This window comes from Paenibacillus xylanexedens (assembly GCF_007680605.1).
In the GTDB taxonomy this organism is placed as follows: Bacteria; Bacillota; Bacilli; order Paenibacillales; family Paenibacillaceae; genus Paenibacillus; species Paenibacillus xylanexedens_B.
In genome coordinates this window covers 265,622-367,491 of record NZ_VEIO01000003.1, presented here as the reverse complement: position 1 = coordinate 367,491, position 101,870 = coordinate 265,622, and the positions used below count along the sequence as shown (strand labels likewise).

General features: G+C 46.6%; 98 protein-coding genes and 1 other annotated feature (1 of these 99 cut by a window edge). Of the genes, 64 read left to right on the top strand and 34 right to left on the bottom strand.

Going from position 1 to position 101,870, the window contains the following annotated elements; translation table 11 throughout:
• The coding region (locus tag FS818_RS19445; RefSeq protein ID WP_145333808.1) for an S-layer homology domain-containing protein at positions 1 to 981 on the top strand (981 nt) is incomplete at its 5' end.
• A gap of 152 nt (positions 982 to 1,133) precedes the next feature.
• Here the strand turns inward: FS818_RS19445 and FS818_RS19440 are convergent.
• Positions 1,134 to 1,475, bottom strand: a complete 342-nt coding sequence (locus tag FS818_RS19440) for a winged helix-turn-helix transcriptional regulator (RefSeq protein WP_145333806.1) — start codon at positions 1,473 to 1,475, stop codon at positions 1,134 to 1,136.
• Positions 1,476 to 1,678: 203 nt separating this feature from the next.
• Between FS818_RS19440 and FS818_RS19435 the strand changes: the two genes are divergently transcribed.
• On the top strand, positions 1,679 to 2,419 hold the full coding sequence (locus FS818_RS19435; protein ID WP_145333804.1) for an SDR family oxidoreductase: 741 nt from the start codon (positions 1,679 to 1,681) through the stop codon (positions 2,417 to 2,419).
• A 146-nt stretch (positions 2,420 to 2,565) separates the two neighbouring features.
• On the opposite strand, the gene FS818_RS19430 is transcribed toward FS818_RS19435, so the two are convergent.
• Positions 2,566 to 3,138, bottom strand: a complete 573-nt coding sequence (locus tag FS818_RS19430) for a GbsR/MarR family transcriptional regulator (RefSeq protein WP_145333802.1) — start codon at positions 3,136 to 3,138, stop codon at positions 2,566 to 2,568.
• Positions 3,139 to 3,338: 200 nt separating this feature from the next.
• Here FS818_RS19430 and FS818_RS19425 point away from each other — a divergent pair, with 200 nt between their 5' ends.
• From FS818_RS19425 to FS818_RS19400, 6 genes are all read left to right on the top strand, one after another.
• A complete protein-coding gene (locus tag FS818_RS19425) occupies positions 3,339 to 4,214 on the top strand; it encodes a carbohydrate ABC transporter permease (protein WP_145333800.1) in 876 nt (291 codons plus the stop codon).
• Positions 4,215 to 4,264: 50 nt separating this feature from the next.
• A complete protein-coding gene (locus tag FS818_RS19420) occupies positions 4,265 to 5,119 on the top strand; it encodes a carbohydrate ABC transporter permease (RefSeq protein ID WP_090921732.1) in 855 nt (284 codons plus the stop codon).
• 51 nt (positions 5,120 to 5,170) lie between these two features.
• A complete protein-coding gene (locus FS818_RS19415) occupies positions 5,171 to 6,547 on the top strand; it encodes an ABC transporter substrate-binding protein (RefSeq protein WP_145333798.1) in 1,377 nt (458 codons plus the stop codon).
• A 146-nt stretch (positions 6,548 to 6,693) separates the two neighbouring features.
• The gene (locus FS818_RS19410; RefSeq protein ID WP_145333796.1) at positions 6,694 to 7,479 is read left to right on the top strand and encodes an HAD family hydrolase; all 786 of its coding nucleotides are present in this window, start codon (positions 6,694 to 6,696) and stop codon (positions 7,477 to 7,479) included.
• Complete coding sequence (locus tag FS818_RS19405; protein WP_145333794.1) at positions 7,476 to 7,814, top strand: DMT family transporter; 339 nt, start codon at positions 7,476 to 7,478, stop codon at positions 7,812 to 7,814. Before FS818_RS19410 ends, FS818_RS19405 begins: the two co-directional genes overlap by 4 nt.
• Entirely contained in the window at positions 7,814 to 8,986 is a 1,173-nt protein-coding gene (locus FS818_RS19400) for a metallophosphoesterase family protein (RefSeq protein ID WP_145333792.1), read from the top strand. The genes FS818_RS19405 and FS818_RS19400 overlap by 1 nt, the downstream gene beginning before the upstream one ends.
• A 337-nt stretch (positions 8,987 to 9,323) precedes the next feature.
• Here FS818_RS19400 and FS818_RS19395 read toward each other — a convergent pair whose 3' ends face one another.
• Positions 9,324 to 10,703, bottom strand: coding sequence for a beta-barrel domain-containing protein (locus FS818_RS19395; RefSeq protein ID WP_145333790.1), 1,380 nt, complete (start codon positions 10,701 to 10,703; stop codon positions 9,324 to 9,326).
• Positions 10,700 to 12,934 (bottom strand): peptidase domain-containing ABC transporter, encoded by a 2,235-nt coding sequence (locus FS818_RS19390; protein ID WP_145333788.1) that lies wholly within the window; start codon positions 12,932 to 12,934, stop codon positions 10,700 to 10,702. Before FS818_RS19390 ends, FS818_RS19395 begins: the two co-directional genes overlap by 4 nt.
• A gap of 345 nt (positions 12,935 to 13,279) precedes the next feature.
• Here FS818_RS19390 and FS818_RS19385 point away from each other — a divergent pair, with 345 nt between their 5' ends.
• The 4 genes from FS818_RS19385 to FS818_RS28920 all read left to right on the top strand — a co-directional run bounded on the left by FS818_RS19385 (position 13,280) and on the right by FS818_RS28920 (position 14,866).
• Positions 13,280 to 13,489 (top strand): hypothetical protein, encoded by a 210-nt coding sequence (locus tag FS818_RS19385; RefSeq protein ID WP_145333786.1) that lies wholly within the window; start codon positions 13,280 to 13,282, stop codon positions 13,487 to 13,489.
• Positions 13,490 to 13,516: 27 nt separating this feature from the next.
• On the top strand, positions 13,517 to 13,714 hold the full coding sequence (locus tag FS818_RS19380) for a hypothetical protein (RefSeq protein ID WP_145333784.1): 198 nt from the start codon (positions 13,517 to 13,519) through the stop codon (positions 13,712 to 13,714).
• A 72-nt stretch (positions 13,715 to 13,786) separates the two neighbouring features.
• Positions 13,787 to 14,437: a CPBP family intramembrane glutamic endopeptidase gene (locus FS818_RS19375; protein WP_145333782.1), complete on the top strand. Its 651-nt coding sequence runs from the start codon at positions 13,787 to 13,789 to the stop codon at positions 14,435 to 14,437.
• 255 nt (positions 14,438 to 14,692) lie between these two features.
• The gene (locus tag FS818_RS28920; protein ID WP_186331899.1) at positions 14,693 to 14,866 is read left to right on the top strand and encodes a hypothetical protein; all 174 of its coding nucleotides are present in this window, start codon (positions 14,693 to 14,695) and stop codon (positions 14,864 to 14,866) included.
• A 728-nt stretch (positions 14,867 to 15,594) separates the two neighbouring features.
• Here FS818_RS28920 and FS818_RS19370 read toward each other — a convergent pair.
• Positions 15,595 to 16,323 carry a helix-turn-helix transcriptional regulator gene (locus tag FS818_RS19370; protein WP_186331898.1) on the bottom strand — a complete coding sequence of 243 codons (729 nt, stop codon included), beginning with the start codon at positions 16,321 to 16,323 and terminating at the stop codon, positions 15,595 to 15,597.
• Between the two features lie 370 nt (positions 16,324 to 16,693).
• Here FS818_RS19370 and FS818_RS19365 point away from each other — a divergent pair, with 370 nt between their 5' ends.
• Positions 16,694 to 18,154, top strand: a complete 1,461-nt coding sequence (locus tag FS818_RS19365; RefSeq protein ID WP_145333779.1) for a carboxylesterase/lipase family protein — start codon at positions 16,694 to 16,696, stop codon at positions 18,152 to 18,154.
• Between the two features lie 150 nt (positions 18,155 to 18,304).
• Here FS818_RS19365 and FS818_RS19360 read toward each other — a convergent pair whose 3' ends face one another.
• Positions 18,305 to 19,456 carry a VanZ family protein gene (locus tag FS818_RS19360; protein WP_145333777.1) on the bottom strand — a complete coding sequence of 384 codons (1,152 nt, stop codon included), beginning with the start codon at positions 19,454 to 19,456 and terminating at the stop codon, positions 18,305 to 18,307.
• Positions 19,457 to 19,728: 272 nt separating this feature from the next.
• Between FS818_RS19360 and FS818_RS19355 the strand changes: the two genes are divergently transcribed.
• The 7 genes from FS818_RS19355 (at position 19,729) to FS818_RS19325 (ending at position 25,648) form a co-directional block, all read left to right on the top strand.
• Positions 19,729 to 20,070 carry a zinc ribbon domain-containing protein YjdM gene (locus tag FS818_RS19355; RefSeq protein ID WP_145333775.1) on the top strand — a complete coding sequence of 114 codons (342 nt, stop codon included), beginning with the start codon at positions 19,729 to 19,731 and terminating at the stop codon, positions 20,068 to 20,070.
• 196 nt (positions 20,071 to 20,266) lie between these two features.
• Positions 20,267 to 20,824: an RNA polymerase sigma factor gene (locus FS818_RS19350; protein ID WP_145333774.1), complete on the top strand. Its 558-nt coding sequence runs from the start codon at positions 20,267 to 20,269 to the stop codon at positions 20,822 to 20,824.
• Entirely contained in the window at positions 20,781 to 22,442 is a 1,662-nt protein-coding gene (locus tag FS818_RS19345) for a DUF4179 domain-containing protein (RefSeq protein WP_145333772.1), read from the top strand. Before FS818_RS19350 ends, FS818_RS19345 begins: the two co-directional genes overlap by 44 nt.
• Before the next feature lie 114 nt (positions 22,443 to 22,556).
• Positions 22,557 to 22,801 (top strand) — a binding site (T-box leader).
• Between the two features lie 78 nt (positions 22,802 to 22,879).
• On the top strand, positions 22,880 to 23,698 hold the full coding sequence (locus FS818_RS19340; RefSeq protein ID WP_145333770.1) for a class I SAM-dependent methyltransferase: 819 nt from the start codon (positions 22,880 to 22,882) through the stop codon (positions 23,696 to 23,698).
• A gap of 100 nt (positions 23,699 to 23,798) precedes the next feature.
• Positions 23,799 to 24,056: a hypothetical protein gene (locus FS818_RS19335; protein ID WP_145333768.1), complete on the top strand. Its 258-nt coding sequence runs from the start codon at positions 23,799 to 23,801 to the stop codon at positions 24,054 to 24,056.
• The gene (locus FS818_RS19330; protein WP_145333766.1) at positions 24,053 to 24,433 is read left to right on the top strand and encodes a retropepsin-like aspartic protease; all 381 of its coding nucleotides are present in this window, start codon (positions 24,053 to 24,055) and stop codon (positions 24,431 to 24,433) included. Before FS818_RS19335 ends, FS818_RS19330 begins: the two co-directional genes overlap by 4 nt.
• 153 nt (positions 24,434 to 24,586) lie before the next feature.
• Positions 24,587 to 25,648 (top strand): LLM class flavin-dependent oxidoreductase, encoded by a 1,062-nt coding sequence (locus tag FS818_RS19325; RefSeq protein WP_090921199.1) that lies wholly within the window; start codon positions 24,587 to 24,589, stop codon positions 25,646 to 25,648.
• A 148-nt stretch (positions 25,649 to 25,796) separates the two neighbouring features.
• On the opposite strand, the gene FS818_RS19320 is transcribed toward FS818_RS19325, so the two are convergent.
• Complete coding sequence (locus FS818_RS19320; RefSeq protein ID WP_145333764.1) at positions 25,797 to 26,462, bottom strand: TetR/AcrR family transcriptional regulator; 666 nt, start codon at positions 26,460 to 26,462, stop codon at positions 25,797 to 25,799.
• 252 nt (positions 26,463 to 26,714) lie between these two features.
• Between FS818_RS19320 and FS818_RS19315 the strand changes: the two genes are divergently transcribed.
• On the top strand, positions 26,715 to 27,497 hold the full coding sequence (locus tag FS818_RS19315) for an SDR family NAD(P)-dependent oxidoreductase (RefSeq protein WP_145333762.1): 783 nt from the start codon (positions 26,715 to 26,717) through the stop codon (positions 27,495 to 27,497).
• 51 nt (positions 27,498 to 27,548) lie between these two features.
• Here the strand turns inward: FS818_RS19315 and FS818_RS19310 are convergent, their stop codons facing one another.
• Positions 27,549 to 28,856: a VWA domain-containing protein gene (locus tag FS818_RS19310; protein ID WP_145333760.1), complete on the bottom strand. Its 1,308-nt coding sequence runs from the start codon at positions 28,854 to 28,856 to the stop codon at positions 27,549 to 27,551.
• 104 nt (positions 28,857 to 28,960) lie between these two features.
• On the bottom strand, positions 28,961 to 29,425 hold the full coding sequence (locus tag FS818_RS19305; RefSeq protein ID WP_145333758.1) for a DUF4385 domain-containing protein: 465 nt from the start codon (positions 29,423 to 29,425) through the stop codon (positions 28,961 to 28,963).
• Positions 29,426 to 29,580: 155 nt separating this feature from the next.
• Here FS818_RS19305 and FS818_RS19300 point away from each other — a divergent pair, with 155 nt between their 5' ends.
• The 5 genes from FS818_RS19300 to FS818_RS28915 all read left to right on the top strand — a co-directional run bounded on the left by FS818_RS19300 (position 29,581) and on the right by FS818_RS28915 (position 33,934).
• On the top strand, positions 29,581 to 30,048 hold the full coding sequence (locus FS818_RS19300) for a DUF1877 family protein (protein WP_145333756.1): 468 nt from the start codon (positions 29,581 to 29,583) through the stop codon (positions 30,046 to 30,048).
• Positions 30,049 to 30,161: 113 nt separating this feature from the next.
• Positions 30,162 to 30,290 (top strand): hypothetical protein, encoded by a 129-nt coding sequence (locus FS818_RS29385; RefSeq protein WP_260984862.1) that lies wholly within the window; start codon positions 30,162 to 30,164, stop codon positions 30,288 to 30,290.
• Between the two features lie 187 nt (positions 30,291 to 30,477).
• Entirely contained in the window at positions 30,478 to 32,028 is a 1,551-nt protein-coding gene (locus FS818_RS19295; RefSeq protein ID WP_145333754.1) for a copper amine oxidase N-terminal domain-containing protein, read from the top strand.
• Between the two features lie 255 nt (positions 32,029 to 32,283).
• Positions 32,284 to 33,735 (top strand): GNAT family N-acetyltransferase, encoded by a 1,452-nt coding sequence (locus tag FS818_RS19290; protein ID WP_145333752.1) that lies wholly within the window; start codon positions 32,284 to 32,286, stop codon positions 33,733 to 33,735.
• 34 nt (positions 33,736 to 33,769) lie between these two features.
• Positions 33,770 to 33,934, top strand: coding sequence for a hypothetical protein (locus FS818_RS28915; protein WP_186375551.1), 165 nt, complete (start codon positions 33,770 to 33,772; stop codon positions 33,932 to 33,934).
• Between the two features lie 161 nt (positions 33,935 to 34,095).
• On the opposite strand, the gene FS818_RS19285 is transcribed toward FS818_RS28915, so the two are convergent.
• Genes FS818_RS19285 through pdxR form a run of 3 tightly spaced genes read right to left on the bottom strand, consistent with a single transcriptional unit; the run spans position 34,096 to position 36,956 of the window.
• Positions 34,096 to 34,554, bottom strand: a complete 459-nt coding sequence (locus FS818_RS19285) for a GNAT family N-acetyltransferase (RefSeq protein WP_260984861.1) — start codon at positions 34,552 to 34,554, stop codon at positions 34,096 to 34,098.
• On the bottom strand, positions 34,551 to 35,471 hold the full coding sequence (locus FS818_RS19280) for a D-alanine--D-alanine ligase (protein ID WP_145333750.1): 921 nt from the start codon (positions 35,469 to 35,471) through the stop codon (positions 34,551 to 34,553). The genes FS818_RS19285 and FS818_RS19280 overlap by 4 nt, the downstream gene beginning before the upstream one ends.
• 30 nt (positions 35,472 to 35,501) lie before the next feature.
• Positions 35,502 to 36,956: a MocR-like pyridoxine biosynthesis transcription factor PdxR gene (gene pdxR, locus FS818_RS19275; protein ID WP_145333748.1), complete on the bottom strand. Its 1,455-nt coding sequence runs from the start codon at positions 36,954 to 36,956 to the stop codon at positions 35,502 to 35,504.
• A gap of 697 nt (positions 36,957 to 37,653) precedes the next feature.
• Here pdxR and FS818_RS19270 point away from each other — a divergent pair.
• Positions 37,654 to 38,010: a nucleotide excision repair endonuclease gene (locus FS818_RS19270; RefSeq protein WP_145333746.1), complete on the top strand. Its 357-nt coding sequence runs from the start codon at positions 37,654 to 37,656 to the stop codon at positions 38,008 to 38,010.
• 248 nt (positions 38,011 to 38,258) lie between these two features.
• Positions 38,259 to 39,005 (top strand): Bax inhibitor-1/YccA family protein, encoded by a 747-nt coding sequence (locus tag FS818_RS19265; protein WP_145333744.1) that lies wholly within the window; start codon positions 38,259 to 38,261, stop codon positions 39,003 to 39,005.
• A gap of 111 nt (positions 39,006 to 39,116) precedes the next feature.
• On the opposite strand, the gene FS818_RS19260 is transcribed toward FS818_RS19265, so the two are convergent.
• Both FS818_RS19260 and FS818_RS19255 read right to left on the bottom strand, forming a co-directional pair.
• Positions 39,117 to 39,821, bottom strand: a complete 705-nt coding sequence (locus FS818_RS19260) for a 4'-phosphopantetheinyl transferase family protein (RefSeq protein ID WP_186375550.1) — start codon at positions 39,819 to 39,821, stop codon at positions 39,117 to 39,119.
• 82 nt (positions 39,822 to 39,903) lie between these two features.
• Complete coding sequence (locus FS818_RS19255) at positions 39,904 to 40,776, bottom strand: arylamine N-acetyltransferase family protein (RefSeq protein WP_145333740.1); 873 nt, start codon at positions 40,774 to 40,776, stop codon at positions 39,904 to 39,906.
• A 285-nt stretch (positions 40,777 to 41,061) separates the two neighbouring features.
• On the opposite strand from FS818_RS19255, the gene greA reads away from it, so the two are divergent.
• The 3 genes from greA (at position 41,062) to rlmN (ending at position 44,492) form a co-directional block, all read left to right on the top strand.
• Positions 41,062 to 41,538 (top strand): transcription elongation factor GreA, encoded by a 477-nt coding sequence (gene greA, locus FS818_RS19250; RefSeq protein ID WP_145333738.1) that lies wholly within the window; start codon positions 41,062 to 41,064, stop codon positions 41,536 to 41,538.
• A 326-nt stretch (positions 41,539 to 41,864) separates the two neighbouring features.
• A complete protein-coding gene (locus tag FS818_RS19245; protein ID WP_145333736.1) occupies positions 41,865 to 43,220 on the top strand; it encodes a sodium-dependent transporter in 1,356 nt (451 codons plus the stop codon).
• A gap of 153 nt (positions 43,221 to 43,373) precedes the next feature.
• Positions 43,374 to 44,492: a dual-specificity RNA methyltransferase RlmN gene (rlmN, locus tag FS818_RS19240; protein WP_145333734.1), complete on the top strand. Its 1,119-nt coding sequence runs from the start codon at positions 43,374 to 43,376 to the stop codon at positions 44,490 to 44,492.
• Positions 44,493 to 44,626: 134 nt separating this feature from the next.
• Here the strand turns inward: rlmN and FS818_RS19235 are convergent, their stop codons facing one another.
• Positions 44,627 to 45,067 (bottom strand): GNAT family N-acetyltransferase, encoded by a 441-nt coding sequence (locus FS818_RS19235; protein ID WP_145333732.1) that lies wholly within the window; start codon positions 45,065 to 45,067, stop codon positions 44,627 to 44,629.
• 236 nt (positions 45,068 to 45,303) lie between these two features.
• On the opposite strand from FS818_RS19235, the gene FS818_RS19230 reads away from it, so the two are divergent.
• From FS818_RS19230 to FS818_RS19210, 6 genes are all read left to right on the top strand, one after another.
• On the top strand, positions 45,304 to 45,744 hold the full coding sequence (locus FS818_RS19230; protein WP_145333853.1) for a MarR family winged helix-turn-helix transcriptional regulator: 441 nt from the start codon (positions 45,304 to 45,306) through the stop codon (positions 45,742 to 45,744).
• 85 nt (positions 45,745 to 45,829) lie between these two features.
• Complete coding sequence (locus tag FS818_RS19225) at positions 45,830 to 46,942, top strand: glycosyl hydrolase family 8 (protein WP_145333730.1); 1,113 nt, start codon at positions 45,830 to 45,832, stop codon at positions 46,940 to 46,942.
• Between the two features lie 137 nt (positions 46,943 to 47,079).
• On the top strand, positions 47,080 to 47,955 hold the full coding sequence (locus tag FS818_RS19220; protein WP_145333728.1) for a diguanylate cyclase domain-containing protein: 876 nt from the start codon (positions 47,080 to 47,082) through the stop codon (positions 47,953 to 47,955).
• 18 nt (positions 47,956 to 47,973) lie between these two features.
• Complete coding sequence (locus FS818_RS28910) at positions 47,974 to 48,117, top strand: hypothetical protein (RefSeq protein WP_167375743.1); 144 nt, start codon at positions 47,974 to 47,976, stop codon at positions 48,115 to 48,117.
• On the top strand, positions 48,110 to 49,405 hold the full coding sequence (locus FS818_RS19215; protein WP_090921414.1) for a glycosyltransferase family 2 protein: 1,296 nt from the start codon (positions 48,110 to 48,112) through the stop codon (positions 49,403 to 49,405). The genes FS818_RS28910 and FS818_RS19215 overlap by 8 nt, the downstream gene beginning before the upstream one ends.
• A 172-nt stretch (positions 49,406 to 49,577) precedes the next feature.
• Positions 49,578 to 50,306 carry a class I SAM-dependent DNA methyltransferase gene (locus FS818_RS19210; RefSeq protein WP_145333726.1) on the top strand — a complete coding sequence of 243 codons (729 nt, stop codon included), beginning with the start codon at positions 49,578 to 49,580 and terminating at the stop codon, positions 50,304 to 50,306.
• Positions 50,307 to 50,488: 182 nt separating this feature from the next.
• Here the strand turns inward: FS818_RS19210 and FS818_RS19205 are convergent, their stop codons facing one another.
• Together FS818_RS19205 and FS818_RS19200 are read right to left on the bottom strand one after the other, a co-directional pair.
• A complete protein-coding gene (locus FS818_RS19205; protein ID WP_145333725.1) occupies positions 50,489 to 51,274 on the bottom strand; it encodes an ABC transporter ATP-binding protein in 786 nt (261 codons plus the stop codon).
• 86 nt (positions 51,275 to 51,360) lie between these two features.
• Complete coding sequence (locus tag FS818_RS19200) at positions 51,361 to 52,590, bottom strand: MFS transporter (protein WP_145333724.1); 1,230 nt, start codon at positions 52,588 to 52,590, stop codon at positions 51,361 to 51,363.
• Positions 52,591 to 52,705: 115 nt separating this feature from the next.
• Between FS818_RS19200 and FS818_RS19195 the strand changes: the two genes are divergently transcribed.
• From FS818_RS19195 to FS818_RS19160, 8 genes are all read left to right on the top strand, one after another.
• The gene (locus FS818_RS19195) at positions 52,706 to 53,590 is read left to right on the top strand and encodes a helix-turn-helix domain-containing protein (RefSeq protein WP_145333723.1); all 885 of its coding nucleotides are present in this window, start codon (positions 52,706 to 52,708) and stop codon (positions 53,588 to 53,590) included.
• A 440-nt stretch (positions 53,591 to 54,030) separates the two neighbouring features.
• On the top strand, positions 54,031 to 54,936 hold the full coding sequence (locus tag FS818_RS19190; protein WP_145333851.1) for an ABC transporter permease: 906 nt from the start codon (positions 54,031 to 54,033) through the stop codon (positions 54,934 to 54,936).
• Between the two features lie 29 nt (positions 54,937 to 54,965).
• Positions 54,966 to 55,847 (top strand): carbohydrate ABC transporter permease, encoded by an 882-nt coding sequence (locus FS818_RS19185; protein WP_145333722.1) that lies wholly within the window; start codon positions 54,966 to 54,968, stop codon positions 55,845 to 55,847.
• A gap of 81 nt (positions 55,848 to 55,928) precedes the next feature.
• Positions 55,929 to 57,524, top strand: coding sequence for an extracellular solute-binding protein (locus tag FS818_RS19180; protein ID WP_145333721.1), 1,596 nt, complete (start codon positions 55,929 to 55,931; stop codon positions 57,522 to 57,524).
• Positions 57,525 to 57,562: 38 nt separating this feature from the next.
• The gene (locus FS818_RS19175; protein ID WP_145333720.1) at positions 57,563 to 58,531 is read left to right on the top strand and encodes a LacI family DNA-binding transcriptional regulator; all 969 of its coding nucleotides are present in this window, start codon (positions 57,563 to 57,565) and stop codon (positions 58,529 to 58,531) included.
• Between the two features lie 55 nt (positions 58,532 to 58,586).
• Positions 58,587 to 59,699 (top strand): glycoside hydrolase family 88/105 protein, encoded by a 1,113-nt coding sequence (locus tag FS818_RS19170; RefSeq protein WP_145333719.1) that lies wholly within the window; start codon positions 58,587 to 58,589, stop codon positions 59,697 to 59,699.
• Positions 59,696 to 60,742 (top strand): pectinesterase family protein, encoded by a 1,047-nt coding sequence (locus tag FS818_RS19165; protein ID WP_145333718.1) that lies wholly within the window; start codon positions 59,696 to 59,698, stop codon positions 60,740 to 60,742. The genes FS818_RS19170 and FS818_RS19165 overlap by 4 nt, the downstream gene beginning before the upstream one ends.
• Positions 60,743 to 60,967: 225 nt before the next feature.
• Positions 60,968 to 61,147: an aspartyl-phosphate phosphatase Spo0E family protein gene (locus FS818_RS19160; RefSeq protein WP_260989918.1), complete on the top strand. Its 180-nt coding sequence runs from the start codon at positions 60,968 to 60,970 to the stop codon at positions 61,145 to 61,147.
• 49 nt (positions 61,148 to 61,196) lie between these two features.
• On the opposite strand, the gene FS818_RS19155 is transcribed toward FS818_RS19160, so the two are convergent.
• Both FS818_RS19155 and FS818_RS19150 read right to left on the bottom strand, forming a co-directional pair.
• Positions 61,197 to 62,039, bottom strand: a complete 843-nt coding sequence (locus tag FS818_RS19155) for an aldo/keto reductase (RefSeq protein ID WP_145333849.1) — start codon at positions 62,037 to 62,039, stop codon at positions 61,197 to 61,199.
• Between the two features lie 214 nt (positions 62,040 to 62,253).
• A complete protein-coding gene (locus FS818_RS19150; protein ID WP_145333716.1) occupies positions 62,254 to 63,468 on the bottom strand; it encodes an MFS transporter in 1,215 nt (404 codons plus the stop codon).
• 168 nt (positions 63,469 to 63,636) lie between these two features.
• Here FS818_RS19150 and FS818_RS19145 point away from each other — a divergent pair, with 168 nt between their 5' ends.
• From FS818_RS19145 to FS818_RS19135, 3 genes are all read left to right on the top strand, one after another.
• Entirely contained in the window at positions 63,637 to 64,035 is a 399-nt protein-coding gene (locus FS818_RS19145; protein WP_145333715.1) for a winged helix-turn-helix transcriptional regulator, read from the top strand.
• Positions 64,032 to 64,709: a TIGR00266 family protein gene (locus FS818_RS19140; protein ID WP_145333714.1), complete on the top strand. Its 678-nt coding sequence runs from the start codon at positions 64,032 to 64,034 to the stop codon at positions 64,707 to 64,709. The genes FS818_RS19145 and FS818_RS19140 overlap by 4 nt, the downstream gene beginning before the upstream one ends.
• Positions 64,710 to 64,852: 143 nt before the next feature.
• Positions 64,853 to 65,314, top strand: a complete 462-nt coding sequence (locus tag FS818_RS19135; protein ID WP_145333713.1) for a MarR family winged helix-turn-helix transcriptional regulator — start codon at positions 64,853 to 64,855, stop codon at positions 65,312 to 65,314.
• A gap of 149 nt (positions 65,315 to 65,463) precedes the next feature.
• On the opposite strand, the gene FS818_RS19130 is transcribed toward FS818_RS19135, so the two are convergent.
• Entirely contained in the window at positions 65,464 to 66,438 is a 975-nt protein-coding gene (locus FS818_RS19130) for an aldo/keto reductase (RefSeq protein ID WP_145333712.1), read from the bottom strand.
• Positions 66,439 to 66,520: 82 nt separating this feature from the next.
• Between FS818_RS19130 and FS818_RS19125 the strand changes: the two genes are divergently transcribed.
• A complete protein-coding gene (locus FS818_RS19125; RefSeq protein ID WP_260989917.1) occupies positions 66,521 to 67,612 on the top strand; it encodes an LCP family protein in 1,092 nt (363 codons plus the stop codon).
• Positions 67,613 to 67,786: 174 nt separating this feature from the next.
• Here the strand turns inward: FS818_RS19125 and FS818_RS19120 are convergent, their stop codons facing one another.
• Entirely contained in the window at positions 67,787 to 68,377 is a 591-nt protein-coding gene (locus FS818_RS19120; protein WP_145333711.1) for a P-loop nucleotide/nucleoside kinase family protein, read from the bottom strand.
• Between the two features lie 288 nt (positions 68,378 to 68,665).
• On the opposite strand from FS818_RS19120, the gene FS818_RS19115 reads away from it, so the two are divergent.
• From FS818_RS19115 to FS818_RS19100, 4 genes are all read left to right on the top strand, one after another.
• On the top strand, positions 68,666 to 69,463 hold the full coding sequence (locus FS818_RS19115) for an IclR family transcriptional regulator (RefSeq protein WP_145333710.1): 798 nt from the start codon (positions 68,666 to 68,668) through the stop codon (positions 69,461 to 69,463).
• Between the two features lie 57 nt (positions 69,464 to 69,520).
• Entirely contained in the window at positions 69,521 to 70,165 is a 645-nt protein-coding gene (locus FS818_RS19110; protein WP_145333709.1) for a bifunctional 2-keto-4-hydroxyglutarate aldolase/2-keto-3-deoxy-6-phosphogluconate aldolase, read from the top strand.
• A 292-nt stretch (positions 70,166 to 70,457) separates the two neighbouring features.
• Complete coding sequence (locus FS818_RS19105; protein ID WP_145333708.1) at positions 70,458 to 71,774, top strand: MFS transporter; 1,317 nt, start codon at positions 70,458 to 70,460, stop codon at positions 71,772 to 71,774.
• Positions 71,775 to 72,086: 312 nt separating this feature from the next.
• Positions 72,087 to 74,735, top strand: a complete 2,649-nt coding sequence (locus FS818_RS19100) for a DUF2339 domain-containing protein (protein ID WP_145333707.1) — start codon at positions 72,087 to 72,089, stop codon at positions 74,733 to 74,735.
• Between the two features lie 136 nt (positions 74,736 to 74,871).
• On the opposite strand, the gene FS818_RS19095 is transcribed toward FS818_RS19100, so the two are convergent.
• Positions 74,872 to 75,297 (bottom strand): hypothetical protein, encoded by a 426-nt coding sequence (locus FS818_RS19095; RefSeq protein WP_145333706.1) that lies wholly within the window; start codon positions 75,295 to 75,297, stop codon positions 74,872 to 74,874.
• Positions 75,298 to 75,413: 116 nt separating this feature from the next.
• Positions 75,414 to 75,569: a hypothetical protein gene (locus FS818_RS28905; RefSeq protein WP_186375549.1), complete on the bottom strand. Its 156-nt coding sequence runs from the start codon at positions 75,567 to 75,569 to the stop codon at positions 75,414 to 75,416.
• Positions 75,570 to 75,810: 241 nt separating this feature from the next.
• Here FS818_RS28905 and FS818_RS19090 point away from each other — a divergent pair, with 241 nt between their 5' ends.
• Entirely contained in the window at positions 75,811 to 76,491 is a 681-nt protein-coding gene (locus FS818_RS19090) for an FHA domain-containing protein (protein WP_123063975.1), read from the top strand.
• Positions 76,492 to 76,624: 133 nt separating this feature from the next.
• A complete protein-coding gene (locus FS818_RS19085; protein ID WP_260989916.1) occupies positions 76,625 to 77,200 on the top strand; it encodes a class I SAM-dependent methyltransferase in 576 nt (191 codons plus the stop codon).
• Between the two features lie 93 nt (positions 77,201 to 77,293).
• On the opposite strand, the gene FS818_RS19080 is transcribed toward FS818_RS19085, so the two are convergent.
• The 4 genes from FS818_RS19080 to FS818_RS19065 all read right to left on the bottom strand — a co-directional run bounded on the left by FS818_RS19080 (position 77,294) and on the right by FS818_RS19065 (position 81,712).
• On the bottom strand, positions 77,294 to 77,575 hold the full coding sequence (locus FS818_RS19080; protein ID WP_186375548.1) for a hypothetical protein: 282 nt from the start codon (positions 77,573 to 77,575) through the stop codon (positions 77,294 to 77,296).
• Between the two features lie 256 nt (positions 77,576 to 77,831).
• Positions 77,832 to 80,183, bottom strand: coding sequence for a carbohydrate-binding domain-containing protein (locus FS818_RS19075; protein ID WP_145333703.1), 2,352 nt, complete (start codon positions 80,181 to 80,183; stop codon positions 77,832 to 77,834).
• A 22-nt stretch (positions 80,184 to 80,205) separates the two neighbouring features.
• On the bottom strand, positions 80,206 to 80,886 hold the full coding sequence (locus FS818_RS19070; protein ID WP_145333702.1) for a DUF4956 domain-containing protein: 681 nt from the start codon (positions 80,884 to 80,886) through the stop codon (positions 80,206 to 80,208).
• A complete protein-coding gene (locus FS818_RS19065; protein WP_145333701.1) occupies positions 80,879 to 81,712 on the bottom strand; it encodes a polyphosphate polymerase domain-containing protein in 834 nt (277 codons plus the stop codon). The genes FS818_RS19070 and FS818_RS19065 overlap by 8 nt, the downstream gene beginning before the upstream one ends.
• A 249-nt stretch (positions 81,713 to 81,961) precedes the next feature.
• On the opposite strand from FS818_RS19065, the gene FS818_RS19060 reads away from it, so the two are divergent.
• From FS818_RS19060 to FS818_RS19050, 3 genes are all read left to right on the top strand, one after another.
• The gene (locus FS818_RS19060; RefSeq protein ID WP_145333700.1) at positions 81,962 to 82,639 is read left to right on the top strand and encodes a response regulator transcription factor; all 678 of its coding nucleotides are present in this window, start codon (positions 81,962 to 81,964) and stop codon (positions 82,637 to 82,639) included.
• The gene (locus FS818_RS19055) at positions 82,639 to 83,949 is read left to right on the top strand and encodes a sensor histidine kinase (RefSeq protein WP_145333699.1); all 1,311 of its coding nucleotides are present in this window, start codon (positions 82,639 to 82,641) and stop codon (positions 83,947 to 83,949) included. Before FS818_RS19060 ends, FS818_RS19055 begins: the two co-directional genes overlap by 1 nt.
• A 180-nt stretch (positions 83,950 to 84,129) precedes the next feature.
• Positions 84,130 to 84,384, top strand: a complete 255-nt coding sequence (locus FS818_RS19050; protein ID WP_145333845.1) for a hypothetical protein — start codon at positions 84,130 to 84,132, stop codon at positions 84,382 to 84,384.
• Positions 84,385 to 84,941: 557 nt separating this feature from the next.
• Here FS818_RS19050 and FS818_RS19045 read toward each other — a convergent pair.
• Complete coding sequence (locus FS818_RS19045) at positions 84,942 to 85,709, bottom strand: SDR family NAD(P)-dependent oxidoreductase (RefSeq protein WP_145333698.1); 768 nt, start codon at positions 85,707 to 85,709, stop codon at positions 84,942 to 84,944.
• Between the two features lie 223 nt (positions 85,710 to 85,932).
• Between FS818_RS19045 and FS818_RS19040 the strand changes: the two genes are divergently transcribed.
• Entirely contained in the window at positions 85,933 to 86,568 is a 636-nt protein-coding gene (locus tag FS818_RS19040) for a TetR/AcrR family transcriptional regulator (protein WP_186375547.1), read from the top strand.
• Between the two features lie 67 nt (positions 86,569 to 86,635).
• Here FS818_RS19040 and cobA read toward each other — a convergent pair whose 3' ends face one another.
• The 3 genes from cobA to nirB are packed head-to-tail and all read right to left on the bottom strand — an operon-like array spanning position 86,636 to position 90,274.
• On the bottom strand, positions 86,636 to 87,451 hold the full coding sequence (cobA, locus tag FS818_RS19035; protein WP_260989915.1) for a uroporphyrinogen-III C-methyltransferase: 816 nt from the start codon (positions 87,449 to 87,451) through the stop codon (positions 86,636 to 86,638).
• Positions 87,452 to 87,498: 47 nt separating this feature from the next.
• Complete coding sequence (nirD, locus tag FS818_RS19030) at positions 87,499 to 87,816, bottom strand: nitrite reductase small subunit NirD (protein WP_123063985.1); 318 nt, start codon at positions 87,814 to 87,816, stop codon at positions 87,499 to 87,501.
• A gap of 16 nt (positions 87,817 to 87,832) precedes the next feature.
• On the bottom strand, positions 87,833 to 90,274 hold the full coding sequence (gene nirB / locus FS818_RS19025) for a nitrite reductase large subunit NirB (RefSeq protein WP_145333696.1): 2,442 nt from the start codon (positions 90,272 to 90,274) through the stop codon (positions 87,833 to 87,835).
• Between the two features lie 647 nt (positions 90,275 to 90,921).
• On the opposite strand from nirB, the gene FS818_RS19020 reads away from it, so the two are divergent.
• Both FS818_RS19020 and FS818_RS19015 read left to right on the top strand, forming a co-directional pair.
• Positions 90,922 to 91,515, top strand: coding sequence for an ANTAR domain-containing response regulator (locus tag FS818_RS19020; RefSeq protein WP_145333695.1), 594 nt, complete (start codon positions 90,922 to 90,924; stop codon positions 91,513 to 91,515).
• An 18-nt stretch (positions 91,516 to 91,533) separates the two neighbouring features.
• On the top strand, positions 91,534 to 92,610 hold the full coding sequence (locus FS818_RS19015) for an anthranilate phosphoribosyltransferase (RefSeq protein ID WP_145333694.1): 1,077 nt from the start codon (positions 91,534 to 91,536) through the stop codon (positions 92,608 to 92,610).
• Positions 92,611 to 92,622: 12 nt separating this feature from the next.
• On the opposite strand, the gene FS818_RS19010 is transcribed toward FS818_RS19015, so the two are convergent.
• Together FS818_RS19010 and FS818_RS19005 are read right to left on the bottom strand one after the other, a co-directional pair.
• Complete coding sequence (locus tag FS818_RS19010; protein ID WP_186331743.1) at positions 92,623 to 93,171, bottom strand: acyl-CoA thioesterase; 549 nt, start codon at positions 93,169 to 93,171, stop codon at positions 92,623 to 92,625.
• A 205-nt stretch (positions 93,172 to 93,376) separates the two neighbouring features.
• Positions 93,377 to 94,000 carry an acetate uptake transporter gene (locus FS818_RS19005; RefSeq protein ID WP_090921519.1) on the bottom strand — a complete coding sequence of 208 codons (624 nt, stop codon included), beginning with the start codon at positions 93,998 to 94,000 and terminating at the stop codon, positions 93,377 to 93,379.
• 474 nt (positions 94,001 to 94,474) lie between these two features.
• Here FS818_RS19005 and FS818_RS29520 point away from each other — a divergent pair, with 474 nt between their 5' ends.
• Together FS818_RS29520 and FS818_RS18995 are read left to right on the top strand one after the other, a co-directional pair.
• A complete protein-coding gene (locus FS818_RS29520; protein WP_145333693.1) occupies positions 94,475 to 99,679 on the top strand; it encodes a rhamnogalacturonan lyase family protein in 5,205 nt (1,734 codons plus the stop codon).
• A 423-nt stretch (positions 99,680 to 100,102) separates the two neighbouring features.
• Positions 100,103 to 100,279, top strand: a complete 177-nt coding sequence (locus FS818_RS18995; RefSeq protein ID WP_145333692.1) for an aspartyl-phosphate phosphatase Spo0E family protein — start codon at positions 100,103 to 100,105, stop codon at positions 100,277 to 100,279.
• A gap of 215 nt (positions 100,280 to 100,494) precedes the next feature.
• Here FS818_RS18995 and FS818_RS18990 read toward each other — a convergent pair whose 3' ends face one another.
• Entirely contained in the window at positions 100,495 to 101,424 is a 930-nt protein-coding gene (locus FS818_RS18990) for a response regulator (RefSeq protein ID WP_145333841.1), read from the bottom strand.
• Positions 101,425 to 101,854: 430 nt separating this feature from the next.
• On the opposite strand from FS818_RS18990, the gene FS818_RS18985 reads away from it, so the two are divergent.
• Positions 101,855 to 101,870 carry the 5' end (the start) of an alanine/glycine:cation symporter family protein gene (locus tag FS818_RS18985; protein WP_145333691.1) on the top strand. It continues 1,409 nt past the right edge of the window, so only the first 16 of its 1,425 coding nucleotides appear in the window; it begins with the start codon at positions 101,855 to 101,857; its stop codon lies off the right edge, out of view.

The following is a 101,870-nucleotide window of genomic DNA, read 5'->3' as shown; positions in this document are numbered from 1 at the left end:
TTCCGTCTGGTTCCACTCAAAAAGGAATCCGAGCGCAAAGACTTGGAAGAGCGGGCGAAGAAAGAGCAAGTGATTCAACAAGTTGCTCCAAATACGAATGTGCGTGTACTGGCTCGTCCAGTGGAGATTGAAACGAATATGCAGAGCCGTGAAGTGACGCTGACATTGCCACTGGGTAACAGCCTGCCAACGGATGCGTCAGCACGTCAGCAGATTCTGGATAACCTGGCTGTGTACATTGAACACAGTGATGGCACGAAAGAACTGGTACAAGGCAAACTCGTGAAACTGGCTAATAACAGCGAAGGCATTGAGTTTACGGTAACCAAGTTCAGTACGTTTACACTGGTTGTTGTAGATGGGCTGAAAGCTGCTCAAAAGACAAATCATCCGTACATCCAAGGTTTCGGTGCAGATTTCCGTCCAGATGCCTTCGTTACGCGTGCCCAGATGGCTGCAATGCTGGCTCGTAACCTGCCTAGTGAAACAGCAACAGCTACGGTAGCAGGCAAAACCTTTGCCGATGTAGCCGCAACACATTGGGCAACAAGCGAGATTCAAAAGGCACAGGCCGCAGGTATTATGAATGGCCTCAGTGACAAAGCGTTTGCACCAGAAGGTTCGATCACGCGTGCCCAGATGGCAACAATCGCGTACCGTTGGTTGCAGAAGCAACAAGCAAACTCGGCAGCAACAACGGATACCACAGGAACAGCACCAGAAGCAGCTTCCTTTACAGATGTAGCCACTGATCTATGGGCAGCAGATGCGATTGCACATGTGCAGTCCACGGGTCTGATGACGGGTTACAATGATGGTACATTCAAACCAGACAGCAAGCTGACCCGTGCCGAAGCGGTAAAAGTGCTGAACGTATTGTTCAAACGTACACCGCTGACGGGAGTGGCAACGCCATCCTTTAGTGACGTGCCTGCAACTCACTGGGCATATGCAGATATTGAAGCGGCAGCGCAGAAGTAGGGAAGAACGACAGTGAAGAACAAATAAACCATTTTAATATGAACAAAAGATCCAAACCCAAAAAGGCCGGGAATCTGATTCCTGGCCTTTTTGGCGTTGCACATAACGTTGAGATTGCATGATTTATTTATGGTGCAACAAGCGGGCAGTTTCTATTGGTTGTGGTTGCTGTTCAAATAGTTCCGATGTGCTTTACCCCAGCCGCACATGTTGTCCAATAATGTGCCGATGGTCTGACCATGTTCAGACAGGCTGTACTCCACTTTGGGTGGAACATCTCCATAGAGTGTGCGCACGATGATCAGATCCTGCTCCAATTCGCGCAATTGCTTCGTTAACGTGCCTTGAGATACCTCAGGAATCATACGCCGTAGTTCACCAAATCGTTTGGTACCTTCTTTCAATAAAATGAACAATATGAGCGGTTTCCATTTCCCATTAATGGTCTCTAGTGTAGTTATGACACCTTCTAACCGGGGCTCTTGTAAATTCATAGTAATCACCTCAGTTTATCTGCCTATATTATTCTATCTATTTTAACGGATTTTCTTTATTTTTGCTGAGTTCTTTACCCCAATAGTATGCAATTTCGTACTAGGTACGATGTAAGTGCGTACTGTTCACCGTTATCTATGTGTCGAATAATGAACAGTACGTGAGCTCACGCGTATAACTGGAGACAAGGAGAAGATGATAGATGAATGGGTATACACTGGAGAATAAACGGGTTGTTATTATTGGCGGAAGCTCAGGTATCGGAATGGCTACCGCAATCCAGGCAGCTGAAGCAGGCGCTTCAATCGTCATTGCAGGTAGATCGTCATCCAGACTGGAGATGGCACGAAACCAGATCGAGGCGGTAAGAGGGGGTAGAGACCGGCGTGCCCTTGTCGATACTTATGTGCTGGACAATCAGGATGAACAGCAGATCGAAGCATTTTTCGCCCAAGTTGGTTTATTCGATCATCTATTCACCCCGGGAGCGGTCTATACCCGAGGCCCCCTAACTTCGGATCGGGAGACAGCAGAGAGTTGTTTCAAAGGGAAATTTTGGCCTCAATATTTTGCTGCCAAGTACGCTGCACCCTATCTCGCTTCCTCAGGCTCAATCACATTGATATCTGGCGGGTTCAGCCAGCGTCCATTGGATGGAGGAGCTTCATATGCGGCGTGTAACGGAGCCATTGAGAGCCTGGGTAAAGCACTTGCCGTCGAGCTGGCTCCTGTCCGTGTCAATGTAGTCTCCCCTGGAACCATCTGGCGGGAAGGACAGGAAGGGACACCGCGGGGCGATCATTTCAAAGATTATGAGGAAATGTCAGTGCTCAAACGTGTAGGCTCCAATGAAGAAATTGCACATACAGTCGCGTATCTGATGACGAATACGTTCACGACCGGAAGTACGTTGTATGTAGACGGGGGATATACTCTAATTTGATAGCGGTTATGTAGTTCTCGTGCGATATATGCTGCGAAAACGATGTTGAAACATGACGAAAAGATGAGAAGACTTATCCTACACGATAATAAAAGAGCTGTCCCCAAAGTCTTTGGATTGGGACAGCTCTTTTATTTATATTTTCATTATCCGTGGTCCGGTGTTTGCGGGCTATTTTCATATAGCTTACCTTCTCGTAGCCGATCCACGAATCCTTGGAGCCAGACATAGTATTGCTCTGCATGCTGGAGTTTGTGCAAATCTCGCAATGCCTCTTCCCGTTCTTGTGCAGTTGTATGTTCCGATAGAATCATGGTTGTCAGGTCAGGGATGACCTCGCGGATGCCTTCCAGCATCACATCCACTTCCCGCTGCAACTTTAATCCGAAGAAGTTTTGAAACGTGCGAAAGAAGTCTGTCTCCGCCACATATTGATCCTGCCGCTCCTTTTTCTCGTCCAGCTTATAGATCATTTGAGACTCGGTTAACGAACGAACGGCATAACTCATGTTGCTTTTGCTCATATTCATAGAGGTTTTCATCTCTTCCAGCGTCATCGGACGGTCTTCGAAATACATCACGCCGTACAATTTACCAAACGTATGATTAACCCCATAGAGATCCATCGTATTGGCAATCGCCTCGATGACTCTCTCCCTTAGTGCAGACCGATCAGGTAACGATAAATGATTCGGGTTCCCGGCAATTTCTTTTCCCACATTGTCACCTCGGCAATAGAATAAACGTTTCCACGAACATATTCATATTTTACATGACTCCTTCGAATTTTAACACAACACCGAAATAGATTTTTCAAATCGAATGTACAATCATTTTTGTACAGAAGATTAAAAAAGCTAATATATATCTATAAATTGCCAATGATTAAAGAAAATTTGGACAATAAGGAGTGGGAGAATTGCGTTTGAAAATATGGAGAGAGTCCGAGGCAGTTCTATTCACGTTGCCTGCTCTAATCCCGCTGTTGATTTTCTGGCTGGGACCTCTGGGATACATCGTATATCTCAGTTTCACGGACTGGGACTTCATGAGCCCGGACAAGCTGTTCGTCGGGTTGGATAACTACACGTACCTGCTAACGAATTCAGAGTTCTATCGATCTTTGAAAGTCACGCTGTTGTTTGGACTCGGAAGCGTGATCCCTACGATTGTGGGAGGACTTGCACTAGCGATGCTGATGAATAGCAAAATGAAATCATCCGGTATTTTTCGCACATTGCTCTTCTCACCATGGGTGACACCAACGGTTGCCGTATCCATCGCATGGTCATGGATTTTTGAACCGCAAGTGGGACTAGCCAATCTGATGCTGGGCTGGGTGGGAGTATCGCCGATTGGATGGCTCCGTGATATGGACTGGGCACTGGTTGCCGTGTTGATTGTCACCCTGTGGAAGTCCATTGGTTGGGCGATGGTGTTCTATCTGGTAGCTCTACGGAATCTGCCGTCCGATCTGCTTGAAGCGGCTTCCATTGACGGGGCAGGAGCCTGGGACAAGTTCAGAAGCATTACGTTGCCGCTGATCTCGCCAACGACCTTTTTCCTCTCCATCATACTGACCATTCAATCGCTACAGGCTTACGACCAGATTAACGTCATGACTCAAGGTGGACCTGCTGGATCAACTCGAACCTTACTGTATATGTACTATCAGTCTGCTTTTGAATCGTTTAATGTCGGAGAAGCTTCATCGATCGCTGTAGTTATTATTCTGATCTGCGTGCTGTTATCGGGAGTTTCCTTCCTGCTTGGCAGACGCCTGGTGCACTACTAATGACAATGACCATGCCCAAAAGTAAAACAAGCCAAATGAAGCCCAGAGAGATGCATAAGGCATCCCGTAAAAAAGTAAAAATCAGTGCCATCCTTCGCTATCTGGCGCTTGCTATTATTGCACTAGGCACTGCTTTTCCGTTCTATTGGATGGTGATCAGCGGATTCAAAACAAATGATGAAATCTGGCAGTTCCCGCCGACCTTCTGGCCAGAGACATTTCTGTGGCAGAACTACGTGGATGCCTGGAACGCCGCACCGTTTGCACGGTACATGCTGAACAGCACCGGGGTCGCCATAGCGATCTGTCTACTCCAGATTGTGAACTCCAGCATGATGGCATATGCCTTGACTCATATGAAATTCCGCCTTAAGGGCACGTTAACCGGCATCATTCTGGTGGGTTACATGATTCCAAGCACAGCCGTATATCTGCCAGGTTACTTGGTGTTAAGCGAGCTGAATCTGCTGGATTCCTACACAGGTCTGATCGTATCCAACTGTGTCAGTGTGTTCTCTATTTTCCTGATTCGTCAGGCCTTTATGCAGGTGTCTCATGAACTCGTGGAAGCCGGACAGTTGGATGGAGCATCGCATTTCCGCATTCTCTGGACGATTATTGCACCGCTCGTTCGCTCCAGCTTCGCCGTGATGGTGCTGATTACATTCATCGAGCAGTACAACAACTATTTCTGGCCGATGCTCATCACCAAAGACCCAGACCTGCAGCTGGTATCTGCCGGGTTGCGAAGTTTCTTCGTGGAAGGCGGTGCCTATGGACTGGCTTGGCCGCAGATTATGGCTGCAAGTGCGTTTACCATCGCACCTTTACTTATTCTTTTCGTGTTCACCCAGAAAACGATCATGCAGAGTGTGAACATGACGGCTGGCGTAAACAAGAATTGATATGTTTCACCTTTTGCCTAATAAAATCACCCAAAAACAGGAGGAACAACAATGAATTGGAGCAAGTCAGGCATGACTTTGAAAAAGAAACTGAAGCTGAGCTGGAAAGGTGGCATGTCGCTGGTACTCGCTACAAGCTTCGCTTTAATAACCGCTTGCGGAACACAAGCCCCGGCAGAATCGAATTCAACGGCTGCTGCTAGCGGCGGCACGGATACACAGGCTAAAGCGCCCGTGGAGATTGAGTTCTGGTATGGTCTGGGCGGTAACCTAGGAGAGAATATGAAGAAGAAAATCGATGCCTTCAACGCCTCGCAGAACGAAGTGGTTGTGAAGGGCATTGTACAAGCGGACTACACCGAGACTGAGCAGAAGCTTCAAGCGGCCATTGCGTCCAAGAAAGTACCTGCTGCCGTTCTTAGTGCCAATATTGACTGGGCCCGCAAAGGTTACTATGCATCTATGGATGAGATGATCGCGGCTGATCCGGAATTCAAAAAAGACGATTTTATTCCAACGTTCCTGGAACAAGGGAATGTAGATGGCAAGCATTTCTTTTTACCGATGTATGGTACGACTCAAATTATGTACTACCGTATGGATACGTTCAAAGAGAACGGAATTGACCCGGCAAGCCTGACGACATGGGAGAAGTTTGGCGAGGCTGCCGCGAAGATGTCCAAAAAGGAAAATGGCAAAACCACTTTCTATGGCTGGGAGCCGATGTGGGGCAGAGATAACATGATCGATGCTGTTATGGGCAAAGGCGGTAAAATTCTGAGTGATGACGGTAAAACGGTAATGATCGACTCCCCTGAATGGGTTCAGACATGGGAACTGTTCCGTAAATGGATCAACGAAGACAAAATCATGGGCATTCAGTATGGCGGTCAAGGCTGGGAGTATTGGTACAAAACGATTGACGATGTGATGAAAAATAAAGCGGCTGGATACACCGGTTCAAGTGGTGACCAAGGTGATCTGGATTTTAATATCGTAGCGGCCATGCAACAGCCAGGCTGGGAAGGCATTGGCGAAGGCAAACCGGTAGCGAGTGCAATCCTTGCAGGTATTCCGGCAGCGGCTAGTCCGGAGCAGCAACAGGCAGCGTACAAATGGCTGACGTATTTCTCCAAAACCGAGAACACCGCTTCGTGGTCGATGAACACAGGTTACATTGCCGTGCGTCAATCTGCACAGCAAGATCCGGAATTCAAGAAATTCAGCGAAGAGCATCCACAGATTACCGTACCATTGCAGCAAGCAGCGCATGCTTCAGCTCCATTCCGTGATCCAACAGGCGGGAAAATTAACGATGCCCTGAAGGAAGCAGCGGATAAAGTGCAGATCAACAATGTTCCTGCAGAGCAGGCGCTGAAGGAAGCCAAAGAAAAAGCGCAGAAAGAACTGGATCGCATTGCAAAATAACGGAGGACGCGTGAGGTTTGATCCGTTTTGCAGTGTATTCCTTTTCATCTTCTCTCATGTATAGACATTGAAGCCTTAAACATAAGGGCGGTACACCACGTACCGCCCTTTCCATTCATTACGATCACAGACAAGGAGTTTAGTCCATGCAAGAGAATAATGTACATGAGATATATGTAGACGACCGTTTACAGACGCAGGCTCAAGCCATTCTGTTTGATAAGGATGGGACGTTGCTTGATTTTACAGGCATGTGGGGGTTCTGGACAGATTGTGTGCTGAATGATTTCAGAGAACAACTGGTTATTCGTGGTCTAGAGATGGATGATGCCGATCTTCCAAAGATCTGGGGCACGTTTCACGATGAACAAGGACGTATGAACGGTTATGATGTCCGGGGCCCGCTCGCCATGGGTACGATGGATGAAGTATATGCCGTGCTGACGTGGCATGGATATCGTGCAGACCTCAGCTGGGCAGAGGCCAAAATGATCGTTCGGGCATGTCTCGCACAGGCGGAGGAAGCGATGGAAGTACATCGCCCAGCATACCCGCTACCCGGTGTGAGAGAGTTTTTGGAGCAGTCACGGAGTCAGGGGTTGAAACTGGGCGTCGTGACAGCCGATGAGACCGCAAGTGCAGTCAAACATCTACAATGGATGGGGCTGGATGATTACTTTGACATCGTCATTGGCACAGATTTGGTGGACCGCGGTAAACCGTTCCCCGATATGTTGCTACTTGCTTGTGAGCGACTCAGTGTACAGGCGCAGCAGGTCATGGTGATTGGGGACACGGACGGAGATATGGAGATGGCGAGAGCGGCCGGAGCAGGCTACAAGATTGGCATTGGTGAGCCTGGGAAAATACAACTGGCGGATCGCACCATCCAGACGTTCCATGAATTGCTCTCCGGTGGGGTAGGCCGATGACGAATAGTCAGGCTTATCTGGGCTGGGTGTTGCTGGCACTTGCTATTGGTCTGGAGCTGAGTGCCACGATATTACTTAAAGTGTCGGATGGATTTTCCAGATTATGGCCTTCCGTAATGATGTTTGTTTGTTACGCCGCAAGCTTCACCTTTCTGAATTATGCCGTAAAGTATATGCCGCTGGCTGTGGCCTACGCGATCTGGTCAGGAGTGGGCATCACTATGATTGGCGTGGTGGGGCATTATTTCTTTGGTGAACGATTGCGACTGACGTCGATGGTATGGATTGGTTTTATTTTGATAGGCATTATAGGACTGAAATGGAGTGATTCGTAATGAGTACTACCGAGCAACCACTGGCTACCTTCCAGGTGATCACGGACACACATGTACGGGACGAGGCAGATCATATTCATAACCGGCATCTGGAGCAGGCGTTCGCGGATATTGCCTCTTTCAGCTATGGAAGCAGTGGAATTATGCATGTGGGTGATGTAACCGACCGCGGGTTGCCGAGCGAGTATCGGGAATGGCAACGAATCTGGGGGCAATATGCGGAGAAGTTGCCGGAGATGCGTTTCACAGTAGGTAATCATGATATTGGTGCAGTCATCTGGCAGAAGCAGCCATTGGTACTACTTGGGATGACCGAAGAGCATGTTGCTGAACTGCTGGAGCAAGATGCCGAGTTAGAGCATCCGGTGAAGCAGACAGCGGAGGAGTCAGCGGCGCTGATTCAGAAGCTTGCTGGCAACCAGTTTATGTTGTCTGGGCAGGCTGGGTATGAAGGAGAAGTGGGGAGTTCAGAAGGCAGTGTAGGTAGCCATGTGTATGACAGTGAGGGTGGAAATAAAGAAGGAAGTGTACGTGGAGAAGTTCAGGCAGAAATTTCTGCTAGAACCAACGCTGAAACAATAACTGTAGGGGGATTATGGCATCGACGGTTGAACGATTTTGAAGCGGCAACAGGCATGAAGGGAAGTTATCACGATCATTGGATCGATGGGTATCATTATATCTTTCTCGGCACGGAACAACCGCACCCGAAGGACTGTGAGATGTCGTCTCAACAACTGGAATGGCTGGATGCGAAGCTGGCTGAACAGGCTGCGCCAGATCGTCCAATTTTTATCTTTATCCATCAGCCGCTGATGGACACCGTTGCGGGATCGCTTCAGGCACAAGGCTGGTATGGCGTGAATCAAGATGCGGAATTAAAAGCCGTGCTTGCCAAGTATCCACAAGCGATTTTGTTCTCGGGACATACGCATTGGCAGCTGCAAGCACCGCATACGATGTACGATGGTGTAGGCCAGATGCCAACCATGTTTAATGCTTCTTCTGTTGCCTATCTATGGACGGATGAGGACGAGCATTTGGAGGGTAGCGAAGGACTGCATGTGGAGATTTACAAGGATCGGGTGGTTGTGAAGGGTCGTGACTTCACTGCCGGAAAATGGATAGAGGGTGCTGAGTATACAGTGCGATATCCAGTAGTGGAGCGTTAATAATTGTTTTCTCAATTCACCCATTTTTTTGTGAAAGGATGTCCTCTTCTTGAGGAATAAAAACTGGCATTGGTATGGAAAATCGATGTTACCTGTAATTATACCTGTTTTAGGAATTATTATTTTTAATACATCTAACTTTCTCCTAAAAAGCATGGTTACTCTTGCCAATGAATCTTATGGATTAGGGTACAAATTAGGTGATATACTTGATAAGTTTTTCTAATGGAGTTAGAGAAATGAAGCTAATAACTGGAGATATCTTATTGATGTATCTTCATAGTTCTTACTATTAAAAATAAAACAGAGTCGTACTTAACATGTACGACTCCGTTTTTTATTTTGTCCAAAAATCCATTTTCTCTAATAGCCATTTCAAGGCTGATTTTTGCTCCGTAATAATGTACGCCTCGGCTTGCATTCCTGATTTAATATGCTTAGATTGACCAAGAATATTTTTCAATACGATGGATTCGAGATTAGCATCAACCATATAGTAACTCGAGCCATTCTGCGGATTTATTAAGGCATCGCTACTAATAGATGCTACTTTCCCAAGCACCGAACCATATTCTTCTCGAGGAAAGGCTGCAAAATGAAAGCGGACAGTGTCTCCCTCGTGAATACGGCCTACATCCTGTTGATTCATAGCAATTTGAACAGAGTATATCGTATTTTTAATTGGAACTATATCTAATACTTGTAATCCTTCCTGAATAAGCTGTCCCTCACCGATCTCATTGATGATGTTGATGACGCCTGAAGTCGGTGCAGTTGCTGTGTAATTATTCAGACTAGAACTAATGGTGTTAATTCGGCTATTAAGTTCCTTTTGTTGTTGTTTTAACTCTTCAATACTACCTTGCAACTGAACGTACAAGTCCGATTTTTGTTTTTTTAACGTTTCTTTCTGCTGTAATGCATCCTCCAACTCTGACTGAGTTGTGAATCTAAATTCACTTTGATTGGTTTCCATCTGCAACTTGATTGTCTTTAGCTTCTCTTTGGCCGTTGCCGCGGTTAGCTCATCACCGTTAAAGATAGCTCGTTTATAATCTTCCTGGATTTGTGCTTCAGCTAATGAATTTTGAGAAGCCTTCAAGCTATGGTTTTCATATCGTTCATATTCTAGAGAACCAGAGGCCAAGTAGTTTTTACCATAGTTAAGACTTTTAAGTAGGAGGCGTTGGTTAGCAATTTTTTTATCCGTTTCGACCAGATCAGCCATCACCTTTAAAATATCTAATTCTAGTTTATTCTGTAATGAATTATTGTGACGCAACAGGGTTTCAGCCGTTGTGTAGGGCTTTATTGCCTCATTACCCGAAGATAGGGCTACAGAGAGTTGTTCAAGGCCAGTCAATCGTTGCTCTGACTCTTTTAAATCTTCTTGTAAGCGGGTTCGATCACTTTTAAGTGTTCCAGTTTGTATGGAGAAGAGTTTGTCTCCAGTATGAACTTGCTGTCCCTGTTGGACATAGATTTTTGAGACGCTTCCTGTAGCCTTATTTATGATTTTGGATATTCTTTCATTGGGCTTAATCACTCCAGAAGCTTTCACAACGATATCAATTTGAGCTTTCCAACTCCAAATTAAAGCAATAGCGAGGACGACAGTTAGCAATATCAGAAACCAACTAATAAAGGCAGGTGACCTTTTTTCCAACATTTCTCTACTGTCTCTAAGTTCTTCAAGGTTTAGAAGTTTAAAACTCATACCATCGCCCCCATGTGTCCCGATTTAGGTAGAGCGCGATTTTCTTCTTGTTGGCTTCCTGAATCTAATCCAGGTAACTGATCCTTCCAAAGCTCGTAATATCTACCTCGTAGTTGTAATAGCTGACTATGTGTTCCAGACTCGACTACGATACCTTTGTCCATGACAAAAATGCGATCACAGCGCATAACCGTGCTTAGTCGGTGAGCAATAATGATCATGGTCATATCCTCTAAGCCATGAATCGTATCAGATACCGCTTTTTCGGTTGTTGTATCCAAATTGCTGGTGGCTTCATCCAAGATGAGTATGTCTGGTCTAGTTAGTAATGCTCGTGCCAAAGCCAGTCGCTGACGCTGTCCACCTGACAAATTAGAGGCATTCTCTTCAAGATTAGTCTGATAACGCATAGGCAATTGATTGATAAAATCGTGGGCACTTGCTTGTTTTGTAGCTTCGATAATTTCATCCATTTCTATCTCGGAAGTTGCTCCCATGGCAAGATTATCTCTAATCGTTCCACTGAAGAAAAATGTTTGTTGCGGGATATAACTTATTTTCTGTCGAAGTGACTCAATAGAAATATCTTTTATGTTGTTCTCTGAGATTAGAAGTTCTCCCTTTTTTGCTTCGTAGAAACGGAGTAATAACTTGACTAAGGTGGTCTTACCAGATCCACTTTCTCCTACTAATGCGACTTTTTCACCTGGATTAACATGCAGAGATACGCCATTTAAAATTGATTGTCTTGTCCCATAGCGGAAATGAACATCTTGAAAGTTAATAGAGCCCTTCAGTGTGGTTGGTCTGATATTGCGGTCATCGGATTCCTTTTTCTCAGGTTCCAGATCCATAATTTCAGTTAGCCGATCTGCAGCAACAATAGCGGTCTGTAGGGAGGACTGCAAGTTGATTAGATTTAAAATGGGATTTAGAAAGTATGCGAGCAGAGCATTAAACGTAATGAGCTGTCCGATGGTTAATTGCCCTTTCAATACCTCGTTAGCACCAATCCACAGGATGGCAATCCCACCAACACCTTGAAGAGCTCCCTTAAGATTAGATTGAAGATTGTTAGAATATCCGAAACTGAAGAGAGTACGTAGCAATGTAACGAACTTTCTCTCAGTTTCTAGATTGGCTTCTCTCTCAGCTTGGTAAGCTTTAAGTGTCTCAATACCATTAACAGATTCAACAATATATGAAGTCAATGCAGCGTTTTGCTCCATTTGCTCTCGATTTTGTCTTTCGAATGTACGGTGGAATCCCCAAACAATCAGAGCGTAAAGTGGGACCAAAATCGCTGTTATTCCAAAAAGGAATGAGTTTTGTGAATATAAAATGATTCCACCCGCTATGACCATTAAAGTATCAATCATTATGGTTAGAGCAGCGCTGGATATAGCTTCCCTCACTTTAGATGCGTCCATAAGTCGGGAGATGATTTCTCCTGTTTTACGTGTCTCGAAAAAGGAAAGAGGCAGTCTCAAGACGTGATAGTAGTATCCAAGGATTAATGAGATATCTAACTTCTGGCTCAGGTACAGTAACAGGTGGCTTCTAAATGCATTTAACAACACCTGTAGTAAAGTCAGGACGATGACACCAATTGAAATCCAATGTAGGGTCTGCTCTAGTCTGTAAGGAACAATCGAATCAAGTAAGAATTTAAAATAAAATGCACCTAAAAGGCCTAAGGCCGTATATAACAATGACGCGAAAAAAATCCCCAATAACATACGTTTCTGAGGGAGAAGTAGGGTGAAGAAACGAGATAAGGTACCTTGTGTTTCATTTTTCTTCTGAAACTGTGTGGTTGGAACCATAAAGATTAGGATACCTGTCCAAATCTTGAAAAATTCTTCGGGGTTATACTTTACAATTCCTTTTGCTGGGTCGGCTATAATTACTTTTTTCTTTGTTATCTTATGTATAACTACATAATGGAGAAGTTTTTGATCGATAACTACATGTGCAATGCAAGGCAGTGGGAAGTCACTGAAGAAGGCTTCCGGGTTCCCTTTAACAGCTTTGGCTGAGAAACCTAGTTGTTCTGCAGCCTTGATAAGACCTAATGCATTAGTGCCTTGTTTATCAGTACCTGCAATTTCTCTAATACGAGTAAGCGGGATTTTTAAACCGTGATGACGCGAAATAGTTGCTATACAAGCTGCACCACAGTCCTTTTGATCATATTGTTTTTGAATACTGAACCTATTGAATAAAGACATGTGAACCTCCGAAAGTAGTAAATCATGACTTAAATATCGTATTAATCAAAGTTTCTACACTTTTACTATGGGAAGTATCATTTCTAAAATCTTGATTATCTACCCAGAATATAAGAAGAGAATGTTTAGAATAAGCTATATGGCATATGGAGTACATATCTAATAGTGGATATAGGATTATATTTTTATTAATTGTAGATTTTATACTATGTATATGAATTAATTATGTTTTATATGGCCTAGGATCAGATAACAAGTTAATAAAGAGATGTAAAAAAGATATTGACAAAAACTAATTTAAGTATTAATTTTACATAGATTCAAAATTATAGGAGGTAGTAGCATATGAATAATAATTTTAGTCAATTGTCTATGTCTGAGTTGGAAGATATCAATGGAGGGGGCATTATGGAAGACTTGGGTAAAGCTGTGGGATATGGCGTAGGCTATGTTGGACAAGGGGTTGTAGAAGGCGTTAAGGGCATAGGTTCAGCAGTTAAAGAATTCGTTAATCCGTGGAACTATATTAATTATGCTACGAATGGTAGAAGATAATTTATTTTAATTAGGAGGTAAGAATGTATGCATACACAATTTGTAGAACTTAGTTCCGATGAAATGTTACAAATAGATGGTGGTGGCTGGTTTTCAGATTTACTAGATACAGCAGAGAAAGCAAGCAAGAACGGCCTTTTAAGAGGTGTGGCAGTTCTAGAACCAATTTGGGATTTCTCAAAAGGGTTTACGAGCGGTGTAGTGGATGGATGGAATAAAAGATAATTAGTAATGAAGTAGCCTGATTACGTATAATCTATGTAACCAGGCTACTACTGTAAGAGGTGGGATAGAGTAATGTATTCGGGCAAAGTATATAGTTTTAAAGAAGTTGCTATGAAAATAGTCTTCATATTGTCAATACCAGCACTATTAATGATTATAATCTCTACAACACTTAAGATAATGGGTATTCGAAATATAGATGAGGCATTTATATTTATGTTATTTCAAGTGCTATCATATGTCGCTTTTCTCTCCTTAAATAATCGATTTAGAGGTTTTATATCTGATAAGTTAAAATTGAGTTTGAGACCAGTATTAGCCTACGTTCTTGCTGGGTTGGCATTATTTACCCTATCATCGATTTTTATTTTAGGTTTTGGTTTTGGTTCGGATGAAAGTCAAAGGGAAAGTTTGAAATTGGATGAATTAAATCAGGTTTTTAACGTAAAGAACATATTTATGATCTTGTCCATAATAATCATTATACCTTTTTATGAGGAGTTACTATTCAGAGGTTTACTTTTTACTACCGTACTTAATAAATTTGGTTTCAAATGGGCTTTGATTGTTTCCTCGGTGATCTTTGGGCTTCTGCACAGTGACTTATTCATTTTGACTACGATATATGGGCTGATATTCAATTATATCTATTTTAAAACAAATTCTCTGATTCCTGGTATAGTTCTTCATATGGTCTGGAATGCTTTAGTTGTACTGTTATAAGATACGAGATATCCATGTATGTTGGAGGAGCCCATGAATAAAAAAAATTACTACGGAATTTTTTTATTGTTAATTCCACTTGTCAATCTTATTTATGTATTTTTGAAAGAAAAAAGGTTAGCCTTGTTATCGCTTGTATCATTACTAATTATAATGTTATTTATATCTGTAGAGTTTATTAAATTAAGGAAATCAAAGAAAATTAAAAAGTAGCTTTGGGGTGAGGTAAATTAAGAACGGAGGCTCTTTTCTTTGATGAATATAAAATGGGATCGGTATGGGAAAGGTATTTTACCTGTGATTATACCTATGGTAGGAGTTATTATTTTTAATACATTTAACCTTCTACTAAAAGGTATAGTTACTCTTACCGAAGAATCTTATAGTCTAGGATATAAATTAGGTCTTTTAATCGACAATCTGCTGTAGCTAAGATTGATATAACACGAATTGTGAGATGAGGAGTTATGAATTCAAAAATATAAAGGCATTAATAACTATTGATTTTATCATTGGCTTTACTGTATTACATCTTAATTTTAGTACAAGCCGACATCAATATATAATTTGATTGTATTTTTACTTCTCGTGTATTTTTATAGCCAAACTCATAATATAATGTATGTGCCATATTTCATTCTACAATTTTTCGTTTTTTCCCTCGTATTACTAAATCGCCTATTTCCTCATTTTCTGAATGATAAAGATCCTTCTGTTAACACCTCAATGATCATTCTCAGTATTTTAGGTGTGCTTTTTATGCTGGCTGTAGCTTTCGGTATTAGAATAAAAAAACAAAAGTAGATTATAGCAAGATTTGAAATAACCATGGAAAGGAAAGGGAGTTCATTATTGAAAGAATACAGATTATCACTGGTAGTTATAGTAATTGGTTACACACTAGCGATGTTGAAAGCGGCTTCTATGGCGACAAAGTTATTGTTAATAGCATTAGTTTTTTGGACTATACTGTTAGTAGTGCAAGCGATCCGTGATGGGGCTCTAAGTCAGCCCTTAGTGCTTTTCTGGATGGTTACAGTCACCGTATTTCTTATTCACCTAAGTACTATTATTTCAGGAATAAGAAGTTTATGAATATAATAAAAGAAAACAAACGGGACTTCAGCGTATGTCTCACTACTAATGTCCCGTTATTTTTAATAAAACTTTTTCATAAATCCCCCACGATCATTCACTCCGGATTTCATATAAATCTTCTTCACAAAGTTTCTTACTGTGCCTTCCGTAATTCCTAATTTCTCACCTATGTATAGTGCTCCTTTATTCTGTAGCCAGAGATTGGCAACTTCACGCTCTCTTGCCGTAAAACAGTAAGTATCAAATAGATTATCTATCTGATTATGAGTCTGCATTTCTAACTCTAATTCGTATTCAATAGAGGCTACGATAGATGAAACTAAAGCAAATATACTGTCATATACAAACGGGGTATGGCGTGAGAAATTTAGAAAAGCTACTATTTCACCTTGAACTTTAATTGGACTGCAAAGGCAGAGCCAACTTTTGAAGAAGCTTAGTTGATGTTCGTCACCTTCAAGGAATATGTTCTCCCCTGTTTTAATGGCGATAGAGATGGCGTTAATTCCTCCTGATTCCATGGACATTGCACTACCTGGCCTAACGATCAAGGGTTCGAAATCCTGATAAAGAGAATCCTCCCCATGGATATCTAGTACAATTCCCTCTAGGTCTACTAGAAAAAAGAGATGTGGATAAAAGAACTGCCCTTGTAGCAAATTTAGTTTACTTCTAAACAGCTCTAGCACTTTTTTATTGGAGTTCTGCCTCTTCTTTAATCCAGTATGAGAAATGTGAGTTTTGAGTTCTCGCAATGAAGTTCCTTTATACTCTGATTTCCAATCCATCCATTGTGCTCTTGAGAATTGGAGTTTTGAACTCCAATTGGGCGGAACCGCAGTTCTGGGATTGTGGAGTAGAGTCATGTTGCTCATCCTTTGCTTTTGAATTGAATATTAATTATATGGTGAAATTTAACATAAGGCAAATTACCCACTATTAAGTAAAAATATAGGCGAAAAGAACGAAATGGAGTCTGGATATTACATTTTCTCTGAGGACGCTATAGTTAACATCAAACGGTATCCATCTGGGCAAAATTTGTAAATGGGTATGCCGAAGATTTATACTCAAATATATACACATGTTTAGCCTAATTAAGCTCTAATCATGATTGCCAATGAAAGTATTCAATCACGGAGAGGATGTAGAAGCGGAATGCGAGAACTTCAGGTTCAAACGAAATATGGTACGGTTCAAGGCGAGCTTTTACACGGTGCAAGTGTATGGAAGGGTATTCCGTATGCGAAACCGCCAGTGGGAGAGCTGCGTTTCCGAGCTCCGGTACAGCCCGAGTCATGGGAAGGAATCAGACAGGCGACCGAATTCGGGCCTGAGAATATACAGCCGCGTCGGGATTCGGAATGGATGGGCGGGCAGAAGCCGCCAGAGTCAGAAGACAGTCTGTATCTGAACATATGGGCACCCGAAAAAGAAAGCAGTCAGCCCCTTCCCGTCATGGTCTGGATTCACGGGGGATCGTTCGTAACCGGATCAGGCAGTCTGCCTGTATATGATGGCACACAGCTGGCTGTTCGCGGCGACGTCATCGTGGTGACGATTAACTATCGTCTTGGGCCGCTAGGATTCCTGCATATGGCTCCGCTGCATGATTCCTACGTATCCAATGCAGGCCTGCTGGATCAGGTAGCGGCGCTGCAATGGGTGAAAGATAACATTACTTCCTTCGGCGGTGACCCCGGTCAGGTAACGGTGTTTGGCGAATCGGCAGGCAGTATGAGTATTGCCGCACTAATGGCGATGCCAGCAGCCAAAGGGCTTTTCCAGCGTGCCATCATGGAGAGTGGCGCTTCGCAATTCATGCCAGCTGAACAAGCTTCAGCCTTGCGTGAGGGCATGTTGAAGGTGCTTGGTATAGACCGGGACAGCCTGGCCAAGCTGAACAGCATTCCGGTAGAGCAGATTATGGCGGCAGCAGAAACGGTGAAGCAACAGAGCGGAGCAGGTATGGCCTTGTTGTTCCAGCCTGTGCTTGATGGTGAGACACTGCCCCAGATACCACTCCAGGCTGTAAGTGAGGGATTCGCGCAGGATATTCCGGTACTGATCGGAACAACGCTGCATGAAGGATCGTTATTTATTCAGCCAGATGTCCCGTTTTCCAATGAAATTGATATGGTGCAGGGCGTTGATTTCATGACGCCTGATCTGGAGAATCGCGCTGCTATCGCGGATCGTTATCCGAAGACAGCAGATGGACAAGCTCAAGTTATGACGGATATGTTCTTCTGGCGGTCAGCACTACAGTATGCATCTGCACAGCAGAAACATGCCCCGGTGTGGATGTACCGTTTTGACTGGGTAATGCCGGAGCATCCGCTTCTGAGAAGAGCGATTCACAGCATTGAGATGTTCTTTGTCTTTAACACGCTGGATGCGCTGAAATTCATGAAGGCTGTGCCGGATGAAGCGGCTAAAGCGCTTGCTCTCAAAGTACAGGATGCCTGGATTTCCTTCGCGAGAAACGGCAAGCCGGAGACAGCAGGAATCGAATGGCCTGAATATCGTGAAGATCGGGCGACACTTATTTTCAACCATGAGATTGAGGTTGTGCATGACCCAGAGGCTTCCAAACGCGAACTGCTGGGTGTTAAGTAAGGTATCCTTCAATCACAAGTCTGAGAATATACAACGAGTTCTAAAATCTTAGTCTTTCTAATTGCAAAAGGCGGCCTCATGGAATAACCATGAGATGCCGCCTTTTTTGGCTATGTGGTCGTCTCTGTTAGGGAGAGCACACTTGATTTATTATTTACGGGAGGCTCGCGTATGAGAGGCCTCGTCGAAGTAGAAGGAACGTTTTCCACCCGAGAATATCACGACCAACACATGGATAAAGAGGACGAAATATACGAGGAAGACTAAAAAGTTTATGCCTAGGAAAATCCAGACCAGATAAGAATTAAGCACATCATCCTGGTAGTTAGGGGATGCATACTGACTTACCAGTTGAATAACCGTTAACACAAACCACGGAGCATATATGGCAATAAATCGTTTCAATAATGCTCTAAGCGTCGGCATACCCGTTTGACGATCGACATATCGGAACCGGAGAACGGCAGAGCCTGGCGTGACTCCGTTGCGTACCCAAGGGATAAAGAACAGCACGATAACCATCGCCGTGGACGTATTGATAACATCCTGAATATCATTGGACGCTGTGAATATGGAGATGAAGGTGTCGATAATCATGACAACAATACCGTCGATCAGCAGTGCGAGCAACTGTGGCACAGGATAGACGCGGTTTTGCTCCATGATTTGCTCACTCTTAGCTTGAATACTCTCACGTGACGGGAACAAGGCCAACACAAGCGGGGCTGCGAAAAATCCAATCACTGCACCTGAGGTGTTCAACATTAGATCATCCACATCGAACAGTCGGTAAGGACAACTGAAATACCCGTACAACCCGGTGAGTTGCGTGACTTCGAAAAATAAGGAAAGCCCAAAACCGGCGACAAAGGCATGTTTCCAGAATGCTCTCTTTTGCCAGAAATACCGGATATAGACCCCCAGCGGCATGAGTAGCAGGACATTAAACAGCACCTGCAAGAAAGCACGGCCCTTAATCATGTTGATCCATGTAGAGGGTTGAGACCAGATGATGGGTGTTTCCCTCATAATGTCTTTCACAAACATAAAGGGCTGAAGGTTGTAATAGACCGCATTCGCTGCGTGGCCAGCACAGTTATTTCGAGTCGCGGGAAGCGGCAGGATCACAAGGCAGTAAGCAGCCATGAGGAAGAAAATAAAAGAAAAGCTGACGGCAAACCGGGACCAGCTAAAGAAGCCGTCTTTGCGATAACCATAGATTAACCACGGCACCAGCAGAAACATGGATGCAATGACAAAGATGATAAACGCGGTCTGAATGGGGAAAACATAGGATGACATAAGCAGAAACTCCTTTGGCATGGAAATATAAGCAGAGGACAATGTCCGTAAGGTTTATAAAATGATATTCGTTACTGTTTGCATACTTACATATTAAGCGGATTTCCTTAAAGCAAGGGTAGAATCAAGTTTAAATTTGGTTTAAATTCGGTGTGGGTGGAACCTTCCCTATAAGTTAAACATGTGTTGCAGTGATCCATCGTATGGAACAAACGGCCCAAATCCCGTATACTTGCATGTAAGCCAATTTTAGAATGGAGAGTTTAATACATATGTCTACTTTGCCTAATTGTCCGAAATGTAATTCGGAGTATACGTACGAGGACGGAAATTTGCTCGTATGCCCGGAATGTGCGCATGAATGGTCTTTGGAAGCGGATCAAGGGGATGCCGAGGAATCCAAAGTTGTGCGTGATGCCAACGGGAATGTACTGAAGGATGGGGATACCGTTACGGTCATTAAAGACCTCAAGGTGAAAGGCAGCTCGCTCGTCGTGAAACAAGGAACCAAGGTGAAGAATATTCGTCTGATCGATGGAGATCACGATATTGATTGCAAGATCGATAGCCTTGGCGCGATGAAGTTGAAGTCCGAATTTGTGAAAAAAATCTAGGGTGGCGTGCAGGGACTGCACTGTACATGAGTCCTAATATACTTGTCTTCATCCATCAAGAACGTTCATTTCTGCATTGCTGTGGAAGTGAACGTTCTTTTTTGGGCTGTGCGGAGAGAAGAAGAATGAACCTTTGAAGGATCGGCTTTGTCTATAGTTTTGAAAAGGCTGATGCAAAAGAAAGGAGGAGAGTCGTTTGACTGAAAAAGAACTGTTCGAAATGTACAACAAAGATGTGTACCGGACGTGTTACTACATGCTCCATCATGCGCAGAATGCGGAAGATGTCTGCCACGACGTTTTTATCACTGTCTTCCGTCAGGATTGGAGGAAGGTGGAATACATGAAAACATGGCTGATGAAAATCACAGTGAATCACTGCCTTACTTTTATGAAAAGAGAGCATGCATCCAAGCAACGGGAAAAAAGGGTTTTTATGCTCACGCCGCAACGAACGGTTGATCCGGTTGACGAGGTGGCTCAGCATGCGGAGGAATCGGATCTCTGGGAACATTGGGTTCAGGAGTTGCCTGAGAAAATACGTTCAGCCATTCTGCTACGCTATATGAACGAATTCAGTTTATCGGAAACGGCCGAAACGCTGGAAGTTCCGCTGGGCACGGTGAAGTCAAGAATATATAAGGGAATTCGCCTGCTGAGGAAAAAATGGGAGAAGGCCAGCAATCAACATCAGAAAGGGGAAGTGTACAGTGAAACATACGGAAGAAAGATTGTCTCATCATCTGAAAAATGAAACGGATATCCATTATCCCGATTTTAATGCCATGTGGGATCAGATTCAAAAGGATCAAGAGCGTTGCCCTGAGCTTCATGCTTCAGCGAGGAAAGAAAATGTAAGGCAGAGCCTGAGATGGAAAAAAACCACACTGATAGGAACAGCAGCCGTTATTCTTATGGCGACACCTGTATACGCAGCAGTCCACTATGACTGGTTTGACCTGTTGAATCACCGGAGTGGTATCCAGAATGCGCTGCAAAATGGACTTGGACAGAAACTGAATCAATCTGTGACAGTGGGCGGGGTAACACTAACACTCGATACTGCCTTTTCTGATGATAATCGTACCGTTATTTTGTACACCTTGAACCCCGGTAAGTACAAAGGAGATACGGTAAGATTCCCTTCGATCGGCCTGCGGGATGAGACTGGGAAGCAAATCGAAGGCAGGTATTATCATGATTTTGATCAGGTGAACGGAGTATACAAAGGTTATTTTGAAACGGAGTGGACACCGTCAGGAAAAGAGGCCAATGTTGATTTCACAGTAAGTGGAATCCAGGTATTGGCTCCCGAGGAACAGGCAATTAACCTGGATCTTTCCCAGCGGCAGTCACAAGGGTTCGATATCCATCAAGACGGCTTGGGTAAACTTGCAGTGAGTGTATTCAACGAGAAAGATAATCAAGTGATGCTGTCTACATCGTTAACTTATGACAAGTCTGATGTCCGTGAGTATGCTTATCCTTTTTTAAAGATTTATGATCAAAAAGGACAGACATTAGATTCGGTTGCACCGAGTATAAGCGGTAAGCCAGGAGCGCATGGTGAATATATATCAGAACAGTTCTATAACCTGGATACGTTAGAGCAGCAAGCCTCATCTTATGTACTCGCGTATCATAAAGAAGAAGGCAGAATGGATCAGCCCCTGAATATCGGTATCCGATTAGATAAAACGGAGATGCTTAGCGGCACGAGCAGAAAAGTGTTGAATCTCCCTCTGGGCCAGCAATCGGAAGGGGTACTCGTGAAGGAGGCCATCATTACACCGACACAAATCCGGGTGATTCTTGCTCAGGATCGAGCCATCTTGCAACTGCCCTATTTGAAATATGATCTGGATGTGAATGGTACCCGGTTGGAAGGTGCCGTATGGCCGTCAGATCATTCAGATCAAATGGAATTGCGCTTTGAAGTAAACCCAGGTCTGAAGATCAATCCGGATACCCCAATGACTCTGTATGCCCATCATCAAGTTCAATATATTGAGGGTGAATTCGAGCCGGTTACTTTACCTTCAATTGGTGAGAAGCCACAAGTTGTGGATTCAAAGCTTGGCGGTTATATAATCCATTGGACATATTACCTTAAGGACGGGGATTTGTACGTGGAGAGGTATAGTGATGATCCGCATTTCGGGGGGATGAATCAGACCTTTATGCTCTTAAAGGGTGAACGAAGCTATGGTATGCCGACCAAGACCCAGTTTGCAGGCGACGGAGACAATCAGGGCATTGATCGGTATGAGAAGTATACATCGGATACCGCCGTTGTATATCCTTGGAGGTATAGTATAGAAGAACCGAAAGCTAAAATAGCTGTACCATTAGTGGAAAAGAAGCAAAAATAAGAAGGATTGATGTAATACGGTTATATTTTATAAATGAGTGAACTGTCTGGTTTACTGTGAATTTAGAGTTGACAGTAAATATTTAGGAGAACTATACTTGGTAAAATTAAAATAACAAACGCAATGATCAGGAGTATTAAGGTATATGGCGTGGTTCAGAGAACTGTCAATTCGGTGCGAGACAGTCCAGCCTGTCCCCAACTCACCTGTGAGCGGCAGGATCGAATGCGTTCCAGGTAGATCCTGACGGGCAACCTCCGTCATCAGGTCATGAGATGTTATGGAAGGATAGGGTTGGTATAATCCTGTCTATAAACAAAAAGAGTGGTACCGCGAAGGTCAGACCTGTCGCCTCTTAGCTGAGGCGGCAGGTCTTTTTGATGTTCTTTGATGTTCTGTAAAGCTTAATTCCAGAGAAAAGGGCAGGTGTACAAGAGATGGACAGAGATCGAGAGCGCATTATTCAATATTATTCCGGATTTGATGAGTGGGGCAGGCTGGAGCGTGAGCCTATTGAATTCATCATTAACATGCATTATATTCGCGAACATCTTCCGCCGAGCGGTATGGTTCTGGATAACGGTGCAGGACCGGGAAAATATGCGATGGAGTTAGCCAGACAGGGGTACAGGGTTACGTTATCGGATCTTACACCTTCATCGGTAGAACAAGCACGAGAAAAAGCCGAAGCGTTTGGGTTGACGCAGCAGTTTGAGGGATTTCATGTATTGGATGCGACTCACCTGAACGAGATTGCGGATGAGACCTATGATGCAGCGCTGATGCTTGGACCGCTGTACCATCTGCAACAGGAAGAAGCGCGGGAGGCGGCAGTGCGTGAACTCTATCGGGTAACAAAGCCGGGAGGCGTTGTATTTGTGGCGGTACAGACCCGGATGCGGATGAGCATCAACTCACTGCAATCGCCGCATCATTGGAGGCCCAATGACAGCGTGGATGCGATTCGGTCTTTTGTAGAAAGAGGCACGTTTGATCATCAGGATCAAGGGCGTTTTACGGGAGCATACTATTTTCATGTGCAGGATGTTGTGCCGTTCATGGAACAGCACAGCTTCGAGACTGTTCAGTTGATTGGTTCCTCCAGCCTTAAAGCAATGATCACAGAGGAGCAACAGCAATACTGGAGGGAACGGGGGGAGGAGCAAGAACTGCTTCAATACATGATTGAGGCAGCCAAAGATCCTTCCATTCTGGGAATCTCGTCCCATCTGTTGTATATCGGAAGGAAGTTGTAGAAGGCTAGCATTTCTATAGCTTAATTTTCGGTTAGTGAATTCATTGAATGGATAAATTGCATGTTATAATGGAGGTATCGAATAATCGGAGGTGTCAACTATGCAATGGAAAGAGGTTCAAGAACGTTTCCCGAATGAGTGGGTTGTTTTTGAAGCGACGAAGGCCTATTCGCAAGAAGGTCAACGTTATATTGAAGAAATGGCTGTTATAGATTCATTTAGTGATTCAACAAAGGCCTTGAAACGATATAGCGAATTGCATCAGGAAGACCCTAATCGGGAATATTGTTTTTTTCATACCTCACGTTCTGAAGTGGTGGCTAGAGAAAGGTATGTTGGAATAAGAGGTCCTAGATGAAGATAGCAGATATTTATGGATTACCTTTTATAAGTGTACAACTGGTTTACAGAGGTAAAAAACTTACGCTGAAGAAAGTACTTCTTGATACAGGGTCGGCTAGTACATTATTAAACGCAGATGTGGTTATGGATATCGGAATGATTCCGGAAGAGAATGATGTTGTTAACACAATAAGAGGTGTTGGCGGCATTGAGTATGTTTATACAAAGTCACTAGACTCCATCGATGTAGATGGAACTGTTGTGGAAGACTTTGAAATTGAGATCGGAAGCATGGATTATGGTTTGGAGATTGACGGGATCTTGGGTTTCAATTTTATGAAACAAACAGGAGCCGTTATTAATCTAAACTCTATGGAAATACTCCTAAGGTGATCCTGATGTAATAAGAAAAGTGCCCTCTGGAAACAGAGGGTACTTGTATTTTTGCTCAAAATAGTCCAATATAAAGGTATATAACAAAAGGTGATCTACTTACAATAGGTTAGATGAACGACGGATCGCTTCATACACAGGGAGGAACATATCATGGAAATCGGAATCAGTACATTCGTGGAAACAAACCCGGATGTTAATACAGGAGAAGTAATTAGTCACGCACAGCGTATTCGTGATGTTGTGGAAGAAATCGTTTTGGCAGATCAGGTGGGTCTGGATGTGTATGGTGTAGGGGAGCATCATCGTTCGGACTATGCTGCTTCATCCCCGGCAGTCATTCTGGCGGCCGCAGCTTCGCAGACGAAAAACATTCGCTTGACCAGTGCGGTAACCGTGTTGTCGTCGGATGATCCAGTACGTGTGTTTCAGGACTTTGCGACATTGGACGGTATTTCAAATGGACGTGCAGAGATTATGGCTGGTCGTGGCTCATTTATCGAGTCCTTCCCGTTGTTCGGTTATGATCTGGGCGACTATGATGAATTGTTCGACGAGAAATTGGATCTGCTTCTGAAACTGACGGAGTCGGAAAAAGTAACCTGGTCAGGCAAACACCGCCCTTCCTTCAACAACCTGGGCATCTACCCGCGTCCGGTGCAGGAGAAGCTTCCGGTCTGGATTGGCAGTGGCGGTAATCAGGAATCGGTTGTTCGTGCAGGGCTGCTCGGGTTGCCACTTGTGCTTGCCATTATCGGTGGTCGTCCGAAACAATTCGCACCTCTGGTGGAGCTGTACAAAAAAGCAGCCGCACATGCCGGACACGATGCTTCCAAGTTAACCGTCGCTTCCCACTCTCACGGCTTTGTTGCCGATACAACCGATGATGCGGTAGAGAAGTTTTTCCGCCCTGCACAAGCGGTAATGAACCAGCTGGGACGTGAACGCGGATGGGGACATTATGGACGTGAAACATTTGATGCGGCACGTAGTCTGGAAGGTGCATTGTACGTAGGGGATGTGGACACCGTCGCTGAGAAGATTATCTATCTGCGCAAAGAGGTTGGCATCACCCGTTTCATGTTGCATACACCACTGGGTACACAGCCGCATGATGAGGTTATGCACGCGATCGAACTGCTCGGCAAAGAAGTTGCACCGAAAGTGCGTGAGGAAATTGCACGCTGGGAAGCGGAGAATCAAGAGGCACGCTAAGCCGGCTGTAGATGATCTAAAAGATCTATTCATGTACACCGAGATAGAGTAGCAAAAGAAAAAGGAGCATGTCCTAAGCGTATTACGCGAGCGGACAGGCTCCTTTTACGTTTGACGTTAACCTTTTCTACATGCACCAATCTTGTGTCTATCCTTTCGCAGATTTGTTCACAAGAGAGCCTATAACCATCGATAACGTATGATCATAGAGGGTTTTGGCAGCTTCTTCGTTCTCGATATGTCCTCCCAGGTACAGATGAATCACACCATGTAAGGGAGCCCAGATCATACGCACCGCAAGCAGGGGATCTTGCACCTGAATCATTCCTTGTTCAATGGCTGACTCAACTAACCCAGACACTTGCTTCAGTGCAGTCGCTGTTCCCTGTAACGTCTCTCCGTCCGGTTTGAATTCGGAAAAAGAACCTCCAAACATCAGCTGATAGAAGCTGGATTGAGAAATGCCGAAGTCCCAGTAGACGTAGGCCAGATCACGGAAATATTGTTCGAATGATGCTTGCCGGGGAACAGCTTCAAAATGCTGAGCCATAACAGAGCATCCCTCTAGATATAGATGTTTGGCTAACCCTTCTTTTTTACCAAAAAGGTTATATATGATCTTGGTAGAGCATTCCATGCGTTCAGCTACGCGGCGTACCGTGACGGCTTCGGGTCCATGCTCTTGTAATAAAGCAGCAGCAGCATGCACAACATTTTGCCGAAGATTATCCGAGTGCTGCAGTCTGGCTTCCTGAAAGGTTGTTACCGTATGTGCAGGTTCCGCGGAACCCGAATGTATATCCTTATCCTTCATTGATTTCATCCTCATAACCGTATTGTTGTTAATCAGAAACTGCGACGTTTCCTTTGCTTATGGTCATTCTACTGTTTTACGCCAGATCACGTCAATTTAGTTGGACTCTTGAAAGTAAGCACGACGTTCTGAAGTCGATTTAAACTGATTGAATTTGACAGGAGCATGAATATTGGTTACGATGATTTTATATGGTAACAGTGTTTCCTATAGAAAACGTGTGTTCATATCAATGTAGAGGGTGGATGAGAAATGATAAAACAACATCAATGGGCACTTATTACAGGAGCTTCTTCAGGAATAGGTGAAGTTTTTGCACTCGAAATGGCTTCGAAGGGTAATCATGTTGTGCTAGTAGCAAGAACGGAGTCTAAGCTGGAACAGTTGGCAGAACGAATCAAACGTACATATCAAGTAAGGGCAGAAGTGATCGTATCGGATCTCTCCGAATTAGACGCACCACAGAAGGTATATGAGGAATGCCAGAAACGGGGAATACAGATTGATATCCTGATCAATAATGCTGGATTCGCTACTCATGGTTACTTTGAACAATTGCCGGGTTCCCGGCAACAGGATGAGATTGTGTTGAACGTACTAGCTTTGACAAGCATGACGCATCTTTTCTTGCCAAATATGTTAGAGAAGGAGAATGGCACGGTTATTAACGTAGCCTCGACGGCAGCTTTCCAGCCTGATCCGTTTATGGCGGTGTACGGGGCGACAAAGGCATTTGTACTTTCTTTTACAGAGGCGTTATATGAAGAAAACAGGAAACGTGGCGTTCAATTTTTGGCCTTATGTCCGGGCTCAACCGAGACGCCGTTCTTTGATGTCGTGGGCGCTAATGAAGCCTCCGTTGGCAAACGGGATACACCTGAGCATGTCGTGGAAGTGGCCATGAGGGCGCTGGAGAAAGGCAAGCCATATGCAGTACCGGGTGCCCGGAATTACTGGACAGCACAGTTCTCCCGCCTCATGCCACGCAAGTCCATGTTACGAATTGTAGGAAGCATGTTAAGACCACGATTCTAAGATTACAAGTGGGAAAGCTACAAGCCTGAATTAACCTTAGAAGATGAACTCTTAGGCCAGAATGCCTTTGGCCCGAGCTTCTTTGATCCAGCCTGGGAATTCGTTGAGCAGACGATCGTACAATTCTTCATCGCTGATTTTCGAGATGTCGTCCAGTGCGAAGAAGTTAGCGTTATCAATGAAACGCCCCTCCATTTCATCGAGATTCTCCAAAACACCGTAATTGGCTCTACCCAAACCAACGAATTGCCAGAACAGATTTTTGGTTGAGCTTTCGGTAATCAATCGCTTGATTTTTCCTTTTTGACTAACCCCGCCATCGCTAAAAAAGATAATATACGTTGGAATCTTTACATTGGGTTCCTCGATGGTGTATTTATGAATGACATCTTGCATTACAGGTGGTTCGTTATTGGTACCGCCTTTGCTCCCCAGCTTGTATGTACGTTCAATATAATTCTCAAAATCTTTGGCGGTGACGCTAGGGGCACGTAAGAAGTCTTTGGCGAAGAACCATACGTCTAATTCCCCGTTGTCATCAAATGCGGATGCAATCGCCAGTATCCGCTCAAAGGCTTCTTGCACGATGCCTTTACGATACAGATGGTACATGGACCCTGATGCATCGAATACAACGGCAACACGTGCCTGAATAGGTTCAACCTTTTTCTTTTGGAGAGACAGGGTTACTTTATGCTTGAGAAGATCGATTTTGGTCAAGTTCAGTGGTGGAAGGCTCGGGATCGGATCAGCAACGGGTACCGCGGTTTGGGATGAGGCTGCTGCCACTTCGGCTTGTGCTGTGAGCAGGGCCTGTTCGGCTTCCGAGGCATCGTTACTTTCAATCTCTACCCCGAAGGATTCTGCCAGCGGTTTCAATCCACCGAAGAAACCACGTCCGATGGCACGAACTTTGAATCCGTCACGATACTTGTAAATTTCAATGAAAATAAGCGCTGTTTCTGCCGTGGCCTGCGTAATCTCATACGTAATCTGCTGGGAACCTGCTTGAATAACCGCCTGGCATGTACGAACGTCGGCGAATGTATGTCCCGCATCAAGTGTAGCCGTGAACACACATTTTTCTACAGAGGCCTGCCGTAATATATGCGTATCCAGTACAAAAGTGGATTGCCATTCCTTTATCTGTTGCAAACGAACGCTGTTATGCGGGTCAGCCTCCTGATTATAAAATACAAAATAGTCGTCGGAGGGGACTTTTCCCGCTTCGTTGACCATGAAACAGCTAACATCCAAGGCAGAGGGGGCGGATTTGCATTTGATCGTCACCTGAAGCTGAGCGCATTCGTTAATGTTGGTATTCTGGCCTGTGTTTAATTGTATGAACGAATCTGTCATGGTTGGCTGCGCCTCTTTTCTCCAAAAATAGTGGTGGAAAACAAACAGTAACAAGATAGATTTTGAACCATATGTTTCCACAAGTCAATGATTTCAAATAGGGCCTAGCCCTCCTCTGACTCGTACTTTTCCCGATGTTGCTTCATCATTTTCACGTAGTCGGGATCTTTCTTCGCTACCTCCCATTGCGCTTTGAAAATAGCTGCTGCTTCCGCCTTCACCGGGTCGTTCTGATAAGGCAGAACGGAGCCATCCTGCTTCGAATATTTACGCCCGCCTTTATGATTGGTATAACGTCTCGCCCGGGTGTAGCCCATCTGTAAAAACTTGCGAGCCATATCCATGCCAACGAAATCCCCCTGTTTCTTATACTCCAAAAATAGTTCATAGATCTTCTCCGATGACTCTGTCGCGATCTCAGGTGTTTTGAACCGCCAGTGCGGCAGCATCTCGCTTTTGTAGGGTTCCACCATAAGTACCCCTTGCTCGCCCCGGCCAACGGTATATAATTCAGGCTGCTTGCGCAGATCGAGTTCCTCGTAATTAAGACTGTAGTCAAATTTTTTCATCGGGATGTCCTCCTTAGGAAATGGTTCGTTTGCGCTCCCCACATGAGCATCGTATGGTGACGTTATTGTGCCCTTTTTCCTTTTTACCCCGATTCTGATGTAACATGCACGGTTAATGGGGAACAATAGAAGGAAATGTCAGGAGGGATAACGCGATGGGCATGTCGGGCAGATATGTGGTTGTAACCGATGAATTGGTAAATTCCATTCAATCAGGAGAGGTTAGTGTGCATGATTGTCAGGTCGATCTGGATATTGATAAAACGTGGCAGATGCTACAGTTTACGTTGAACGGTAACCTTGTGGATGGAGAACCTCCGCTAGGATACGTTGTGCCGCTGGCTAGTCAGCAGTATTTGGGTAACTATTCCGATATGGATCTGTTCTTGATTAATAACAAGCAGGTTCTTGAGGCTTATATGGCCTTGGAGCAACTTACCCCTGAGGATGTGAGGATACGTTTCAGCTTGGACAAGATGCTTGCTGAAGGGGTATACCCCGTAATGGAAGGTTGGGACGAAGAGGAGATTTTTCAGGAGATCGTGCAAACGATTGATATGATTCAGGCTTTGTTTCAAGTCACCGTAGAGAACGGCAACGGGATTATCTTCTACGTGTTCTAAAATGGCTAGGTATCGCAAAATCACCGCATCATGTTTGATTCATATGCCATCCGGTTATTGATATAAACAAGGCAGTGCCTTGATGATATCCGCTGAAGAGAGGGAGAACGATGATGACACAAAATCAGAATGAAGAAAACAAAGCGATTCAAGACGATGAACCGGATCAATTCGAGACCCCTGTAACACCAGCAGATGAGGTGAAAGATGAAGAGCCTGCAGAAGATCAGGAGCAGGAATAGTCTGAAAATATTACATGAAACAGCATGTTTCCACGCGCATGTTATGACATATGAGTGATAGAAGAACCAGAAGGCCGGACGCGTTCCGGCCTATTTGGCCTATTTTTGTGCGTATCCGTTTACATTGTTTCCACCTGCCCTCATAATATGAATTGAACCATATTTTGCTAAGGGGGAGATCCCAATTATGAGTCGTAAGTTAAGCCAATGGATGGCATTACCGCTTGTCCTGTTACTGGTTATTCTTACAGGTTGTCAGGCCGTGGGCGGAGTTGATGTTAGCCAAGCCATGGTCAATAACACCAATGTAAAATCCGGTGAAACCAAACAATCCATGCATATTAACATAGAGCCGGACAAACAATTGGCAACCGATGAAGACCTCGAAATGATCAAACGAATTAACTCAATCTCGCTGAACATTGATCATGCCAAGATGAAAGATGCGAACACGGCATCGGTCAAAGGATCGGTGAGCATCGAAGGAACGAAATTGCCTTTCCATCTGTCTATGGACAAGTTGGGCATGACCATCGATGTCGATGGAGCTCAGAAACCGGTTTACATATCTCTGGATACACTTGGGGGAGCAGAGACCATGCTTCTTCCAATAGATACTAAAGAACTGGAGAAACAGCTTCAGGAGCTTTCTCCGAAGGTATTCACTTTTGTCATGAAACATCTGTCCAATCCGAAAAACATATCGGTTACCCCTGTTCAGGAAGCCGTAAATGGTGAAACATTGTCTCTGAACAAGCTACATATGGAGATTAACGGTGAAGAGATGCTTGCGATGGTTAAGCCGTTCCTGACAAGTATCTCTAAAGATGAGCAAGGTCTCAAACAGTTGATTGGAGACTTGTATGATGTGCTGTACCCTGTATTTGAAAGTTATATGGGCTTGGAAGGTATAGAAGGAGAAGGTATGGAAGACGAAGAAATGACTTCTATCTTGCCAAAATCGAAGGAAGAAGCAGTTACATCCATCTATGCCATGATTAAAGAAGGTTTGGACAGCATTCTGGCGAACTATGATCAGGAGCTGAACAACCTGCTGAAAGATACACCGGAGCTGAAAACAGTATTTGGCCCGGAAACTAAATTAAACATGGACTTCTTCATCGACAGCAAGCTGGATATTCGCAAACAAAAGATGTCGTTGAAGGTAGCTGTGCCTGCATCAGAAGACTTGCCAGTGCGCTCTGTAACGGTTAGCGCAGACAGTGAGCTATGGAATGTCGGCGGCGCGGTTACTGTTGATCAAGTAGATGCTTCCCGTGGTGTGATGGAACTAACCGAAGGGGAAGTTACACCGGGTCAGGTGCTTCGCAATTTTGATCCAAATTCATTTGTTTATCAATTCCTGAAAAATGAGATGAAGATTACAACGAAAAGCATCTTCCTCTATCCGGAAGACGAAGAGTTTGGTGCAATTACTGTCAAAAATACAACCTTTGTCCCGATTCGCTATCTGTCCGAGCAATTGGATGCAGAAGTGAAATGGACGAAAGGTTCGAAACAGATCGTTGTCATTGATGACATAACCGGAAACGAGATCGTGCTGACGGTAGATTCTCCGAAGGCCACCGTTGCGGGGCAAGAAGTCACGATGGTGGAATCCGCCTTTGTTGGCAAAAACGGCAAGACTTATGTGCCGCTTCGTTTCATGGCTGAATCACTTGGAGCCACGATTGAAAAAGAACAAGATACAGGCTGGATTTTCATTGATCGTCCGTAATCTAATGTAGATAGCTAAAAATGATGCGTGCATTGAAAGGGGATTTCAGAGAATGCCAGATTTCTCGTAATGATGTAGAAAAGAACAAGGCGCAAAAATTCCGTTAGATCAACACGGGATACGTCTGTCCTTTTTGACCCATTACGAGGAGCTTCGGCGTTTGATCTGAAAGGATGAAACGATACGGGAGTACCTCTATTGGAGGTACTCTTTTTTGTCGTGCCATCACAAAATAATCCCTAAGAGGTGTTCTATATGAATCATGGTTTCACGATTGTTGCTAATTCAGTAATGTTACGTCCCTTTACCTTGCAAGACCGAGCCGCGCTGACAACCTTGACACATCAGCCTGAAATTACCGACCTGTTACCCGATTGGAAGATGACAGAAGAGCAATTAAGTGAATTTTTGCAGTTTGTCGTAGGGGGTTATGAACAGTTTGATCCTCAGGATGTACGGATTATGCTTGCGGTCATTCATCAGGAGAGCCAGCGGTTGATCGGTTGGTGCGGTGTGTTTCCAAACGATATGCTTGATTCGTCTGATCATGAGGTAGCTTATGCCATTTCACGCGATTACCGCAACAAAGGTTATATCACGGAGGCGGTACGAGCGTTGACGACGTATCTATTCGAACATACGTCGTTAAACCGGATTGTGGGCATCGTGAAGACGTACAACCCGGCTTCTCGTAAAGTACTGGAGCATACAGGCTTCCAGTATGTGAATCGGAGACGTCTGTCTGATGGGGAGGTCTATGATTATTTTGAACTTAACAGTACGGATTCTGACGGGGAAGCTACTGGGTATGGGCAGAATAAATCCAAACCATTATCGATAAACCTGCGCCGGGCAGAACAAGAAGATGCCGTTGTGCTGACAGAAATCTGCACACGTGCTTTTGATCATGTCATGCACGTTTGGGCGAACGGAGAGCAGAAATTGGATAGCAATCTTTGTCCTCCGGGATATAACGCTGTTCGCTTGCATGAATATGTCATTCGTGAGTGGGACTACTATGTGGTGGAAGCAGATGGCTGTGCCATTGGTGGCGTGAGCATAAATGTGCTCGGACATGGAATCGCAAGGTTGGATAAAATCTATATCGACCCTGTCTGTCAAGGGCGCGGAGTAGGCTCACAAGTGATCAGACAGATTGAGACTGTGTTTCCGCATATTTTGCATTGGAGGCTGGAGACTTCTGGTCGGCAGACGAGTAATCATCATTTCTACGAAAAGCTCGGTTATGTACGGATGTATGCCTCCGAGTCAGAGTATGGTTATGAGAAGAAGATCGATACCGGAAGCGGGCAGCATGATCCAATTCAGGAGCATGAACATGTTCAAGCCAATTTGGATTCGATGTGGTACAGCTCCAGTACAATGAGGAACAGCCGCATCACCGATTGTAATATGAGTGGAAGCAAACTAACGAACCTGAAAATGACGGAAATGTTGCTGGCAGATTTACGTTTAACAAATACCAAGTTTGAATTCTGTGGGCTGGACGGGGCTCAGTTCCAGGATACACATCTGGGTACAGACCGCGTGCCAATGCAGTGGAGACATTGTGATTTGGAAGGCAGTCGATTTGTTGACTGTGATCTTTCAGGTGTTGAGCTTGCAGCCTGCCAAGTGTCAGGAATGAAAATTAACGGGATTCCTCTGGAGAAATTAATGGAGGCATATGAGTTGTCGAAGGCATGATAAAGCCCAATTTGAAAAGGGTATTGAATGAAGAATGACCTCGTGCTGTGCCTCATTCAAACAGATTAACCCGAATGACTGGGAGTCGGCGTCCAAAGAGTTCGTAAAGGACAACCCGGCCAAACGTCTGGGTGAATCCAAGGAAGTCGGCCGTCTGGTCGCATTCCTGCTGTCCGGTGAACAATCTGCCAAGTCCTAAATCAATCAGGATAAGACCATGCAACATAAACATTCCCTTCGAGCCATATTAGCGCTTAGAAGGGAATGTTTTATTTTTTATATTTATAGTTTCGAGGTTATATGCGGAGTTTTACCGTGAGCAGTAATGACCTGTATCCATATTTGGGCGTCCGACTTGGATTACGTATGTTGCAGCAACTGTGTTTTTTTGCTGAATCCGGTGCTACCAGCGGTATAACCCATATTTTGATAAAATGCATGCGCTGCTTCACGATCCGCACGATTACCGCTGTTTAGCGAGATAGAGTCGACCTGCTGTGTGGCTGCCCATTGCTCAGCAGCGAACAGAAGTTGACGGCCGATACCGGAGCCGCGGTAATGTTCGTGCACAACCAGTGCCATAATACGGCAATGTCTACCGTTCTTTTCATAGGAATATGATGTCTGCATACCAATCAGTCCCACTACACGCCCGCGCACTTCGGCTACCAGTGTTGTGAAATTGGTATCAGCGGCAATGTGAGTATATCTTTCCTGCATCTCGGCGTAAGTTGTTGGGTATCCCAGCTGATCCATGAGAATAACCATGTCCTGCAGATCCTGATCGGCGCTATGCCGGATATTTACATCTAGACTCATACACGAGACAACTCCCCGGAACGTTCTTTGAGAGACAGATCAATGATGGTGTCGAGTAGCTCGGCAAAAGAAATCCCCGCAGCGGCAGCACTTTTGGGTAGCAGACTGTTGCGGGTCAAGCCCGGTAAGGTGTTTACCTCCAGCACGTAAGGCACGCCATCCCGAATGAGCATATCCACTCTGGCATAGACACTGCATTTGAGTACGTTATAGCAGGTTAACGCTGCGGATTCTACGCGCTGATGCAGCTCGGAAGGTAGCTGCACGACCTGCTCATCCGCACCGTTATCATCATACTTGGCAGCATAATCAAAAAAGGCAGCATTGGCACGAATAGAGATCACGGGTAGCATTTTACCATCTACGATAGCACAGGTAATCTCTTCACCCTCAATGTATTGCTCGATCATTACACTGTCATCCCAGGCAAGAGCGGACTCTACTGCCGCAGGCAGGGATGATGGCTCATGGACGATCTGCGTTCCAATGCTGGAGCCGCCTGAGTTGGGTTTGACAACGACAGGGTACGTTAAGTGCTGGACAACCACAGAGGACAGATCTTGCATTCGGTTCACTTGAAGCCAGTCTCCCGTGAGTACCCCTGCTTGCCGCATGAGCTGTTTGGACATGTCCTTATCCATGCATACGCCGCTGGCAAGCACGCCGCAACCCGTGTAAGGAATGCCGAGGGATTCAAGCGTGCCTTGCACCGTGCCGTCTTCTCCGTATTTTCCGTGCAAGGCAAGCAAAGCTACATCGATTCCGTCCGATTTATCGATCAGATCCCGTTTGGAATTCAGCTCAATCGGTACGACCTCGTATTTGCTTCTGTCCAAGTTCGCAATCATCTCCTGTCCGGTGAGCAGGGAGATTTCCCGCTCTGAAGATGTTCCGCCCATAATAACGCCGACTTTCATATGAAATCCTCCTATGCTTTTTAAAATTTCTTACATCATGCTCGCAACCGTTTCCCCGATGATACGAATGCCTTTGCGGATGTTCTCGTCGCTGACTCTGGAGAATCCGAGCCGCATGGTGTGAAGTCCTTGACCGGGCTCCAGATAAAAGGTATCTCCGGGAGTAAAGGTTACCCCTTTTACCTTACAGGCAGCTAGCAGCTCTCTGGTTCGCACCTCTGGTGGAAACTGCACAAACAGATGCAAACCGCCTGCTCCGGATATTTGACACATCGGCAGATGCCGTTTCAGACAATGCACAGCGAGTTCATATTTTCGCTTGTACTCTGTACGAGCCCGTTTCAGGTATTTTTCAAAATTGCCGTTGCTTAAATATTGATATAACAGGGACTGATCCAGAGTAGACGTATGAATACTGCGCGCCCGCTTCATGCTTTCCAGATAATCGATCAATGCGGCATCCGCGATAATCCAGCCCACACGCAGTCCAGGAAACAATACTTTGGAGAAGCTGCCGAGGTAGACAAGGCCGTTACCCTTACCCATACTGGCGATCAAGGGCGAGACATGGGAGCCGGAATAACGAAGCTCTTCGTTAAATCCATCCTCAATAATCGGAACTTGATATTCGTTCATTAAACGTATAATTTCAGTTCGTTTTGCGGGCGAAGTCACGATTCCGGTCGGATTGTGATACGAGGGCACAAGATATGCCAGATCATACGCACTTTCAGCCAGTTCCTGCTCTAGCTGCTTCAGATCCAGGCCATCCGGTTCCATATCGATACCGGTTAGCTGAAACTGGTGCAGCTTCAGGTTTTTGATCGCCGTATGATGTGTGGGATTCTCACAGAGCGCTTTGCCGCTCTTTTTGCGCAATGCCCCGAGCACCAGGTCAAATCCCTCCGTAAACCCGTTCGTAATCAAAATATCCTTACCCGTAAGGTCGACCCCTTTGTTTTCCATATAGTTCATCAAATAATTCATGAGCGGTTTATATCCTTGCGCGTAGCCGTAATTAAGTAAAACTTCTCCTTCAAGTGACATGCGATCCAGGAAGGCCCGTTTCACATTTTGAAGATCAAACAGTTTTTCATCCGGCGCGATGCTGGTAAAGGAAATTTCGCCGCGCTCGGCTCCCGAGCCATGTTTCATCAGATCATATTGCTCAGCCTGAATCGCATAATCGCTAACTTCTGCTGTCCAGTCTAATTGCCAATGGATTGCAGTGGCCTGCTGGGATTCAATAAGTGTGCTGACGTAATTACCTTTACCTTTGAGCGCATAGATCAATCCTTCCTCTTCAAGCTCTGCGTAGGCGAGCAAAATGGTGCTTCGGCTTACCTTCATCAACGTGCTCAGCTCACGGGTCGAAGGCAGCTTCTGATTGGGCTGCAAACCGCCTTTTAACATTAACCGTTTCAAATAATCCTTGACTTGTATATATACAGGGCGGTCCTCCGTCAAATGCAGGTCGGAATACATCCCATCACTCCCTCTACTGGTATCTTGCCATATTATAAACCCAGCAGAAAGAACCACGATACCTCTGTTTCGTAGCTAAAGTGGCCTGAGTTGTACGCATAACGGGAAAAAGCCCTGGCTCATATGCCGGGCTGGAGGTGATGCCTGTTCAATTCTAAGGGTGTAATACTATGCTGTTCTAGCTACAGTTGCATGTTCTGACTAGTCTCTAGAAATACTTGTCTGTATAATTCTACGTGGATCTACTTCCGATACTATATACTATCTATATCATTCTAATTCTAGATGATAAACATGATGCTGTAATAACAAGAAATCTTTAAAAGGCTAATTATTGCCACTCATTGCTTGCTGCAATAGGTTTTCGTAAAGATGGTAATTCTACAATCTACTTCAAAGCTACGGTTCTTACTAACTGTACTCTTCTCGTGTGCACGTCACCGAATTCAGTATGAAAAAGATGAAAAATGATAGGCTCTGTAAAACGAGCGTGGATACAAAGACATATGTCTTAGTGCCCAAATTCTTCCTCATACCCCTATAGTACCACTTTGAATCAGGGAAGTTAACCTTTTTTTTGAAATATTTGTCGCAAAAGCGAAAATTCCGTGAATTGTACTTCATTTAGCTCGAAATGGTGTCGGATTGTGATATGTGTTAGGATGTAGTTCTATAGAATATAGAGGAAGTGAAATGGATGATTCAGATTACGGTTCCAACACCGGATGTAACCATTACAAAGCAGGAAAATCCGCAGTTAAGCCATATTTACGGATTTACTGATTTTCACCTGATTACAAGGGAGCAAGGCGGGATTTTCATGTTTTATAGTGCCGATGATGAGTTGTTATTTGTCGGGAAAGCGCGAAAATTGAGACCGCGAATCAAAAAGCATTTTGAAGATACGGTATCACCAATGAAGAATTATCGCGAGGAAGTCGCGAAGATTGAAGTTTGTTTGGTAGAAGATCCGATGGATCGTGAAATCTACGAGACCTATATCATTAACACGATGCGTGCAAAGTATAATGTAGACAAGGTGCTGTATAAGTAAAAAGTTAAGTTATTTAAGGTGCACAAGCAAGTAAGCAAGTTAATAAGCTTGAAATATAATTAGGACATATGTCCTGGGTTTATATGCAAGTGGACAGGATGCGATCCATGGATTGCATCCAACTCCATTCTCTTTGCAAATATAGTTCTACGTAGCAAGAATAGAAGCTGAAAAGTTTACTTTTCAAGGAAGCAGCACCACGCAGGGGTTTCACGGATTTACCAAATACATAAGAAGAGGTGATGGTGTTGATCGGTCGCAGCGGTAATCCTACACTTAAAGACAGCACGTTTGAGAACAGAGGATATGGAGAGGATCGGTACCAGAATTACATGACGATTAACGGCACGGTGAACAAAGCGTTTATCACGTTGATCATCTTGCTGGGCAGTGCATTTGCAACGTGGATGATGTTTTTCAAAGGACAAGAAGTGATGCCGCTTGCCTATGGCGGGTTAATTGTCGGTTTTATTTTGGCGCTAATTATTTCGTTCAAACCGGTGGTATCTCCATATCTTGTACCGATCTATGCGGTAGCAGAGGGGATGTTCCTGGGTGCACTTTCGGCAAATTATGAGTCCTTGTACAACGGAATTACGTTACAAGCAGCTTTGCTAACCATGGCGGTGTTTGTTGCCCTGTTAACAGCCTATAAAACGCGGTTAATCAAAGCAACAGAGAACTTCAAGCTAGGCGTAGTGGCTGCAACGGGCGGTATCATGATTATGTATTTGCTTAGCTTTGTGCTCGGTCTGTTCGGCATCACGGTGCCATATCTTCATGGGAACAGCCTGATTGGTATTGGCATCTCGGTTGTGATTGTCATTGTTGCCGCGCTTAATCTGGTACTGGATTTTGATTTTATTGAAGGTGGTGCAGAACAAGGAGCACCTAAGTATATGGAGTGGTACGGCGCGTTCGGGTTGATGGTCACGCTGGTTTGGCTCTACATCGAGATTATTCGTCTGCTCAGCAAACTGCGGAGCCGGGATTAATCTAACCGTTACAGTTATATGGGTTTACAGATAAAAGGAGCGAACCGCCGGGGATCTTTATCACCGGATGGATTCGCTCCTTTTCTAACCCCTACAGGTCTTTTCTGCAAATTAAACCAATTCAGCGTATATACTCTCCAGCGTCACGATCTCGGGATGGCTTGGCAAATCTCCTTCTGCAGTACAGGCAGCAAACATATGCTTTTCATCTAGAGGGTGACTGTAGAAGCGATGCCTAACAATTTGCCCGTCTTGATTACATCTCCAAACAGGCTCTCCATGTTGCTGAACATGGGGAAGAATAGCGAATGAGCTCAGCGGCATGGACAAGCCCATGCCTATAGCTTTAATATAACTCTCCTTTAGCGTCCAAAGGCGATAAAAGGTATTTAACTGTTGATCGGCAGGCTGTGCCGCCAGATACGTGTTCTCTTGCGGCGAGAAGAAACGCTCTGCAATCTGCAGGTCGATCGGTGCTATTTTCTCCACGTCCACACCGATTTCATCTTTACCCCCAGCAATCAGTGCAATCCAATCGCCGGAATGCGAGACATTAAATTGTACATTAGCGTCGTGAGTGAGGGCGGGTTTGCCATATTTGTTACGGGTAAACGTAATCTCTCCATGCCCTAGGCCGGTCAACTTGCTTAACTTCACACGGGTCAGCACTTCACCTAGTACTGACCGATAGGCATCCGCCAGATGTATAAAACGAGAAGCTTGTGCCCGCCGCTCCTCAGAGACAGAGGACAGAAATAGATCCCAGTATGCTTCGGGTATCACAGAGGGTACCTTCAGTACTTGTATAGTTATCATCATTTATCACCTGACATTGTATTCGGCATGGATGACAGGCTTTCCTCTATAGTTATCCTTATCTCGCGTTTTTCCCAGCGGATCAGGCTAGCTGTGTTTTTTTCCATTCTTCATGCGCAATCTGTATTCGATCCCACATCTCCCTGCGTTCTTGTTCCGTATAATTCACTAACGGTTCATAGAAAAGCTTGGTTAGTACGTCTTTCCACTCACTGTAGGTTTGAATTTCCGTCTTACGAATACCTTCGATTCCATGTGTGCGAAGCATGCATCCCCTGAGCTCATAGCTGTGGTCTGTATCTCTCTGACGGAGCAAAAATGCGTTATGCCAGGGCGAATCCACGGATTGACTGTAGAATTCATGCTTGGGATTAAACTCTTCCAGACGGGTAAGCTCCTCGGGATCATAATCCACACCCTTGCTTGGTCCGTTAGGCTCGTATTCAAGCCGCCATCCACCGGGAACAACGGAAGAAGGCATTAATGTATACGTAAATGGAGTCGGCCCATAGGTTCCGTAACGAAGAGGGAGCGGTTCAAAAGGCATGCCGCCTAGACCTACATCCACAATCCAACGTTCCACATTCGGGTCCGCATCTGGCAAAGAGACGGATAGACCGAGATGGAACGAGTTCACACGCGGCTGTTCTCCATGCGGCTGAACGCCCGCGCGGTGCCAGTGCACTTTATAACCCAGGGTATGAAGTAAAACACTGAATGCGCCATTCAAATGGAAACAGTAACCGCTACGTCCTTGCAGGATAAGCTGCACGGATTCTTGCAGATCGATGCCTGCGGGCCTGCCTGCAAAAATATCGACCGTTTGCCACGATAGATGGTGGACATGTGCCTGCTGCATTTCGGCAAGGAATTCCAGAGTGGGTTTCTTGATTGTATTAATGCCTATTCGTTTCAGATAAGCGTGTATTTCAGATGGAGTTAATGTAACATTCATCTCGTTCACCTCTTAGTTTTATCATGAGCCGCAAGTGAAATGTCGTGAAAGTTGCGGCCTTGAATTCATTGTATAAGTGAACGTCTGAAATGCACACACGTGTTTGCCTTGATTGTACCGGTACAATTCAGATGATACTCATAGTTGTAATAGGGTACACACGTATATTTTGTGTGCACGCATTTCGATAAATGAGAGTGTGGTTTCTTTTTCCGGGTATGTTAACCGTTTGGAGTGGAAATAGGTTAGAATAGAGATAGATAGCAGGATTAGGAGATGGAAAACATGGCTAATGATGAAGTGATTTTGACACAGGAAGGCTTGGAAAAGCTGGAGGAAGAACTGAAGGAACTGAAAACGGTGAAACGCAAGGAACTGGCAGAACGACTCAAGCTTGCGATCAGTTACGGGGACCTGAAGGAGAACAGCGAGTATCATTCAGCCAAAGATGATCAGGCATTTATGGAGACCCGCATTCTGATTCTGGAGAAGATGTTAACCAAAGCCAGAGTCATCAGCTCAGACAATATGGATTCCAATCAAGTAAGCATTGGTTCAACAGTGATATTGAACGACCTTGAGTATGCCGAGAAGATTGAATATCAACTGGTGGGTCCTGCCGAGGCAGACGTATCGAACAACAAAATTTCGTATGAGAGTCCACTGGGCAAAGAGTTGATGGGCAAAGAAGTGGGCAGTGTCATTCATGTTAATGCTCCGATGGGTGTCATCAAATACGAATTGCTGGAGATCAAAGTATAGTCAGTGTAAAGCGAGAACAGTAAACCTATGTGGGGAGGTCACCCCGCGATATATAGAGCATCTTTTAAAAAGAGGGGATGTTTCAGAGGCTATGCGAAGAGCTGTCTGGAACATCTTTTTTTTGTGTGTTTTCCCAACTTAACTCACGGTTAATGGTTGATGGATGATAGTAGAATGGTTAAGTTTCAGGTTATTTTCCCATACTGAATTCAACCTGAAATCATCTCCAATATGGTGAATTTTCGACAAATACTGATTTTTGCATGACCTGACAAGCCGAGTAGTATATAATTACGGGAAAACTTTAAAGTGATGGAGTAGATACAATGAATTTGAGTAAGTCTGATCTGGGCCCTAACAACGCTGGCAAAGGAGAACGCTTCTCGCGTGCCGGTTTTATTTTGGCGGCCATCGGTAGTTCCGTTGGTCTCGGCAACATGTGGAAATTTCCTTATATTACGGGCGAAAACGGGGGAGCTGCTTTTTTCCTGCTCTTTATTGTCTGTCTCTTGCTGATCGGTTTACCTGTATTGCTTGCCGAACTCGCTATTGGACGCAGCGGACGGGGCAGTGCAGCGACTGCTTTTATCAAAGCAGGTGGACATAAAGGTTGGCTAGCTGCCGGCTTATTGCAAGTATTAACGCCGTTTATCATTCTGTCCTTCTACGTCATCATCGCGGGCTGGACATTGCAATATGCTGTAACTTCGTTTAGTGGAACGTTGTTCGACAACCCGGATTATGCCGCACAATTCGGCAGTTTTGTAGGCGGCTATATGCCGATTGTATGGCAGTTTGTTTCCGTCCTGATCACAGGCTGGATTGTAGCGAAGGGTGTATCCAACGGGATTGAAAAGTTCAACAAAATTTTGATCCCAGCCATGCTGGTACTGCTCATTATTTTGATGATTCGTGCAGTTACTCTACCGGGATCAGGTGCCGGGGTTTCCTTTTTCCTGAATCCGGACTTCTCCCGGCTTACAACCGAGTCGGCGTTAGTTGCCCTTGGACATGCCTTCTTCTCGTTGTCGCTGGGTATGGGTATTCTAGTAACCTACGGTTCGTATGTAGATAAAAGTCAATCCCTCGGGGCAGCCACGGTTGCTGTCGGTGCGGGTGACTTGCTCTATGCATTTATCGCGGGTCTGATCATCTTCCCGACGACTTTTTCGTTTGGCATTGCGCCTGACCAGGGGCCGTCCCTGATCTTCATCGCACTGCCAGCAGCATTCTCGGCGATGCCGTTTGGTTTCCTGTTTGCCGGATTATTCTTTGTTTTGCTGGCAATCGCGGCGCTGACATCTGCGGTTTCCCTGCTTGAGGTTCCTGTAAAATACTTCATGGAGCGTCTTTCCTGGAGTCGTAGCCGTGCCGTATGGATCATTTCTCTCGCTGTTTTCATTGTGGGGCTGCCTTCCGTGTTGTCGCTAGGACTGTTTCCCGAGTGGAAGATTGGTTCAATGAATGTATTTGACTGGCTGGACTTTATGGCTTCCAACATTCTGTTGCCTGTAGGCGGGTTGTTAGTTACAATTTTTGCGGGGTACTTCTGGAAAACGGCTGCCGAGGCATCCGGTCTAAGCTCCGGCTGGTTCCGTATCTGGTTATTCATGCTTCGTTATATAGCACCGATTCTGGTTCTGCTCGTGCTGCTGCATACGTCTGGCATTATTCACTTCTAGGCCGCCTGCGCAGATTTACCAAGCATAAAACCTCTTGGAAGAAATGCAAAAGCCCTTGTGTTCCCCTGTTAATTTTGGGACAATACGGAGTAGAGGTTTTTTGGGTAAGACGACCGATGAGCCATATGCTTTTTGCGAAAAGAGGTTTATACCATGATTAAATCATCCATATATGGATTAACATTAGAGCAATTACGTGCTTGGTTGCCTGAGCACGGGCAGAAGAAATCCCGCGCGTCCCGCATCTGGGAGTGGTTATACCAGGAGCGGGTGCATGATTTTAACGGCATGTCCGATGTTCGTCAGGAATGTTTGGATGTGCTCACTGAGCATTTTACCTTGAATTCAATGAGTGAACACGTGAAGCAGGAGTCGGCGGACGGCACGGTGAAATTCCTGCTCCGTTTGCAGGATGGCAACTTGATCGAGACGGTGCTTATGCGGCAAAAATACGGCTTGACCGTCTGTGTCACGACACAGGTCGGATGTAATATCGGTTGCAGCTTCTGCGCCAGCGGGCTAATTAAGAAGAGCCGTGATCTCTCTGCAGGAGAGATTGTAGAACAGATCATGCATGTGCAGCGGCATCTGGATGCAGTGGGTCAAGGCGAGCGGGTTACCAACGTCGTGGTAATGGGCATTGGCGAACCGTTTGATAACTTCGAGCATATGAGCAACTTTATCGAAGTGATCAAGGATCGCAAAGGGCTTGCTCTTGCAGCGAAGCGAATCACGGTGTCCACAAGCGGATTGCCGGATAAAATCAAGGAATTTGCAGACAGCAGTCTGCAGGTAAACCTTGCGATCTCCCTGCATGCGCCGAATAATGAGCTACGTACACATATCATGAAGATCAACCGTGCATTCCCGATTGAACAATTGATGGATGCGGTGGATTATTACCTGGAGAAGACAAATAAACGCATTATGTTTGAATACATTTTGCTTCGGGACGTGAACGATCAGCGCGAGCACGCTGCGGAACTGGCTGAACTGTTGTCCAGCCGCAAGAGCATGGTCAGCGTAAATCTGATTCCATACAATCCGGTGGATGAGCACAGCCAGTACCAGCGCAGCACGGAGGAGTCGATTCTGGGCTTCTACGATACGCTGAAGAAGAACAATATCAACTCAACGGTACGTATGGAGCATGGTACAGACATCGATGCGGCCTGCGGACAGCTGCGCAGCAAGCAGATGAAAAATGCGGAAGTTAAAATGGATGCGAAAACATCTGCAAAACCGGACGCTAGCCGTCTGGCTATGGGATAAAGCACGCAAATAAAGTATGACTGCCCGAATCTAAGAAACATAACAAACGCCTCTATGTACTCACTAATGAAGTGAAGATAGAGGCGTTTTTTGAGTTGCAGGCTAATTTCGGACTTCCAGTCAAGTTGGCTTGCCTACTTCAGCTTCTTCGTCATCAGCAGATGGGGAATGCCATCCTCCATAAATACTTCGGAAGCAGGAGCATAGCCAAGACGTTCATAGAACCCGGAGGCTTGAACTTGTGCGTGCAGCTTGGCTTTCTCTAATCCGTCCTCCTTGGCCATCTCCTCCAACTTGTTGATTAACACGCGGCCTAGTCCATGCTTGCGGTAATCCAGCATCACGCAGATGCGTTCAAGCTTGGCAACTTGCTCTACGATGCGAAGTCTGGAGGAAGCGGCAGGTACACCATCCACATAGAGCAGGATATGGCGTGCTTCTGTCCCTAGCGCATCAAATGCATCGAATTCATCGGAGGCAGGTACGCCTTGCTCTTCTACAAAAATGGCCATACGAATGGCAAAGCACGCATCAAGCAGTTCCGGGGTGTTTGCTTCAACAACAGTTATATTCATGAATCGTTCTCCTTTACCTAGTCGGATGGAATATCGGAATGGAATTGAAAGTGATACACTTAACTAGTGTAGTTATATCATCAATTATGTTGCGAATGCAACAATTTTATAGGAGTGTGAACTCTGTGACAGAACCGAAAGAGCCTAAATTAGCCAACGAACCGACTCGGCCGAACGATGAATCGCAGGAAGTACATGAACTGAACGAGCCAAGAGAAGTGTTGCGCGAGATTGGCATGATTGCTCGCTGTCTGGATTCCATCAGCAATGTGGAGTTTCAGCATTTGAACTTGTCCCGTGGACAATATTTGTACTTGTACCGCATTTGCGAGAACCCTGGCATCATTCCGAACCAGCTGGCTGAACTGATCAAGGTGGATCGTACAACGGCAGCAAGAGCGATTAGCAAACTGGAATCGGACGGTTTTATTGTCAAACAGCCGGCATTGGGTAATAAGAAGAATAAGGTGCTGTATCCAACCGAGGCTGGGCTTGAAGCGTGGCAGTTTATTCGCAAAGAAGGCGTGCATTCGGACAAGGTAACGTTGGATGGTCTGACACAGGAAGAGATTGAGACAGCAATCCAGTTGCTGCGGAAGATGAGACACAACATTGAGGTCGATTGGAAATTTGTCAAAAAGGGCGGACGCCGCTCATACATGGATCACGATGATTAAGCGCACACTTGGAACAAGGCTTACTTCCAAAAGCGTAAGAAGTGGCCGAGTTGCTCCGTCATATATTCACGTCAGGAGGAATGGTGTGAAGTTTATTTTCCGAAAAAAGCGGTCATGGTACATATTACTTGTGGTTGTTGTATCTGTAGCGATTGTACTCCTATGGAGGGAGCGGTTTGTGATGGAGAAGGTGTCGCCTACAGTTGCCTTTGTTGAAAAACATATGACGAATCCGAATGGCACACTTGCAACCTATTTGCAGGAAGCGGCGTCGGAGAGAGCGGACATCGTTGCTGGCCGAGAGGCACTGTCGGAGTCGCTTGGATTGTGGATGCAGTATGCTTTGGCAAGTGATAACGAGGTTATGTTCGAGCAGGCTTACAAGCAACTCCAGAAGTACTATGTGATCAGGCCCGACATTTACATTGCCTGGAAGCTTGATCCTCAAGGGAAAGTCCATGTGGCAACCAACGCGCTGGGTGACGATCTGCGAATTATGGGGGCACTGTTGCAAGCATCCGACCGTTGGGAGCAAGGCAGAGCAGACAGGCTGGCAACCGCATCGGCCCTTTCCCGAACATTAACGCAGCGAACCGAGCAACAGGGGTACCTGGTCGATTTTTATGATTTTAAAAGTGGACATTCCACCGACACCTTAAGTCTGGTCTATGTGGATTTGCTCGCTTTGCAAGCGATGAGAAACCACCAGATGCTGGAGCCGGACGTTTACAGCAAGTACGAGGATATACTGCATAAAATGCCTGACGATGGATTATTCTATCCGAAGAGCATGAATGTAAAGTCCAAGGCTTACACCTACGATGACAAAGTTAATCTGATTGATCAGCTCATCGTTGCCAATCATGTGATGGAGATGGGGCAAAAACCCGACAAGCTGATTGCTTTTCTCAAAAAAGAGTTCGGCACCCGGGGCAAGCTCCCCGGACAGTATGATCGTAGAACACAGAAACCAGCCGTAGATTATGAATCGGCATCGGTGTATGGTCTATCCGTCCTGCTTGCTGTTCGCTCAGGTGATCCAAATTGGGCAAAACAACTGTATAAACATATGATCACACTGCGAGGGCAAGACACACGATATCCGGGCGGTTACGTATTTGACGGAAACACCCACCTGTTTGATAACTTGTTCCCGTTGCTTGGCGAAACTTATTTGTATAATTTTCTTAAAAAGTAAAAATTTATTTATATAATCCGAGATTATATGTTACTATATTATTGTCTTTAATTGTCGATTTTTGTTGAAGTTTCGGTTAATAAAAAAGAGGTGTTGGCACCGAGTCATTCTGAAATTCGATGCAGAGAAGGAGGACTATGAGAAATAACGCACCTACCCAGCGTCTGGCCTGGGGTTACGCAATCTTGATTAGTCTCGCCATCGTACAGCAGTTCTTTGTATATCTCCACTTGTACATGAATCAAAGCTACACCAAGCTGGATGTTGTATTTAGCATAGCGTCATTAGGGGCGCTAGCCGCAGGGCTTTTGCTTCCTGTCGGTGTATCCGTCGTACTGATATTTGTATACTTGGTCACTTATTTTGTGTGGCTCGTGACTTTTGCAGAACCCAATGCGCTCGTGTTTTCCTGGTGGCTGCTTATTCCGGCGAACACGGCAATTGCTGCTTATATCAAAAGAAGACTTGTGCGAAGTGCACGGGTGATCGAACGTCTGGAGCAGATGAAGGATTATAATCCAGAGATCGATCTGGATACAACGCTGGGCAATAAGGAAGCGCTTGGAGATACATTGGTTAAACAGAGCAACCTTGCCAGACGTTATTCAGACTGCTATGGATTCAGCATCGCCATGTTTAAGATTGAATTTCTGCCGCTTGTGCAGGAGTCGCTTGGTTCAGTTCGATATTCCCAGTTGCTGCTTGAGATCTCACAGTCGATTCAGAAGCAAATTCGATATGAGGATCACAAATTTTTTGTAGACCGCGGACGATTTGTCATTTTGTGTCCGATGGTCAATGTGGATTACCTGCCTATGTTAACGCGAAGGATTAAAAAAAATATTATGGATTTGGATGTGCTCGATAAAAAGGGGAACCAGCTCCAGACCATTATCAAATCAGGTGCACTGGTTTTTCAGAAGGAACAATTCAGCAAGTATGACAATCTTGACGCTGTCCTGGCAGCGCTGGAACGAAACACGGAGACGGATTTAATCGGGGAATATATTTAACCGAAAGGAGCGAGGCGGATGGATTATATGTCCTGGTTTATCCCGATCTGTATTGCCGTCAGTTGTATTTTTGTGGTGTTTACCATCGGATTAACGATTGCCACGCTCCGATTTCGCTCAAGAGTAATTCGAAGGTATGATCGGAGGAAAACGGATGGCTGATTTCATTCTGATCTTATCGATATTCAGTATTTGGATCGCTGTGTTCGAATCGATCGTCATTATGGCCGGGGCTATTCGTTTTATCCACAAGCAGGAGAAGAAGGGCATTCAGATTCCGGAAAATATGGATCATTATCCGAACGTCACGGTTATGGTACCTGCCCATAACGAAGGTCTGGTCATCGTGGCAACAGTGGAGCATATCTTGCGACTGAACTATCCGGAGGATAAGGTGCAGGTCATTGTCATTGCAGATAATTGCACGGATGACACAGCCGATCGGTTAAAATCGTTCCTTGGACAGACCAGTTATGTGCACCGTAACGTTACCGTACTTGAACGCAAAGGTACGGGTGGCAAATCTGGTGCGCTCAACGATGGACTGGAACTGGCAACCGGAGACTGGATCTGTATATTTGATGCAGACGCTGCACCGGAGCGAAATTCACTGATGTTCCTCGCGCAAAAATCACTGGAGAATCCTGAACAGTACGGGGTCGTGTTTGGCCGAAACAAAGCGCGTAACCGCGGGCAGAATTTTCTCTCCAAATGTATTAATCTCGAAATTATCACGTCTCAGCGTGTCTATCACACCGGGCTGTGGGAGCTTTTTAAGCTGGGGACAATTCCGGGCACGAATTATATTATTAAGACAAGCCTGATCCGGGAAATTGGCGGATGGGATGTGACGGCCATTACGGAAGATACGGCGTTGTCGTTTGAAATTATGAACCGGGGACAGCTGGTTGCCCTTGCGCCGCAAGCGGAAGCGTATCAGCAGGAACCGGAACAGCTTGGTGTATACATGAAACAGCGTGAACGCTGGGCCAAGGGGAATTACCAGGTAGTTCTGGACAACATTCATAACCTGTTCAACCGTTCCAGCTGGCGCAATAAATTGCTTGTCCTCTACTATGCGGTCAGTTACTTCTGGTTTATGTTGGCTATTATTGTGTCGGACATTATCTTTGTGGTTAACCTTGTTTATCAGGTTATCGCAATATTCAAACCGGAGGTCAGTTCTCCATTCCAGTTTGCCGGGGACGCCTACGTCTACCTGGTTATTGGTTGGGCACTGATGTATTTTATCTATGTTCTTCAGATCAATCTGGCACTGGCGGCAGATATCGGGCAGAGCAACACCCGTAACTTTATCTATGCGTGCGTATCGTATTTCACCTATGCTCAGCTCTTCATTTTGATCTCGATTCGTGCTTTCTATAATCTGCTGATGGACAAGATTCGAAAACGCGAGAGCAAATGGTACAAAACAGAGCGATTTGGCTAGGGATAAACGAACCAAAAGTTTGCCAAGAAGGCTGTTTGCGGACTAAACTCCGGCAAGCAGCTTTTTTATTATGGTGAAGGTTGCCTGAATCCGGTATACTTTTACAGATTATAGTGGGTAGCAGGGTGAACCGGACTAGAGTATAACTCATAATATGGAGGTCTGTGCAGGTATGAGTGAAAGAGGTTCTGATTTTTACGATAATGACGCGGTATTTGAGACGTATATGGAACGTCGGCAAGGTCAGGATAACGCCAATGATACGTTGGAGCGACCGGTTATGCTGGAGATGATCGGGGATGTTACTGGTAAACATATTCTCGATCTCGGCTGCGGAGACGCAAAATTTGCTGTAGAACTACTCGCCGAGAGGTATAATGGCTTGGCTTATACAGGTGTCGAAGGTTCAACGAATATGGTTCGGGTTGCCCGCAAGTCCGTTCAGGGATTGAATGCCCGGATTGAGCAATCTTATCTTGAAGAGTGGACGTATCCTGTAAATTCATATGACCTTGCCATTTCAAGATTGGCGATCCACTACATCGAGGATGTTGAAAGCCTCTTTCGCAAAGTGTATGGCGCACTTAAAAAGGAGGGAGTCTTTGTTTTCTCGGTAGAACACCCGGTGATAACTTCAACGCTGCAGCCCTCCGGAACACGAACCAATTGGATCGTAGATCAATACTTCGTTGAAGGGTTTCGGGAGCAGCGGTGGCTTGGCGGTTCCGTCCAGAAAATGCACCGTACCATTGAATCGTATTACATGGCCCTGCAGGAAGCTGGATTCCGAGTGGAGCAATTGCGTGAATCAGCACCGAGGCGGGCGGAGTTCGTCGATGAGGAGACGTATCAGCGCAGACAGCGTATTCCGCTTTTTCTGTTTCTCTCCGCACGAAAATAGGCTTAGGAAGAGGCAAACTTAGAAGCGAAGTTATACTCAGTTTAGCGAAAGTTTTACACAGAAAACCGTGGATAACACAATATATAGGAGTAGAAAGCCCAAAAACTATCCACATGTGGATAAGTCTTTGGGCTTTCTCGTTTCATTTTGCCTTTCTCTGTTCCGATGGGATGCGGATAATTTTAACCTTTGGATGCTGTTGCTCGTACATAAACCCGTTCTCCATGCTGATCTACTTCTACCGGAGCTTCAAAGAAATCACTTAATACAACCTGTGTCATCAGATCAGCAGTTAATCCGCTGCCGAAAATTTCACCCCGACGGAGAAAAAGGCTGTGCCGGAAGACGGGCAGAATCTCCTCGGTGTGATGCGTAACATAGATCAGCGAAGGTGCGTCTGAACGTGCCGTCAGTTCACCGATGCTGTCTAGTAGATGCTCTCTGGAGAACAGATCAAGCCCGTTACAAGGCTCATCCAGAATGAGCAGCTGTGGATTCGCCATCAGGGCACGGGCAATGAGCAGTTTCTGCTTCTCCCCCTGCGAGCAGGTGCGATACTCGCGATCCCACAGATGCTGGCAGCCCAGCGTTTGCATCCAGTGCATCGCCTGATCCAAATCTTGGTCTGCCAGTTTGTCATACAGACCAATTGTAGCGTGTTTCCCACTAATCACGACATATTGCGTGCGATCAGAAGCGTACAGTTTCTCCTGCAGGGAGGAGCTTACCCAGCCAATCGATTTTCGAAGCTCCCTCAGATCTACACTGCCATATTCATGACCCAGTACTGAGATTCTTCCTTCCGTAGGCCATAAATAACCGGTAATCATATTGAGGAGCGTTGTTTTGCCGGAGCCGTTCAGGCCAAGCAGCGCCCAGTGTTCGCCTCTGTTTACACGCCAGCTGACATCGTGCAGCAGAGTGAGATCTCCTCTTTTCCAAGTCACATGCTGTACATCAATGATCATCTAACGATGCCTCCTCTCTGTTCAATATCGCGCTTCCGCTTCTCCACTAATTGTATTGAACCTGCCATGGAGGTTTCAATAGCTTGTTAAGCTTTAGCGGCTGGATCACTGCGCAAGAATACGGCACACACGCCGATCAGGGGCAAAAAGGAACATAATCGGATGACGAAGGAAATGCTGGTCACATCGATCAGAGAACCAATGACAACCGAGCCCAGCCCAGCCATACCAAATGACAGGCCAAAAAACAAACCTGATACGGTTCCAATGTGACGCGGCAGCAATTCCTGCGCGTAGACAATAATAACACTGAAGCCCGACATCAGGATTAAACCAATAATACCGCATAACACCATAGATAGGACGGGACCTGCATACGGGAGCAACAGTGAGAACGGAGCCGTACCTGCAATGGAAAACCAGATCATCGGTTTACGCCCATAACGATCTGCGAGTGGTCCGCCAAGCAGGGTTCCAACCATGCCTGCAAACTGAAGGATAAACAAGCAGAGCTGCGCCTTGGAGAGTGGAAGATGATGCACATCCGTGTAATAGAAGGCGTAGTACCCTGTCATAGCCGCAATATAAACAAACTTGGAGAATAACAACAGGATGAGAACGCTCATGGATATGACGATTCGTCTTCGACTCACAGGCTGAGGCGTTGCTTCTGATTCATGCAGCGCGTGCTGTACGGACTGTGTCCGATGGGGGCGTACAACGTTCAGCTTGTTTTTGTACCAACGGCTGACTGAAGCCTGGATAAGGATGCCGATAAGTGCAAAGGCCATTAGCCATAGAAATTGTAACTGACCATGGGGAAGAAGCACAAAAGCCACCAATAGGGGAGCGAGAGCTTGTCCCGTATTCCCGCCAACCTGAAAGATGGACTGTGCCATACCGCGCCCTCGACCAGCAGCCAGATGTGCAACACGCGAGGATTCGGGATGAAGAATGGATGAGCCGATGCCAATCAGCGATGCGGATACGAGCAGCATCCATAACGATGACGAGAAAGCGAAGCCGAGAATCCCGAACAGGGAAAATACCATGCCGCCAGGCAGCAGAATAGGCATGGGTTTGCGATCGGATATATATCCGACCAGCGGTTGCAGCACCGAAGCAGTGATGTTTAGTGCAAAGGCAATCCAGCCCATCTGTGCAAAGCTGAGATGCATGGCTTGTTGAAACAGCGGGAAGGCAGATGTAACCACCGTTTGCATGGCATCATTCAGCAGATGGGCGAAGCTCACCCCTGCAAGGGCCCAGTTTGCTGCGTGGTTTAATTGAATTTTGTTTAGGGCGGCTTGAGCCATTTTAGATCACCTCGGATATTTTTATCCATAATAAAAGATTGTTATAGAGCTTGTCTTTGTGAAAAGTGCTTGGAAAACAAGCACGATTTGCTATAATGTCAGCAGGTGAGAAACGATGGAATTAAACATGGCATTCAATGGTTTGGAGTTATGGAAAGCTTCTGGCGGGTTCGCCAATGAACCCCATGTTCATGATGATTGGTATCAGGTAACCCTGCCAATTAAGGGTCAATGCTTGCTGGTGCAGGAACAACAGACATATTCATTGCAGGCCGGATCAGGAATCATTGCCCATCCCCGGACGGAGCACTTTTTTGAGATTGGTTCTGATGCAGCCGTCATTGTGATCAAATTTCGTAACCTGCCGGGAAGGCTTGCGAATCAGAGTTCAACAGCAGTCCCTTCAGAATTACAGGTCACTCAAGCTTTTGATCCCGCGGAGATCAGCAGGCTGTTCCGGGGTTGGCATGTGACCGGGCTGGAGGATGAACCGGACCCGTTGCTCATTCAGGAGACTGAGCTGGCAGTAGAGCAGTATCTTGAACGCATATTATCTATATCCGGGTATTCGCACGGATTGGCAAGAGAAGCTGGCTCCATATGGTCCGGGAAAACAGAGGGACTATCGCTGCCTTGTCATAATCGACCTTATTTCCTTGGTGCAGCCGGAAGTAATCCAGGAATAGATCCTCATATGCAGCGTGTATTGGAGTACATTCACAGTGATTTTACAAGCGCGATAGATATTGACTCGATGGCAACGGTAGCGCACCAGAGCAGGTACCATTTTATGCGCTCGTTCAAGATGTTGACGGGTTCAACACCGTACCAGTATCTACTGAATTTACGTGTGGAGGAAGCCGTCCGTTGTCTGCGTAATACAACCGAATCGGTGACGGCAATCAGCTTTGCACTGGGATTCTCGCATGTCAGTCAGTTCTACAGAGCGTTTCAGCGCGTCAAGGGTGTGACACCGATGCAGTTCCGCAATCAGTTATGATATGCAGTAGTCATACATGTTGAGGCAGAATAGCAACACGATTTCTGCCTCTTTTTTTCGTATTCGAATACAGGTATCAGGCAATTTGCGTATGCATCGGTGGGGATATTTTTAAAAGTTACAAGGTGTCCCTGATTTTGTTGTTGCTAAACATTCAAGACTCTGCTAAGATGAGAAAAAAGTTTATGTAAGCGTATTCATTTAAATTAAAATTACAACGTTGTAATTATGGGGGATGTAAGATTTGATAAGGCATAATTGAGACGGGAATGAGATTGAACTAACGCGTTTTTCTATAATCTATACGATATAGTATGGATTTCTACAAAATTGGAGTTGGCCCAATATCAGATGTGTTAGGGGAATAGAGATTTTTTTTATTAAAAAATTCAAACGTTGTAATTTTGAGACGAAGGGGAGTGTTTACGTTGAAAAAACGCATGTCCACGCTGTTCAGTCTGATTCGGCGGGATAAGTATTTGCTGCTGATGTTCTCACCAATCTTTCTGTATTATCTCATCTTCATGTACCTGCCCATGCCGGGTGTACTGCTTGCCTTTCGTAACTTTATACCGGGTCAGGGCATGTTCAGCGGCGAATGGGTGGGGCTGCGCTGGTTTGAGCAGTTCGTCAACTCGATTTACTTCTGGCGGCTGCTGCGTAATACCTTTTTGCTTGCCTTTCTGCCACTCTTGTTCGGTTTCTCCATCCCGATTCTGTTTGCAGTCTGCATCGTAGAGATTAAGAACCGAACCTTTAAACGCTTCGCGCAAACCGTAACTTATCTTCCTCACTTTATCTCCACCGTTGTGGTGGCCGGTATTATAATCAACTTCCTATCACCAACAGATGGTATTATCAACACCCTGATCGCAAGTCTCGGCATGGAAAAAATAAACTTCATGATGGATGCAAGCTGGTTCCGTACCATCTTCACAAGTTCGGACATCTGGCAGAGCTTTGGTTTCAGCTCCATCATCTACATCGCAGCCATTATGGGCATTGACCCCGAGATGTATGACTCCGGCAAAATCGATGGCGTGAACAAGTTCCAGGAGTTGTGGCATCTCACTCTGCCAAGCATTAAACCGACCATCGTGATTCTGCTTCTTCTGTCGCTCGGCGGCATTATGAGCGTAGGCTTCGAGAAAGTATACCTGCTCTATAACGGAGCTACATATGAAACGGCAGACGTACTGTCCACTTATGTGTACCGTATGGGGATCGAGGGTCAGAACTATGGCTTCGCCACAGCTATTGGACTATTCAACTCCATCATCACCTTTATCCTTGTTTTTGCAGCCAATACCCTGACTCGCCGCCTGACCAAAATGTCACTCTGGTAAGACACACACTGATCCAAAGGAGAGCCTGTATGCAAAAATCGAGAAGTGACCGATTATTCTATGTCTTTGTCTACCTGCTGACAATTCTGGCGGTTGTAGTCACGCTATATCCATTCCTGTATGTGGTCAGCATTTCCTTCAGTTCGGTGGATGCGATTGATAAACAAAAAGTGGTGCTCTGGCCTGTAGGGTTCACACTCTCAGGATATAAGATGGTACTGCAATACAAGGAACTGTGGGTTTCCTTTTATAACACCGTCTGGTATACCGTTGTGGGTACGCTGCTTAACATTGTAGCGACTTGCCTTGCTGCATTCCCGTTGTCGAGACAGCAGTTTTTTCTGCGGCGCAAGCTGAACTTTTTTATCGCTTTCACCATGTATTTCTCGGGTGGACTCATTCCGGTCTACATGCTGATCACCTCGCTTGGTCTGTACAATACCCGCTGGGTGATGGTGCTGCCTGTACTGGTAATTACGTTCAACGTCATGATCTGCCGCTCGGCCTTTGAAGGGATTCCCAATGAAATCTTTGAAAGCGCCAGCATTGACGGTGCAAACGAGTTAACGATGCTGTATCGTCTCGCTGTTCCGATTATCAAGCCTACACTTGCGGTGCTGACGCTGTACTACGCCGTATTCCACTGGAACAATTTTTTCTCGGCCTTACTGTATCTGGGCAAACAGGATATGCAGCCGCTCCAGATGTTCCTGCGAAGGGTGCTGATCATGGCTTCGCCAGAGGTCATGCAGAAGATGGGCGGTACCATGACATCCGGAGCGCTGGCGGTTTCTACGCTGCAAGTTCGTTACGTATCCATCGTGGTCAGCATTTTGCCGATCGTGATGATCTACCCGTTTATCCAACGGTACTTCGTTAAAGGGATTACCCTCGGAGCCGTGAAAGGATAGATTGCATTACCAAGCACCACAGTCATTCAAGCAAGTCATTCAAGGGAGTTCAAGAGGGTTCATACCAAGGAGGAATGATGGATGAAAGTCAAAGGGGCAGGAAGAAAAAGTGTAATTGCAGCGATACTTGCGATCAGTTTGGCAGGTTGCAGCGGGGGAACAGGTGCAGGAACCGATGCGGGGAAGACACCTGAGAGTACAGAAAAAGCCTTTAATTATACAGGCGCTGGGCCAGTAACGGATCAACCGGACGCGAAGCTGTCCATCCTGGCAACGAACGCGTGGACGACAAACGTGGATTTGTCCACCGCAGCGATCGTTAAGAAAATCGAGAGCAATGCGGGTGTAAAAGTCGATTGGGATCTGATCCCTCCTCAAAACTATGCTGATGCGGTGAATCCAAGACTGGCTGCCGGAACAGGACTCCCGGATATCGTGTATCTGCCGGATCAGGATCAATTAATGAAGTACATTAACAGTGGTCTGTTCATTCCGATTAATGATCTGGTAGAGAAATATGGCGTCAATCTCAAAAAAATATATGAAAAGTCGCCATCCGTAAAAGCCAGTTTAACGACGCCAGATGGTAAAATGTATTATGTTCCGCAGCAGACGCTGACGCGCAACTACATGCCTGTATTCATGGTGAATGAGCGTTGGCTCAAAAAGCTGGGATTATCCGAGCCAACCACGCTCGATGAGTTCACGGCGATGCTGCGCAAATTTAAAACGGATGACCCTAACGGCAACGGCAAAGCGGATGAAATTCCATTGTCCATGGAATCGAAGTTTGTGCCGATGGCCTTCGGTCCCGCCTTTGGACTGGATTTATCGAACAATTTCTATGCAGACGATCAAGGCAAAGTGCACTTCAGCTACTATGAGCCGGCCTACAAGGAATACCTGACGTACTTGAACGGTCTATACAAGGAAGGCCTGCTTGGGGTGGACTACGCGAGTACCACAAGCGACCAGGTTACTTCACGGATCTCGCAGGACGTAACCGGAGCGACGTTTAATTTCAGCTGGTATATGTCGATGGTATACAGCCCGCTCTTCAAGGATTACAAGCCGGAAGAGCCAATTATCAAAGGCATTCTGCCATTAAAAGGGCCGCACGGAGACCAGTTCTACATTGGACGTACACCGGTTAGTGGTATCTTCGGCATCAGTAAGGATAGCAAAAATCCGGAACTGGCTTTCCGCTTCCTGGATTATGCAGTCAGTGATGAAGCACAGACCTATTACACTTGGGGCATCAAGGATGATACGTATACAGAAGAGAACGGCGTGAAGAAATTCACGGATAAAGGTAAAGACAATGAATATATACAGAAGCTCGGCATTGGCCCGGTTAACTTGCCAAACATCCAGTCCACGGATTCAGCGGACTCGATCGTTGCACCGTGGCATGCGAAGCTGGACAAAGAATTAGAGAAATATGTGCGTGAACCGTTCCCGTTTGTGTATGCTTTGCCGGATGAAGCGAGCGTAGAGAGTATGTCGATGCCTGACATCACCACATACGTAGAAGAGATGAACTTCAAGTTTATTAGCGGTGATGCAAGTCTGGATCAGTTCGACAAGTACATCGAGACACTAAAAAGCATGAACGTTGAACAGGTGATCGCAGGCAGACAGGCACAATACGATCGTTATAAAGCTGCACAGAAATAAGAAACAGGTTTCAGGCATATGAGAGGTGTTGATTCAATTTGATTACCATTAAAGATATAGCCAAACTGGCGGGGGTGAGCTACAGCACGGTATCGAAAGCACTGAATGACGATCCCCGGATCAAACCGGCGACCAAGCAGAAGGTGTTAGCGGTAGCGGAGAAACACCAATACCGGAAAAATATGCTGGCCCGGCAGCTCTCCACCGGCAGAAGCAATATCATCGGTTTTGTGCTGGACGAACTGAGCAATCCATTGTTCTCGAACATTTCCGGCAACCTGCATACCGAGCTGAAGAAGCGAGGATATCAGATGATTCTGGTTGTTGCCGATGACGGTGTGGACGTGTTCAGCCAGCTGCGTGTCGATGGTTGTATTCTGTGGGACTATGCGCTGGACAACCGGGATGCATTCTGGAAAAAGTTTGCGACCCTGAACATGCCGTGTTTTGTACTCGGTACAGATGAAGCCCCGAACTCTCCTTACATTAAGATTGATCGTAAGGAGGGGCTGTACAAGGCAGTGGAGCATCTGAAATCACTCGGTCACAGCCGAATTGGATTCATCGGTAACTCGCAGCATGTGAAGCTGGAGGGTTATCGGGAAGCATTGCAACGCACGGGACTGACTTTTAATGAGGACGATGTATTGCCCGCGCATTCTTCGTGGGAGGACGGGTATTTCGCGATTCGGAACTATACATTTGGAGCGGAGTCTCCCACGGCATTTATCGGCTTGAACAACCTCGTAACACGGGGAGCGCTTCGGGCGTTGCTCGAAGCGGGCTACAGCGTACCGCGTGATATCTCGATTATCGGTTACGACGATCTGCCGGATATGCAGTATGCCGAAGTGGCATTGACCACCATTGGTCCACCGCTGGATGAACTGGCCGCTCAGGCGGCAGAGCTCATCGTATCCCTGATTCGTGACGAGCAAGTAGATGTGCCGGTAATTATCCAGCCGAAGCTGAATCTGCGTAATTCAACAGCAACGTGCCGGCAGTAATGCCGGCTTCACGTGATTGCATTTGAACCAATATAAACTACTAGGAGGTAACGCGATGCAGGTACAGACGCAGTTATCCTGGTCTGAGCGAATTGCAGCTACAATCATGAAACAATGTAACGAGGATGGCTTCCATGCATTCCCTTCAGGACGATGGGCATATGTGGAGGGCATGACGTTAATGGCTATGGCACGAACAGGAGAAGAGTATAACAAGCAGGAATATATCGATTTTATGAAAAGACATATGGATCTGTATGTACAACCAGATGGCTCTATCGGTACCTACTCCCTGGAGGAATATAATCTGGATCAGATTAACCAAGGAAAGAACCTGTTTGCGTTACTGGACGATGCCAAGGATGGGCGCTATGCGGAGGCGGCTCATCTGCTCGCTGCGCAACTGGCAGGGCAGCCTCGCACATCAGAGGGTGGCTTCTGGCATAAAAAAATCTATCCGTTCCAGATGTGGCTGGATGGACTGTACATGTCTTCTCCTTTTCTCTCTCAATATGCGAAGACGTTTCAGCGTCCCGAGTTATTTGATGAGGTAGCTCATCAAATTTTACTGATTGAACGCCAGACGCGCGATCCGCGAACCGGGCTGTTATACCACGGCTGGGATGAGTCTAAGGAGCAGATTTGGGCCGATTCCCTGACCGGATGTTCCCCGCACTTCTGGAGCCGAGCTATGGGCTGGTATGCCATGGCCATTGTGGATAGTGTCGAACATTTCCCGCTGAATCATCCTAAACGGGGGACGATTATTGGCATCTTTGAGCGGATGTGTAACGCCTTGGTACGAGTACAAGAGCAGGAGAGCGGACTATGGTTCCAGGTGCTGGATCAAGGGTTCCGCAAAGGAAACTATCTGGAAGCTTCAGGCTCAAGCATGTTTGTATATGCAATTGCCAAAGGTGTGCGTTTGCGTTATCTGGAACCTCACTTCAGAACCGCGGCCGAAAAAGGTTGGGAAGGACTTACGTCCAAGTTAATGGAGGAGACCAACGAAGGTGTTCGGTTGAACGGCATCTGCCACGGAGCAGGATTGAGTCTGGATCGTGATGGCTCGTACGGCTACTATGTCAGCGAGGCAATTGTAAGCGATTCCTTTATGGGTGTCGCTCCATTGTTGCTGGCCGCACTGGAAATGGAGCGTTTGCCATGACGGAGCAGCGCTCGGCAGCGGATCTCGTGTTGGAGTCATCTGCTCCCTGTATTACGGTTGCTTCTGACGGATCAGGAGATTATACAACCATTCAGGAGGCAGTGGATGCTCATCCAGATCATGGTACTCACGGCCTTCCGATCCGAGTGAAGGCCGGCGTGTATGTTGAGAAGCTACACATGGATAAGCCGGGCATCCATCTGATTGGTGAGGGCGCCGAGCAGACGATCATCACCTATGATGACCATGCGCTCAAGCGATTTCCCGACGGTTCACAGTATCATACATTCCATTCGTACACGGCGTTTATCGGGGCTGATGATTTCAAGGCGGAAGGCATCTCTTTCGTGAATTCGGCTGGGCCGGGTAGCGAGGTAGGACAGGCGCTGGCAGTCTATGTGGATGGGGATCGCGCTGTGTTCCGCGGATGTCGTTTTATCGGTCATCAGGATACGATCTTTACCGGACCGTTGCCTGAGCAACCGCTGGATCGCAGTTATTTTGGCGGGCCGCGTGACGGTGCGGAGCGCAGGAAGTTAAGACAGTACTTCGAGGATTGTTATATCGAAGGAGATATCGACTTTATTTTTGGCTCGGCTACGGTCGTGTTCAAGGGTTGTGAGATATTCACGAAGAGTCGCTTGACGGAAGCGGAGGTTGCAGAAGGACAAGTCAATGGGTGGATCACAGCCGCCTCTACACCAGAAGATGTTCGTTACGGTTATGTGTTTATCGAATGTGATCTGACCAGCAATGCCCCTCCGCAATCGGTGTATCTGGGCAGGCCGTGGCGTAATCATTCCAAAGTCTGTTTCCTGAACTGCTGGCTCGGTGCACATGTGAAACAGGAGGGCTGGCATAACTGGAACAAGGTTGAAGCGGAAACCACGGTTAATTATGCCGAATATAAAAGTGCTGGGCCAGGAGCCGGACGTGCAGATGTGCGCGTGCCTTGGTGCAACATACTGACGGACGAAGAAGCGGCAGAGTATGCGTTGTCCCTCGTTCTGTCGGGGGAGGATGGCTGGAAGCCATTTATTTAAATAGGGGGATGTTGATCCTCTGGCTGTTGTTTGAAAAAAGAAAGTAGAGACTGTGTCTAAATTCGTTCAGGAATTTAGACACAGTCTCTTTGGTGCTTGCTAGGTAAGGTTTTTAATCTAGAGAGAGCACTTATTTTATCTCTAAATCAACTCATTTTATGCCTTTAGATTAATATTTTAATAGCTGACGTCAAGTTCTGAAATGTGACAGAGGGGCTGAGTTGATTGAGGAGAAGAGCACGCATACAGTTGAGAATGGAGCGGGCTAGAAGCCGCCTGTACGAACTGGAGAAGAAATATAACGAATTTCTGCATCTCGAAGTCATCAAGCAGTCGGTAATTCTGGATAAACTCATTAACCAGTTTAATCATGAAGAAGAAACCAAAAACAAAGCCGATAGATAAATAATCGACTTTGTTTGAGAGGTTAGTGGTGTTATTTTAACTTATCGAATTAGAAATCAAAGTTATCCGGGTCTGGACCTACCCGCACATTCTCGTTAAGGGAGCTGATCCGTTCCATCTCTTCCGTGGACAGCGTAAAGTCAAAAATGGCCGCATTCTCGATAATTCGCTGCTCTTTGGTCGATTTCGGAATGGTTACAACACCATTCTGCAGATCCCAGCGAAGGATTACCTGTGCGATAGATTTACCTTTGGATGCAGCGATCTCTGCTAGTACTGGATTGTCCAGCAGTTCACCTTGCATTAGCGGTGACCAGGCTTCAAGCTGAATGCCATGCTGCTTGCAGAATGCTCGCAGCTCGTCCTGTGTTAGACGGGGATGGTACTCCACTTGGTTGACCATCGGTTTCACTTGTGCATCCTGCATCAGATCCTGCAGGTGATGAATCTGAAAATTACTTACGCCAATTGCACGGATTCGGCCTGTTGCGTACAGTTCCTCCATGGCTTTCCATGCACCCTTGTATTTACCGGCTTTGGGCCAGTGAATCAGGTATAGATCCAGGTATTCCAATCCCAGCTTGTTCATTGTGGTTTCAAATGCGGCAAGGGTTTCCGAATATCCAAGGTCGGCATTCCATACCTTGGAGGTAATAAACAGGTCCTCGCGCTTTAACCCGTTCTCTTGCAATGCTTCAGCAATGGCTTGTCCAACTCCGGCTTCATTGCCGTAGATCGCCGCTGTGTCGATACTGCGGTAACCGTGTTTGATTGCACTTTTTACCGCCTCGATCAGTTCTGATCCCTCTTGGACCTTGAATACGCCCAGGCCAAACCAAGGCATGTGAACACCGTTGTGTAATGTTGTTGTCGATTGTAGATTTTTTGCTATTGTCATGAGAAATCCTCCTTGAAATCTGTTTATATTTCCATATAGAGTTAAATTGCCAACAATTCATGATACAAAATTAAATCATACTAGATCAAATAACGCGCAACCTATATAGTAACGTATATAGTCTGTCGATATATAATATGAGACCAGATATGCATTCTAACGGTCTCTGATCTATAACGAGAAAGGTACTTTTCTTCCAGATCAAACTTTAAACAACGTTTGGTTTCAACCTGTCTGAGTTTGTCGTAACTTGCTGTTCAAGATGCTGTGCCCATATCGTCAGGATTGCCGCAATGAGCACCATTAATGCACCGACCCAGGTGGTATGGATCAAACCAATGGAGTCATTCACGACTCCGCCAAGATAGGCGCCTATAGCAATACCCCCGTTAAACGCAGCGATATTAAAAGCTGACGCGACATCTTTGGCTTGCGGTGCAATTCGTTCTGCCAATGTGACCACAATCATCTGAAGACCAGGCACGTTCATAAAAGCAAGAAGCCCCATGCCCATGATGGTCACTAGTGCCGCCCATTGGAATGGAACGGTGAAGTACAGAATGCCCAGGATCATGGTCTGCACAATGAACATGACAAGAAGTGACTTTAATGGATTCCGGTTGGCTGCCTTGCCGCCAATCACATTACCAATGGCGATGGCAATACCATACAGCAGCAAAATGAAAGCGATCGTTTGCTCCGAATAACCGCTGATATCATGCAATAACGGAGATAAGTACGTGAATACAACGAATGTGCCTCCGTAGCCTACGGCTGTGATGGTAAAAGCAAGCATTAGGCGACCGCCTGTTACGAGTTTCACCTGATCCCGAAAGATTGTACGTGTACCACGTTGTAACGTTGAGGGCACAAGCAACAAGTTAGCAACCAAAGCAAGAATGCCAACGGCTGCAATCAGGATAAAGGCTGCCCGCCAGCCAACATTTTGGCCTACGAATGTACCGATAGGCACACCGGTTACCGTTGCAATGGTCAGTCCCGAGAACATCGTGGCAATAGCACTTGCTCTGCGGCCTTCCGGTACCAGATCAGCCGCTATGGTGGAGCCAATCGACATGAACAAGCCATGTGAGAGAGCGGATATGACTCGTGCAATGAGTAGTACGGTAATCCCGGTTGATAATGATGCCAAGGTGTTACCGGCAATAAAAACCAACATGATTGCGAGTAGCAACGTTTTGCGTGATATGGCCGATGTAAGTGATGTCAGGATTGGTGCACCAAACATCACGCCCAGAGCATATATGGTAACGGTCAGCCCTGCTGACGATACGCTAATATGAAGATCATTTGCGATCAGGGGCAAGAGTCCTACACTGATGAACTCCGTCGTACCGATGGCAAAAGCGCTGATTGCCAGTGCCAGTAGCGCCCAAGTGCTGTGTTTTGTCTCATGATGCATGTCCTGTTCAACTCCTAGAATGTAGATTTGCTTACCGGCAAATGCTATTATGAATTATTCGGTATAACCTGAACAGTACGTACTTTTTAGTACCCTACGTACTTTTTAGTGCCTATATAGTAGCGTGAACGGGGGCAAAAACTAGATTCATTAGGGAGGAAGACGACAATGGAGCGCAAAAAATATAATATATCTGTTGAAGCAACGCTGGAGGTTATTGGCGGCAAATGGAAGTGTGTTATTCTTTGTCACCTGACGCATGGAAAGAAAAGAACGAGTGATTTAAAGCGTATTATGCCCGCAATCACCCAGAAAATGTTAACGCAGCAGCTGCGGGAGCTGGAGAATGACGGTATCGTAAAAAGAATCGTGTACAATCAGGTACCGCCCAAGGTAGAGTATGAATTAAGTGAATACGGCCGGAGTTTAGAGCCCATTCTGACCGCACTATGTAATTGGGGTGACCAGCACATTATCAAGGAATATGGCGACAAGGCAGCCATGCTGGAAGATAACGGACTCAATGACTTTACTACCGACAATGACAGGGAGCTGATGAAACCGTGAGATACGAAATTCTATACGATGGTGCATTTGCTATGCTCAAGGTAGAGTTGCAACGTGGGGAGCGTTTCAAGGCTGAGAGTGGAGCCATGGTGTCCATGTCACCTACCGTTGAACTCAAAGGATCAGCAGAAGGCGGCATGCTCGCTGGGTTTGGCCGTATGCTGAGCGGAGAGAAATTTTTCTTCCAGGAATTGACGGCAGCCGGGGGAAGCGCGGAGATTTTGTTATCTCCATCAACCCTTGGCAGTGTGGAGGCAGTAGAACTGGATGGCTCGTACTCTCTCTATGTACAGAAAGACGGATTTCTGGCAGGAACAGAAGGCATTCAGGTGAATACCAAAATGCAGAATTTGAAAAAAGGTCTTTTTTCCGGAGAAGGCTTCTTTATAATTGAAATCAGTGGACGAGGCACTGTGTTTCTTTCCTCATATGGTGCAATACATCCTATACAATTGGCTGCTGGCGAAGAGATTATTGTCGATAATGCTCACCTGGTAGCTTGGCCTCATTACGTTGATTATCGCATCGAAAAAGCATCCCAAGGCTGGTTGTCCAGCGTGACGAGTGGGGAAGGGTTGGTTTGCCGTTTTCGAGGAGAGGGCACCGTCCTGATCCAGAGCCGAAATCCGCAGGGATTTGGTCAATGGATAAAACAGTTTATTCCTACACGATAAATCGTTATATTATTTCATAGATGAATGAACAGAGATGCAACGGAAGGGTATTTCGAAGCGTTATTATAACAGGTTCGTTATACCATGTATGATATATACATACATCTCTGTTGCACAAGATCGTACATCACGGAGGTAGAACAATGAAAAGCTCAAGATACACAAATCCGCAAGATAGTCCCGGATACCTGTTATGGCAGGTAACCACAATGTGGCAGAAGGAAGTACGGAGGGTTCTGGAACCGCTTGATCTGACACAGCCCCAATTCATTTTATTGCATACTTGTCTATGGCTTAATGAGCGTGACTTGGAAGGCAAGGGAGTTACCCAGGTACAGATTGCTCATTTTGCCAATGTAGACGTAAATGTTACCTCCCAAGTGTTACGAGCCCTCGAAAAAAGAGGTTACGTTACGCGTGCCCGTCATCAGACCGATACACGGGCCAATATTATTACAACAACGGCGGAAGGCACAAGGCTTGCAATTGAGGGGATGAATCTTGTGGAGGAGTCAGATAAAAACTTCTTCGAGCTTTTAGCGGATCGTAAAGAGGGTTATATGGAAATCATGCAGGAATTCATCCGGCACAAAGCAGATCATTAAACGCAATTCTACTCATTACATTAAATTACTAATCAGCCGCATGTCTTTTGCATGAAATGAATTCTTCATATAGGTTTTGCGAAAAATGACGAAAAATGAATAAACCTCCCTAACCATGTAAGGTTGGAAGGTTTATTTGTCATTGAAATCTAATCCAGTCTGTAGGATGCGAATGGCTCGCCATGACGGAAACCCTCGCTGAGTTGATCCAGTTCAGTCAGCAAGTCATCCGAAAGGTTTAAATCAAGGCTAGCCAGATTGTGCTCCAGCTGCTCCGTCTGCGTGGCTCCTACAATTACGGTGGATACGGCAGGGCGATTTAATAGCCATGCGAGCGATAATGTACTTGGAGAGCAACCGGCAGCCGCTGCCTTGGCACTTACCTGCTCACTTAGCTGAATATTATGTTCCAGCAGGAAGCGGTTGAAGGAAGGGTCGGTATCTGCTCTGGAGCCAGATGGAATACTGGCTTGTCCATTGTATTTTCCTGTCAGGATACCGCCAGCCAGTGGGAAGTACGGGATAATGCCTACGCCTTGATCCAGACACAGCGGAACGAGTTCGTTCTCAGGTGTTCGATCGGCGAGCGAGTAACTGGTTTGCGTGGAGATGTATCGCGCATATCCGCGCATCTCGCTGATGCCGAGGGCTTTCATTAGCTCCCAGGCGGCGTAATTGGAGGCGCCGATGTAGCGCACTTTGCCGGACGTGATCATATCGTCGAGCGTGCGCAGTGTTTCATCCAGCGGGGTATGCGGGTCAAAGGTATGGATCTGGTACAGATCGACATAATCCGTCTGCAGACGCCGCAGGCTATGTTCCAGCTCTTGCTGCAGATGGTAGCGCGAGGAACCGCGCCCATGGGGACCATCATGCCGGGGCAAGCCGGCTTTGGTAGCAAGCACTGCGTTTTCCCGCCGACCGGCCAGTGCCTGTCCGATGATTCGTTCTGATTCAGTGCCAGCATAGATGTTGGCCGTGTCAATAAAGTTGATGCCACGGTCCAGTGCTGCATGAAGGATGCGGGTCGAAGCGGCTTGATCAGCTCTTTTGCCAAATGCATTCGTGCCCAGACCCAGTGCCGATACACGCAGACCGCTGTTGCCTAAACGTCGATACTCCATCTCTCATCGCTCCTTTGGTGTCCAGTATTTGTATAGCCGATTATATCGTAATCTATTGAAAACGTGTTATTAATATAGTTAAATGAATGAAGAAACCGCAACTAAAGGAGATATGATGGAAAACAGTGCTGCACATTTAACTAGACGGAAGCCGAAGAAACCGAAGAAAAAATGGAAGAAGCCGCTCATCATCATACTGAGCCTGTTGATTGTGCTCGGAGGCATCGGATTCATCTATCAGAAACAACTCGTTGTGCTGGCATTTAACCTGTTCGCCTCAGGTACGGTGAAGGAAGCTTTGGATGATTCGTATAAAGCCGCAGGGGATAAGGATGCGCCTGTTGTTCAACATACCGATCCTTTTTCATTGTTGTTGCTGGGCATTGACCAGCGGGATAATGAGCCAAGCCGTTCGGACACGATCATCTATTCTGTCGTGCGTCCAGAGGATAATAAAGTGTTATTGTTGTCCATTCCGCGTGACTCCTACACTGAAATTGTGGGCCGTGATGTGAAGTCCAAGATTAATTCGGCTTATGCCCACGGCGAAGCCAAAATGGCGATGGATACGGTGGAGAAGCTGCTGGAAAACAAAGTGGATTTCTATGCTGCGATTAACTTTCACGGTTTGAAGGACATTGTCGATGCGGTGGGCGGCGTGGAGTTGCCGATTAAGAAAGACATTGAGAACAAAAATAAAGCGCATGAGAAGCTGTTCGTGCAAGCTAACAAACCGATCTATAACGGCGAAGAGGCGCTGGGATATGTGCGTTATCGGGAGGATTCGGATTTCAACCGTACGATGCGTCACCGGATTTTCCTAAGTAGCTTCATGAATCGTGCGATGGAGGTCAAAAATCTGACCAAAATCCCGGACATCATCAAGATTGCCGGATCGAATTTTACAACCAATATGAAATCGGACTTTATTGTGAATTTTGCCGAGTCTCTATATATGAAGGACAGCATTCCAACCATCAGCAACTATATGCTGAAGGGCGATGGGAAGATGCGTAGCGGTACGTGGTATTATGATCTGTCTGATGAAGATCTGGCCTATGTGCGAGGTATGATTAAGAGCTGGTTAGACCCGAATACAACGCAATTGATTGTGCCGGAATCGACGGATGAGAGTGGCACAGCAGAACAAAGCGATACAGCAGATAAAAGCTAGATTTGCAGCGGTGTGGGGCAGTGGGGCTTCGCGCCTTGCTGATGATAAGATAAAAACACCAAAGTACACAGCAGGGCGCTTGCTCTCTGTGTACTTTTTTTGCTGTCGTATTAAGTATGGGTATAGGTATTCATACTGGTGTCAGGTCTATATTTTTTCGCCTAGATTAAGACGCTAAGAACCAAGAGAAGTTACAGCCAAAGGCAGCTGTGAAGTCAGCTGTTCCAGATCCAAATCCTCTGAACTGTTATCTACAGAGATCAGCTGTATATTGTCCCACGTACAGACGTTGGCTTTCAATCCTTGCACAAAAGCATCCCAGTGCTCCAGCTTCCATCTGTCCCTCTCCAACCCTCGATTTCGCAAGCGCTGTTCAAGCACATCCATATTTACATCAACCCGGAGCACAACAGGAGTGACCTGTTCCCACCCGTATTTGGAAACCAACCCGTCGATGTAATCGCTTTTATGAAAATAACCAACAAAAGGTGCGTCCAGAATAACGGATCTGCCCAATTGCAGATTGTCGTTGGCCACGTTGAGTAACGTTTCGTACTCCAGATCCATCACGATATCGCGATAATAGGTGTTGCCGTCACGATCATGAGGTGAATATCCTTGCGTTTCCAGAAGTTTGCCCGTAAACGTGTTACACAAAACATCTTTATCCAAGTAACAAAAGTGATGCTCGGTAGCCAGCTTCTTGCCAATGGTCGATTTACCGGAGCCAGCGGAGCCGATTAGAAAAATCAGTACAGGTTTCATGCCCAATTCCCCCTACAGAATATCAGGATCATATCGATCGTGAATGGATTTTACCCTCCATATAGTTCGCATATACGAACTTGATTCGCGTTGGTGAACATTTGCTTCTAGAGTAAACCGTTTCTCTCAGAAAAACAATCCCTTTTGGGGAAAAAGAAATCTGAAAAAATTTTCGGGAAAGCGGTTGATATTTTCGGAATGGCTGATCTATAATGAGGGCATCGTTCGGTGATGTGAAATAAGTTCACATATGCGAACTTCGACGTCGAAGAATTTGAAGGAGATAACATGGACAATATTCGCATGAATAAATCTGCGGAGCGTGTAGCAGATTTACTCGTTTTATTTGCCAAGAGTGGTACTCCGTTAACACTGAATGAAATATGCAAACAGATGAATATGCCTAAGAGTAGCGGTTTTGAACTCGTTCAGACCTTGCTGCACAAAGGGTTTATTGAAATGGACGATGCACGTCTCAAGACATATCGCCTGGGAATTGCGGTGTTTGAGACAGGTATGTCTTATTTGTCCAATATGGGCGTTCCCCATATGGCCCGGCCTTTGCTTCAGGAATTGAATCGCCAGACAGGCAGCACGGCCTTTCTTGGCATTGAGGACAAGGGACGGATCGTATATCTGGACAAAGCGGAGAGTTATTCGGTGATGCGTCCAACAGCCAAGCTGGGCTCGCGCCGTTATATGCATACTACCGGGCTGGGTAAGGCGTTGCTTGCAGCTCTTCCAACCAGCAAGGTGCTGGAGATTTTGGGAGACGGCGAGATTCCTTCGCGCACATCCTACTCCAAAGTGACGGTTCCCGATATTTTGCAGGACATGCAGGAGATTCGTGAGCGTGGTTATTCGATTGATGACCGTGAGGATCATCTGGAGATGTACTGCATCGGGTCTGCTGTCTATGATCAGTGGGACGAGCCAGTGGCTGCAATCAGTGTGGCTAGCATGTATTTCGGCATGACCCCGGAACGTGAGGCCAGCATTGTAAAGCTGGTTAAAGAAGCCGCGTGGAAGCTCTCCGGTCAGCTGGGCTACAGTGGTGATCGCCTGTATCCGCAAAGACAAGAGTAGGCTTATGGAAGTGCAGATTAATAGAAACAAGACATATGAGTCAAGGGGGATACAGATATGTGGCGTAAGCTGAAGAACTTGAATACCATTGCCGAAACCGGCATTGTACTCATTATTCGATCAGAAAGTGAAGAAGAGGCACTATCCGTTGCAGAAGCAGCAATTGCAGGAGGAATCCGGGCACTCGAAATTACGATGAGTGTACCGGGAGCACTTGATGTTATCAAGATTTTATCACGTAAATATGCTTCCCAAGGTATTCTGATCGGTGCAGGTACAATTCTTGATGGGGAAACGGCGCGAGCTGCTATACTGGCTGGAGCAGAGATGCTGGTAAGTCCTCAACTCAACCCGGATATGATCAAGGTTGCTAACCGTTACCAGGCGGTAACCGTTAGTGGGGCATTCACTGCCAAGGAGATCGTAGAGACGCTTGAAGCGGGAGCGGATATCGTGAAGCTGTTCCCGGCGGAAGCTGTAGGGCCGCAGTATGTTAAAGCGATGGCTGCGCCTCTGCCTCAAGCTGCGATCGCGCCTACGGGTGGAGTTACACCGCAAAATGTGCATGAGTGGCTTGCTGCTGGCTGTGTTGGCGTTGGTGTCGGCAGTTATATCACCAAAGCGGCCAAGGATTCCGGTGATTACGGACGAGTAACGGAGGCTGCGGAAGAGTTTTTGCAAGCTGTAGCTGATGCGCGCTAATCGGCTCCAAGCAGATCAGATAACCCGTGCACATGTAATAAAGTTCACAGCGATCAGGGCGCTGCGCCAAGCTGGTCGTTGTGAGCAAGCAGGGGAACGGGAGTCTGGAGTATGTTGGGACAGCTGTAGAGAATAAAGAGGTTTTACCCAGTTATGAAAACGTATACTTCATTGGAACCTTCCCCATACCGCGGGAGAAGCAGGGCTTGTTCGAAGCTTTGATTTCCATATTTATTCATTAAATATAATTTGAGTAATTTTATATTTATAAATGTTGAGGAGAGTGACTTCCATGGCAACGTTAAAAACATCGCCATCCCCTGCTTCGGTACCTCAGGCACCGAAAGTAGGTTTGAGATGGGGCATCATTTTATTATTGCTCCTGGGTGCCGTTGTAAACTATTTGGACAGATCCAATCTAAGCATTGCAAATACAACGATAGCAGCAGAATTCGGACTGTCTTCCACGCAAATGGGATTGCTGTTATCCGCCTTTTTATGGCCATATGCATTGGCTAATCTGCCAGCGGGCTGGCTCGTGGACAAGTTTGGACCCAAAAAGATGTTTGCCTGGGCTTCTGGACTGTGGTCTGCGGCAACCATATTGAGTGCGTTCACTAATACATACTCCCTGTTATACGCGATGCGTATGCTGCTGGGTGTATCCGAATCTCCTTTCTTCACCTCCGGTCTGAAGGTAACCGAGCGCTGGTTTGCCAAGAGTGAGCGTGGACTGCCAACCTCGATAATTAACACGGGATCACAGATTGCGAATGCGATCGCACCGCCGCTTTTGACGGTTCTAATGTTGACGATGACGTGGAGAGGGATGTTTATTTTTGTCGGTGTCATTGGTCTGATTATTATGCTGATCTGGCTCAAGGTGTATCGTGATCCGACATTTGCCGAAAAGCAGCTGATCAAAGGGCCGGAGGCTGCAGCTGAACAGAGCACAGGTACGGAAAAAGCAAAAACCGCTGATGCTCCCAAAGCAAACTGGGGTTCTTTGTTCAAACACAAAAGCACCTGGTTTATGATCATCGGAAACTTCGGCATTATGTTTACGATCTGGGTATACCTGACATGGCTACCGAGCTATCTGGAGAAGGAGCAGGGCTTTACGCTGAAGGAGACGGGCTGGATTGCATCGATTCCGTTCGTAGCCGGCATAATCGGCGTACTGCTGGGTGGATTTATCTCGGACTTTTTCATTCGAAAAGGGGTAAATGTAGTGACCTCACGTAAGGTTCCTATCGTTGGAGGAGCGATTCTGGCGGCAGCGTCGGTAGCGCCTATCCCGTTTATCGACAGTACGGTTGTAAGCATCGTTTTATTGTCTGTAGGTTACTTTGCTTCGCAGCTGCCATCAGGTGTCATATGGACACTGGCTGCAGATATAGCTCCGGGTGAACAAGTAGCATCCTTGGGTGCAATACAGAACTTTGGCGGATTTCTGGGTGCTGCGCTTGCTCCTGTTGTAACCGGATACATTTTGGACACGACAGGCAGCTTTAATAACGTATTTTTGCTGGGTGCAGGGCTGTTGCTTCTGGGTGCTTTATCTTACGGTGTATTTTTGAAAAAACCAATCCCTAAACCGACTCACTAAGACGGCTAGAAGGAAAATTACTTTTTTACTACCTTCTAAAATTACTTTCTTACTACCTCCTATAAGTAGAGAGAGGTTGGTCTGTCATCGAAGTGGGTTGCATAAAATCTTTAATTCAGCTTATACAGCTTCAATAAATAAGCATCAGCGTCTTCTGGCATCTGTAATATCGCAGATCTGGAGTGCTGGTGTTTTTTTATGTCGCAAGCTCGGAAGTGCATCGGATGGAAAATTATCATGAAAACCTCTATTTTTGACATAAGTATAGTAAAATTTAGGGAAACATCTTATGACAACCAATGGAGGAAGTCCATGAAGGAATTTAAGGAACGGCTTGAGCAGGTTCAGGCGCAGCAGAAACAGCTGGCGAAGGAATATCAGGCGCTGCTGCAAGAATACCAGTCGGATGATCTCATTGTACGTAATGAACAGCTGCTGGAGCAGACCGAAGCTCAGAAGCTTAAGCTGCGGCAGCTTGAACTGCGGGCACGCCAGCTGGAAGAGGAGAATGCGCGTCTTCGCACGGCATTGTCCGAGCAGATGCTGGACGAGAAGCTGAACTTGATCCGGGTATCCCGGGAGAAGATGGAGGCGTATTTTCAGGGGAAAACAGCAGTGCATAATGACCAAATCAGTGATTTGGAATATCGAACCAAAGCTAATTTGAATACTCTCTTCAATCAGGCTTCCCAGCATCTGCAAGAGGATGCGGCTGAGATGAAGGAGCGGATTGCCTATCTGGCAACCGAGGTCAATGCACGTATCGAATCACACAAACAGGCGGTATGGGAGAGAGCCGAGGCTGTGCGGGGGCAGATGCAGCATGGTTATGAGCAGATGGAAGAGGAGGAGCTGAGCGAGGAGACGATCCAGCGCCGGATCAAGCAGAACCGGATGGAGATGCGGATCGGGCTGAGCTGGATTAACAAGGTGGCGATCCTGCTCCTGATTTTGGGAGTTGGGGCAGCCTTCCGGTACTCGTATTCGACGTGGTTTAGCGATGAGATGAAGGGCGCGGGCTTTTTCCTGCTTGGCATATTGATGCTTGTGGGCGGCGAGCTGCTGTTCCGGCGCAAACAGAAAACATTTGCCATGGGGCTACTCGGCGGAGGTATATCTGTGCTGTTTGGTTCGATATTCTACAGTTATTTCCTGCTGCATATTATCGGGCTGTATACAGGTCTGGGTTTATCCGTGCTGGTGTCGGCGGTGTCCGTCCTGCTGTCTTTGCGGTATCAGTCGAAAACGATCTGTTCCTTTGGTCTGGTAGGCGGGTATCTGCCTTTTTTCTCATACCTGTTTACGTTTGGACTGGAAGGCACAGCCGTCTATACCGCAATGATCTATCTGTTGCTGCTGAACGGTATCATTGTGTTCATTTCGTTCGGGCAACGATGGCCGGTAGTGCATTACATCAGCTTCCTGTTCCACGCGCCATCGATGCTCATTCTGCTGTGGCTGTCGCCGAGTGAACAGGTAGGTATGCTGTATTCTGTGGTGACTTTTGCTCTGTATCTGGGTATTACGCTTGCGTATCCGTTTAAACATCGGGTGAAGCTGACTTGGTGGGATTTTGCCTTGTTAGCGATGAATACGAGCTTGAGTTGTCTTGTGTTATATGTATTGCTTGATGCGGCGGGCTGGAATGATGCACAGGGCTTGCTTGCAGTTATTTTTGCACTCGTCTATCTTGGACTTGCGAGGTTGGTTCAGCGACATATGGCGCAGGAGAAGCAGACCATTCTACTTTTTTATCTTACGTCGCTCACCTTCACCATTCTGTTTGTTCCGTTCCAGTTTGGTTCGAAATGGCTGTCGATGGGCTGGCTGATTGAAGGTGTCTTGCTTGTTACGTTTGGACATTTCAGAAAATTCAAGGCAGTGGAGCGTGCGGGCTGGGGCATCGTGCTACTGTGTATTGTAATCTTTGTGCAGTATGATCTACTGTCCTTATTCTTTGTAGGGGAACAATCGTATTTCATGTTAAAATACTCCAGTCTTACGCTGGGAACCCTGCTCATTACGCTTTATTATGCTTGGGCGCTGCGCGGAAACGCCTCCGAAGGAATGGGAAGGCGATTCAACTACGTCCCGTGGGAGCGTGGTTTCCTGGAAGGTTTCAGGTACGTGACCCTTGTGAATGTATGGTTGTACGTGCTCTATGAATCGAATAAATTGTATATCAGGGCTGTGGATGAGACCTTCCTGTTATACATGTTCTACAAGTTGCTTATGTTTGCGGCGCTGACGATTGCTTTGGCGTATGGACTGGGCAAAGTGAAGATGCTTCGTGACACTTTCCTGCGGGGGTATACCCTTTTCCTGCATGCAGTCGGATGCTGTATTGCACTGGCTGTTACCTTAACAATGCCTGCATTGCAACCAGGTTTGGAGCAACATACGGTAGCCGAGATTGTCGGACTGGTGGTGTTAATTATTTTCAACGTGGGCGTATTCTTCGCGGGGCGTGATCTGCTTATTTTGGGGATACGTAGTCAGTTCAAAAGTGTGGAGTGGTATCCCGTTATTGCGGGCATCTACTTGCTCGGCGTCATCACCGCGTTCCTGACCATTCAGTTCCAGTGGGGCGACGTAGGACTGATGTTCAGCTTGATCTACCTGGTGCTGGCTATTCTCTATATCGCGTACGGGTTCCGTCGAAAATATGTCATGATCCGCCGTCTCGGTCTGGGTTTGACGCTGTTCGCCACGGGCAAGATGGTGTTCTACGATGTCAGTCTGTTGACGGCGGGCAGTAAAATCATCGCGTATTTCAGCTTTGGTCTGTTGCTATTGGGTATTTCGTATCTGTATCAGAAGGTGTCCAGCCGGATGGAGGAGATTCAGGCGAAGGAGAGCGTGGCGAATACAATAAATCCAACAAATCAATCAACGCGATCCAGTGAATCTGAGAAAAGTATCCCAGGTACATCCGAAGAAACAGATGATGAACAACATTGATGTAGGCTTATAACGAGTGTCGTTGTACTTATCATATTAGAAAAAGCTGTGCTTGCTACGTTATATTCTTCGTTGAACGTTGTCAAAGGACTCTGGAATTAAAGTGATTTCAGAGTCCTTTTGAGTGCAAAAAATGCTATGGAATGGCTTCGTAGAGCTCAGTCATGAGGTCTGCCAGTTCACCCTGTGGCTCGATTGGCTGATGATTCATATCGGTAGGTGTCATATAAAAGATGACGTTTTCCTGTTTGAACATGGTCACATGAAATAACACGCCTGTTGTGTCTTCTGCGTCCGGATGCTGAACGATTTTTACATGTCGAATCTTTTTAATCCAGTCATGAATCAACTTGGGATTGGTCGTTCTTTTTGTAGAACCGTCACTGCCACTCATGATCTCAATTGAATCTACTTCAGTGATGTTATCGGGATAGAATGACCCCAGCTCTCGTGGAGTTTTATTTAATTCCGCTGGATTGGGCAGATCAGAGCTTTGACAACTGCTAAGGATCAAAGCAGCAAAAAGAGCGCATGTGATCGCGTGAATGGTATTTCTTTTCACTGAAATTCCTCCCCTTATATTGTGGAACGAAAGACGTGCTGCAAATGTTACGCATCGATGACATTCGTGAAACGTTTTGCACAGGAGTCGCGTTTATAATAGAGTAGCTGCCACATTTAAGGTTGATTGTTCATCCGAAGCCACGACATTTCGGAGGCCGATGTCCCCTCTGGTGATACACCGCCATCGCCGCTCACGCGAGATAATACGGTTACGGTCATAGATAGAGCGAAGGCAAGCAGTACGTATATCAAAATGGTTTTTTTCTTCATGGGAAATACCTCTCTTGTTGAATAAGCTAAAGCGTCCGTCAGGGCGTTATGAGAAAAAATGCACAACGTCTGGTATAGTTATAGAATGAGTAAAGAATGTTTAAGCCTGTTTAAGTCTATGGTGTTCCTGTATATCACTATATGAAATGGCAGGCACGCAAACAATGGAACAAATCTGATGAATTTATCAGTACTCGAATGAAAAGATAGAGACCGAGTGACATTAAAGGTGGGGAATAACATGCGGGAGACGGCAAAAATCGTCATTCGTACGCCGGGACAGGAGAGCGATGGTTCATTCGCCTATGTGAGCCAGGGCCGCTCGATTACGGTGGGGCGTTACACAGGTGTCAGTGAACTGGACTTGTCCATCTATAATCAGATGATATCGAAGCGGCATTGCCGCATTCATTATGACACGAAAGAACAGCTCTGGATCGAGGATCTGGATAGCAAAAATGGAACCGAACTTAACGGGCAACGCCTCGTCCCATATGAGAAATATCCGTTTGGCGAAGGCGATAGCCTGACACTGGTCAACGGTTTGATTCACCTTCGGGTGGAAGGTGATCTCGGGGAGACGAGAGAATATCGTATATCGGACTTGCTTGGTGAGGGGGTGCGTTTACAGGATCATCTGCAGACGGTGCAGGTAAACGAAGATGAAATTCCGCTGTCCAAGAAGGAATATCAATTATTCAAGTTGCTGTATAGTGAGCTGGATCATTTTGTAACAAGGGAGCAGATCATTGCTCAGGTGTGGCCGGAACGAAGTATGCTGGAGAGTGATCCGGTGGGCATTGACGAGATTAACTCGCTCATCTACCGCACGAATCGCAAACTGGGCATTCATTTTACGATTAAATCCGTGTACAAAAAAGGGGTATACATGAAGTCTCATGTCGGGGAAACGGGTGAATAATTGCATCATATCCTCTAAACAGTACTGCCAAGTAATGATGATCAGGTCTTTTAAAAGAATATAGACATAGGAAAGGGAAGCTTCTGCGCGGTCATAGACCGCCGAAGCTTCCCTTTGTTATGATGAGTTCATGATGATTATTCAATTAATTCCATGGCTGATTGCCGTGTTAACTTTGATTGCCGTTGTATGGATCGTAATCGTAAGCTGGAAAAATGGAATCTCGCCCATGCCGACATCCCGCCCGGTCAGGCAGGTAGTGATACAGGAGGTTAATCGTATAACGGGTTATGCAGATATTATGGAGGCGGGTTCGGGATGGGGAACACTGGGTATGGATGTGGTGAAGCATTGTCCTGGCAAAAGACTGACGGGCATTGAAAACTCACTCATCCCACTGTGGACTTCTCAATGCCTGACATGGCTGAGTATAGGGCTCCGCCGCGCTGGAGCACAACAGCATTCGTTCAAGGGACGTCTGCGCTTCATCCGCGGCAACATCTATACATGTTCCTATGCACATGCCGATGGTGTGATCTGTTATCTGTTTCCGGGTGCGATGACTCGGCTCGTGGACAAGTTCCAACGGGAACTGCCGCCGGGTGCGAAGGTGATCAGCGTATGTTTTGCACTGCCGGGCAAAGAGCCACTGCGCACGATCACCTGCCGCGATGCGTTGCGAACCAAGGTGTATGTGTATGCTTTTTGAGAGTGGGGCTGGTTGGAATTTCTCTATAAACATAAATGGTTCTCTCCGTATCTTGATTTCGTCTCAGCTAACTTCTAACGATCACCAGAGACGTTATTTGGCTGGATTTAACCAATCTAAAAATCTAACGATCCCCAGTGACGCTATTTCGGTAGAAAAGCTATATTTTGGCCGTTTTTTGGCCTGTTTCTTGGAAATAAGCTCTGTGGTGACCGTTAGAATCCGAAAAGGACGTTTTACTGCAAAATAAGCTCCGTGGCGATCGTTAGAAATTAATTCAGACTGAACTTGAGCTTTCGCTGCTATCGATATCCTGATTTCATCCTTGAGCGATGTGAAACGGGGGTTAGCATATCTCAATCGAACTCCTTTCATATTCTTGAATAAGGTATGCTCAGCTATGCTGGTGCCGTGGTTAACTTCGAAACCAGCCCAAGTACGATTTAGAATGTATATCCATATTCGCGTTAGGCAGACAGGTTCCTGTTAGATGACTTATTTTCTTCTGGGGAAAAACAAGCAAAGTCATGCTCCAATTTCACCTTGATTGTGAAATCAGAGCATGACTTTTAAATTACTTGGGTCAGGCAGTGGCAACTGCCTTCTATTCAATCAGCTTATTCAAATTTAGTTACTTTGCCGAATCCGTAGTTCCTGTAGTTCCAGTTGTGCTTGTCGTACCCGTTGTGTCTGTAGATGTACCGGATTGCGAACGATTTCTCCCACCGCCGAATCCGCCTTGTCCACCTCCACCGAAACCACCCATGCCGGAGCGTGCTGTCGTTACGCCTGATTCATTCACCCAAGTCACATTAGTTGTTGATTGGAAAGCAACGATTTGGGTTCCGCCGCTATACGTACCATCGGTATAAAGTCCATCTACCGCTTTGCCTGTCGATGTTCCGCCAGAGTAAATGACGTAAGAGCCATCTTTTTTCAGGTCTGGTGAGCTGACGACTACATTTTGGTAATCTTTTGCTGGTGCAAACGTCAGGATATTATTCCCTTTGCTATCCTGAACATGAACCAGTGTTCCGGCTTTTTGTGTCTCAGGGAAGGTCATCACAATTGTATTTTGCGTTGAAGCATCGGAAGTGCCTTGCGCCATGCCAGAGCTTCCCGCCGCCACCAGATATCCGCCACTGATTACAAATGTGCCGTCATAATCCAGTGCCCCGTTACCGTTATTCGTTGGGCCATTCACGATAACCGTTCCGCCCGTCATCGTAATGGAACCATTGGCATCGAGGCCATCACCGCCTGCATTTACGGTGAGGGAGCCACCGTTGATGTGAAGTTCGTTATTGCCTGATGATTCGCCCGGCATGCCCCCAGGGCCTCGGTTTTGCTGGCCTGCGTCCGAACCTTGTGCCGACTGATCTGACGTGGATGTGGTACCCGTCGTTCCAGTGGAGTTAGCAGTGTCTGTATCTGCTGATTTGTTTGTGTCGGTAGCAGAATTGCTGTTATTTGTAGCTTTTCCCGTTGTAGTTGCTGTTGTGCTGCTCGTTGTTGCCTCACCACCAGCGGCATTCACCCCATCATCTGACGCCGTTACGTCTACATCCCCGTCATTCAGGGTAATAACTGCCCCTTCGAGCCCTTCATAACTTTTCGCTATCTTGATCGTTCCACCGTTAATCGTCAGCGCCTGATCGGCATGAATACCGTCATCCCCGGACTGAATGTTGAAAGTCCCATCGTTTACTGTCACATGGCTATTGCTGTGCAAGGAATCATCCATAGAATCAATGGTGTATGTTCCGCCATTCACCGTGAGATCGGTTCCGGCTTTAAGCGCTTTGGCGCTTGTAGACTCTTCCTCTGTTGTTGTCGATGCATTGTCTGCATCCCCGTTGGAATCGGACGATTTGCCATTGTTATTTGGTATTGCTGGCATGTCAGCAGGTGGTTCACCATCCGGTGGTGTGCCCATGTCGGTTGGAGGCGTACCGCCATTCATTGCATCACCGCCACCGAAGCTGCCACGGCCTCCGCCAAAGCCACCACCGCCGGGGCCTTCTTCGACCTTGGCAGGTGCATTCGCACTGCCGCCAGCCGTCACGATGTTATACGTACCGCCATCCGTAACGAGTGCGGTTTCTGCCTGAATGCCGTCGCTGCCACTCTGAATAGTAAAGGTACCGTCTGCAATCGCGACAAACCCTTTGCTGGTATCGGTATCATTGGTTGATTTAATGCCGTCACCTGCCGCATCAACCGTAATGGTCCCTGCCTGAATGGCGACCATATCTTTGCCTTTGATGCCGTCATCGGCTGCCTTGACGTTAATAGAGCCGCTGATGATTTTCAGATCGTCCTTGCTTGTAATCCCTTCATTATAGTTGCCTGTGACGGTCAACTGACCTGCACCGTTAAACGTAAGATCGGCTTTGCTGAAGATGGCCGCATCCGGCTCATCGGTGCTGCTGTCGGCATATACATATGTTTTACCATCGGAAACGGCGTTTTGGGTTCCTTTTTCAAGCGTAATCACCGCTTTGCCCGCCTTTTGAATGTAGATTCCAGAACTGTCATTGTCATGAATGGTTGCGCCGTTCAACACGAGATGTACCACGCCTTTATCGGCGACGTTGACCACGATCTGGCCGTTGGTTAGCTCACCACTCAGCACATACGTGCCTGCTTCCGAGATCGTAACTGAACCGCTCGCTACCTTTGCACCGGACCCGGTTACGATTGCTGACGTACCGTTCAGCTTGATCATGGTCGAATCCGCCTCAGTCCAGCTAACATTTGTATCATCGGCATCGAGGGAGACCAGATCGTCATACTTCACGGACGTGGACTCGCTGACGGATACAATTTTAGTTGTTCCAGTTGTGGAGACGGCTGCATTGGCTGTGTTGCTTGTCGTTGCCGGAGCGTTGCATGCCGCGAGCAGACTGGTAATCATGGCGATGGACCACAGTTTGCTGCCTGTCATGATGTTTTTACGTTTCTGAGTATTTTTCTTCTTCATATATATCGTTCCTCTCCAAATTTTAATACTCTGTCGTTGGGCTCATCGTTAACGAGATATCCAGATTGCCGTTCCGTGTACGGATGGCATCGAGAAATTGCTTCTGATTCACGCTCTCGTGAATCGTGACGTTATAAACCAGTTCATACAGACTGCCGAGTTCGGTCGTTCTGATTTTTTTCAGATCAAATGGGACTTTAAAGGTATGGAATACTTCGTTCAGAGCCTCTTCATAACTCAAATTCTCGGGAATGGTGATCTTGAGTGTCTTCTGCTGACTCTTTTTTCCGCCAAAGTTAAATCGGCTCAGTACAAACATCAGCACACAAAGGATAATGGTAAATAGAATGGCGTAACCAAAGGCACCTACACCGCAGGCCAGACCGGATGCCATGGTGAACAAAACGTAAGAAATGTCTTTCGGATCACCGGGAGCGCTGCGGAAACGGATAATAGAGAAGGCACCCGCCAGGCTGAACGCCCGGGCAATGTTGCTACCGATCAGCAGAATGATGATGGCAACGATTACGGGAAGCACAACCATAGTCAGTGTAAAACTTTGTGAGTAAGTCGTTTGATTGGTTTTCATATAGGTAAGGCTGATGATAAGTCCCAGGAGGATGGCAAGTCCGATTGTGATGACAGCACTGCTGAAACTCAAGGTTGAATCGTCTAGGGCGGAGCTGAAAAGGGCATCAAGCATAGAGTGCACGCTCTCTTTCTCTAATTAATTTTTCTTGTGAAGCAGCCGGGACCGCGTCGTTAGGATTGAAATCAGTACCCGGGATAAGTTCTCGTTCCGTCTGATAATTCAGATTGGTGGTTCTCACCAGATGTCTGTATTCATTGCCGTATTTGGAAAATCCGGTCCGGTACAACCCGTGCTCCGACAGTAATTGGGACAGCCAGATGGGAACGGTTTTCTCGGCTTTGACTTCCATGAGCCAGCGCCCGTCCTTGACGAGCGGTTCACCGTAATCTCCTTGTTCCAGCTTCAGATCATATCTGCGGCTGCGAATGTTAGTGTCGAACGTAATCCGAAGGTCGCGGCTGTTCTTATCGAACAACGCCTTGCGTTCGTAGGCCAGATACACTTTGGGCTCAAGGTCATAGAGCCTGAGAAAATATTTGATCTCTTCCAGCACCTGCGGGTTCATGTAATCGGCCAGCTCCGGCGCTTGTCCCGAGCGGACAAAATCGTAAGCTTCATCCAGCTTCAGCGCGGTTCTGCGTTTGTTGACGAGACCGAACACTTTCTTTTTGATCTCCAGATATACTTTCGCATTCTCTTCAGGCACACCATAAGCTCTCAAACGCAGCTTTTCCTTGTATTTCGGTTTGGATAAACTGGCTCGAATCAGTGAATCCTGCGGTGTATCGAAGTACAGATTACTGATAGAGTAAAACTCATGTTTTTTGTTGTAGGCATCCAGTTCCATGTAGTGGAGCAGATCGTTGTAGAAATACTGGTATTGCTCATCGGTCAGCAGGTACTTGCTCTCATATCGGTTGAATACTTCAATCGCCACGACGGTTCAGTCCTTTCGGGTATGGATAAGTTGGTGTATGTTTTGATTATGTTTGGTTTGTTGTGTGTTGCTGTCATGTCTGTATCTTAGCGAAGCAACCTTGAATGAATCTTAAATCGTTTTACATTGCGTTAACATTTCTTTTCCTTCATCTATATCTTGCCGGTGTACCAATTATTAAGGTTGATTCAAGGTTTAATTGATAGAATAAGAACATACAAACCACCGTGAGCAGAGGATGAATAGAGGATGAGAATTTTAATTGCGGAAGATGAGGTTCATTTGGCAGAAGCGGTTTCGCAGATTTTGAAAAAAAACAACTACTCCGTGGACATGGTCCACGACGGCAGGTCAGGACTGGATTATGCGCAGAGCGGCATCTACGACCTGTTACTGCTGGACATTATGATGCCGGAGATGGACGGCATAACGGTGCTTAAAACGCTCCGCAGCGAAGGAAACCATACTCCGGTTATTTTACTCACAGCCAAAGGAGAACTGTCGGACAAAGTATCCGGCCTCGATTACGGTGCCGATGACTATATTGCAAAGCCTTTTGCCACGGAAGAATTGCTCGCCCGGATTCGGGCGGCCTTAAGACGTAAAGGGGAAGTGATCCCTGAGGATGGGGTGAAGTTTGGTGATATCGAACTGAATACAACCCAGTTGAAGCTGAGTGTTCAAGGTAAGGAAATCAAATTAAACTTGAAAGAGAACGAGTTGCTGGAGTTGCTGATCACCCGCAAACAAGCGATCACCTCCAAAGAGCAGATCATCGAAAAGTTATGGGGATTCGACTCGGATGTCGAGTATAACAATGTGGAGGTCTACATCTCTTTTTTACGCAAAAAACTAACCTTCCTGAATTCGGCTGTCCGTATTAATACGATTCGGGGCGTAGGGTATGTACTTGAGGTGACGAACTAATGTTCAAGAAACTCCGCAATCGGTTCCTGATTGTCAATCTGGTGTCGATCTCGATTATGATGCTGGTGGCCTTTGTAACGATCTACACCATTACGTACCAGAATGTGCAACGCGAAACGAATATGGAGCTGTACAAGGTGTCCGATTTCTACCATAGCCCGTTTGGCTTGGGTGCCCAGCAGTCACGAGGTGAAGGGCAAAGCGGGGGCATGAACGGTGGGAACTTTGGTGGATTTCGAGGACCAGGTGGAGATCCAAGTGCACCCCCAGCCCGGTCGGTTTCTTTTATGATCCAGACCGATAAGCAGTGGAAAATTACCGATACACAATCGCGGTTTGATATGGAGGAATCTTTGTACACGCAAGCTCTACAAAAAGTAGATCATGAGAAAACCGGCCAAGGTGACAGTAATCGCTGGACTGGACAATTTGCACTGGATGGCACGGACTGGGCCTATGTGGTTGATCCAAGCGGGGACGGGCACATGATCGTATTCATGGATGTGACCGCGCAGCAGGGTATCCTAACGAATTTGGTTTACACGTTTACCGTGGTTGGGCTCATGATGTTGATCGTCATCTACTTCCTAAGTCGTTATTTTGCCAACCGTTCCATTGCACCTGTGCGTGAAGCGTTTGAGAAACAGAAACAGTTTATCGCCGACGCATCACATGAATTGAAAACACCGCTGGCAATCATCAATACGAACACGGATGTCTTGCTGGCGAATCAGGAGGAGACTGTTGAAAGCCAGGCCAAATGGCTACACTATATCAAATCGGAAACCGAGCGCATGTCTGGACTAACGAATGATTTGCTGTATCTGACTCAGATGGAGGACTCACGTTCCACCCTCATCCATACCAGGTTTAATATGAGTGAAGCGGTGGAAAGTATTGTTTTACCGATGGAAGCGGTGATTTTCGAAAAAAATATTACCCTGGATTATAGCATTGCTCCTGATCTGATGGTTCACGGAAACCCGGAGCAGATCAAACAGGTTGTTCTGATCTTGCTCGATAACGCCGTGAAATATTCCGGGCCAACTGGGGCCGTGAACATTACACTCCAGAAGCAAAACCATGATGTGATGCTGACCATCTCCAATACGGGGGAGGGGATCGCGCCAGAGCATCTGGATCGAATCTTTGACCGCTTCTATCGCACGGATGCATCAAGAGCGCGTAAACACGGTGGACATGGCCTCGGTCTGGCGATTGCCAAGTCTATTGTAGAGCAACATAAGGGAGAGATTTACGCGAAAAGTGTCGTGGGAGAGGGGGCGACATTTTACGTGAGGTTATCGTAGGGCTGATGCTAAAGTGGCGACTGGCGATAATGAGCACCTTGTCTGTCCTAAAGGGTGCCACAAACGGCTAGGCATAAGTTCTGCCCGTAATGGGATAACCTATGCTACAATGACAGCAAGAAGGATAACCAAGGAGATGAACTATACGTGGCAGACAACAACGAAATTAACGAGCAGGAAATGATGCAATATATCGCGGACAAAACAAAGGCCAGTAAGGCAAATATTGAGCTGGTATTGAAGCATGAGCAAGCTTACATCAATAAGGCACATGAGAATGCCAAAGGCAAAGACGTCGATATTGACGGTGACGACCTGTCTGATTACATTCTAAGCCGCAAAGATGTGAAGCTCGACGAGCTAACCGTTGAAAGTATTTTGGATGCAGAAATGGATTATTTGATGGACAAAGGTCACGCGGGATACGTGGATTAGGCAAAGCTTCGGGGTTAGGGAACGAACGTTTTGGATTAAGGAACGAACGATGGAGTAAGCTAGAAATAATAGGTCTTTAACCGTGCACCAAAAATTCTAACGATCACCAGCGACGCTATTTCGGTGTTTTTCGGATCTTTTTAAATCTAACGATCAGGAGAGACGTTATTTTCGGAGTAGAGGATCATTTTTGATGAAAAAAGGGCGTTTTTACTGAAATAAGGTTCCTGGTGATCGTTAGATTAGGAAATGTGCTGAAATGGCCGAAATAAGGCTCGTGGTGATCGTTAGCGTATTGGATCAGCTCCGGATGAGAGCGCAGCTGTTGCATATAAGAAAAAGACCTCAACTTCACCCAAAGGGAGTTTCCTTAATGGTGGTGTCGAGGTCTTTTAGCATCAAACAAGCGGTGTGGGAGTAAAAAAACTCTTGCAACTTGGCCCGATGTCAGTAAAATTTCGCTACACGGGGCATCGCGTAGAGTACACGCCCGTAGGTTTTACTATATGCCCGCCCATGTGCCAATGATGTTGGTGTTACCAACCATCAATTACCTATTACTGACCCATCATACCGCCGTCTACAGTGTAGAGGGATGCGGTAACGTAAGATGCGTCTTCGGACAACAGGAAGTTCATCACGGCTGCGACTTCTTCCGGTTCGCCGTAACGGCCCATCGGGATAGCGGCTACCGTAGCAGATTGGTAATCTTCTACGTTGCCGGAGTTAGCTTCAATCTGACGCATCATACGTGTGTTGATTGTACCTGGCAATACGGCGTTAACACGAATGTTGAAAGGTGCCAGCTCATTCGCAGCGGTACGAGTGAGACCAACAACGGCATGTTTGGACATAATATATGGAGATACCGCCGGAGCGCCCATCAGACCCGCGAGGGAAGAGGTATTCAGAATCGCACCGGATTTTTGTTTTTTCATCACAGGAATGACGTTTTGCAGACCAAGGAATACCCCGCGAATGTTCACGTTGTATACTGTATCAAGTGCTTCAACGCTGAGGTCTTCGATCAGACCTGTAGGTCCTTCAATACCGGCATTATTGGCAAAATAATCGATACGTCCAAATGCATCCATTGCTTTTTGCACATAATTTTTAACGTCTGCTTCATCGGATACGTTGGCTTTGACTGCAATGACATGCTCTTGATCGAGATTTAATTCAGCAATCGTTCTGGCAATCGCTTCTTCGTTCAAATCAACCAATACCAGATTAATTTTACGTTCAGCCAGTCGACGTGCAAGTTCTTTACCAATACCTCCGGCAGCTCCTGTAATGACAGCGGTTTGTGTATAGGATGTACTCATGATTGAATCGTCTCCTTAATAATATATAATGGGCAGGTAATCTCCATAAGAATTACATCATATTTTCAGTGGGTGAAAACCTGTCGTCTTTAGTTCCTGTCTTAATGTTAAGATATACATAAACATGTGACAATAATCATTGACAGCGCAAATGTCAGCTACTGAACACAGATGTAAGCGTTGTTCATTTAGGTTACAATAATGGACAAAGGAGGCGGAAGTGTTGATTATCGAACACCCTCAAGATCGGAGAGCACGAAGAACGCAGGATGCGATTATCGCTGCGGCGGTGTCTTTAATATTGGAAAAGCGGGCTGACGCCCTGACCATCCGGGATATCACGGAACGGGCCGATTATAATCGGGGGACCTTTTATTTGCATTTTCCCGGCAAACCGGAGCTATTGCAATTTCTTCTGGAAGACTTCCTGCAAGGATTAGGACAGGCTTACGCCACACCGTATGCTAATCTCACAGAAGTGGATATGACCGGGCTTTTACCGTCGACTATGCCTGTATTTGAATATATTGAAAATCACCAGGATCAATTCAAGGCGCTCATGACAATGCACGGGGATATGGCACTCAGGATCAACAATGTGTTCCGAGAATACCTTACTCAAGACTTCATTTTGGTGACTGAAGATAGCGAGCAAGTGATCAATTATGACATTATGTTAAGTTATCTCGTATCAGCAACCGTGGGGGTTATTATGCATTGGGCAGAAACAGGGTTCAAATACTCCGCTCATTACATGGGAGAACAGTTGACAGCTCTCATTAACATCAAACCGACCCGTCTGCTGATCGAACCAGGGCAGAAGGGCCGGACGATGAATGAGCGTATGTTGTCGGACTAATATATGCAAATACATGCTTATACCGTGTGAATGCGTTTCGCTACGGGGGCTTACGTGTAACTCCTGGTTAACCCGTCATTGAAGCAGATGCGGCTCGCTCCATCTGGAGCAGTTGTTCGCGGATGAGCACGGATTCTCCAACTATAATTAAAGCTGGATTACAGATGTGATGCCTATCTGCTAATGTATGCAGTTCGGCAAGTGTGCCTGTAACAATTCGTTCTTCGCTTGTCGTTCCTCGTTCAATTAGTGCGGCTGGTGTATGCCCCGCCTTGCCATGACGAAGTAACTCTTGCTGAATCTGTGATAACTGGCTTATCCCCATGTATATCACAAGCGTATCTACGCTATGCGCAAGCAGGTCCCAGCGAACAGAGGATGCACTTCCGTCACTGCCGGTTCCCGTCACGCAGGCAAAAGAAGAAGCGACCCCGCGATGGGTCAGCGGGATGAGCGAAGAAGCGGAGGTACCCACAGCCGAAGTGATACCGGGGATAATCTCATACGGGATACCAGACGCTGCGAGCACCAGCGCTTCTTCACCGCCACGACCGAAGATGAACGGGTCGCCGCCTTTAAGCCGAACAACGTGTTTGCCTTCCGCTGCATGAGAAGCCAGCATACGTCCGATCATCTCCTGGCTCATAGAGTGAAGCCCGGGAGCTTTGCCACAGTAAATGCGGAGAGCGTTATCCCGCGCCTCGGCAAGTAATTCGTCTGTGACAAGTCGATCATACATAATAACATCAGCAGACTGAATCCGTTTCAAGGCTTTGACTGTAATCAGTTCGGGATCACCGGGGCCGGCACCGATGATACTTACCAGCCCCCGGCTCATGACCGTGTTCCCATAATTGACGTTTGCAGGTTTAACAAAATCCATCGTGCACCCCTCTTCTGTCAGTAGTGCTTATCAAGCCGACCGCTGTGTTAACCTGCAATCGTGATATAGATATCTCCGCTGTCTCCGTCCACTTCTGTTTTGTACGTGTTCAAGCAACCATCGTCCGGTTCATGGACCTTGCCGCTTCGCAGATCAATCTTCCAGTCATGTAGCGGACAGTGAACGGCTGTTCCGCAGACCATACCCTCTGATAGCTTGCCGCCCTTGTGAGGGCAACGATTTTCCACGGCATGAAGGCTACCGTCGCTCAGTTTGAAAACGGCAATTTCGGTATCCTCGACCAGAAAGGTACGAGCCCCTTTTTCATCAATATCGGCCAGATGCCCAATTCGAAATTTACTCATCGCTGATCCTCCTCTTCTAGTGGGCTACCGGTTCTGCACCGGACAGTGGGGTGAAGTTTTTACGCAATTTCTCATCTTCAATAATCTCTTTCCAAGGATCTACCGTGTGACCGAGTGTCACTTCCAGACGTTCCACCAGTGCGAGACGTACGTCCCGATCTGCCAGAGCCTCCTTCACATGATCCAGACCTACCCGTTCAATCCAGGCCGCTGTTCTCTCGTTCCATCTTGCGTTCTCTCTGTAGTATTGCAGGTAAGCGTAAGTCCACTCTTCGACTTCAGCATCTGTTTTCACCGTACATAACAGCTCGGCTGCTCGAACCTTCACACCGCCATTGCCGCCGACATGAAGCTCCCATGCGCCATCGATGGCGACAACGCCCAGATCTTTAATCGTTGCTTCGGCACAGTTCCGTGGGCATCCCGAGACCGCCAATTTTACTTTGGCCGGAGCGACCATCTTGTCGAGTTTCTTCTCCAGACGAATGCCCATTTCGATCGAATCTTGTGTACCGAAGCGACAGAACGTATTACCGACACATGTTTTTACTGTACGTAATGCTTTGCCGTAACCGAAGCCGGAAGGCATGTCGAGCTCTTCCCAAATCTTCGGCAGGTTTTCCTTCTGTACTCCAAGTAGATCGAGTCGTTGTCCACCCGTAAATTTGACCATCGGTACGTCGTATTTCTCTGCAACTGTTGCGATCTTGATCAGTTCTGCCGGGGACGTTACACCACCGTAAATTCGCGGAATAACGGAATACGTGCCGTCCTTCTGAATATTGGCATGGTAACGTTCGTTCGTGAATTTGGATACCCGCTCATCCTCATATTCCGTAGGCCAGATCATACCAAGGTAGTAGTTAAGGGAAGGGCGACATTTGGAGCAGCCTTCTGGCTCATCCCAGCCAAGCACGTTCATGACTTCTTTGACGGTTTTCAGGCCCATCTCCTTGATTTGTGCCACAATTTCATCCCGGTCATACGAAGTACAGCCGCAGATACCTTCTTTGGTTTGCTCGCCCACGTTGTCCCCTGCATAATAGGTGAGCAGTGATTCCACGATTGGTTTACATCCTCCACAGGAAGCGGAAGCTTTCGTGCAGGATTTGATAGCGCGGGCGGTGTTACATCCTTTATTGAGAACAGCATCACCGATGGCAGCTTTCGTTACACCGTTACATCCACAGATGATCTCATCATCTGGCATGGCAGCCATGCGCTCGGCTACAGACGGGCCGGAACCGGAACCGCCAGAAGGCACGCCGAGCAAAATTTCTTTTTCACGACCGCTGATGTCCTCACCGCTTTTAATGAAGGAAAAGAGGGATGCGCCATCGGTCGTATCACCAAACAACACTGCACCGACGAGCTTGCCGTCCTTGATCACCATCTTTTTGTAAATACCGTCTACATCATCCTGAATGCGAATGCTGCGTGTGTCTGGCGAGTCCTTGAATTGTCCGGCAGAGAATACGTCGACTCCCGAAACCTTCAGCTTGGTTGAAGTGACCGACCCTGCGTATCCTTCGGTTGCTGCACCAGCGAGCCGTTTGGCAAGAACCATGCCTTGTTCATATAACGGAGCTACGAGTCCATAGGCAATACCGCGATGCTCCGCACATTCTCCTACAGCAGAGATTCCAGGGATATTGGTATGCATATAGTCATCCACGATGACCCCGCGATTAACGTCCAGACCGCTGTTTCGAGCCAGTTCGATCTGCGGGCGAATACCGACTGCCATCACAACGAGGTCTGCCTCAAGCACCGTTTGGTCGGTGAAGCGAAGTGCTTTAACCCGGCCTTTGCCTGTAATCTCTTCCGTATGTTTGTTCAAAAGGAACTTCATTCCCTGCTCCTCAAGCTCTCGCTGAAGCATTAATCCAGCAGGCAGATCCAGATTTCGATCCATCAAGTGTCCGTTAATATGAATGACGGTTACGTCCATACCCAGATTCAATAGTCCGCGGGCAGCTTCCAGACCGAGTAGTCCACCGCCGATGACAGCCGCTTTGCGGTACTTTTGGGATGCCGCCATCATCGTTTCACAGTCTTTAATGTCACGGAAGCCGATGACCCCTTCTTTATTCGCGCCTGGAAGAGGCAGGATGAAAGCCTGTGAACCTGTCGCCATAATCAGCTCATCATAGGATGCGTGGACCCCATTCCGAGATACAACTTCCTTGCGTACCGTATCGATCTGCACGACAGGGTCGCCCGGATAGACATGGATACCGTTATCTTCGTACCAGCTCCAGTCATTAATCACGATATCTTCAATGGAGGTTCCGCCTGCGAGAACGGAAGATAGCATGATGCGGTTGTAGTTTGGATGCGGCTCTGCGCCGAAGACGGTAATGTCATATGCGTGTGGTGCGAGTTTCAGAATATGCTCAATTGTACGAATTCCCGCCATACCATTGCCGACCAGCACCAGTTTTTTCGTTGTACTCATTGTGGTTAGCCTCCTCAGATCCATTTCTGTATTCTGTTCACTACGCTACCTTCGTCTCTTCCTAAAAATCGAAAAAGCCTGTCATGCATCGGAGGACTGCGCATATACATACGCATCCCTTATCTCCGAATTTGCAAAACAGGCTTCATTGCCGTTTCAACCAGTTACGTCGTTGTAACTGTGAGTGATTCTTCAGTTATGGAGTTCTTATGGGTTAACTATAAAATAACGATTTATTCATGTCAATATAGTTGACATAAAAAAGTATTTGAAATTTGAAGTTAATTATGTTTACATGAGTTTAAAGAAAAGCTGAATCGGTTACGTGAAATGTGCTATAAATTACAAAAAATAAGAAAATAAATCCATATAATGCTTCTGAATCGCCATATAATGCAGAAAATGTGTCATGAATAATCATGGTCAATCCATTATTTTTTCCATTTTAATCTGTTAAGATCAAACCAAGGATCATGATGCATCTCTATATGCTTCTCACGAATATTCTGAACACCTGGGATTTTGAAATACCGATGTTTATTTCTTAATTTTTGTCAGGTAATATGACATATTCGGACTTTCATGTGGTAATGTATTAAAAGTTATCGTGGGTATTGTATATCAATATAAGGAGGGATTGATCCATCATGCGATCCATATTGGTCATCCGTGTACATCCCATTCAGGCCGGCTCGTCCGAAGCAATCCCTCTAACACCGGAGAAGCTGCTGGGAGCGGTTGGCTATCATGTGAAGGTCTCGGACAGGGAGGATGAGGTGATGAAGCTTGCTCGTGAAGTCGATGCCTCCATCCTGCATTTGTCTCTTGCGGACGTGGCTTATTGGGTAAAGCGGCTGGGTGAGGAGAAGTCGGATACTCCGCTTCTCTGGTGGTGTGCTCCGGATACGGCATCTTCCTCTGTAGAAGACTGCGAGGTTGATACCTCGTTTGATGGCATTCTTACACCGTCTATGGCTGGGCCGGAAATTCACTGGACGCTGCACTTTGCTGCGCGGCGTTATATGGAGCGCAAGCAATGGGAGCAAGAGCGACAGCAACTGCAGTCCAGACTGGAAGATCGAAAATGGATTGATAAGGCGAAGGCGATCTTGTGTGATTTAAAGCAGATCTCCGAATCGGAAGCCTATGATCTGTTACGCAAAAAAGCGATGGATGAACGCAAACGGATGGTCGATGTAGCTACAGCGATTGTGAAAGCACATCAACTGCTCCAGTCATAATGGGAAGGAGGATGCTCTATGGATATGTCTCAGATCCTCAGAGAGGTAGGGCGCGGCAAACGAGGCTCACGTGATCTGAATTATGCAGAGGCACTGATTGTTGCCGAGAATATATTGAAACAGCAAGTTTCTCCTGCCCAGACGGCTGCATTTCTTATGGCTGAGCGGATGAAGATGGAAAATGTCGAGGAGATGGAAGCCTTTGTGCATGCGTGCCGGAACAGTGCGGAGCGTTTCTCCGTATTTCAGGATAGTTTGGATTGTGCGGGTCCTTACGACGGACGAACCAAGTCATTTATGGCAACATACCCTGTGGCATTTGTACTGGCGGCAGCGGGTTTGCCGGTTACGCTACACGGCAGTGAGCCTTTACCACCCAAGTGGGGAGTTACGCTGTCTGTTGTATTGAGAGAGGCAGGGATCGATACACGCAAGATGGAACGGGAAAATGCCCGGAGTGCGGCTCTCCATACAGGTGTAATGTATGTTTCTGCGGAAGACTGGTGTGAGCCGCTACGCAGACTTCGCCCATTACGGGAAGAACTGGGTTTTCGAACGGTACTGAATACAGCCGAGAAGCTGATTGATTATAATCATTCATCTTATCTTGTTTTTGGAGTGTTTCATAATACGTTTCTGGATCGAATTGCCAAGCTTCTTACTCGTTTTCATTATCAACGTGCTTATGTTGTTCAAGGTATGGAAGGATCGGAGGATCTCTATATTGATCGTCCTACGCGTGTGTATGCTGTGGAGGATGGCGAAACGAAGCTTGAACTCGTAGATCCTTCAAGCTACGATCTGGATATGCCTGTGCCGGATATGATCTGGACCGCAGCGAAGCAAGTTGAGGTGGCGGAGAGTGTACTACGCGGGGATGGTCATCTTACGTTTGTAAATCAGGTGCTGTTAAATGCGGGCTTTCGACTATACGTTGCAGGACGTGTCCCTTCCATAGAGCAGGGCATATACATGTCTAAGCAGTATATAGAAAGTGGAGATGCATTCCGTCTCTATCAACAGTGGTGTGTTTCGATGGGTGGAGAGTTGCCGGATAGCAGAACGGTATCGATCTATCCGGCATCCTCTGGTTAAACTGTTTTGTGCTTATTCCCAAGGATACGTTACGGTCAGGAAGTCGGCGAACTTTTTGCTCTCTTCCCGCCGTTGTTTCCGCATGGCTGCGCGGTCAGGTGCAGTCTCGTACAGCTTTTTCTCTTCCTCAGTCTCCGGAATAATACGGGGCACGATCAGTTTGCGGTTATTCTCATCCAAGGCTACAAAGGTCAGGAAAGCCGTCGCCGCAATTTTTTTCTCCCCCGTCTTCAGATCCTCACGAATAACCTTCACGAAAATTTCCATGGAACTGCGACCGGTCCACGTAGCGAACGATTCAAGTGTTACGGAGTCCGTAGGATTAATCGGGTACAGAAAATCGACTGAGTCGGTTGATGCAGTAACGGTATTTACCCGGCACAACTTGGAGGCGGCAATGGAGGCGATATCGTCAATGTAGGACATCAGCTTGCCGCCAAACAAGGTGTTATGATTGTTAACATCTGTCGGGAATACCCGTGCTGTTTTGAAGCAACGCGTTTCGCGTACATACTTTCTCTCCGTTTGATCCATCTCCGTCGGTTTCGGTATCTCTCTCATGTTTCTTCCTCCTTACAGTATGGCTGCAATGATTTTATTTCTAAGTGCAGCATTTCTCGAAGCTACTTCTTGGGTTCGGAAGGTTTTCTCCTTAGTATAGGTGTCGGTCAGGATCATATTCAATTGTAGAGGTATGAGACGAGATAAGACGAAAAAACCGCCAGGCGCGGACCGGCGCGCAGGCGGTGGAACTTCAATCCGTATATTAAGCCTTAGGTCTGAAAATACCGGACGGTTTGCCGATCGGCAGGAAAGTATAACCGAAGTGAGCATTCAGAACCGAAGCACCTGTACCATACAGTGACACAATGCCAATCGCCATCTCAGCGTATGCAGCGATCGTATGGAAAATATGTGGTGCTACGCCGAAAGCGTCAAAGGTCAGACCAAGGAACAAGAAATCGATCAGAATGAAAATGATAAGCAACACTTTGTTGGCTTCAACAGCGCCAATCGTCATGAACAAGGTGAAGATCAGGTATCCGGCAAAAGCGAATCCAAGCTGCTTGCCATCAGTCTGCTCAGCGAGTGTAGAGCCGAACACACCCATTTTAATCATCCAGTTGGCACCCATGGCGAACCAGAAGAAGGCATAAGCACCGAAAGCAGTGGTGCCGAAAGTGTTATTGCGTTTGGAATCCTGAATACATGCGAATAGTTGGGCGAAAGCACCCAGGAAGATCGCCCACGGAATAGCGTAGCTAAGTCCGTCGGTAATGCCGAGTTTTTGGGAAGAAGCGACAAGGGTTACAATCGCAAGCCCAAATAATCCCATCGCGCTGGGATCGGCGTTTATGATTTTGACTTTAGTCTGTGACTCGGTTTGCATGGTGTTGATAAGCCTCCAATTAATATCAAATCTGAATCATAGGCCTGCGTAGGCCATTCTCGAAACGGCATGTTGGCATCCGCCGGACCCGGACACACATATCGCCCTATTGTAACCGAATGACCCGGTTATGGAAAGGGATATTATTACCTGAAACATCGGAAAACGGTTGCTTATGTGACAGTCAGTTGAATCGTGGGATAATATATCGGGTTTTTGGTGAAAAAGGACGGAAAATTACATGTTATTTCCAGAACATTAACGTTAGTATCGAGGGGAAATCAATTCTGCAGTTCGGTATGAGCCTGGAAGCGGCGGCATTAACTGCGGTGGGAAAGGGGAGGTGGAAGTGGAGTCAGAGGGACAGGGAGAGTCGTAAGAAGCGTAGGTGGGTTATAAAGCAACAAAATGCAAGCGCTTACTTTATTTAATTCAGCAGAAGGGCATGTTGAAGAAACGAAAGGGTGGGTGTAGATGATCGCAAAACAGACACGGCAACTCGGTTTAATTGTGCTGATATTCATATTTACGATTTCCAGTTTGGGATGGGGTGCATTCTATGGTACGACAGCAGTAAGTGCGGCAGAACTGGATGCAGCTGTTGATGCTGGGGAAACAACCGTTTATCGATACGATTTTGGATCAGGAGCCGTGGCGGAGGGGTATACGGGTGTGGGAGAGGAAACCGTTTATACGACGGAACGAGGATATGGTTTTGCGGATGCATCCAAGGTGACGGTGCGGGATCGTGGGACGAATGATCCGATCAAGTCTGATTTTGCAACGTTTGCTACAGGTGCACAATTCAATGTGGATCTGCCGAACGGTGACTATACGGTCTCGCTTGTTGCCGGGGATGCTGCAGGATCTACTGAAATTGCCATCGATGTAGAAAGCATGAACAAGGTGCAGCTGAACAGCAAAGCGGCAGGCGAGTATCTGGAGATGAACTTCGACATCGCGTTGGTGGATGGTCAGATGAATCTGGTCTTCTCCGGTGCAGCTGCGAATCTGAATGCATTGGTGATTACCAAGCAAGAGGAACGCGGTGCTGGCATCAAACCTGCTCTGTATCTGGCAGGGGATTCCACGATGCAGACCTACAATCCGTATTGGGAGCCGCAAGCGGGCTGGGGGCAGATGTTCCCTTCCTTTTTTAACGATACCGTGGAGATTAAAAATCATTCCATTGGTGGACGTAGCTCCAAGTCGTTTATTTTTCAAGGGCGGCTGGATGAAATTCTGAGAGTGATCCGTCCAGGAGACTATCTGTTCGTTCAGTTCGGACATAATGATGCGACCATCAGTGTGCCTGACCGCTACGCTTCCCCGGCCGATTACAAAATTTATCTGAAAACCTACATAGACGGTGTACGGCAGCGGGGGGCAACGCCGATTCTGGTGACACCGATGGGGCGCAGGGACTTCAATGCAAGTACGGGCAAATTCAATGTTTCCTTTCCTGAATATGTCCAGGCAGCCAAAGAGGTAGCGTCCGAAAACAATGTGCTACTGATCGATCTGAGCAGACTCAGTGTTGAGTACTATGACTCGATTGGGCCTGAGGCTACATTATCGGTGTTCTTGCATGTTGCCCCGGGGATTTATCAGGCGTTCCCTAATGGGGTTGCTGACAATACTCATTTCCAGGAGTACGGTGCCATTCAGATCGCCAGAATGGTTGCGGGCGCGGTGCGTGAACTTGATATTCCACTGGCAGATGCCGTGCGAGATGCTGAAGTGCCTGCCGAGGTTCCAGTGAAGCCAAGCGGTCTGAAAGCTGGGAGCATCAGCAACGCGGGCGCTGTATTGAAATGGACAGCGGATGATACAGCAGATATCTACAAAATCTATCGCAAGCTGTCCTCCGAGCCAGCATCTGCATATAAGCTTGCCGGAACAGCAACGGTTCCGACCATGACCTTATCTGGCCTTACCGAAGGCGAAACCTATACGGTGCGTGTGACCGCCGTGAATGGCCGCGGCGAATCCGAGCCTTCGGACGAGGTGAGCTTCACAACGAGGTCGGCAGCATATCGATACGATTTTGGTCCCGTTGGCTCACCAGTCGCGGAAGGGTATAACGAAGTGACTCGGAATACCTTGTACACACCGGAGCGCGGCTACGGCCTGACCTCTTCGGCGAATATGGCGGATCGGGACCGTGGCAATGCCACGGATGCACTGCGCCGCGATTTTGTCATTTATTTTGGCGGAAACTATGAGTTTAAGGTGGATCTGCCGAATGGCAGCTATTCGGTCAAGGCTTACATCGGGGACTGGATCGGCTCCGCTAGAACCAATATCAATATCGAGGGCAAGGACTACGGAACCGTATCTTCGGGTGCCCAAAATATAGCGGAGAAGGTTATCAACGATGTTCAAGTGCAGGACGGTCAGATGAATCTGGTGTTCAGTGGACAGACCGCGCATCTCAATGGATTGGAGATCACACCGACCTTTATGGCTCCGTCTAAGCTTCAACTTGATGATCTTGATCTGAACAGTGACCCAAGCCGTGCGGTATTGTCGTGGGAGGCAGCTGCAGGAGATGTGCAGTACAAGGTCTATCGGCAATCTGCTGGAGCAACTAAACCGGAATTGCTTGCTACGGTTGATGAACCGGCCTACACAGATAACCAGATCGAACTTGGCATGGACTATGTGTACACGGTAACGGCGGTGGACCAGACAGGGATGGAGTCACTGGCATCCAATGCACTGAACGTATCTACGATTGACCCAAGTGTAACGAAGGCGGAGGTGCCTTCGGGGCTGACGTTACAAGAGGTTAATAAAAACGATGCTTCCTTCACATGGAGCGAAGCTACTGGTGCACGTTTTTACCAAATCTATCGTTCCAAGAACCAGGATGGGCCTTATGAGATGATTGGTCGGACCAAGGAAACTTTGTATAAGGATTCCACCATTCTCAGTACGGTTCCTTATTACTATAAAGTGGCCTCGGTGAACGCAGGCGGCTTATCCGAGCTGTCCAGTGTGCTTGAAACTCCGGTAGCTACAACGCTGAATCGGGCAATGGAGTATTTGGATCGTGCACCGGTTGCGGTGAAAACGGAGCAAGGCAACTACATTGGCTGGCGCATGTTGGGGCTGGATACGGATTCGATTGCTTTCAATCTGTATCGTGATGATGTGAAGCTGAATGCAGATCCTCTGTCGGGAAGCACGAACTATACGGATGCCGAAGGGACGGATAGTTCTAAATACCGTGTTACGACGGTAGAAAATGGAGTAGAGAAGCCGGCGACGAAAGAGTTCGGTGTATGGCAGGAGCAATACCTGTCCGTGCCGCTGCAGAAACCTGCCGATGCGTATACCAAAGACGGGCAACCTTATTCCTACTATGCAGGGGATGCCAGTGTCGGGGATGTCGATGGGGATGACGAGTACGAGATCGTGCTCATGTGGTCGCCGAATAACGGTAAGGATAATTCCCAGGCCGGGATTACCGGCATTGTATATATGGATGCCTACAAGCTGGACGGAACCCGTCTCTGGCGGATCAATATGGGGCCGAATATTCGGGCAGGGGCACATTACTCACCGTTCCTGGTCTATGATTTTGATGGGGATGGCCGGGCTGAACTGATGATGAAAACCGCAGACGGAACCGTTGACGGACAAGGGAAAGTCATCGGGGATGCAAATGCAGATCATCGTAACAGCTCCGGATATGTGCTGCTGGGTGATGAGTTTCTTACCGTATTTGATGGAGAGACCGGGGCGGCACTGGATACGGTGAAATATGATCCGCCGCGCGGAGATGTTGCTGCATGGGGGGATGGATACGGAAACCGTGTAGACCGCTTCCTTGCGGCGGTTGCCTACCTGGACGGAGAGCATCCGAGTGCGATGTTTAGCCGCGGGTATTACACGCGAACAGTACTTGCTTCTTACAATTTTCAGGATGGTAAGCTCAGTCAGGTATGGCGTTTTGACTCGAACGATGAGGGTTACGGTTCCTATGCAGGTCAGGGGAATCACAACCTGTCCGTAGGTGATGTGGACGGTGACGGCAAAGATGAGATTACATTCGGAGCGATGGCCATTGATGATGACGGTAAGCCACTTTACAACACAAGACTGGGACATGGAGATGCCATGCATCTCAGTGACCTCGATCCAACCCGTCCGGGGATGGAGGTATTCGGGGTACATGAGGATCGTAGCTCGAAATATGGCATGGAGATGAGAGATGCTGCCACAGGTGAAGTGCTTTGGGGTGTGTTCACGGGCATGGACACGGGTCGCGGTATGGCAGCTGATATCGATCCGAACTATCCGGGGGCTGAGGTATGGGCTGCCACGATTACCAATGAACAGCATATTCCGATTACCGGGCTGTATAGTGCCAAGGGGGAATTGATCACCACGAAGATTCCTTCCTCCACAAACTTTGGAATTTGGTGGGACGGCGATTTGTTGCGTGAACTGCAGGATGGTATTCGAATCGACAAGTGGGACTACGAGAACCAAACTACGGTTAATCTGCTGACAGCAACAGGAGCTGCTTCCAACAATGGAACCAAAGCCAACCCAAGCTTACAAGCTGATTTGTTCGGTGACTGGCGTGAGGAAGTGATTTGGCGCAGTCAAGACAGCTCCGAGCTGCGGATCTATACCACGACCGATGAGACCGATGTTCGGCTTCGTACGTTGATGCATGATCCAGTCTATCGTCTTGGCGTAGCATGGCAAAATGTTGCTTATAACCAGCCTCCACACACAAGCTTTTATCTCGGTGCAGGCATGGAACAGCCGAAGGCTCCGAATATTCGCTATGTGGGTGGCCCGCAAGAGCCGGAGGACACCACACCTCCAGTCATTACAGGCTTGCCAGCGGAGCAGATGAGCGAGGATGATGTGCTTCAAGTGAAGGTGAAGGCTGAAGACCCTGAATCGGGTATTGCACGTCTGGAGCTGACTTGGGATGGCGAGACTGTGCAGTCAGGGGATGAGATTGCGCTGGCTGGGCTTGTCGGCAAGCATATCTTTACAGCTCGTGCGGAGAATGGTGCGGGACTGATCGCCGAGGCAAGCGTTGAAATAACGGTAGTGGCCGGGGATCAGGCTACTGGTGCTCCCGGAGTGCCTGTTCTGTCAGACAATAACGGTCACGGAAATGGACTTAGTGATGGAACCTACACGGTGAGCATGAACATGTGGTGGGGGAATAACGGTACAGGATATAAGCTGTATGAGAACGGAGAACTGCTGGATAGTCAGAAGTTATCTGCCTCCACCCCCGCAGCGCAGAAGGCATCCACTTCCATTCAAGGCCGGGCCAATGGTACGTATGTATATACGTGTGAGCTAACGAATGCCAAAGGTAAAACGGAATGTCAGCCGCTCACGATAACCGTTCGTAATGCTGAACCATCTCAGCCAGAGCTGTCCCACGACAATTGGGATGGAGATGGCAACTATACAATCACAATGAATATGTGGTGGGGCACGAATGCCACATCATACCGATTGTATGAGAACGGTACTGAGATTGACAACCAGCCGCTAACGGCATCTTCTCCTCATGCGCAGACAGCCAAGGTTGAGATCAAAGATCGTGCCGTTGGTGATTATGAGTATGTAGTGGAATGGGTCAATGATCATGGGAAGACGACAAGTGAAACGATACAAGTGAAAGTTACGAAGTGATATTCCAAATCTAATAACGGATATCCAATGTGTAAATATACGTCAGCATAACAGACAGGGCAGCTTCATCCGACATGAATAAGAGGTAACCTGGAGCATCTCTCCATTCTCAGAAGGACACCAACCATGGGGTTCGAGATTGGAGGGGTGCATTTTGGTTTATTTTTATAAAATACACAATTATGACACAAAGCCTTTTCAGGCAGAAAACGCATAAACAGAGGCCGCATATAGAGTAGGGAGAAAGTGACAAGACGGCGTTACATCTGGTATTTTTCGCCAATCTCTATTAAAATGAAATTAGCCCTTTCAAATTTTGGAGAAGCATACAAAACATCCATGTCTCCTCTGCCATATGTTAATCCAACTATAGATTGACAGGAAACAATACAATGGAACACAAATGAAGGAGGTATCAGGGCCATGGTTATGAGTTTGGATTTGAAAAACAAAATAGAAAAAGCCAGGCATAACCTTCATAAACTGGTGGAGCATAATAAGGGAAGGCTTGGACATCCCGAAGTCATTCGGCAGTCGATGGCACTGGATGAATTGATTAATGAGTATAATCGAATATCCCGGAATCAGGCGCGAACGTAAGAGTGAACGGAACGGGAATGCAACTATATATCGCAACAATGTATCATGATATGAACTTGTATGGTTTGGGCGAACAGAGTAACACATCAACCCCAATCAAGGAAGGGCATGAAGATCGCCGTCAGAGCTAACCTCGCATCACCGTGAGGGAGCTTTGACGGTCGATCATTCATGCCTGTTTTCGTTGATGGTCAATCCATCATGTCTGTTCTAATTTAATGAAGCATGCGTTTGGCTTCCAAGTACAGCACCTGCACGAATTTTTTCGTATTGATTCGGGTTTGGGACAGCGAGGGCTCCACGTTGTTTTGCAGTTCGAGCATTTTTTTGCGAATCTCGGTAAAATCAAAAAATTTGGAAGCATAGTTCTCAAATTTCGGATGGGTATAGTCTGTCAATCCAAGAGACACCACATGACTCAGTGTCTGAAAAATGGCTCTGCGCACCCGCTGTTCTGCTGCTTTGACCTCTTTGGTAATGTCCGCAGCTGAGGCAATCTCTCCTAGTTTGCGTTGAGCTACTTGCTGGAAGATGTCTTTGAGCGAAGGGAAGGTGTAAGGTGATAGCTTATGTTCCTCTGTCTCTAGTTGTTCAAGATATTCCAGCATGTCCAGTAGATCTCGGCTGCCCGCCTCCCCGATCATGCCCATCTCGGACAACAGAAAATGACCTGTGGTAGTAATGGTCTTGTCCGGAGCCTGCACCTGCTTGCGCTCACCTGTCTGTAAACCCGTCAGCCCTTGCAGTGTACGCTGGATATCAGCAATAGACTGCTGCATACGCAATCTCTCTTCCACAAGGCGAAGCACGGATAGAATCTCCAGCCGGTTAATCGGTTTCGTAATATAATACTCAATACCTAAGGAGTAAGCTTCTCCAATCATGTTTTTGGACTCAATCTGGGAGATCATCACAATCTTGCCTTTGAACTTTCCTTCAAGCGCACGTACGGTCTGTATCCCATCCTGATGCGGCATCAGCAGATCGATCAGCAGGACATCCACCTTATGCAGCTCCAGCAATTCGGCATGAATATGGGCTCCATCCTCGGCTTCCCCGGCAATGTCACCCAATCCTTCATCTTCAATAATGTCCATTAGCATGGAACGCACGCTTGGATCATCGTCCACGATAAAATAACGCAAATCTCTCACGTCCTTTCCAATTCATCACGGTATATCCCTAAAAAAGCTCTATTTAAACGGCGGTTTGTCTCGCCATAAAATCCTGTTTTATTTACCTCATGCTTATCACCATATCCTCAGAGGCCTCTCCTATCATACTTCCCAAACGCAAATCTGCATAGAAGCTCACATGTAAGGTTAGATGACAATGACTGGATGAGAGAGGCGCATTTTCAAAAAAAATGTCCAGAAATCATGTAGGTATTTGTCTATTTCGGTAGATGCGCTTGTAGTATAAGTAACATGCATCAGTCTGAGCCTGTTGTCATGTAAAATGTTGCAAATTTTCAGTTGTTTCAAGCACGGCACCCGGTCAGTCATACGAAGTCCTGGGATAAGAAACGAATGCAGTAGTCTTTTTTTATAATACATCATAATAAGGGGCGTATCGATGGAGCAAACAATAC

Bases quoted from the DNA above. Each gene is read 5' to 3' on its own strand.
- FS818_RS19120 (WP_145333711.1), bottom strand. From the start codon at position 68,377: ATGAAACCTGTACTGATTTTTCTAATCGGCTCCGCTGGCTCCGGTAAA.
- FS818_RS28905 (WP_186375549.1), bottom strand. From the start codon at position 75,569: ATGAAGAAAAAAACCATTTTGATATACGTACTGCTTGCCTTCGCTCTA.
- nirB (WP_145333696.1), bottom strand. From the start codon at position 90,274: ATGAGTACAACGAAAAAACTGGTGCTGGTCGGCAATGGTATGGCGGGA.
- FS818_RS19220 (WP_145333728.1), top strand. From the start codon at position 47,080: ATGAGAAATAACGCACCTACCCAGCGTCTGGCCTGGGGTTACGCAATC.
- FS818_RS19075 (WP_145333703.1), bottom strand. From the start codon at position 80,183: ATGAAGAAGAAAAATACTCAGAAACGTAAAAACATCATGACAGGCAGC.
- FS818_RS19130 (WP_145333712.1), bottom strand. From the start codon at position 66,438: ATGGAGTATCGACGTTTAGGCAACAGCGGTCTGCGTGTATCGGCACTG.
- FS818_RS19020 (WP_145333695.1), top strand. From the start codon at position 90,922: ATGCGATCCATATTGGTCATCCGTGTACATCCCATTCAGGCCGGCTCG.
- FS818_RS28920 (WP_186331899.1), top strand. From the start codon at position 14,693: ATGAATATAAAATGGGATCGGTATGGGAAAGGTATTTTACCTGTGATT.
- FS818_RS19400 (WP_145333792.1), top strand. From the start codon at position 7,814: ATGAGTACTACCGAGCAACCACTGGCTACCTTCCAGGTGATCACGGAC.
- FS818_RS19185 (WP_145333722.1), top strand. From the start codon at position 54,966: ATGCAAAAATCGAGAAGTGACCGATTATTCTATGTCTTTGTCTACCTG.
- FS818_RS19390 (WP_145333788.1), bottom strand. From the start codon at position 12,934: ATGTCTTTATTCAATAGGTTCAGTATTCAAAAACAATATGATCAAAAG.
- FS818_RS19115 (WP_145333710.1), top strand. From the start codon at position 68,666: ATGGACAATATTCGCATGAATAAATCTGCGGAGCGTGTAGCAGATTTA.
- FS818_RS19395 (WP_145333790.1), bottom strand. From the start codon at position 10,703: ATGAGTTTTAAACTTCTAAACCTTGAAGAACTTAGAGACAGTAGAGAA.
- FS818_RS19210 (WP_145333726.1), top strand. From the start codon at position 49,578: ATGAGTGAAAGAGGTTCTGATTTTTACGATAATGACGCGGTATTTGAG.
- FS818_RS19150 (WP_145333716.1), bottom strand. From the start codon at position 63,468: ATGCATCATGAGACAAAACACAGCACTTGGGCGCTACTGGCACTGGCA.
- rlmN (WP_145333734.1), top strand. From the start codon at position 43,374: ATGATTAAATCATCCATATATGGATTAACATTAGAGCAATTACGTGCT.
- FS818_RS19195 (WP_145333723.1), top strand. From the start codon at position 52,706: ATGGAATTAAACATGGCATTCAATGGTTTGGAGTTATGGAAAGCTTCT.
- FS818_RS19245 (WP_145333736.1), top strand. From the start codon at position 41,865: ATGAATTTGAGTAAGTCTGATCTGGGCCCTAACAACGCTGGCAAAGGA.
- FS818_RS19315 (WP_145333762.1), top strand. From the start codon at position 26,715: ATGATAAAACAACATCAATGGGCACTTATTACAGGAGCTTCTTCAGGA.
- FS818_RS19285 (WP_260984861.1), bottom strand. From the start codon at position 34,554: ATGAGTCTAGATGTAAATATCCGGCATAGCGCCGATCAGGATCTGCAG.
- FS818_RS19255 (WP_145333740.1), bottom strand. From the start codon at position 40,776: ATGAATGTTACATTAACTCCATCTGAAATACACGCTTATCTGAAACGA.
- FS818_RS19405 (WP_145333794.1), top strand. From the start codon at position 7,476: ATGACGAATAGTCAGGCTTATCTGGGCTGGGTGTTGCTGGCACTTGCT.
- FS818_RS19090 (WP_123063975.1), top strand. From the start codon at position 75,811: ATGCGGGAGACGGCAAAAATCGTCATTCGTACGCCGGGACAGGAGAGC.
- FS818_RS19435 (WP_145333804.1), top strand. From the start codon at position 1,679: ATGAATGGGTATACACTGGAGAATAAACGGGTTGTTATTATTGGCGGA.
- nirD (WP_123063985.1), bottom strand. From the start codon at position 87,816: ATGAGTAAATTTCGAATTGGGCATCTGGCCGATATTGATGAAAAAGGG.
- FS818_RS29520 (WP_145333693.1), top strand. From the start codon at position 94,475: ATGATCGCAAAACAGACACGGCAACTCGGTTTAATTGTGCTGATATTC.
- FS818_RS19440 (WP_145333806.1), bottom strand. From the start codon at position 1,475: ATGAATTTACAAGAGCCCCGGTTAGAAGGTGTCATAACTACACTAGAG.
- FS818_RS19335 (WP_145333768.1), top strand. From the start codon at position 23,799: ATGCAATGGAAAGAGGTTCAAGAACGTTTCCCGAATGAGTGGGTTGTT.
- FS818_RS19200 (WP_145333724.1), bottom strand. From the start codon at position 52,590: ATGGCTCAAGCCGCCCTAAACAAAATTCAATTAAACCACGCAGCAAAC.
- FS818_RS28915 (WP_186375551.1), top strand. From the start codon at position 33,770: ATGACCTCGTGCTGTGCCTCATTCAAACAGATTAACCCGAATGACTGG.
- FS818_RS18995 (WP_145333692.1), top strand. From the start codon at position 100,103: ATGGTTATGAGTTTGGATTTGAAAAACAAAATAGAAAAAGCCAGGCAT.
- FS818_RS19055 (WP_145333699.1), top strand. From the start codon at position 82,639: ATGTTCAAGAAACTCCGCAATCGGTTCCTGATTGTCAATCTGGTGTCG.
- FS818_RS29385 (WP_260984862.1), top strand. From the start codon at position 30,162: ATGACACAAAATCAGAATGAAGAAAACAAAGCGATTCAAGACGATGAA.
- FS818_RS19005 (WP_090921519.1), bottom strand. From the start codon at position 94,000: ATGCAAACCGAGTCACAGACTAAAGTCAAAATCATAAACGCCGATCCC.
- FS818_RS19290 (WP_145333752.1), top strand. From the start codon at position 32,284: ATGAATCATGGTTTCACGATTGTTGCTAATTCAGTAATGTTACGTCCC.
- FS818_RS19010 (WP_186331743.1), bottom strand. From the start codon at position 93,171: ATGAGAGAGATACCGAAACCGACGGAGATGGATCAAACGGAGAGAAAG.
- greA (WP_145333738.1), top strand. From the start codon at position 41,062: ATGGCTAATGATGAAGTGATTTTGACACAGGAAGGCTTGGAAAAGCTG.
- FS818_RS19415 (WP_145333798.1), top strand. From the start codon at position 5,171: ATGAATTGGAGCAAGTCAGGCATGACTTTGAAAAAGAAACTGAAGCTG.
- FS818_RS19165 (WP_145333718.1), top strand. From the start codon at position 59,696: ATGACGGAGCAGCGCTCGGCAGCGGATCTCGTGTTGGAGTCATCTGCT.
- FS818_RS19100 (WP_145333707.1), top strand. From the start codon at position 72,087: ATGAAGGAATTTAAGGAACGGCTTGAGCAGGTTCAGGCGCAGCAGAAA.
- FS818_RS19205 (WP_145333725.1), bottom strand. From the start codon at position 51,274: ATGATCATTGATGTACAGCATGTGACTTGGAAAAGAGGAGATCTCACT.
- FS818_RS19145 (WP_145333715.1), top strand. From the start codon at position 63,637: ATGGAGCGCAAAAAATATAATATATCTGTTGAAGCAACGCTGGAGGTT.
- FS818_RS19385 (WP_145333786.1), top strand. From the start codon at position 13,280: ATGAATAATAATTTTAGTCAATTGTCTATGTCTGAGTTGGAAGATATC.
- FS818_RS19340 (WP_145333770.1), top strand. From the start codon at position 22,880: ATGGACAGAGATCGAGAGCGCATTATTCAATATTATTCCGGATTTGAT.
- FS818_RS19060 (WP_145333700.1), top strand. From the start codon at position 81,962: ATGAGAATTTTAATTGCGGAAGATGAGGTTCATTTGGCAGAAGCGGTT.
- FS818_RS19380 (WP_145333784.1), top strand. From the start codon at position 13,517: ATGCATACACAATTTGTAGAACTTAGTTCCGATGAAATGTTACAAATA.
- FS818_RS19310 (WP_145333760.1), bottom strand. From the start codon at position 28,856: ATGACAGATTCGTTCATACAATTAAACACAGGCCAGAATACCAACATT.
- FS818_RS19270 (WP_145333746.1), top strand. From the start codon at position 37,654: ATGATTCAGATTACGGTTCCAACACCGGATGTAACCATTACAAAGCAG.
- FS818_RS19295 (WP_145333754.1), top strand. From the start codon at position 30,478: ATGAGTCGTAAGTTAAGCCAATGGATGGCATTACCGCTTGTCCTGTTA.
- FS818_RS28910 (WP_167375743.1), top strand. From the start codon at position 47,974: ATGGATTATATGTCCTGGTTTATCCCGATCTGTATTGCCGTCAGTTGT.
- FS818_RS19300 (WP_145333756.1), top strand. From the start codon at position 29,581: ATGGGCATGTCGGGCAGATATGTGGTTGTAACCGATGAATTGGTAAAT.
- FS818_RS19325 (WP_090921199.1), top strand. From the start codon at position 24,587: ATGGAAATCGGAATCAGTACATTCGTGGAAACAAACCCGGATGTTAAT.
- FS818_RS19375 (WP_145333782.1), top strand. From the start codon at position 13,787: ATGTATTCGGGCAAAGTATATAGTTTTAAAGAAGTTGCTATGAAAATA.
- FS818_RS19170 (WP_145333719.1), top strand. From the start codon at position 58,587: ATGCAGGTACAGACGCAGTTATCCTGGTCTGAGCGAATTGCAGCTACA.
- FS818_RS19370 (WP_186331898.1), bottom strand. From the start codon at position 16,323: ATGGATTGGAAATCAGAGTATAAAGGAACTTCATTGCGAGAACTCAAA.
- FS818_RS19320 (WP_145333764.1), bottom strand. From the start codon at position 26,462: ATGAAGGATAAGGATATACATTCGGGTTCCGCGGAACCTGCACATACG.
- FS818_RS19045 (WP_145333698.1), bottom strand. From the start codon at position 85,709: ATGAGTACATCCTATACACAAACCGCTGTCATTACAGGAGCTGCCGGA.
- cobA (WP_260989915.1), bottom strand. From the start codon at position 87,451: ATGGATTTTGTTAAACCTGCAAACGTCAATTATGGGAACACGGTCATG.
- FS818_RS19070 (WP_145333702.1), bottom strand. From the start codon at position 80,886: ATGCTTGATGCCCTTTTCAGCTCCGCCCTAGACGATTCAACCTTGAGT.
- FS818_RS19420 (WP_090921732.1), top strand. From the start codon at position 4,265: ATGCATAAGGCATCCCGTAAAAAAGTAAAAATCAGTGCCATCCTTCGC.
- FS818_RS19105 (WP_145333708.1), top strand. From the start codon at position 70,458: ATGGCAACGTTAAAAACATCGCCATCCCCTGCTTCGGTACCTCAGGCA.
- FS818_RS19355 (WP_145333775.1), top strand. From the start codon at position 19,729: ATGTCTACTTTGCCTAATTGTCCGAAATGTAATTCGGAGTATACGTAC.
- FS818_RS19085 (WP_260989916.1), top strand. From the start codon at position 76,625: ATGATTATTCAATTAATTCCATGGCTGATTGCCGTGTTAACTTTGATT.
- FS818_RS19215 (WP_090921414.1), top strand. From the start codon at position 48,110: ATGGCTGATTTCATTCTGATCTTATCGATATTCAGTATTTGGATCGCT.
- FS818_RS19080 (WP_186375548.1), bottom strand. From the start codon at position 77,575: ATGAAAGGAGTTCGATTGAGATATGCTAACCCCCGTTTCACATCGCTC.
- FS818_RS19135 (WP_145333713.1), top strand. From the start codon at position 64,853: ATGAAAAGCTCAAGATACACAAATCCGCAAGATAGTCCCGGATACCTG.
- FS818_RS19410 (WP_145333796.1), top strand. From the start codon at position 6,694: ATGCAAGAGAATAATGTACATGAGATATATGTAGACGACCGTTTACAG.
- FS818_RS19360 (WP_145333777.1), bottom strand. From the start codon at position 19,456: ATGTCATCCTATGTTTTCCCCATTCAGACCGCGTTTATCATCTTTGTC.
- FS818_RS19110 (WP_145333709.1), top strand. From the start codon at position 69,521: ATGTGGCGTAAGCTGAAGAACTTGAATACCATTGCCGAAACCGGCATT.
- FS818_RS19190 (WP_145333851.1), top strand. From the start codon at position 54,031: ATGTCCACGCTGTTCAGTCTGATTCGGCGGGATAAGTATTTGCTGCTG.
- FS818_RS19235 (WP_145333732.1), bottom strand. From the start codon at position 45,067: ATGAATATAACTGTTGTTGAAGCAAACACCCCGGAACTGCTTGATGCG.
- FS818_RS19365 (WP_145333779.1), top strand. From the start codon at position 16,694: ATGCGAGAACTTCAGGTTCAAACGAAATATGGTACGGTTCAAGGCGAG.
- FS818_RS19260 (WP_186375550.1), bottom strand. From the start codon at position 39,821: ATGATAACTATACAAGTACTGAAGGTACCCTCTGTGATACCCGAAGCA.
- FS818_RS19330 (WP_145333766.1), top strand. From the start codon at position 24,053: ATGAAGATAGCAGATATTTATGGATTACCTTTTATAAGTGTACAACTG.
- FS818_RS19280 (WP_145333750.1), bottom strand. From the start codon at position 35,471: ATGAAAGTCGGCGTTATTATGGGCGGAACATCTTCAGAGCGGGAAATC.
- FS818_RS19230 (WP_145333853.1), top strand. From the start codon at position 45,304: ATGATTGCTCGCTGTCTGGATTCCATCAGCAATGTGGAGTTTCAGCAT.
- pdxR (WP_145333748.1), bottom strand. From the start codon at position 36,956: ATGTATTCCGACCTGCATTTGACGGAGGACCGCCCTGTATATATACAA.
- FS818_RS19125 (WP_260989917.1), top strand. From the start codon at position 66,521: ATGAATGAAGAAACCGCAACTAAAGGAGATATGATGGAAAACAGTGCT.
- FS818_RS19015 (WP_145333694.1), top strand. From the start codon at position 91,534: ATGGATATGTCTCAGATCCTCAGAGAGGTAGGGCGCGGCAAACGAGGC.
- FS818_RS19180 (WP_145333721.1), top strand. From the start codon at position 55,929: ATGAAAGTCAAAGGGGCAGGAAGAAAAAGTGTAATTGCAGCGATACTT.
- FS818_RS19050 (WP_145333845.1), top strand. From the start codon at position 84,130: ATGATGCAATATATCGCGGACAAAACAAAGGCCAGTAAGGCAAATATT.
- FS818_RS19305 (WP_145333758.1), bottom strand. From the start codon at position 29,425: ATGAAAAAATTTGACTACAGTCTTAATTACGAGGAACTCGATCTGCGC.